At 69.5% G+C, this 114,376-nt stretch carries 109 protein-coding genes, 1 tRNA gene and 2 pseudogenes (1 of these 112 only partly in view); 61 read left to right on the top strand and 51 right to left on the bottom strand.

Translation table 11 applies throughout. The features are described 5' to 3' along the window. A protein-coding gene (locus AC21LY_RS01170) for an LCP family protein (RefSeq protein WP_489044285.1) crosses the window boundary here: on the top strand, positions 1-143 show its 3' portion. Its footprint begins 907 nt before the window's first position; the window shows 143 of its 1,050 coding nt (coding positions 908-1,050); its start codon lies beyond the left edge, outside the window; the stop codon is at positions 141-143. Positions 144-320: 177 nt separating this feature from the next. Then, on the top strand, positions 321-998 hold the full coding sequence (locus AC21LY_RS01165; protein ID WP_489044284.1) for a response regulator transcription factor: 678 nt from the start codon (positions 321-323) through the stop codon (positions 996-998). On the opposite strand, the gene AC21LY_RS01160 is transcribed toward AC21LY_RS01165, so the two are convergent. Then, positions 971-2,338: a sensor histidine kinase gene (locus AC21LY_RS01160; protein WP_489045399.1), complete on the bottom strand. Its 1,368-nt coding sequence runs from the start codon at positions 2,336-2,338 to the stop codon at positions 971-973. The genes AC21LY_RS01165 and AC21LY_RS01160 overlap by 28 nt on opposite strands. 80 nt (positions 2,339-2,418) lie before the next feature. On the opposite strand from AC21LY_RS01160, the gene AC21LY_RS01155 reads away from it, so the two are divergent. From AC21LY_RS01155 to AC21LY_RS01145, 3 genes are read left to right on the top strand one after another with little or no spacing between them, the layout of a single operon-like run. Then, on the top strand, positions 2,419-3,141 hold the full coding sequence (locus AC21LY_RS01155) for a phosphatase PAP2 family protein (protein WP_489044283.1): 723 nt from the start codon (positions 2,419-2,421) through the stop codon (positions 3,139-3,141). Further along, positions 3,138-3,965, top strand: a complete 828-nt coding sequence (locus tag AC21LY_RS01150; RefSeq protein WP_489044282.1) for a COG4705 family protein — start codon at positions 3,138-3,140, stop codon at positions 3,963-3,965. Before AC21LY_RS01155 ends, AC21LY_RS01150 begins: the two co-directional genes overlap by 4 nt. Before the next feature lie 13 nt (positions 3,966-3,978). Further along, entirely contained in the window at positions 3,979-4,575 is a 597-nt protein-coding gene (locus AC21LY_RS01145) for a DedA family protein (RefSeq protein ID WP_489044281.1), read from the top strand. 410 nt (positions 4,576-4,985) lie between these two features. Here AC21LY_RS01145 and AC21LY_RS01140 read toward each other — a convergent pair whose 3' ends face one another. The 7 genes from AC21LY_RS01140 to AC21LY_RS01110 form a co-directional block, all read right to left on the bottom strand. Beyond that, positions 4,986-5,798: a VOC family protein gene (locus AC21LY_RS01140; protein WP_489044280.1), complete on the bottom strand. Its 813-nt coding sequence runs from the start codon at positions 5,796-5,798 to the stop codon at positions 4,986-4,988. Continuing rightward, positions 5,795-6,001, bottom strand: coding sequence for a hypothetical protein (locus tag AC21LY_RS01135; protein ID WP_489044279.1), 207 nt, complete (start codon positions 5,999-6,001; stop codon positions 5,795-5,797). Before AC21LY_RS01135 ends, AC21LY_RS01140 begins: the two co-directional genes overlap by 4 nt. Then, entirely contained in the window at positions 5,998-6,489 is a 492-nt protein-coding gene (locus AC21LY_RS01130; RefSeq protein ID WP_489044278.1) for a hypothetical protein, read from the bottom strand. The genes AC21LY_RS01135 and AC21LY_RS01130 overlap by 4 nt, the downstream gene beginning before the upstream one ends. Continuing rightward, positions 6,482-7,117 carry a hypothetical protein gene (locus AC21LY_RS01125; RefSeq protein ID WP_489044277.1) on the bottom strand — a complete coding sequence of 212 codons (636 nt, stop codon included), beginning with the start codon at positions 7,115-7,117 and terminating at the stop codon, positions 6,482-6,484. The genes AC21LY_RS01130 and AC21LY_RS01125 overlap by 8 nt, the downstream gene beginning before the upstream one ends. Before the next feature lie 154 nt (positions 7,118-7,271). Beyond that, positions 7,272-7,751 carry a hypothetical protein gene (locus AC21LY_RS01120; protein WP_489044276.1) on the bottom strand — a complete coding sequence of 160 codons (480 nt, stop codon included), beginning with the start codon at positions 7,749-7,751 and terminating at the stop codon, positions 7,272-7,274. 62 nt (positions 7,752-7,813) lie between these two features. Next, on the bottom strand, positions 7,814-8,392 hold the full coding sequence (locus AC21LY_RS01115; protein WP_489044275.1) for a hypothetical protein: 579 nt from the start codon (positions 8,390-8,392) through the stop codon (positions 7,814-7,816). After that, positions 8,389-8,592 carry a helix-turn-helix domain-containing protein gene (locus tag AC21LY_RS01110; protein ID WP_489044274.1) on the bottom strand — a complete coding sequence of 68 codons (204 nt, stop codon included), beginning with the start codon at positions 8,590-8,592 and terminating at the stop codon, positions 8,389-8,391. Before AC21LY_RS01110 ends, AC21LY_RS01115 begins: the two co-directional genes overlap by 4 nt. Positions 8,593-8,827: 235 nt before the next feature. On the opposite strand from AC21LY_RS01110, the gene AC21LY_RS01105 reads away from it, so the two are divergent. The 10 genes and pseudogenes from AC21LY_RS01105 to AC21LY_RS01060 all read left to right on the top strand — a co-directional run bounded on the left by AC21LY_RS01105 (position 8,828) and on the right by AC21LY_RS01060 (position 16,917). After that, a complete protein-coding gene (locus AC21LY_RS01105; protein WP_489044273.1) occupies positions 8,828-9,181 on the top strand; it encodes a chromosome partitioning protein in 354 nt (117 codons plus the stop codon). A gap of 319 nt (positions 9,182-9,500) precedes the next feature. After that, positions 9,501-10,361, top strand: a complete 861-nt coding sequence (locus AC21LY_RS01100; protein WP_489044272.1) for a DUF2637 domain-containing protein — start codon at positions 9,501-9,503, stop codon at positions 10,359-10,361. Positions 10,362-10,603: 242 nt separating this feature from the next. Continuing rightward, on the top strand, positions 10,604-11,563 hold the full coding sequence (locus tag AC21LY_RS01095) for an HNH endonuclease (RefSeq protein WP_489044270.1): 960 nt from the start codon (positions 10,604-10,606) through the stop codon (positions 11,561-11,563). Between the two features lie 3 nt (positions 11,564-11,566). Then, a complete protein-coding gene (locus AC21LY_RS01090; protein ID WP_489044269.1) occupies positions 11,567-11,989 on the top strand; it encodes an SMI1/KNR4 family protein in 423 nt (140 codons plus the stop codon). Between the two features lie 772 nt (positions 11,990-12,761). After that, positions 12,762-13,205 (top strand): annotated as a pseudogene (locus tag AC21LY_RS01085) (YdcF family protein); the annotation flags it as partial. A gap of 712 nt (positions 13,206-13,917) precedes the next feature. Continuing rightward, positions 13,918-14,583 carry a hypothetical protein gene (locus AC21LY_RS01080; protein ID WP_489044268.1) on the top strand — a complete coding sequence of 222 codons (666 nt, stop codon included), beginning with the start codon at positions 13,918-13,920 and terminating at the stop codon, positions 14,581-14,583. 593 nt (positions 14,584-15,176) lie between these two features. After that, a complete protein-coding gene (locus AC21LY_RS01075; RefSeq protein WP_489044267.1) occupies positions 15,177-15,728 on the top strand; it encodes a DUF5994 family protein in 552 nt (183 codons plus the stop codon). Then, a complete protein-coding gene (locus AC21LY_RS01070; protein ID WP_489044266.1) occupies positions 15,721-16,029 on the top strand; it encodes a hypothetical protein in 309 nt (102 codons plus the stop codon). The genes AC21LY_RS01075 and AC21LY_RS01070 overlap by 8 nt, the downstream gene beginning before the upstream one ends. Beyond that, positions 16,026-16,457, top strand: coding sequence for a DUF5994 family protein (locus AC21LY_RS01065; RefSeq protein ID WP_489044265.1), 432 nt, complete (start codon positions 16,026-16,028; stop codon positions 16,455-16,457). The genes AC21LY_RS01070 and AC21LY_RS01065 overlap by 4 nt, the downstream gene beginning before the upstream one ends. Positions 16,458-16,527: 70 nt before the next feature. Beyond that, positions 16,528-16,917, top strand: a complete 390-nt coding sequence (locus tag AC21LY_RS01060) for a DUF5994 family protein (protein ID WP_489044264.1) — start codon at positions 16,528-16,530, stop codon at positions 16,915-16,917. A 200-nt stretch (positions 16,918-17,117) separates the two neighbouring features. Here AC21LY_RS01060 and AC21LY_RS01055 read toward each other — a convergent pair whose 3' ends face one another. The 4 genes from AC21LY_RS01055 to AC21LY_RS01040 form a co-directional block, all read right to left on the bottom strand. Continuing rightward, positions 17,118-17,327, bottom strand: coding sequence for a cold-shock protein (locus AC21LY_RS01055; RefSeq protein WP_489044263.1), 210 nt, complete (start codon positions 17,325-17,327; stop codon positions 17,118-17,120). Between the two features lie 261 nt (positions 17,328-17,588). Continuing rightward, positions 17,589-18,893, bottom strand: coding sequence for a KasA/KasB family beta-ketoacyl-ACP synthase (locus AC21LY_RS01050; protein ID WP_489044262.1), 1,305 nt, complete (start codon positions 18,891-18,893; stop codon positions 17,589-17,591). Positions 18,894-19,095: 202 nt separating this feature from the next. Then, the gene (locus AC21LY_RS01045; RefSeq protein ID WP_489044261.1) at positions 19,096-20,283 is read right to left on the bottom strand and encodes a site-specific integrase; all 1,188 of its coding nucleotides are present in this window, start codon (positions 20,281-20,283) and stop codon (positions 19,096-19,098) included. Positions 20,284-20,436: 153 nt separating this feature from the next. Then, positions 20,437-20,521: transfer RNA gene (locus tag AC21LY_RS01040), tRNA-Ser, on the bottom strand. An 82-nt stretch (positions 20,522-20,603) separates the two neighbouring features. Here AC21LY_RS01040 and AC21LY_RS01035 point away from each other — a divergent pair. Beyond that, entirely contained in the window at positions 20,604-21,569 is a 966-nt protein-coding gene (locus tag AC21LY_RS01035; protein ID WP_489044260.1) for an NAD(P)H-quinone oxidoreductase, read from the top strand. Next, a complete protein-coding gene (locus AC21LY_RS01030; protein WP_489044259.1) occupies positions 21,566-22,555 on the top strand; it encodes a hypothetical protein in 990 nt (329 codons plus the stop codon). Before AC21LY_RS01035 ends, AC21LY_RS01030 begins: the two co-directional genes overlap by 4 nt. 6 nt (positions 22,556-22,561) lie before the next feature. Here the strand turns inward: AC21LY_RS01030 and AC21LY_RS01025 are convergent, their stop codons facing one another. Continuing rightward, positions 22,562-23,203: a LysE family transporter gene (locus tag AC21LY_RS01025; RefSeq protein ID WP_489044258.1), complete on the bottom strand. Its 642-nt coding sequence runs from the start codon at positions 23,201-23,203 to the stop codon at positions 22,562-22,564. Positions 23,204-23,206: 3 nt separating this feature from the next. Further along, positions 23,207-24,463 (bottom strand): cysteine desulfurase-like protein, encoded by a 1,257-nt coding sequence (locus tag AC21LY_RS01020; RefSeq protein WP_489044257.1) that lies wholly within the window; start codon positions 24,461-24,463, stop codon positions 23,207-23,209. A gap of 69 nt (positions 24,464-24,532) precedes the next feature. Between AC21LY_RS01020 and AC21LY_RS01015 the strand changes: the two genes are divergently transcribed. The 6 genes from AC21LY_RS01015 (at position 24,533) to AC21LY_RS00990 (ending at position 30,354) form a co-directional block, all read left to right on the top strand. Beyond that, a complete protein-coding gene (locus AC21LY_RS01015; protein WP_489044256.1) occupies positions 24,533-25,087 on the top strand; it encodes a bacterial proteasome activator family protein in 555 nt (184 codons plus the stop codon). A 51-nt stretch (positions 25,088-25,138) separates the two neighbouring features. Further along, a complete protein-coding gene (gene wzm / locus AC21LY_RS01010) occupies positions 25,139-25,996 on the top strand; it encodes a galactan export ABC transporter permease subunit Wzm/RfbD (protein WP_489044255.1) in 858 nt (285 codons plus the stop codon). Position 25,997: 1 nt separating this feature from the next. Then, the gene (gene wzt / locus AC21LY_RS01005; RefSeq protein ID WP_489044254.1) at positions 25,998-26,795 is read left to right on the top strand and encodes a galactan export ABC transporter ATP-binding subunit Wzt/RfbE; all 798 of its coding nucleotides are present in this window, start codon (positions 25,998-26,000) and stop codon (positions 26,793-26,795) included. Further along, positions 26,788-27,693, top strand: coding sequence for a galactofuranosyltransferase GlfT1 (gene glfT1 / locus AC21LY_RS01000; protein ID WP_489044253.1), 906 nt, complete (start codon positions 26,788-26,790; stop codon positions 27,691-27,693). Before wzt ends, glfT1 begins: the two co-directional genes overlap by 8 nt. 69 nt (positions 27,694-27,762) lie before the next feature. Then, the gene (locus AC21LY_RS00995; RefSeq protein WP_489044252.1) at positions 27,763-29,397 is read left to right on the top strand and encodes an acyl-CoA synthetase; all 1,635 of its coding nucleotides are present in this window, start codon (positions 27,763-27,765) and stop codon (positions 29,395-29,397) included. Between the two features lie 57 nt (positions 29,398-29,454). Further along, positions 29,455-30,354: a DUF559 domain-containing protein gene (locus tag AC21LY_RS00990; RefSeq protein ID WP_489044251.1), complete on the top strand. Its 900-nt coding sequence runs from the start codon at positions 29,455-29,457 to the stop codon at positions 30,352-30,354. A gap of 56 nt (positions 30,355-30,410) precedes the next feature. On the opposite strand, the gene AC21LY_RS00985 is transcribed toward AC21LY_RS00990, so the two are convergent. Both AC21LY_RS00985 and AC21LY_RS00980 read right to left on the bottom strand, forming a co-directional pair. Further along, entirely contained in the window at positions 30,411-32,042 is a 1,632-nt protein-coding gene (locus AC21LY_RS00985) for a glycosyltransferase family 39 protein (RefSeq protein WP_489044250.1), read from the bottom strand. Continuing rightward, positions 32,042-32,479, bottom strand: a complete 438-nt coding sequence (locus AC21LY_RS00980; RefSeq protein ID WP_489044249.1) for a GtrA family protein — start codon at positions 32,477-32,479, stop codon at positions 32,042-32,044. Before AC21LY_RS00980 ends, AC21LY_RS00985 begins: the two co-directional genes overlap by 1 nt. 129 nt (positions 32,480-32,608) lie before the next feature. Here AC21LY_RS00980 and AC21LY_RS00975 point away from each other — a divergent pair, with 129 nt between their 5' ends. Then, positions 32,609-32,869 carry a hypothetical protein gene (locus AC21LY_RS00975; protein ID WP_489044248.1) on the top strand — a complete coding sequence of 87 codons (261 nt, stop codon included), beginning with the start codon at positions 32,609-32,611 and terminating at the stop codon, positions 32,867-32,869. Positions 32,870-32,882: 13 nt separating this feature from the next. Continuing rightward, positions 32,883-34,703, top strand: coding sequence for a glutamine--fructose-6-phosphate transaminase (isomerizing) (gene glmS, locus AC21LY_RS00970; RefSeq protein ID WP_489044247.1), 1,821 nt, complete (start codon positions 32,883-32,885; stop codon positions 34,701-34,703). Here glmS and AC21LY_RS00965 read toward each other — a convergent pair. The 3 genes from AC21LY_RS00965 to AC21LY_RS00955 all read right to left on the bottom strand — a co-directional run bounded on the left by AC21LY_RS00965 (position 34,620) and on the right by AC21LY_RS00955 (position 36,857). Continuing rightward, a complete protein-coding gene (locus AC21LY_RS00965) occupies positions 34,620-35,408 on the bottom strand; it encodes a nitroreductase family protein (protein ID WP_489044246.1) in 789 nt (262 codons plus the stop codon). The two genes, glmS and AC21LY_RS00965, sit on opposite strands and share 84 nt — an antisense overlap. A gap of 80 nt (positions 35,409-35,488) precedes the next feature. Then, positions 35,489-35,938, bottom strand: a complete 450-nt coding sequence (locus AC21LY_RS00960) for a winged helix-turn-helix transcriptional regulator (protein WP_489044245.1) — start codon at positions 35,936-35,938, stop codon at positions 35,489-35,491. A gap of 10 nt (positions 35,939-35,948) precedes the next feature. Then, positions 35,949-36,857, bottom strand: coding sequence for a LysR family transcriptional regulator (locus AC21LY_RS00955; RefSeq protein ID WP_489044244.1), 909 nt, complete (start codon positions 36,855-36,857; stop codon positions 35,949-35,951). Between the two features lie 114 nt (positions 36,858-36,971). Here AC21LY_RS00955 and AC21LY_RS00950 point away from each other — a divergent pair, with 114 nt between their 5' ends. Both AC21LY_RS00950 and AC21LY_RS00945 read left to right on the top strand, forming a co-directional pair. Further along, positions 36,972-38,156, top strand: coding sequence for a CaiB/BaiF CoA transferase family protein (locus AC21LY_RS00950; RefSeq protein ID WP_489044243.1), 1,185 nt, complete (start codon positions 36,972-36,974; stop codon positions 38,154-38,156). Positions 38,157-38,220: 64 nt separating this feature from the next. Then, positions 38,221-39,492: an SLC13 family permease gene (locus tag AC21LY_RS00945; RefSeq protein ID WP_489044242.1), complete on the top strand. Its 1,272-nt coding sequence runs from the start codon at positions 38,221-38,223 to the stop codon at positions 39,490-39,492. Positions 39,493-39,520: 28 nt separating this feature from the next. Here the strand turns inward: AC21LY_RS00945 and AC21LY_RS00940 are convergent, their stop codons facing one another. From AC21LY_RS00940 to doeB2, 4 genes are read right to left on the bottom strand one after another with little or no spacing between them, the layout of a single operon-like run. Next, positions 39,521-40,900, bottom strand: a complete 1,380-nt coding sequence (locus AC21LY_RS00940) for an NAD-dependent succinate-semialdehyde dehydrogenase (RefSeq protein ID WP_489044241.1) — start codon at positions 40,898-40,900, stop codon at positions 39,521-39,523. Beyond that, positions 40,897-42,117, bottom strand: coding sequence for an ectoine hydrolase (gene doeA / locus AC21LY_RS00935; RefSeq protein WP_489044240.1), 1,221 nt, complete (start codon positions 42,115-42,117; stop codon positions 40,897-40,899). Before doeA ends, AC21LY_RS00940 begins: the two co-directional genes overlap by 4 nt. Continuing rightward, a complete protein-coding gene (locus AC21LY_RS00930; RefSeq protein WP_489044239.1) occupies positions 42,114-43,367 on the bottom strand; it encodes an aspartate aminotransferase family protein in 1,254 nt (417 codons plus the stop codon). Before AC21LY_RS00930 ends, doeA begins: the two co-directional genes overlap by 4 nt. Positions 43,368-43,402: 35 nt before the next feature. Continuing rightward, complete coding sequence (doeB2, locus tag AC21LY_RS00925) at positions 43,403-44,551, bottom strand: N(2)-acetyl-L-2,4-diaminobutanoate deacetylase DoeB2 (protein WP_489044238.1); 1,149 nt, start codon at positions 44,549-44,551, stop codon at positions 43,403-43,405. 177 nt (positions 44,552-44,728) lie between these two features. Between doeB2 and dprE1 the strand changes: the two genes are divergently transcribed. The 6 genes from dprE1 (at position 44,729) to AC21LY_RS00895 (ending at position 52,484) form a co-directional block, all read left to right on the top strand. Then, complete coding sequence (dprE1, locus tag AC21LY_RS00920) at positions 44,729-46,153, top strand: decaprenylphosphoryl-beta-D-ribose oxidase (RefSeq protein WP_489044237.1); 1,425 nt, start codon at positions 44,729-44,731, stop codon at positions 46,151-46,153. Positions 46,154-46,180: 27 nt separating this feature from the next. Beyond that, positions 46,181-46,942, top strand: a complete 762-nt coding sequence (gene dprE2 / locus AC21LY_RS00915) for a decaprenylphospho-beta-D-erythro-pentofuranosid-2-ulose 2-reductase (protein WP_489044236.1) — start codon at positions 46,181-46,183, stop codon at positions 46,940-46,942. A gap of 45 nt (positions 46,943-46,987) precedes the next feature. Further along, positions 46,988-48,874 carry an arabinofuranosyltransferase gene (locus tag AC21LY_RS00910; RefSeq protein WP_489044235.1) on the top strand — a complete coding sequence of 629 codons (1,887 nt, stop codon included), beginning with the start codon at positions 46,988-46,990 and terminating at the stop codon, positions 48,872-48,874. A 2-nt stretch (positions 48,875-48,876) separates the two neighbouring features. Then, entirely contained in the window at positions 48,877-49,704 is an 828-nt protein-coding gene (locus AC21LY_RS00905; RefSeq protein WP_489044234.1) for an SDR family NAD(P)-dependent oxidoreductase, read from the top strand. A 90-nt stretch (positions 49,705-49,794) separates the two neighbouring features. Then, positions 49,795-50,817: an ABC transporter substrate-binding protein gene (locus AC21LY_RS00900; RefSeq protein WP_489045398.1), complete on the top strand. Its 1,023-nt coding sequence runs from the start codon at positions 49,795-49,797 to the stop codon at positions 50,815-50,817. Positions 50,818-51,059: 242 nt separating this feature from the next. Continuing rightward, positions 51,060-52,484, top strand: coding sequence for an SNIPE associated domain-containing protein (locus AC21LY_RS00895; RefSeq protein ID WP_489044233.1), 1,425 nt, complete (start codon positions 51,060-51,062; stop codon positions 52,482-52,484). Positions 52,485-52,490: 6 nt separating this feature from the next. Here the strand turns inward: AC21LY_RS00895 and AC21LY_RS00890 are convergent, their stop codons facing one another. From AC21LY_RS00890 to AC21LY_RS00880, 3 genes are read right to left on the bottom strand one after another with little or no spacing between them, the layout of a single operon-like run. Continuing rightward, positions 52,491-53,066 (bottom strand): energy-coupling factor transporter transmembrane component T family protein, encoded by a 576-nt coding sequence (locus tag AC21LY_RS00890; protein WP_489044232.1) that lies wholly within the window; start codon positions 53,064-53,066, stop codon positions 52,491-52,493. After that, entirely contained in the window at positions 53,066-53,749 is a 684-nt protein-coding gene (locus tag AC21LY_RS00885; protein WP_489044231.1) for an energy-coupling factor ABC transporter ATP-binding protein, read from the bottom strand. Before AC21LY_RS00885 ends, AC21LY_RS00890 begins: the two co-directional genes overlap by 1 nt. Beyond that, on the bottom strand, positions 53,746-54,345 hold the full coding sequence (locus tag AC21LY_RS00880; protein WP_489044230.1) for a biotin transporter BioY: 600 nt from the start codon (positions 54,343-54,345) through the stop codon (positions 53,746-53,748). The genes AC21LY_RS00885 and AC21LY_RS00880 overlap by 4 nt, the downstream gene beginning before the upstream one ends. Before the next feature lie 40 nt (positions 54,346-54,385). Here AC21LY_RS00880 and AC21LY_RS00875 point away from each other — a divergent pair, with 40 nt between their 5' ends. Then, a complete protein-coding gene (locus AC21LY_RS00875) occupies positions 54,386-54,967 on the top strand; it encodes a TetR/AcrR family transcriptional regulator C-terminal domain-containing protein (RefSeq protein WP_489044229.1) in 582 nt (193 codons plus the stop codon). Positions 54,968-54,984: 17 nt separating this feature from the next. Here AC21LY_RS00875 and aroQ read toward each other — a convergent pair whose 3' ends face one another. Next, positions 54,985-55,425 carry a type II 3-dehydroquinate dehydratase gene (aroQ, locus tag AC21LY_RS00870; RefSeq protein ID WP_489044228.1) on the bottom strand — a complete coding sequence of 147 codons (441 nt, stop codon included), beginning with the start codon at positions 55,423-55,425 and terminating at the stop codon, positions 54,985-54,987. A 208-nt stretch (positions 55,426-55,633) separates the two neighbouring features. On the opposite strand from aroQ, the gene AC21LY_RS00865 reads away from it, so the two are divergent. After that, positions 55,634-55,945 (top strand): hypothetical protein, encoded by a 312-nt coding sequence (locus tag AC21LY_RS00865; RefSeq protein ID WP_489044227.1) that lies wholly within the window; start codon positions 55,634-55,636, stop codon positions 55,943-55,945. A gap of 99 nt (positions 55,946-56,044) precedes the next feature. Here AC21LY_RS00865 and AC21LY_RS00860 read toward each other — a convergent pair whose 3' ends face one another. Both AC21LY_RS00860 and AC21LY_RS00855 read right to left on the bottom strand, forming a co-directional pair. Further along, positions 56,045-57,088, bottom strand: a complete 1,044-nt coding sequence (locus tag AC21LY_RS00860) for a hypothetical protein (RefSeq protein ID WP_489044226.1) — start codon at positions 57,086-57,088, stop codon at positions 56,045-56,047. Next, entirely contained in the window at positions 57,085-57,510 is a 426-nt protein-coding gene (locus AC21LY_RS00855; protein WP_489044225.1) for an ImmA/IrrE family metallo-endopeptidase, read from the bottom strand. The genes AC21LY_RS00860 and AC21LY_RS00855 overlap by 4 nt, the downstream gene beginning before the upstream one ends. A 101-nt stretch (positions 57,511-57,611) precedes the next feature. Here AC21LY_RS00855 and AC21LY_RS00850 point away from each other — a divergent pair, with 101 nt between their 5' ends. The 3 genes from AC21LY_RS00850 to AC21LY_RS00840 all read left to right on the top strand — a co-directional run bounded on the left by AC21LY_RS00850 (position 57,612) and on the right by AC21LY_RS00840 (position 67,646). Continuing rightward, complete coding sequence (locus AC21LY_RS00850; protein ID WP_489044224.1) at positions 57,612-60,863, top strand: arabinosyltransferase domain-containing protein; 3,252 nt, start codon at positions 57,612-57,614, stop codon at positions 60,861-60,863. A 110-nt stretch (positions 60,864-60,973) separates the two neighbouring features. Then, the gene (locus tag AC21LY_RS00845) at positions 60,974-64,399 is read left to right on the top strand and encodes an arabinosyltransferase domain-containing protein (RefSeq protein WP_489044223.1); all 3,426 of its coding nucleotides are present in this window, start codon (positions 60,974-60,976) and stop codon (positions 64,397-64,399) included. A gap of 10 nt (positions 64,400-64,409) precedes the next feature. After that, the gene (locus AC21LY_RS00840; RefSeq protein ID WP_489044222.1) at positions 64,410-67,646 is read left to right on the top strand and encodes an arabinosyltransferase domain-containing protein; all 3,237 of its coding nucleotides are present in this window, start codon (positions 64,410-64,412) and stop codon (positions 67,644-67,646) included. 88 nt (positions 67,647-67,734) lie between these two features. Here the strand turns inward: AC21LY_RS00840 and AC21LY_RS00835 are convergent, their stop codons facing one another. The 4 genes from AC21LY_RS00835 to AC21LY_RS00820 form a co-directional block, all read right to left on the bottom strand. Beyond that, complete coding sequence (locus AC21LY_RS00835; RefSeq protein WP_489044221.1) at positions 67,735-69,225, bottom strand: carboxylesterase/lipase family protein; 1,491 nt, start codon at positions 69,223-69,225, stop codon at positions 67,735-67,737. Between the two features lie 10 nt (positions 69,226-69,235). After that, positions 69,236-71,020: a BCCT family transporter gene (locus tag AC21LY_RS00830; protein WP_489044220.1), complete on the bottom strand. Its 1,785-nt coding sequence runs from the start codon at positions 71,018-71,020 to the stop codon at positions 69,236-69,238. A 133-nt stretch (positions 71,021-71,153) separates the two neighbouring features. After that, on the bottom strand, positions 71,154-71,834 hold the full coding sequence (locus AC21LY_RS00825; RefSeq protein ID WP_489044219.1) for a TIGR00266 family protein: 681 nt from the start codon (positions 71,832-71,834) through the stop codon (positions 71,154-71,156). Positions 71,835-71,857: 23 nt separating this feature from the next. Next, positions 71,858-72,802, bottom strand: coding sequence for an acyl-ACP desaturase (locus AC21LY_RS00820; protein ID WP_489044218.1), 945 nt, complete (start codon positions 72,800-72,802; stop codon positions 71,858-71,860). Between the two features lie 194 nt (positions 72,803-72,996). Here AC21LY_RS00820 and AC21LY_RS00815 point away from each other — a divergent pair, with 194 nt between their 5' ends. After that, positions 72,997-73,641 (top strand): response regulator, encoded by a 645-nt coding sequence (locus tag AC21LY_RS00815; RefSeq protein WP_489044217.1) that lies wholly within the window; start codon positions 72,997-72,999, stop codon positions 73,639-73,641. 5 nt (positions 73,642-73,646) lie between these two features. Here the strand turns inward: AC21LY_RS00815 and AC21LY_RS00810 are convergent, their stop codons facing one another. Continuing rightward, positions 73,647-73,895 carry a hypothetical protein gene (locus AC21LY_RS00810; RefSeq protein ID WP_489044216.1) on the bottom strand — a complete coding sequence of 83 codons (249 nt, stop codon included), beginning with the start codon at positions 73,893-73,895 and terminating at the stop codon, positions 73,647-73,649. An 83-nt stretch (positions 73,896-73,978) separates the two neighbouring features. On the opposite strand from AC21LY_RS00810, the gene AC21LY_RS00805 reads away from it, so the two are divergent. After that, the gene (locus AC21LY_RS00805; RefSeq protein WP_489044215.1) at positions 73,979-75,145 is read left to right on the top strand and encodes a GAF domain-containing sensor histidine kinase; all 1,167 of its coding nucleotides are present in this window, start codon (positions 73,979-73,981) and stop codon (positions 75,143-75,145) included. 6 nt (positions 75,146-75,151) lie between these two features. Here AC21LY_RS00805 and AC21LY_RS00800 read toward each other — a convergent pair whose 3' ends face one another. The 6 genes and pseudogenes from AC21LY_RS00800 to AC21LY_RS00775 all read right to left on the bottom strand — a co-directional run bounded on the left by AC21LY_RS00800 (position 75,152) and on the right by AC21LY_RS00775 (position 79,700). After that, positions 75,152-75,454, bottom strand: coding sequence for a rhodanese-like domain-containing protein (locus tag AC21LY_RS00800; protein ID WP_489045397.1), 303 nt, complete (start codon positions 75,452-75,454; stop codon positions 75,152-75,154). 75 nt (positions 75,455-75,529) lie between these two features. After that, positions 75,530-76,027 (bottom strand): annotated as a pseudogene (locus AC21LY_RS00795) (cupin domain-containing protein); the annotation flags it as partial. Positions 76,028-76,094: 67 nt separating this feature from the next. Further along, a complete protein-coding gene (locus tag AC21LY_RS00790) occupies positions 76,095-77,069 on the bottom strand; it encodes a glycine betaine ABC transporter substrate-binding protein (RefSeq protein WP_489045396.1) in 975 nt (324 codons plus the stop codon). A 14-nt stretch (positions 77,070-77,083) separates the two neighbouring features. Beyond that, positions 77,084-77,890: an ABC transporter permease gene (locus AC21LY_RS00785; protein WP_489044214.1), complete on the bottom strand. Its 807-nt coding sequence runs from the start codon at positions 77,888-77,890 to the stop codon at positions 77,084-77,086. Further along, positions 77,887-79,059, bottom strand: coding sequence for an ATP-binding cassette domain-containing protein (locus tag AC21LY_RS00780; protein WP_489044213.1), 1,173 nt, complete (start codon positions 79,057-79,059; stop codon positions 77,887-77,889). The genes AC21LY_RS00785 and AC21LY_RS00780 overlap by 4 nt, the downstream gene beginning before the upstream one ends. Next, complete coding sequence (locus tag AC21LY_RS00775) at positions 79,056-79,700, bottom strand: ABC transporter permease (protein ID WP_489044212.1); 645 nt, start codon at positions 79,698-79,700, stop codon at positions 79,056-79,058. Before AC21LY_RS00775 ends, AC21LY_RS00780 begins: the two co-directional genes overlap by 4 nt. A 209-nt stretch (positions 79,701-79,909) precedes the next feature. On the opposite strand from AC21LY_RS00775, the gene helR reads away from it, so the two are divergent. Next, positions 79,910-82,090, top strand: a complete 2,181-nt coding sequence (gene helR / locus AC21LY_RS00770) for an RNA polymerase recycling motor ATPase HelR (protein ID WP_489044211.1) — start codon at positions 79,910-79,912, stop codon at positions 82,088-82,090. Between the two features lie 16 nt (positions 82,091-82,106). On the opposite strand, the gene AC21LY_RS00765 is transcribed toward helR, so the two are convergent. Next, positions 82,107-82,718: a DUF1345 domain-containing protein gene (locus tag AC21LY_RS00765; protein ID WP_489044210.1), complete on the bottom strand. Its 612-nt coding sequence runs from the start codon at positions 82,716-82,718 to the stop codon at positions 82,107-82,109. 48 nt (positions 82,719-82,766) lie between these two features. Between AC21LY_RS00765 and AC21LY_RS00760 the strand changes: the two genes are divergently transcribed. Then, positions 82,767-83,351 carry a TetR/AcrR family transcriptional regulator gene (locus AC21LY_RS00760; RefSeq protein WP_489044209.1) on the top strand — a complete coding sequence of 195 codons (585 nt, stop codon included), beginning with the start codon at positions 82,767-82,769 and terminating at the stop codon, positions 83,349-83,351. A gap of 33 nt (positions 83,352-83,384) precedes the next feature. On the opposite strand, the gene AC21LY_RS00755 is transcribed toward AC21LY_RS00760, so the two are convergent. Both AC21LY_RS00755 and AC21LY_RS00750 read right to left on the bottom strand, forming a co-directional pair. After that, positions 83,385-83,972, bottom strand: a complete 588-nt coding sequence (locus tag AC21LY_RS00755) for a glycoside hydrolase family 16 protein (RefSeq protein WP_489044208.1) — start codon at positions 83,970-83,972, stop codon at positions 83,385-83,387. Positions 83,973-84,126: 154 nt separating this feature from the next. Beyond that, complete coding sequence (locus AC21LY_RS00750; RefSeq protein ID WP_489044207.1) at positions 84,127-84,777, bottom strand: TetR/AcrR family transcriptional regulator; 651 nt, start codon at positions 84,775-84,777, stop codon at positions 84,127-84,129. Between the two features lie 202 nt (positions 84,778-84,979). Here AC21LY_RS00750 and AC21LY_RS00745 point away from each other — a divergent pair, with 202 nt between their 5' ends. From AC21LY_RS00745 to AC21LY_RS00735, 3 genes are read left to right on the top strand one after another with little or no spacing between them, the layout of a single operon-like run. After that, positions 84,980-85,774 (top strand): SDR family NAD(P)-dependent oxidoreductase, encoded by a 795-nt coding sequence (locus AC21LY_RS00745; protein WP_489044206.1) that lies wholly within the window; start codon positions 84,980-84,982, stop codon positions 85,772-85,774. Between the two features lie 28 nt (positions 85,775-85,802). Beyond that, positions 85,803-86,933, top strand: a complete 1,131-nt coding sequence (locus AC21LY_RS00740) for a DUF5938 domain-containing protein (RefSeq protein WP_489045395.1) — start codon at positions 85,803-85,805, stop codon at positions 86,931-86,933. Then, complete coding sequence (locus tag AC21LY_RS00735; RefSeq protein ID WP_489044205.1) at positions 86,930-88,411, top strand: class I adenylate-forming enzyme family protein; 1,482 nt, start codon at positions 86,930-86,932, stop codon at positions 88,409-88,411. The genes AC21LY_RS00740 and AC21LY_RS00735 overlap by 4 nt, the downstream gene beginning before the upstream one ends. Positions 88,412-89,494: 1,083 nt before the next feature. On the opposite strand, the gene AC21LY_RS00730 is transcribed toward AC21LY_RS00735, so the two are convergent. Beyond that, positions 89,495-91,978, bottom strand: a complete 2,484-nt coding sequence (locus AC21LY_RS00730; protein WP_489044204.1) for a hypothetical protein — start codon at positions 91,976-91,978, stop codon at positions 89,495-89,497. A 441-nt stretch (positions 91,979-92,419) separates the two neighbouring features. Next, positions 92,420-93,826, bottom strand: coding sequence for a replicative DNA helicase (gene dnaB, locus AC21LY_RS00725; RefSeq protein ID WP_489044203.1), 1,407 nt, complete (start codon positions 93,824-93,826; stop codon positions 92,420-92,422). A 545-nt stretch (positions 93,827-94,371) separates the two neighbouring features. On the opposite strand from dnaB, the gene AC21LY_RS00720 reads away from it, so the two are divergent. Next, positions 94,372-94,866: a hypothetical protein gene (locus tag AC21LY_RS00720; RefSeq protein WP_489044202.1), complete on the top strand. Its 495-nt coding sequence runs from the start codon at positions 94,372-94,374 to the stop codon at positions 94,864-94,866. Positions 94,867-94,932: 66 nt separating this feature from the next. On the opposite strand, the gene rplI is transcribed toward AC21LY_RS00720, so the two are convergent. The 4 genes from rplI to rpsF all read right to left on the bottom strand — a co-directional run bounded on the left by rplI (position 94,933) and on the right by rpsF (position 96,579). Next, on the bottom strand, positions 94,933-95,385 hold the full coding sequence (rplI, locus tag AC21LY_RS00715) for a 50S ribosomal protein L9 (protein ID WP_489044201.1): 453 nt from the start codon (positions 95,383-95,385) through the stop codon (positions 94,933-94,935). A gap of 14 nt (positions 95,386-95,399) precedes the next feature. Further along, positions 95,400-95,657, bottom strand: a complete 258-nt coding sequence (gene rpsR, locus AC21LY_RS00710; protein WP_068526176.1) for a 30S ribosomal protein S18 — start codon at positions 95,655-95,657, stop codon at positions 95,400-95,402. 77 nt (positions 95,658-95,734) lie between these two features. Then, positions 95,735-96,268: a single-stranded DNA-binding protein gene (locus tag AC21LY_RS00705; RefSeq protein ID WP_489044200.1), complete on the bottom strand. Its 534-nt coding sequence runs from the start codon at positions 96,266-96,268 to the stop codon at positions 95,735-95,737. A 26-nt stretch (positions 96,269-96,294) separates the two neighbouring features. Beyond that, positions 96,295-96,579, bottom strand: coding sequence for a 30S ribosomal protein S6 (rpsF, locus tag AC21LY_RS00700; RefSeq protein ID WP_068570214.1), 285 nt, complete (start codon positions 96,577-96,579; stop codon positions 96,295-96,297). A gap of 201 nt (positions 96,580-96,780) precedes the next feature. Here rpsF and AC21LY_RS00695 point away from each other — a divergent pair, with 201 nt between their 5' ends. The 11 genes from AC21LY_RS00695 (at position 96,781) to AC21LY_RS00645 (ending at position 106,749) form a co-directional block, all read left to right on the top strand. Next, positions 96,781-97,635: an MlaE family ABC transporter permease gene (locus AC21LY_RS00695; protein ID WP_489044199.1), complete on the top strand. Its 855-nt coding sequence runs from the start codon at positions 96,781-96,783 to the stop codon at positions 97,633-97,635. 61 nt (positions 97,636-97,696) lie between these two features. Continuing rightward, the gene (locus AC21LY_RS00690) at positions 97,697-98,554 is read left to right on the top strand and encodes an ABC transporter permease (RefSeq protein ID WP_489044198.1); all 858 of its coding nucleotides are present in this window, start codon (positions 97,697-97,699) and stop codon (positions 98,552-98,554) included. A 40-nt stretch (positions 98,555-98,594) separates the two neighbouring features. Continuing rightward, the gene (locus AC21LY_RS00685) at positions 98,595-99,626 is read left to right on the top strand and encodes an MlaD family protein (RefSeq protein WP_489044197.1); all 1,032 of its coding nucleotides are present in this window, start codon (positions 98,595-98,597) and stop codon (positions 99,624-99,626) included. Position 99,627: 1 nt separating this feature from the next. Then, positions 99,628-100,647 carry an MlaD family protein gene (locus AC21LY_RS00680; protein WP_489044196.1) on the top strand — a complete coding sequence of 340 codons (1,020 nt, stop codon included), beginning with the start codon at positions 99,628-99,630 and terminating at the stop codon, positions 100,645-100,647. Beyond that, positions 100,635-101,699 (top strand): MlaD family protein, encoded by a 1,065-nt coding sequence (locus AC21LY_RS00675; protein ID WP_489044195.1) that lies wholly within the window; start codon positions 100,635-100,637, stop codon positions 101,697-101,699. Before AC21LY_RS00680 ends, AC21LY_RS00675 begins: the two co-directional genes overlap by 13 nt. Further along, positions 101,699-102,811 carry an MlaD family protein gene (locus AC21LY_RS00670; protein ID WP_489045394.1) on the top strand — a complete coding sequence of 371 codons (1,113 nt, stop codon included), beginning with the start codon at positions 101,699-101,701 and terminating at the stop codon, positions 102,809-102,811. The genes AC21LY_RS00675 and AC21LY_RS00670 overlap by 1 nt, the downstream gene beginning before the upstream one ends. After that, positions 102,808-103,851, top strand: a complete 1,044-nt coding sequence (locus AC21LY_RS00665) for an MlaD family protein (protein WP_489044194.1) — start codon at positions 102,808-102,810, stop codon at positions 103,849-103,851. The genes AC21LY_RS00670 and AC21LY_RS00665 overlap by 4 nt, the downstream gene beginning before the upstream one ends. Further along, positions 103,848-104,807 (top strand): MlaD family protein, encoded by a 960-nt coding sequence (locus AC21LY_RS00660; RefSeq protein ID WP_489044193.1) that lies wholly within the window; start codon positions 103,848-103,850, stop codon positions 104,805-104,807. Before AC21LY_RS00665 ends, AC21LY_RS00660 begins: the two co-directional genes overlap by 4 nt. 17 nt (positions 104,808-104,824) lie before the next feature. Then, a complete protein-coding gene (locus AC21LY_RS00655; protein WP_489044192.1) occupies positions 104,825-105,553 on the top strand; it encodes a hypothetical protein in 729 nt (242 codons plus the stop codon). A 21-nt stretch (positions 105,554-105,574) separates the two neighbouring features. Beyond that, positions 105,575-105,790, top strand: a complete 216-nt coding sequence (locus tag AC21LY_RS00650) for a hypothetical protein (protein WP_489044191.1) — start codon at positions 105,575-105,577, stop codon at positions 105,788-105,790. A gap of 38 nt (positions 105,791-105,828) precedes the next feature. Further along, entirely contained in the window at positions 105,829-106,749 is a 921-nt protein-coding gene (locus AC21LY_RS00645) for an oxygenase MpaB family protein (RefSeq protein WP_489045393.1), read from the top strand. Positions 106,750-106,760: 11 nt separating this feature from the next. On the opposite strand, the gene AC21LY_RS00640 is transcribed toward AC21LY_RS00645, so the two are convergent. Then, a complete protein-coding gene (locus AC21LY_RS00640; protein ID WP_489044190.1) occupies positions 106,761-107,951 on the bottom strand; it encodes a TetR/AcrR family transcriptional regulator in 1,191 nt (396 codons plus the stop codon). 130 nt (positions 107,952-108,081) lie between these two features. On the opposite strand from AC21LY_RS00640, the gene AC21LY_RS00635 reads away from it, so the two are divergent. Both AC21LY_RS00635 and AC21LY_RS00630 read left to right on the top strand, forming a co-directional pair. Further along, positions 108,082-109,026, top strand: a complete 945-nt coding sequence (locus AC21LY_RS00635; RefSeq protein ID WP_489044189.1) for an oxygenase MpaB family protein — start codon at positions 108,082-108,084, stop codon at positions 109,024-109,026. Positions 109,027-109,031: 5 nt separating this feature from the next. Further along, on the top strand, positions 109,032-109,157 hold the full coding sequence (locus AC21LY_RS00630) for a hypothetical protein (RefSeq protein WP_489044188.1): 126 nt from the start codon (positions 109,032-109,034) through the stop codon (positions 109,155-109,157). 47 nt (positions 109,158-109,204) lie between these two features. Here AC21LY_RS00630 and AC21LY_RS00625 read toward each other — a convergent pair whose 3' ends face one another. Beyond that, entirely contained in the window at positions 109,205-110,788 is a 1,584-nt protein-coding gene (locus AC21LY_RS00625; RefSeq protein WP_489044187.1) for a long-chain-fatty-acid--CoA ligase, read from the bottom strand. 110 nt (positions 110,789-110,898) lie between these two features. On the opposite strand from AC21LY_RS00625, the gene AC21LY_RS00620 reads away from it, so the two are divergent. Both AC21LY_RS00620 and AC21LY_RS00615 read left to right on the top strand, forming a co-directional pair. After that, positions 110,899-112,110, top strand: coding sequence for an acetyl-CoA C-acetyltransferase (locus tag AC21LY_RS00620; protein ID WP_489044186.1), 1,212 nt, complete (start codon positions 110,899-110,901; stop codon positions 112,108-112,110). A gap of 31 nt (positions 112,111-112,141) precedes the next feature. After that, positions 112,142-114,313 carry a 3-hydroxyacyl-CoA dehydrogenase NAD-binding domain-containing protein gene (locus tag AC21LY_RS00615; protein WP_489044185.1) on the top strand — a complete coding sequence of 724 codons (2,172 nt, stop codon included), beginning with the start codon at positions 112,142-112,144 and terminating at the stop codon, positions 114,311-114,313. Positions 114,314-114,376: the final 63 nt, after the last annotated feature.

Genomic DNA, 114,376 nt, shown 5'->3' with positions numbered 1-114,376 from the left:
GAGTCGTACGCCACCGTCGACGGACAGGCCGTCAACAAGGTCGACACCACCGCAGTGCGCAGGGCCGTCCGTGTCGCCTTCGGCTACGACAAGCCCACCACACCCATCCGGGCGACGCCCTCTTCGGTCGCGGCGTCAGGTAGTACCGGCACCACGCCCAGCAGCAGCGACGCCCCAGCCCCGAGCGTGGGCACCGACGTCAACGGCGGCGGGGTCCCCTGCGTCGACTGACGCGCGTCGTCGAGGCTCCCCTGGCCCGCACCCGCGTGTCGCTCGTGGTCCCTGCTGGCGCGACAGCAGGACGCGCCACAATGGGGCGCGTGAAGGTGCTGGTGGTCGATGATGATCGTGCGATCGCGGAGACGGTGCGCCGCACGGTGGTCGCGCAGGGCTGGACGGCCGCGGTCGCGCACGACGGTGCCGCGGGATACGACGAGGCCTGCGCCGGCGATTACGACGCGGTGGTCCTCGACATCATGATGCCGGGGCGCAACGGATTCGAGGTGGTACGCGACCTGCGCCGGGCCGGGGTGTGGACCCCGGTGCTCATGCTCACCGCCAAGGACGGCGACCTCGACCAGGTGGAGGCGCTGGACTACGGCGCTGACGACTACCTCACCAAGCCCTTCTCCGTCGCCGTCCTCGTCGCCCGGCTGCGCGCCCTCGCCCGTCGCGGCGCCCCTGAGCGGCCCACTGTGCTCACCGTCGGCGACCTGCGGCTCGACCCGGCCGCGCACGCCGTCGACCGCGGAGGCACACCGATCGACCTGGCGCCGCGCGAGTTCGCGCTCCTCGCCTTCCTCATGCGCCACGCCGGCACCCCGGTGCCCAAGCACCGGATCCTCGAATCGGTGTGGGACGTGGCCTATGACGGCGACGATAACGTGGTCGAGGTCTACGTCCACCACCTGCGCAAACGCATCGACACCCCGTTCGGGGTCCGATCGCTGGAAACGGTCCGGGGCGTCGGCTATCGGGTCGTCCCGACGGTGCCCTGACCGCCGGGTTCCGCCGTCGGCAGGCGGAACCAGAACCGGGCGCCGGCACCGTCGGGCACGGGATCCACGCCGACGGTGCCGCCGTGCGCGGTGACGATCTCGGCGACGATGGCGAGCCCGAGCCCGGAGCCACCGTCGGACCGGGCGCGCGCGGCGTCGAGCCGGACGAAACGCTCGAAGACGCGTGTACGGTCCGCCTGGGGAATTCCCGGGCCGTCGTCGGTGACGGCGACGGTCACGGCCTCCCCGGAGGTCGCGACAGTGAGTAGGAGGCTTCCGCGCGTGTACCGCAGAGCGTTGTCGGTGAGATTCCGGATCACCCGGGCCAGCTGCGCGGGATCGCCGTGCACCCGTGCGGGGACCGTCTCGACCTCGACGGACACGCCGCTGCGTGTCCGGACGCGTTGGGCATCAGAGCGCACCAGCTCGGCCAGGTCCAGGTCCCGCCGGCGGAGGGGAGCGCCTCCCTCGTCAGCGCGGGCGAGGAGTCCGAGGTCGGCGACCAGTCGACGCATGCGGTCGGCCTCGGGGAGCAGCAGCGTCCGGACGGTGTTCACGTCGACCGGTGTGTCCGTCTGGTCGGCGAGGTCGAGGAGGCCGTAGATCGAGGTCAGCGGGCTGTTCAGCTCGTGCGAGGCGTCGCCGACGAACCGCCGCTGCTCCGACTGCGCCGCCTCGAGCCGCGCCAGCATCGCGTTCATCGTGCGCGCCAACGTCTCGAGCTCGTCATGCGTGGCGGGCACCGGCACGCGCTCGGCCAGGTCCGCGTCGCTGATCTCCGCCACCCGCCGCCGCATCCGCTCCACCGGCGTGAGCGCCCGCCCCACGAAGGCGTACGTCAGCACCGCCATCACCACCACGATCAGCGGGAACACCGCCGCGCACAGCGCCGCGACCAGCAGCACCAGCCGGTTCAGCCCGGCCTCCGCCGTCCCCACCTCGACGGTGACGTCCGCGCCGGCCCCGGAGCGAACGCCTAGCCGCACGGCCCGGTACTCCGCGTGCGACGGTGCCGCCGCCACCCCGTCGACCACGTCCTCGCGGCCCGGGGGCACAGCCCCACCGAGACCGCCGACGGGACTGGTCCGGCTCGATCGCAGCACGCGACCGTCGCCGTCGAGGACCTGCACGAGGTCCACGTTCTGATCCGTGGCGAACAGCGCCTCGTCGAGCTGCGCCGAGGGCCGCCCGGCGAGGGCCTCCGCGATCTCGTTCGCGCGGCCCGAGTTCGCGCCGTCCGCGTTGTTCAGCAGCACGTTGTGCAGGACCAGCACCATCACGCCGCCCGCCACCACCAGCGCGACCGTCACCAATGCCGTCGCGATCAGCGTGAGCCGCATCCGCACCGGCCGCACCGCGCGGACCAGCCGATCCCGCCGCCTTAAGCCTCCGCTAAGCCACCGCGGGCCACGCTGGTGGGATGGAACGGATTCTGAGGACATGGCTGCTGGTCTACTCCGTGGTGATCGTCGCGATCGTCGTGGTGGGACTGATCGTCGCAGGCGGACCGACCGGCGTCGACTCCGCGGTGATGAACGCGATCGCCGCGGACCGGCCGACGGGGCTCACGTCCGCGGTGTCGCTCGTGACGGAGTTCTTCAGCCCCGGCATGGTGCCGGTGTGGGCGCTGCTGGTCGCCGGGTTCCTGCTGTACCGCGACCGGCGGGTCCAGCGCGCCGTCGCGGTGCTCGCCTCCGTGGTGGCCGCGGGCGCGGTCGCGGAGGTAATCAAGCTGATCGCCGGCCGGCCCCGGCCGCCGGCGGTGGACCAGGTGGGCGCCTACGAAGCCACGCTGTCGTACCCGTCCGGGCACGTCACCGGCACCGCGGCGCTGCTGGTGGCGGTCGCGCTGGTGGGCACCGCGCACCGTCGGGCCGCGCGGACGGGGGCCGTGATCGCGGCGCTCGCAGTGACCGTCTTCATCGCCTGGACCCGCCTGTACCTGGGCGTGCACTGGCTCACCGATGTCACCGCCGGGGCCGTCGTGGGCACCTCCACCGCGGTGCTCGTCGTGGCCCTGACGCCGACGGTCGTCGGCGTCGTCGCGAGGCGCGCCGGGGACCGGCTCCCCGCGACCGCGGCCGCCTGGCTCGTTCCCGCCCGCACCGGCGAGGCACACCGGGTGACGGGCGTGAACCGGTGACCGCGACGGATGCGGTCCGGCCGTCCGCCGTCCGTGTGCCGCTGGTCACCGGGTACTTCTGGGTCATCAAGATCCTCGCCACGACGGTGGGCGAGACCTGCGCCGACTACCTGAACGACCACCTGGGCTGGGGCCTGGCGAACACGACGCTGTTCATGGCGGCGCTGCTGCTCGTCGCGCTGGCGGTGGAGTTCGCACGGCGGGCGTACACGCCGTGGGTCTACTGGCTCGTGGTCACGTTGATCAGCGTGGTCGGGACTCTCATCACCGACAACCTCACCGACCGGCTCGGGGTCCCGCTGCAGGTGAGCACGTCGGTGTTCGCCGCCGCGCTGATCGTGGTCTTCGCGGCCTGGTACGTGAGCGAGCGGACGCTGTCGATCCACACCATCGTCACCCGACGGCGTGAGGCCTTCTACTGGCTCACCGTCCTCGTGACGTTCGCGCTGGGCACCGCCGCGGGTGACCTGATGGCCGAGCAACTGCAGCTCGGCTACCTCGTCTCGCTCCTGATCTTCGCCGCGGTGATCGCCGTGATCGCGGTGGCCCACCTACGGTTCGGGCTCAACGCGGTGTTCGCGTTCTGGGCGGCATACATCATCACCCGCCCCCTCGGCGCCTCGCTCGGCGACCTGCTGTCGCAGCCCCGCGAGAACGGCGGGCTCGGCCTCGGGACCACCGTCGTGTCCGCAGCCTTCCTCCTCGTGATCGTCGCGCTCGTCGCCTACCTCACCGTCTCGCGCAGGGACGTCATCGACGACCCCGCGCCCGACGGTGCCGCACTCCCCCCGGGCCGCCCGCTCGGTGGCGGTCTCGACCTCTAGAACGGAACAACCTGTGCAACAGTTCATCCTTAGCTTCGGGCTCATCGCGGTCTTCGTGCTCATGTTCGCCGAATCCGCCTGTATCCCCGTGCCGTCCGAGGTCACCATGCTCCTCGCCGGGGCCGCCGCGGGCGGCGCGATCCCGGGCGTGCACCTCAACCTGGTCGCCGTGATCCTCGTCGGGACGCTCGGCAACGTGGCGGGCAGCTACCTCGCGTGGTGGGTCGGCCGCGCGGGCGGCAGGCCAGCGGTACGCCGGTGGGGCCGGTACGTGCGGCTACACGAGTCGGACCTCGACCGCGCGCACGACTGGTTCACCAAGCGCGGCGCCGCATCGGTGTTCGTGGGCCGCCTGCTGCCCGTCATCCGCACGTTCATCTCCCTGCCCGCCGGCATCGCGGGCATGCCGCCGGTCCGGTTCGGCCTGCTCACCTTCGCCGGCTGCCTCCCGTGGACGGCCGCCCTCGCCATCGCCGGGTACGCCATCGGCGCCAACTGGGAGTCCGTCGCGAACGCCTTCCACGGCCCCACCTACGTGATCGCCGCCATCGTCGCGGTGGCCGCAATGATCGGAGCCGTCGTGTTCTACCGGAGGCGCGCGGCCGCATAGCTCAACGAGTACTTCGAGGCGCGCGGCCGACACACTGAGGGATCCGACAAGGTAAGCCGCACCCGAGCTGATCCAGCTCGTCACACAGGGGCTGACACATTGCCCTGCAACCTCACCCGATTCCATCGTTGCCGGCAGTACCAGTCCTCGGGTCACCGCCCCGCGGCAAAACCCGCGAGCATCGGCGATGACGCCGTCGAGAGTGGGTTCCCCGGACATCAGACAGTGAAAACCAGCGACCGCTCCTTCGGCTAACCTCCGCCGAATCAGCTCTCAGGCCACCTCCGCGGCGGCCGCGGCGTGCGCAACGTGTCGCCGAAATGCTTGCACCACAACGGATCGTACGACAAGTGTTCCCGGTAAGCCGATCCCGCCCCTTACCGGTGGCGCGCATCGGCCTGACTCGGGCATCAGTTAAGCCTCACCACCACCGTGTTCCCATCGGGGTCAACAGCCCGCCGGGGGAACCCGTCCGGGGAATGGTCCGCGTCTCCGAACAAGTCCGGTACCTCGAACTCGATCCGGCACCGTGACCGCGGCCCCTCCCCTGCCGGGTACAGCTCGAGCACCAGCTCACCCAGCTGCGCCGAGAGGTGCTCAGGCCCGCCGCCGTGCTGCTCCCGCGTCCACCGGATCCCAAGGGTCGATGCGTACCAGGCCGCGGCGACGTCGACATTCTCGACATAAAGCACCAGGGTAGAGAGCCGTGTCCCGTCACCGCGGCGATCCTCGCGCAGTCGGTCGCGGTGTGCGATCAGCTGCGGCAGCAGCCAGGCGACGGTGCCGGCGGGAGCACGCCCGACCCTCGTGAGCCATCGCTCAGCCGCAGCCACGAGCTTCTCGTCGCTATCGATGGCGGACACCGGGACACGCACCATCTCGACCTGACCCAGGTCCAGCGGCCGCCCCGGCCCCACGAACATCACCCACAGCCCGTCCGACGCACTCCATGCCCGCATCCGGCCCGGCATCGGACAGGGCGGCAGGTCGCTGGCGTGCCGCTCGGGAGCCGGATCACCCCCGAGCTCGGCGCGCAGCTGGTAGAGCTGCTCCCGCCAGGACTGGAACTGCCGCGCGAGCCTGGCGTGCACGGCTTCGGCATGGAACCTACTCATGGACAGGACCATCTCCTCGATCTCGACGTTGGTGGCCTCGGCGGTGACGGACATCGACACCGTGCCGCCGCCCGGGACAGAGTCGGTGAAGGTGCGTTCTTCGGTCATGTGAGGACCTTTTTGATCAGATCGGTTGAGCCCCAGCGCAAGCCGGTGGCGAGTCCCGCCGCGAGTACGGGCAGGGCGAGGGCAGTGGTGTAGAGATTGACGGAAACGTGGCCGAGAAACGCGACACCGAGGCCGAACACAACGATCAGCACCACGGCGATTACGGCAGCCAGCAGGACGGTGCGCGCCGCTGCAACGGTCATCGACCCTCCTCCTTCTCGGGCCAGATCGCTCCGTCCGCGTCGGCGGCGTACCAGGCGCAAGCGGTATGGCTGCCGGACTGGGTCGTCACTGTGCCGCGACCGCGCAGGGCGCTGCCGGACAGGCGCGCGCGACCGCCTGCCACGCTCCACAGCTTCAGCGCGGCCGCGAGGATCGCGGGGCCTTCGCGACTCCAGTCAGCGAGCGGGTAGGTGTGCGTGAGTGGCTCGGGACCGCTGCGATCGACCAGGACGACGCGATCAGCCCGCTCAGCAAGCTCGGCCGGGTGAAGCTCCATGTAACCCAGCACCTCATCGACCGCCTTAGTCAGCTGCTCCAACCTCATGCTGACCTGCATCTGCACCTCGAACGCGTCGACGGGGACTCCCCGCTGCATCAAGGTCAGTACTCTCTCGTGGACAGCCATCATGTCCGCGTCCACGGCGGCCAACAGCGCAATCCGACGGGGGTATCCCTCAGACTCAGCCACGGCCAGCCTCCTCGATCTCCGTCTCGATCTCCGCGTTCAGACGAGCGAGCCCGAGCCGGATCGCGACGTGGCTGGACAGGCCGCGCGGGCTCGGCGGGATCAGCGCGCGGAGCTGAGCGGACACGAGGTCAATCGTGGCGCGAATCTGGTCGGCATCGATCAACGACCGGCGCCAGTACCCGTAGTCGGCGCCAGGGCGCTCCGCCGAAACCAGCCGGTCGAAAAGGAACGAACGGAGCTCCGCCTCCGTGGAGGGAGACGAATCGGGGTCGGGACCGGTGGACTCTTCGCAGCCGCGCACAACGATCGCGATCAGGCCGACGTGAGCGGTCACTACCTCAATCGGCGCATCCGAATCGTTCGGCGCGCTACTCGCACTGCCGTGCACCTCGATGAGGTCGTCGAGCATGCCACCGAGGGGGCGGACGGTGCGCAGCTCGATCATGGCCGGCGCGGCGGGCTCGCCGACCGCCACCTCGACCGCAGTGCCGCCGACCGTGACGGTGGCGGATTCGGTTTCGTCGAGGTCGGGCGGGGCGGTGCCTGCGATGGCGGCGAGGACGGCCAGGAGGTCGCGGGCATCCGGCTCCTCGGCGGGGATGCGCAGGCGAGTGAGGTAGGCGGGCATGAGGTATGCCTTTCAGTACAACGCTCTCGCCGCACCCCGGACTGAGGTGCGGCTAACGTTGCCGACGCATGCTGCCCATGACCTGAGCCTACCGCGTCGGCGACTCGCAGAGCATCTCTTGAGCGGCTGACAAGTCGGGTCCATGCCCGTTCGTCTACTCCGCGGTGTCCAGGTTCCCGATGCGCGGCGCGACGCCCGCCGCCCCGGCCACGAACACCCTGTCCGCGCGCTCCGCGTCCCGAAGCCTCGCCAGCTCCTCCAGCAGCTCTGGGATCGGCCCGCCCGCTCCCGCTTCAGCAGCGGCGGCGTAGGCGCGCAGCTCGGCGTCCGTGGTGGCGTGAGTAATGAGCTGGTCCATGCTGCTCGTCACCGCGATGGCCTCGGTCATCAGGGACGAGGCTGCGCGGTCGACGAGGTCCAGTGCCGCCACTCGGAGATGGGTGCGCACGGCGTGGAACAGGTCATGGAGATCGTCGGCGTCGGTGCCGTACCTCGCAGCGAGATCGTCGGCCTGGTCGTCCAGCTCCGCGTCGGTGATCCAGGCGCTGATGATCACAGCGGAGCGTTCGAAGTGGGGCAGGGCACGCGCGTCCCAACGGCTGTCGACGCCGATGTAGGTGTTGGTCTCGTTCATGGTTCGGGTTCCCCTTGGTAGGTCGTTCCTGTGCTCTGGCCCGGCGGACCCCGCGTCACGCGTCACGGTCGTACGCGCGCCACGGCCGCTCGTCGGATCAGCGGTTCAGTCGGCCCGCCGGTCTCGCGCACGTCGACCAGCAGCTCCGGGTCCACGACGATCTCCGTCTCGCCGATCCGCCCCCAACTGCCGTCGAATCCCATCAGCTGCGCCCGGGCAGGCGCAGTGGCGGTCCAGAGCCGCCCGGCAGGCATGCGCCCGCCGAGACCACCTGCGAACAGCGCCGCGGTCTCGCGGTCCGTAGTCCAGGCCATCCGCCGAGGTTCGGTGCCGCCGCGGTGCACCGTGATCGCCTCCGTCGGCGCCAGCGCGACTACGCCGTTCGTCACGTAGCCGATCTCCCGCAGGTGCTCGATCCAGAACCGGCGGCCGACACGGTCCTCGGGGCTATCAGCGGCCTGCCATGCGTCGGCGAGGGCAGCAGAGAAGCTACAGTCCGGGAAGTCGTAGTCCCAGTCCGAGGCGCAGTGCCAGAGGAGTTCCGGCAGGTCGTTCCGAGGTAGCCTGCCGCTCAGCTGGTCCCACGTCAGCCTGGGTCCAGAATCACGGGCGGCGAGCGCATCATCGAGGGTGCGAATCACTTCGCCGCACCACCAGTCACCGTCGGCAGTCCGTTCAGCCACGTTTCCAACGCGTCCTCGGAGATGAGTACCGCCCGCCCGAGACGCCGGGCCTCGAGCTCGCCCGACGCGACGGCGTACCTCACCGTGCGCTCCGAAACAGCCGCGATCGCTGCGGCCTCCCTGTACCTATACCTCTTCATGCTCTCGCCTTCCGTCACCTACCGGATGCCTTCCCGGCACTGTGCGGCACAGCATCGCTCGACGCGCCCACAAGCGGCACCGCGCGACACGAACTCTCAGACCCCACGCCCGGCTGGCGATACTCACGGTCACAAGAGACACCTCAGTCACCCCGAAGTTCTGCGATCGTCCTGGCGAGTGAGCTTGAGCTGCAGCCAATCTGGAGCTACAACAAACTCTGTTTGGCCGGACACTCCGGCCGAGAGGACGGTCATGACCACACGGTTCACCATCACAGATCACGGGTCGGCGGCCCGCGCCGCAGCCGCCCTCCCCAACGCTCTGAACACCCTCGCCAGCACCATCAACGTGGCCGGACAGCAGCTGCGTCCGCACCCTGGTGACCCGGTGGCCCCGCACAAGGCACTCGAGGCACTCGTCAAGTGGCAGCGTGGTGAGCGGCGCCGCGACGCCCGCATGGCAACGGTGCTGCTGCTTCTCACGGAGTGCGGCGCTAGCGAACGTGGGCTCGCAGACGCACTCGGCCTTAGCCGGGGCGCGGTGGCCGCCCGCATCGCGCAGGCCCGCGTCGAACGCGCCGCCGAGGCCGAGGAGACCAACCAGTGATCGGTACGGCTACCTACAGGCCGCGCTACAAGGGCCGCGCCACGTTTCTCGGCAGCCCGGACACTGCGGACGCGGGGGATAGCGCGCATCGGACCGTGACCTGGGCTTTTGCGGCTGTCCGGGAGGGTTCAGGGAACGATCCGGACCCCGCCGAGCGCTACAAGCGGCGCTACAGCGAGGGCTACAGCCAGCGCTACGCCACGACGGCCGTATCTACGCGCCGCATCGGCCGGACGAGCACCGGACCGGCCGGACTGATCGGCCATAGTGGCCGGACCAGCCGTATCCGCAGTTCACGGGCTATCTCGGGAGGCTTCCGGTGAGCACCACGCCGCGGCGCTTCTGGGTTGTCACCCTGATCTCCGCCGTCACCGTGTCCGTTGCCGGGAACGTCGGGCACGCGCTGTTGTCGGCTCCTGCGGACCTGCGTGTCCCTGCCGCTGTCGCCGCTGCGCTACCGCCGATCGCGCTCCTCGCCGTCACGGAGGGCTTGGCCCGCACCGCTGGCCGCGGTCTGCTGCGGTGGGCCTACAGGGCCGGTGTAGTGGGGGCGCTGGCGATCGCCGTCCTGGCGTTCGTGTTGTCGTTCGCTGCGCTGCGCGACCTCGCCATCACGCTCGGCCAGCCGCCCGCTGTTGCTGCCGGTTGGCCCTTGCTGGCCGACGCCACGATCGCGGTGTCATCGGTGATGCTGCTGGCGACACGCCCCGAGATGACGTCCGTCGCACACCATGACGCAGAAGCCACGGAGCCAGACGCACCGCAGGACTCACCACACGTGACGCAGGAGGTGCACCTCGATGCAGAGCCCGTGTACCCGGCCGGCCTCACGTGGATGACGCAGTCTGCGACGCGGCCCGTCGACCGCGACGCAGAGCTCTCGTCTCCACCGTCGACCATCGGCGCCACCGCGACGCAGGTCGGTGACGCAGCAGGTGACGCTTCCGCTGCATCACGGCGCAGCGGTGCGACGCGCCGTGACGCAGTGACCGTGACGCAAGTCGGTGACGCAGCCGCGTCTACACCGCGACGCACCGCGGTGACACAGCTCGGTGACGCGGCGGATCGCGACGCCGAGATCCTGCGGCGCGCCCGCGACGGCGAGTCGAGCCGCGAGATCGCGGGCGCCTTGGGGATCAGTCCGAGCACCGCTCAGCGGGTCATCCGGCGCGCAGCGTAGCCACAGGCCGGCGTCTCTCCACCGACGCCGCGGACGACGCGACGAGGGCGAGGTACATGAACGGCACGCGCTGCAGTCTCGCCGGCTCGTCGCAAGGGAATCGACTAGCGATCGACAAGGCGTCCGTAAGACCGTCTGGCTAAGAATCCTCTGCGCACGTCACTCGGCGCGCGAATTGGGAGGAGACACAGATGGATACACGGACGAGAACGTCCGCTTGGAGAACCAGGATCAGGCGCGCAGTGAGCGCCACCGTCCTCGGTAGTGCGCTCGTCGCGGCGGCACCGAACCTCGGGATTGCGAACGCCGCACCTGGGTGCAGCGCGGCGGAGGCCGCAACCTGGCGTGCCCAGGTGGCGCAGCTTTCAGCCGACGCGGCACGGCACAACGCCAATCCGCCGAGCCCGTACAACCACCCCGCCGTCGCGGCCTACAACGCGGAGGCCGCGTCGGGCAATGCAAGGAAGGCCGCCCTTCTCGCGCAAGCGAGCAAGTGCGGCTGGGGCACGTCGTCGATCCCGGGTGCGAACACGAAGCCGACCAGCCCGACGACACCGAAACCCTCAACCCCCGGGGCGCCCAAGCCGGCATCGCCGAAGCCCAGCGCGCCGACCGGTGCTAAGCCAGGTGCGCCCTCCGCTGGTAAGCCTTCGCCGTCGCCCGCGAAGCCGACCGCACCGCAGGTGAACAAGCCCGCTACACCGAACACGCCCGCGACCCCCGCAGCGACCAACCAGCTCACAGCAGGAAAGCCGGCACCGGGGAACCCGGCGCCGAAAATCAACCCGAAGTTCAACCCGCCGGCGACGCCACCCGCCTCCGTCCAGCGGCTCCCCAGCGGTCGCACGCCACAGAACAGCAAGTGGGCCGGTAACACCTACGACTTCCGCAACACCAAGGACGCTGGCGCACTGAAGGCCCTGCGCGACAAGTACCCGAACGGGGTCTACTTCAATAAGAAGGGCTTCCCGGACTTCGGGCCGTACGCGATCAAGTCCGTCAGATTGCCCGGTGGCTTCCAGACCCGTACCAAGGACTTCGCCGAGGCAGACCGGCTCGCGGGATACGGCCCCGGCAATCCGCGGCCGAGCAAGTACACCTGGCACCATAACGAGGACGGACGGACCCTGCAGTTGGTGCCGACCGATCTTCATGACGCGGTCCGCCACAGCGGCGGCGTCGCACTTCAAGGTGGGGAGTAGAACGTGGACCTCAGCGCAGAGACACTGACCAGATGGACACCCGAGGAGGTGGAAGAGGTCGAGAAGAGCGTCGGCAGGTTGCCAGCCGACTATCGAGAGTTCGTGACCACCACCGGGACCGGGGACATCACCTTGCACCAGCTGCCGGGCACCGAGGCAGTCGTCGACAAAATCCTCGACGCCGCCGACATCATCGGACGAGGCGGCGGCTTCGACGGGTGGATCCCCGATGATTACTTCCCGGTCGTCCGCGGAAACGGTGGTGCTCTGGCGCTGCGTCGCACCGACGGTGCCGTCTTCCTCGCGGATTACGACAAGGGCGACGCGATCGGACTCGATGACGAGCCGAGCGAGGAAATCATGAGCGAGTACGCCCCGTCGTGGTCTGCGCTCATGGAACAAACCCCGCCCTGGCCCGCGATCTAGCCGAACTCACGGGAATGGCCGTCGACCCCCTCAACACATGTCGGTGAGGGGGGTCGACCTGGCTCAAGCCTCGGTGCGCCGGGCGAGTACGAGGACGGTCAGGCCCGCACTCCGCGCAACGCCGCCCACCCGGTTAGCCTGTGCTCGTGATCATCTGGCTCAACGGCTCGCACGGCACGGGGAAGACGACCACCGCTCGGCTGCTGCCAGCGTTGGTCCCCGATTCGCGGATATTCGACGCCGAGAAGGTCGGTGAGGTTCTGATGGACATCACCCCCCGGACTGCCCGCGACGGACAACTTCCAGCACTGGCCGCCGTGGCGTCCACTCGTGGTGGAGACCGCCCGCAGAGTCCTCGATTACGCCGGCGGCGTGCTGATCGTGCCGCAGTCGATCCTCGTCGAGCGGTATTGGCGCGAGATTCACGCTGGCCTCACCGGCTACGGGATCCCCGTGCGGCATGTCGTCCTGCACGCGAACGAGGACACCCTCCGCGCCCGCATCATGAACGACGCAGTGATGGGCCGTCGCGCTTCCGGCTGCAGCACGTCCGCCCGTACCTTGACGCCGGGGATGCCTGGCTGCACGACGCCGGCACCGTCATCGACACCACCGACCGGGCACCCGAGGCGGTGGCACGAGAGATCGCGGGATTGGTCTAGGTCGAGTGCCGGGGCGCACGTTTCGGGGATTGGTCTAGGTCGAGTGCCGGGCGCACGTTTCGGGGATTTGCCAGTCCCATCGTCGCTCGCTAGATCGGTAGCCTGGCAGTGTGCGAGGAGTTCGGTCCGGTGCGGCGGCATTGCTCGCGGTGATCGTGTTCGGTGAGATCACACACTGGCGCGCCAGCCGCCGAGGCGTCCGCCCCCGCGCCGACGGCACCACATCGGAAGCTGTCGTGGTCCTCGAGTACAAGAACGCCTGGCACCGCGCGAACCTGGTCAATCGGTACCGCACCCGCGCCGGCATCCGCTCCCTCGACAGCGCGGCCGAGTCCAGCACACTGGTGTTCTGCGGCGGGCCGGTCGCCGGCGCAGTCAGCGAAGCCGAACTCATGGCCCGCTACGCCCGCGACGAACTCGGCTTCACCGGAACGATGATCCTCGACACGACGAGCCGGACCACCTGGGAGAACATAGAAAACGCGATCCCGCTGGTCGAGCACGCCGACTCGATCCAGATCGTGTCGAACTCGCTGCACGCGGAGAAGGGCCGGATCTACCTCCGCAGGCTGCGCCCGGACCTCGCCGAACGCCTCACAGAGCCGACGACTACCGATTCGGAGAACTGTTCTGGCTCAAGCCCATCGCCGCCGTTCTCGGCCTCCGGGACCTGCGGGCCATCTAGACACGGCGGGCGTCTGAGCCGTCTGCAAGGTCAGTACTTGCCTAAGGCCAGCGCCACGTCGTGGCCGCCGAAACCGAACGAGTTGTTCAACGCGTACGTAAAGCCGCCCTTGCGGGCCTCGCCGTGCACCACGTCGACGCCGCATCCCCGGGGGACGCTGCTCTATGCTCGCTGCAACGGTTCGTTTCACCAGGAGAACACAGTCGCGGGCTCGGCCGGGTCTTAGATCGCCCCGGTTCGCCCCGCAGCGAGTAGGCTAAATCGGATCGGACTCCTCGCGAGGCGAGTTTCGCCCTGGCCTACGACCGATAACGCAATTCCGATTCCGGCGGGAATACTGGCCGGGATCTGACGATGGGAGCCTCCGTGGCACCGTTCAGCACCGCACCGCAACCAAGCACCGTGTTCGGTGCCGGCTGTGTTCAACTACGACGACGAAACCCGCCCTCAGGACGGGCTACTGCGCGACCTATCGACGATGATCGATGGTCAGGTCGACGAGAGCACTTGTCGGTGACGCGTTTCCGGGATTCCCACGATGTACTCAGGCGAGTCGCCGAGATCGCGGTCGGCAGGACGCGGTGAACATCGACCTGCCTACGTCCATCGCGGAGAGCAATCGTTTGTACGTCCCGTGGGACGCCGACCGCCCACTAACCTCGATCGGCCTGCCACTCGCCCATCGACTGCAGGCTCACCACGAACGACCGCTGACGATCGTCTGCACCGCGAGCCGCAATACCCCGGCAGTATCCGGCACGGCCCCGATAGTCACCGAACGGCACGGACACGTCGCCGACGGCGGCATCGTCCTGGTGCACAATCCCACTCATCAGCTCGCCCGTAAGTTTGTGCACCTCCGCCAAAGTGTCATCGTCCTCGTGGAACGCGAGGGAGTGTCGTACCGAGGGTGGGCTCGGATGTCGCGCGCCTACGACCTCGCCGCCAATGAGACCCTTAGCGATGGGCTTTCCGCCGCAGGGCACGCCGCCGTCGAAGGCGTTATCGCTCTCGGGGATCTCGGATGGACCGACGCCCCGGCGCAGGCCGCAGCGACCCCGCATCTGAACCTCCTCGTCCAACTGGGCGAGTTCTCGACCGAGGTGATCACCGCCTACGCGCGCCAACGTCGTCGGGACGAGAACGCCGTTCAGAGCCTGGTCAAGTTCCTCGACGAGTTCAGTACCACCGTGCGACGACGGCGAACCGGAACCGCCCAATACGGACCCCGACTGCACTTGCTGTGACTCCCAGTCACCGCGGCAGCCAGCCAAACCGTGCCGAACTCGGGCCAACGCAGAACATGACCACCGCACGCTGCGCCGCGGCCGCAGCACGCAACGCAGCACTCCCCCTGACATGGCCCCGGTGCGGGTTGCGGTCCCGAGTCCATCACCAGCGCCGGAATCTGGGCCCGAGGCGTTGATCGGCGCTCTCGTGGGAGAGCGCAGTTGTCATGCATCTTGTCTGTGTGTCGGGTCGGGGGCCGCGTTGGTCTCGGCACCTCGCGGCACGGCGCGTTCGGGCCTGGTAGACAGGATTCATGAGTGAACCACGAGCCATCCGGCCCAAGCATCGACGCAAGTGGCCGTGGATCGTTGGCGCGCTCGTTGCGGCCGTGCTGGCTTGGAGCATGAGCTAAACCGAGCCCAACGACATCACCTAATCGAACCGCCCTTGCCGCTGGAAGAGCACTAGTCCGCCGACGTCGGGTTAGCGTGCGCGAACGGCGCGAGAGGACCGTGTGGCGTACGCTGAAAGGGAGTTGAATTTCCCACCGGGATCCCCTTGGTGCTCTGGACTTACTCAGCGGAATCCTGTTCCGGATCGGAGCGTCCTCATGACGCATCCCCTTCAACCTACGACCTCGGTTCCAGCGCGCCTCGAACTCAAACCGATCGGGGCGATCGTTGGCGCCGTCGACGGAGTTTGGTGGCCACGATCGCGCGACCTGCACAAGGAACTGCTGCACGCTTACCCCCTCGTTCGCGATCGAATCCCCCGCCTGGAGCGAGTGAGCTACAACTACACAAACTGGGACAACGACTCCGATGTCACGAGTCTCGACGGCGACCATGTGCGCTTGGACGGGTCCACCACCCACGGTCTTGACGCGGTTCGGTTCATCGGTCCAAACGACTCTGTGGTGGTGGCGGTGATTCCGCCGGGCGCCGCCGAAGACGTCGCGAGGTTAGCGTTCGTGCTGGCGATGACCGGTGCGGTGTCCCAGTCCGCGCACTCGCTCAACCTCGAGGCGGCCGCGACCACGTCCAGAACTCATCAACGTCAGGACGCCGAGCGAGTGTGGGACGATGAAGGTGGCCACGCGCCACCCGCGGCCCGCACAGTTGAGCCGAACACTCCTCGTGCAGCGGTGGTGCATCATGAGTGAGGATCCGCGCACGTCCGCGGATCCCATCTCGATCTACCGCAACCTCGACGGCTCAGTGGAACAGTGGTGGTCGGCGCGGACCCTGGTCCACCGGCAGGTCAGCATCCAGACCACGATCAAGACGCTCAACGACAACGCTGGCAACCTCTCCGCCGCGGACGTCGAACTGCTCATCACCGACCAGAAGTCACCGCGACGAATCGGAATCCCCGTAGCCTTGCTCGACAGCGTCATCGCCGCCCTGACCATCGCGCGGGACGACGCGCGGGCGATCACAACCACCGACCAAGTCACAACGTGAGCTCGGCGCGCCACCCAGGACCGGAGGCCCTACGCCGACTCCTCGACCGCGGGCCGACTCGAGACGGCACCCCCAGGCCGATACCTGGCCGTGTGCTCCTGCCACACCGGACCTCACTGAGCCGCGGGATCGACGGAGTGTGGTGGCCCCGCAGCCGTGACCTGCAATCGGAGCTCCCGACGGTTCTCCCCTCGGTCGGATTGAAGCTGCAGACTCTCGAGTGCATTCATTTCAGCCCGGCAGACTGGACCACCCGCGCACGGCAACTCCCAGCACGCGATGGCGCCGCCGTCGACATCCGGCACCTCGTCACAGCGGGCGTGGTCGTCTTCACCGGCCCTCGAGTCACGATCATCTATGCACTCATCGCCCCGGACGCGTCGACATCGATCGCGGAAGCGATCGCGGCCCGTCACCTCCCCGCATGAACACGCATCTACCAGTAATGCTCCTCGAGAACGGCGCCAACCGATGTCCATCCGCTCCCATCGACACACGATGAACGAGGACGCGCCGAGCGCCCCCCACGCGAAGCATCGGCTGGCGACCGGGATCGAGAGAGTGCGCCTGGCCCTCGACGACGACCTGGCAACCGGTTGGTGGTGGCCCCGCTCCACCGACTATGCCGCCGAGATCCACGACCTCGCCTACAGCTGCGGACTGGCCCTCGCCCGGAACATCACGCGGATCACGTTCGCATGGAACCCCGAAACCACCAACAAGCTCCGGGCACTGCGCAGTGACGGCCTCGTATTCGCCGGCCCGGAACACCGCCAGCCGCGCGAGGAGATGCGCGTGCACCCAACGACCGGGCGCGTCCTGCGGCTCACGGTCGTCCCGCCGGCGACGCAGAGCCACGGCGGCCACGCCGTACGGACGTTAGCGTGATTCGTCCGAGCACGGCTTCATCCGCAGGACAACGAAACTGGCCCCGCCAAGAGGCGGGGCCAGCAACCCGGTAGGGCCTTGTATCATAGGCTAAGGGTAGAGCTTCGTTCCCTGCTCACCGCGGCGGAAAAACTCATCGACCGAGTGCCGCAGCTTGCCCCACCAAGTCGGAGTTTCGCTGCGATCTGCGCCAGCCTCGGTCACGGCAGCACCTGCACTGAGACCGCTTGAGGCCCACGATCGCCGGCCTGCGACTCGTAGGAGACGCGGTTGTTCTCCTCCAGATTGCGGAAGCCGCCGTTGCTCACGATGCCGGAGAAGTGAACGAACAGATCCTTGCCGCCATCGTCAGGGGTGATGAAGCCAAATCCCTTGTCGCTGTTGAACCATTTGACAGTACCTTGAGCCATGAAGATCTCCTGAAGTGCGAATGTGGCAGGAGCGAACTATTCACTCCCGGGCCTGCGGAGTCCTACAAACGAAGTACCGGCATACGGGAATTCGATAACTACCTGCCGCGTGAAGTTCCTGCGAGCGTATCACCAAGAAAGTCAACCGATTTCATCATACCACACCGCGGCGGGCGTCGGCCCGATCACCGTGGCGGCACTGCTGAGCCAGACAGTGGACGCGGCGCAGACAACGGCAGTGGCATCGCTGCGTCCGCGGGGTCAGTACTTGCCGAAGGCCAGCGCTACGTCGTGGCCGCCGAAGCCGAACGAGTTGTTCAGCGCGTACTTGTAGTCGCCCTTGCGGGCTTCGCCGTGCACCACGTCGAGCTCGATCTCCGGATCCTGGTTCTCGAGGTTCAGGGTGGGCGGGATGACGCCGTCGCGCAGCGACAGCACCGTCAGCGCAGCCTCCAGGGCGCCCACCGCGCCGATCGAGTGGCCGAGCGCGCCCTTCGGCGCGTAGACGGCGGCATCGGCACCGACGGCGGCGATCGCCTTAGCCTCGGCGATGTCTCCGATGGGGGTCGCCGTGGCGTGGGCGTTGATCAGGTCGATGTCCGCCGGGGTCAGTCCCGCGAGCTGAATGGCGCGCTTCATGGCGCGAGCGGCACCCTGGCCCTCGACGTCGGTCTGCACCATGTGGAAGGAGTCCGAGGTGATGCCGGCGCCCAGGAGTCGCGCGAGGGGCTTGGCGCCACGGGCGAGGGCGTGCTCCTCGGTCTCGATGATCATCAGCGTCTGGGCCTCGCCGAAGACGAAGCCGTCGCGGTCCTTGTCGAACGGACGCGAGGCGTGCTCGGGATCGTCGTTGCGGGTCGAGAGGGCGCGCATCATCGAGAACGGGGCGATGACGGGGCTGTCGATCCGGCCCTCGATACCGCCGCAGACGGCGATGTCGGCGTCGCCGAGCACGATCTGACGCCAGGCGTGCGCGATGGCCTCGTTGCCGGTGGAGCAGGCGGAAACGGGGGCGATGGCGCCGGCGCGGGCGCCGATCTCCAGGGCCGAGACGGCGCAGGCGCCGTTGGGCATGGCCATCTGGACGGTGAACGGCGAGACCTTGCGGACGCCGTGATCGCGCAGGGCGTCGACGGCCTCGACCATCGACTCGCCGCCGCCGAGGCCGGTGCCGACGACCGCGGCGAGGCGGTTGTGGTCGACGTCCGGGCGGCCCGCGTTGTCCCACAGGCGCTTGGTGATCACGTGCGCGGCCTGCTCGACGTAGGACATGCGCCGCTTCGACACGTGCTGCTTGCTGATGTCACCCGCGTACTTGCGGTCGGGACGCTCGGGCACCTCGGAGGTGGGGTCCTCCAGCAGCTGACCGCCGAAGCGGACGGGGAGGTCGGGGATCTGGACGCCGATGAAGTCGCCCTTGAGCTCGCGGATACCGGTCTTGCCGGCCAGAAGGCCCGCCCAGGTCGATTCGGTGTCGGTGCCGATCGACGTGGTCATCTCGATCGCGGTGACCACGACGTTGGGGAACTGCCCGCCGAGCGTGCTGAAACTGCGGATGTCTGCCATACGACCCATCAGAACCGATGCTGCCCATGCCGGTCGATGTCGCGAGGTAAACGTTCGCCGAGGCAACTTGTGGGATCGTCACGAACCAGTCGGTTCACGCTCCGATCGGTTCACGCAGGCCGGATGACTGCCGAGTCCAACAGAGTCAGCTGCAGTCGCGGCCGCCCCGGGGGGCCGAAGCCCACGGAGGTGCCAGAACTGCTCACCACTCGGACCCCAGACTCAGCAGCGCGGCGGTGTCGGCAAGCGCAGCACCCGGTGTGTGAACGTAGGTCCGCATCGCCAACACGCCGCCATCCGCGTGGCCGAGCCAAGCCGCGATCATCGGCACCGGCGCACCGCGGAGGCTCAAGAGACTTGCTGCCGTGTGCCTGCTCGCATGCAACCGGCGGTGAGGAAGTCCCGCTTCCTCGAGCGACTTCTTCCACCACGCGTTCAAAGTTCTCGGCGACAGAGGCGCCCCGAGGTCCAGCGCGAACACATACGGATCTTCTCCGCCCTCCCAACGCTCCCCGAGCCGCGTGCGCGTCGAAGCCATCTCGTCGTGCGCACGGCGAAGGATCGGCAGCAGGTGCGGAGGGATCGGCAGGGTGCGTGAGGAGGCGACAGTCTTCGCGCCGTCCTGCTCGATAACCTTCCCTGCGACCGCCACGCGAGTGGTCTCGACTGTGAGCGTGGGCTCGTCCACGTCGAGATCGACAGCACTCCAGCGTAACCCGCTGAGTTCGCCTCGGCGAAGACCCAGCAGGGCCAAGTGGACGAACGGTTCACGTCGTCGCGAGTAGCGATCCGTGCCCTCGCCGTGAGCCTTCGCGAGCAGCTCCACCTCAGCCGCGGACAGGGTGTCATCGACCTTCATCGCGGGTTCACCACTCGGTTTTCGCAACGGCTCGACCAACGCCACGACGTTCCGCGCGACGACTCCCTCCGCGTGCAGATCTGCCCAGACCTTTCGCCACCGAGCGAGCATCGGATTGATCGAGGTGCGCTTCCACGCTCCACGGTCACCTGCGCCGGTGCGCAGGTTGGTGACGAGCCGCTCCACGTCCGCCTTGCTGATCCTCTGGACTCTCATATCGCCGTACGCGGCGACCACGGGTGCCAGAGAGAATCGGTACGCCGCGGCCGTGGTGGGCTTCGTCCGCGCAGCCTTCGCAGTCAGCCAGGCTTCGATCGCCTCCTTCACCGTCAGGTCGTTAGGCGCGGTGTGGGTGCCGCCCGCGAGTTCCGCAGTCATCTTCGCGTGCCAGTCCTTCGCCGCGTCCACGGTCGCGAAACGGCGCCGGTGCTGCAGCCGCTTGCCGCCGGGGAGGGACGCGTTGATCCGCGCCTCGTAGCGAGATCCACGGGCGCCCTCGACGCGCGTGATGTAGTTGGGGAGTCGTGCCATGAGTCCATCCCATCGGTGATTTCTACGATCACCAGTCAGCCGGGACGACACGCCGACACAAGCCCAGGACTCATTCCTGGGCGAAAGTGGCAAACTGTGGCAGATTTCGGGGGTCCCGGCGCCCTCTCCGGCGCCGAAGCCCCTTCCTACCTGCGGAAGCGGAGGGATTTGAACCCCCGGTGGTTTCACCCACGCTCGCTTTCAAGGCGAGTGCATTCGGCCGCTCTGCCACGCTTCCCTAGCGCAGTACGATACCGGAACCGTCGGCGGGCTCACACCAGCGCGGGCGATGCCCCCACCGGGTGTGCTACCCATGAACCATGAAGGCGATCGGTATCGACGAAACCACGCAGGACCTGCAGATGATCGACCTTCCGGTTCCCGAGCCGGGCCCCGGCGAGGTCCGGATCAAGGTTGCTGCGGCGGCGGTCAACCGCGCCGACCTGATGCAACGCCGGGGCCTCTACCCGCCACCGCCCGGCGCGAGCCCGATCCTCGGCCTGGAGGTGTCCGGCACCGTCGACGCACTGGGCCCCGATGTCGAGGGGCTGGCGGTCGGCGACGAGGTCTGCGCCCTCCTCTCCGGCGGCGGCTACGCCGAGTACGCGCTCGCCCCCGTAGCGCAGTGCCTCCCTGTCCCCACGGGCGTGCCCCTGGTCGACGCCGCGGCACTGCCCGAGGTCGCGTGCACCGTGCACTCGAACATCGTCACCGAGGCCGGGCTCCGGTCCGGTGAGACGCTCCTGATCCACGGCGGCGGGAGCGGGATCGGGACCCACGCGATCCAGGTGGGTAAGGCGCTGGGGGCGACGGTGGCGGTCACCGTCGGCTCGGAGTACAAGGCGCAGCGCTGTCGCGAACTCGGCGCCGACATCGTGATCGACTACCACGACGAGGATTTCGCGGAGATCATGAAGGACCGTGCCGACGTGATCCTCGACATCATGGGCGCCAAGTACCTGCAGCGCAACGTCCGAGCGCTCGCCTCGCACGGCCGGCTGGTGATCATCGGGTTGCAGGGCGGTGTCGAGGGAACGCTGGACATCGGTGTGCTCCTGGCCAAGCGGGGCCAGGTGAGCGCCACGAACCTCCGGGGCCGCCCGGCGACGGGGCCGCACAGCAAAGCGGAGGTGGTGGCGGCGGTCCGCACGCAGATCTGGCCCCTGTTCGACGACGGCGCGCTGCGTCCCGTCATCTCCGCCCGGCTCCCGCTCGCCGACGCCGCGACGGCGCACGACCTCCTGAACTCACCGGACTCCGTCGGAAAGGTAGTGCTGACGCCATGATCGACGATCTCGCCGCACGCCTCCTGGAGGCGCAGATCACCTTCGCGCGCAAGCAACTCCGCGACGCGGCGTACCACGCGCTGGTGATCGACGAGGTGGACCATGCGCTCGCCGTGGCCTCGGAGCTCTCCCTCGCCGAGGCGGTGACTCCCGGCATGATCAAAGCGGTCGCCGCGAAGTACGCGGTCCAGGTGCCCGTGGAGGGCGCGATCCCCGAGCTCGTCGGCGAGATCGCCGGAAGGCTGCACCAGCACAGCGTCAACGAGACCACCCGGCTCGACGAGGTGATCGACAGCCACAGCTTCGAGAAACTGCTCTCGACCGTCATGGAGATGGACCTCACCAATCGTGTGCTGCAAGCGATCTCCGAGAGCGCCGTCACCGAGGACGCCGTCGCCTCCGTCCTGCACACCGCCGCGGCCTCGGCGGCCGACGACGCGACCCGCGCCCTGGCGCGGAACGCGGTCACCCGTACCGTCGCCGGCGTCGCCGCACGCGCACTGCGTCCCGCCCTCCCGGCGCTGGGGCAGCGCGCCGACGCGGTCGCGCGGCGCGGCGTGCGCTTCGCCCTGCACCGAGTGGCCGCCGACGGTGACGGGACCCTCGCGGAAGCCGTGCGGGACTTCTGGCGCCGGCACCGCGGCAGCGTGCTCGCCGAGTACCGCACGGTACTGACCGACGGCGACCTCGAGGACGTCGTGGTACTGATCTTCGAGTTCTGGCGCACCTTCCGCGATACCGACTACTTCCGCGCACTGCTCGACGAGGGCATCGACCACGTCTTCGACAAGTACGGCGACACCTCGCTCTACGAGCTGCTCGCCGAACTGGGCGTGGGCCGGGAGGACATGATCGAGGAGGCCCTCCGCTTCGGGCCACCGGTGATCGCCGTCCTGGACGAGCGCGGCGTGATCGAGGACCTCCTGCGGCGCCGTCTCACCCCGTTCTTCGAATCCGAGGAGTACCGCGCCGCGATCGACGGCTGAGCGGACTCAGGCGAACGCGGTCACCAGGATCACCACGGCGCACACCGCGACGATCGCACCGCCCGCGGCGGTGACGATCCGCCGCATCCGCGCGGTCGACCGCGCCCGCAGCACCGCCCCCATGCCGATGAGCACGAGATTCCAGCCGAACGAGGCGATCCCGACGCCGATCGCAAAGGCCGTCGCCACCGGCGGGCGGTGCAGCCCCTCCCCCAGGCCGACGGCGATGGCGCCGAAGTAGACGAGCGGGAACGGGTTGACGGCGGTGAGCCCGAAGAACAACGCGTACCGCGCCCATCCCTGGCTCCCAGCGGCGGGTTCGGCACCGTCGGGCTCGGCGGGCTCGAGACGGAAGGCCTTGCGCACCATGAGGACCGCGACCACGAGCAACAGCAGGCCGCCTACGGCGGCGGGCCACCGCCCCCACTGCGAGACGAGCGGCGCCAGCACCGAACCGGCGGCCAGCGCCAGCACGGCGAAGATCAGGTCCGCGGTGCCGACGCCCGCGGCGGCGGGGACGGCGCGACGCCAGCCACGGAAGGCGCCCTCGTGCAGCAGCATCACGCCGACGGCACCGAGCGGGAGGACGACGCCGAGCCCCGCGAGGATCCCCGCGCCGAAGGCAGCGGCCAGCGCCGCCGGTTCCACCGGCTAACCCAGGGAGGCGAGGGCGCGGACGAGCTGATCCACGTCGTACGGGGTCGAGTACGGCGCCAGCCCGACGGTGACCGCGCCCCCGTACTCCGGCACGCCCAGCCCGGCGAAGTACCGGCTGGGCACGTTCGCCAGGGCGCACACCCCGTTGTCCGCGAGGCGCTTCGCCGCCTTCGCAGCGGGTACGCCCGGCATCGTGAACGAGACCGTGGGTACGCGCCGTTCCGCGCGGCCGATGATCGCCACCTGCGGCGCCGAAGCGAGCGAGTTGAGCAAGTAGAACAGGAGCCGCTGCTGATACTGGCGCAATCCGAACATCGACTGCTCGAGCCGGTCGCGCCGCGTGCCCACCGACGCCTCGTCGAGGCCCGCGAGGTGATCGATCGAGGCGATGAGACCGGCCAGCATCGCGTACTGATGCTCACCGACCTCGAATCGCTCCGGCCCCGTCAGGCTGCGATCGGGGTTCACTGCCCGGAGCCGGCCGAACAGCGACGGATCACGGAAGGCCATCGCCGCCACCTGCGGACCGCCCCAGCGGTTCGCGCTCACGAGCAGGACGTCAGCGCCGAGCCGCTGGATGTCGATCAGCTCGTACGGCGCAGCGCTCGTCGCGTCCACAACGAGCAGGGCGCCCACGCGGTGGGCCGCCTGCGCGGCCGCGGCCACGTCGATCACGGTGCCGATCGTCGACGAGGCGTACGGAACGGCGACCACCGAGGTCGCCGGCCCGACCAACTCGTCGAACTGCCACGCGGGCACCTCGCCGGTCTCGATGTCGGCCTCGACCCACCTGACCCGGCCACCGCCGCGATCGGCCACCCGCAACCACGGCGACTGGTTCGCATCGTCGTCCAGGCGGCACAGCACGATCTCCGACCCCAGCCCCAGGCGCGCGCTCAGCGACTCCGCGAGCGAGTTCAGCAGCTGCTCACGACTGGGGCCGAGCACCACGCCCTCCGGTGTGCCGCCCACCAGATCAGCGACCGCCACGCGCGCCGCCTGCACGATCGACCGAGTGTGTGCAGCCGCAGCGTATACACCGTGCGGGTTGCTCACGAACCCGCGGAAGGCACTGGCTACCGCCGAGGAGACGGCGCCCGGGATCTGCGCCCCGGCCTGGGGATCGAAGTGGATCCATCCGTCCCCCAGCGCAGGATAGAGCCCCCGGACGCGGGCGACGTCGAACGCGGATACCGCAACCGCAGTCGATGCCCGGCCGGGTGCACCCTGGCCCTCTGAGAACGTGTTCACTGGCTCGCAGATTACACCGCCCGCCGGAGGACTACCGGGCCGCCCGCGTCGAGCTGCCAGAATGGTGCTATGACCGATCGCAACGAAGACGCACCAACCGGGCGGTACTCGCAGAGCGGCGCCGCCCAGGGCGACGTGGAGATCATCCCCGCGGGAGCGGGCGCCGGCGCCGCGGGCGGATCCGACGAGTCGGACGGCGCCGAGGAACTGCACGGCATGGTGGAACAACCGGCCAAGGTGATGCGCATCGGCACCATGATCAAGCAGCTCCTCGAGGAGGTGCGCGCCGCTCCGCTCGACGAGGCCAGCCGCGCCCGGCTCAAGGACATCCACCGCACGTCGATCAAGGAGCTCGAGGACGGCCTCTCGCCCGACCTGCAGGCGGAGCTGGAGCGCCTCGCGCTGCCCTTCACCGACGAGTCGACCCCGTCGGACGCCGAACTGCGGATCGCGCAGGCCCAGCTGGTGGGGTGGTTGGAGGGCCTCTTCCACGGCATCCAGACGGCGCTGTTCGCGCAGCAGATGGCGGCCCGCGCACAGCTCGAGCAGATGCGGCAGGGCGCACTGCCGCCCGGAATGACGCCCGGACCGGAAGCACAGACCGGCCACGGTCAGTACCTGTGACCCGGTCGACCTCCCCGAACGCGGGTGGCCCGGCGGGTACCCTGGCTCACCGTGCCCGTCGATAGCCCCCACGCCGCCCACCCGGCGCCACTCGTCTCGGACTCGCGCACCTTCCGGCGCGCGATCCGGGACCTCGTCGACGGTGCCACCGTGCACCGCGAGTTGTGGCTGGAGCTGGGTTGGCAGGACATCAAGCAGCGGTACCGCCGCTCCGTCATCGGACCGTTCTGGATCACCATCGCCACCGGCGTCACCGCCAGCGCGCTCGCGCTGCTCTGGTCGGTGCTGCTCAGCGCGGACGTCAAGACGCTGCTGCCGCAGCTGACCGTCGGCTTCGTCCTGTGGGCGTTCATCCAGAGCTCGATCATCGACGGTGCCGAGGTCTTCATCGCCAACGAGGGTCTGATCAAACAGCTGCCGTCACCGCTGTCGGTGCACGTCTACCGGCTGGTGTGGCGCCACATCCTGTTCCTCGTCCACAACATGATCATCGTGGTGATCGTGCTGGCGATCTTCCCACCCAAGCAGTGGTCGTGGACGCAGCTGAGCATCATCCCCGCCATAGGCATGCTCGCCATCACCGGCGTGTGGGTCTCCATGTCCTTCGGCATCCTGGCCACCCGGTTCCGCGACATCGCGCCGCTGCTCACCGCGCTCACGCAGCTGCTCTTCTACATCACCCCGGTCGTGTGGACGCTGGACACCGTGCCGGGCGGCAACAGCGAGCGCGCGCAGCTCGTGAAGCTGAACCCGCTGTACCACTACCTGGAGATGGTGCGCGGGCCGCTCACCGGCAAGCCCTTCGATCCCCAGCACTGGTACGTGGTGATCGGCTGCACCGTCGTCGGCATCGCGCTGACCCTGGTGCTGATGAAGCAGTTCCGTTCCCGAGTCGCGTATTGGGTGTGAGATGACCGTTTCGATCCGGACGCAGGACGCCTGTGTCGACTTCCCGGTGTTCGACGCCAAGTCGCGCTCGCTCAAGCGCGCGGTCATGGGCTCGGCCGGTGGCAAGGTGATGGCCGACGACAACGTGGTCGTGGTCGAGGCGCTGCGCAACATCACCATGAGCCTCGACGAGGGCGACCGCGTCGGCCTCGTCGGCCACAACGGCGCCGGCAAGTCGACGCTGCTGCGCCTGCTGTCCGGCATCTACGAACCCACCCGCGGCACCGCCGTCGTGAAGGGACGCGTGGCCCCCGTCTTCGACCTGGGCGTGGGCATGGACCCGGAGATCTCCGGGATGGAGAACATCATCATCCGCGGCTTGTTCCTCGGACAGACCCGCAAGGCGATGATGCGCAAGGCCGACGAGATCGCGGAGTTCACCGAGCTCGGCGACTACCTGTCGATGCCCCTGCGCACCTACTCGACGGGCATGCGGGTGCGCATCGCGCTCGGCGTGGTCACCTCGATCGATCCCGAGATCCTGCTGCTCGACGAGGGTATCGGCGCCGTCGATGCCGAGTTCATGCGCAAGGCCCGCAAGCGGCTGCAGGCCCTGGTCGAGCGGTCCGGCATCCTCGTCTTCGCCTCCCACTCCAACGAGTTCCTGGCGCAGCTCTGCGACCGCGCCATGTGGATCGACCACGGGCAGATCCGGCAGGAGGGCGGGATCGAGGAGGTCGTGACCGCCTACGAGGGAGCGGACGCCGGCGCCCAGGTCCGCAAGGTGCTGGACATGCTCGAGGCTGAGAAGCATGAGTGACGGCACGGTCATCGCCGTCGTGGTGACGCACGACCGGGCGGAGCTGCTCGCGAAATCCCTCGAGGTGCTGACCTCGCAGGAGCGGCCCATCGACCACCTCGTCGTCGTCGACAACGCCGCACAGGCTCAGGTGCGCACGCTCGTCGAGTCCCAGCCGGTCGCCACGACGTACCTGCCCTCGCAGTTCAACCTGGGCGGCGCCGGCGGCTTCGCACTGGGCATGCTGCACGCGCTCGCGCTGGGCGCCGACTGGATCTGGCTCGCCGACGACGACGGCCGACCGGAGGGCCCCCGCGTCCTCGCGACCCTGCTCGAGGCCGCCGAGCGGCACGGCCTCGCCGAGGTCTCGCCCGTCGTCTCCACCATCGACGATCCCGAGACCCTCGCCTTCCCGCTGCGGCGCGGCCTGGTCTGGCGGCGCAAGCGGTCCGAACTCATCGACCCGGCGGCACCGTCGGACGACGTGCTGATGGGGATAGCCTCACTGTTCAACGGCGCGCTGTTCCGCAAGGACACCGTCGCCGCGGTCGGCGTCCCCGACCTGCGACTGTTCATCCGCGGCGACGAGGTGGAGGTGCACCGCCGGCTCGTGCGCTCGGGGCTGCCCTTCGGCACCTGCCTGACGACCGCCTACCTGCACCCGAACGGCGCCGACGAGTTCCGGCCCATCCTCGGCGGCCGCATGCACACGCAGTACCCCGACAACGCGACCAAGCGCTTCTTCACCTACCGCAACCGCGGCTACCTGCAGTCCCAACCTGGAATGCGCAAGCTGATCCCGCAGGAATGGGCGCGTTTCGGCTGGTTCTTCCTGGTGCAGCAGCGCGATGTGGCCGGCTTCCGCGAGTGGCTTCGGCTGCGCCGACTGGGTCGGCGCGAGCGGTTCAGCCGGCCCTGACCGCCCCTGGCGAGCCTCTTATTGAAGGGGTCTCAACAGAGCTTCGGGCGTGCCTCTATCATCGTCGTCATGGGAACGAGCCTGGTCTCCGATCTGTACGCCCAGTGTCACGCACTGACGCGCATGCTGCAGCGCCGGGTCGTCGACCCGGCACGGCCCGATGTCGCGCTACGCGCACTCGGCTACAACCGGCGGTACGGCCCCCAGGCCGCACTCGTGATCAAGGGCGCCGCCGAGAGCCCCGATCGCACCGCCCTCGTCGACGAGCGCGGAAGCCTCACCTACGCGCAGTACGAGGCGCAGTCGAACGCCCTGGCCCGCGGGCTGCGCGCCTCGGGCCTGAAGTCCGGCGACGTGATCGCGGTGCTCGCCCGCGACCACCGCGGCCTGCTGCTCATCATCAGCGCCGCCGCCCGCGCCGGCATGCGCCTGGCGATGATGAACACCGGCTTCGCCAAGCCCCAGTTCGCCGAGGTCTGCGCCCGCGAGAAGGTCCAGGCCGTCTTCCACGACAGCGAGTTCACCGGACTCCTCGACGCGCTGCCCGAATCCATGCCGCGCTACCTGACCTGGGTCGATGACGACGATGAGATCCCCGAGGGCGCGCAGACCATCGAGCAGCTCGCCGCCGGCCGGGACGCCAAGCGCGTGCCGCCGCCGGAGAAGCAGGGCGGCTTCATCATCCTCACTTCCGGTACCACGGGCCTGCCCAAGGGCGCGACGCGCAGCAAGGTTCCGCCGCTGGCGACCGCAATGCTCGTGGACCGCATCCCCTTCCGGCGGCGCGGCACCATCGTCATCGCCTCGCCGATCTTCCACTCCACCGGCTTCGCGATGTGGTCGGCCGGGATGTCCGTCGGCTGTACCACCGTCACCATGCGCCGCTTCGACCCCGAGAACACGTTGAAGCTGATCGCCGAGAACCGCGCCGACATGCTGGTGGCGGTGCCGACGATGCTGACGCGCATGCTGGGCCTTCCCGCGGAGACGCTCGCGAAGTACGACACCAGCTGCCTGAAGTCGGTCGTCGTGGCGGGCTCCGCCGTCTCCCCCGAGCTGTCCGAGAAGTTCCAGGACGTCTTCGGCGACGTGCTCTACAACGTCTACGGCTCGACCGAGGTGGCCGTCGCCGCCGTCGCCACGCCGCGCAACCTGCGCACCGCGCCCGGCACCGTCGGCAGGCCGCCGGTCCTGACCACCGTCCGGCTCTACGACGAGAACGACGTCCTCGTCGAGGGCGTCGGCAAACGGGGCCGCGTCTTCGTCCGCGCCGGCGCTCCCTTCGAGGGGTACAGCGACGGTCGCACGAAGCAGATCATCGACGGTCACCTCTCGTCGGGCGACATGGGCCACTGGGACGAGCACGGCCTGCTCCACATCGACGGGCGCGACGACGACATGATCGTCTCCGGCGGCGAGAACGTCTACCCGCTCGAGGTGGAGAACCTGCTGGTCACCCACGGCGCCGTCGTCGAGGCCGCGGTGATCGGCGTCCCGGACCCCGAGTTCGGCCAGCGCCTGCGGGCCTTCGTCGTGATCGACGGCGGCGTGCCCTCGGACGAGGAGGACCTGGTCAAGGAGATCAAGGAGTTCGTGCGCGGCAACCTGGCCCGGTTCAAGGTGCCCCGCGACGTGGTCTTCCTCGAGCGCCTGCCCCGCAATCCCACCGGCAAGATCGTCCGCCGGGAGCTCCCGAAGGACTGACCGAGTCCGGTCGTGAAACATCGGGATCCTTAGGTTTCACGACCGGATTCTCGACGCGTGGAACCCGACGCGCGGCTGGCGCGTCCAATGGGTATGTGGAAGTCAGCGGCTCTCCTCTTCGCGGCACAGGACGGCGTGGCCGCGATCGCACAGTTACGGCAGGTCGGGGTCACCGACGCGATGATCGCAGTCCGGATACAGTCCGGCGAACTGAGCCGCATCGCGCGCGGCCTCTATCGCACGAAGCACCATCCGCACACCGACCGCACCGGCGTCCGTGCGGGCGTGATGCTGGCGGACGGCGTCGCTGATCGGCACACAGCGCTGTTCTGGCACGGCGTGGTGGACGAAGCGCCGCCGACGATCAGCGTCACCGTCGCGCCCGCACGGCAGCTGCGGAAGACCGCCGGCTACCTCATCGGGACGAGGCGGCGAACCCTGGATCCCGCCGACATCGTCGTGGTGGACGGGCTTCCGGTAACGGGCAAGCCGCTCAGCGTTCTCGAGGTCGCGGACGCGCGGATCATGGATCGCGCGCTGCAGGAGGACCATGTCAGCTTGGACGAGTTGGAGGCGGCGCTTCACCGCAACGCGCGCACCCGGGGGATCGTCGCGGCACGAGCGGTCTTCGACGTCGCCGCCGGGGACACGGAATCGGAGGCGGAGCGCATCTTCGTCGGCCTGCTCACCCTCCACGGCATCACGGGGTGGCTCCCCCAGCTCGGCTTCCGCGGCTGGACGATCGACTTCGCCTTCCCCGAGTTCAAGCTCGCGGTCGAGATCAACGGCTGGGCGTTCCATCGGTCGCGGGCCCGATGGCAGAGCGATCAGGACAAGGCGAACGCGCTGACCGTCGCCGGGTGGTCGGTCCTGAACTTCTCGTGGCACCACCTGACGGAGGACCCGGAGGGCGTCATCACCACCCTCGCCGAGGCCCTCGGCGCCCGAGCGGCGTAGGCCGCCGCGAATCCGGTCGTGAAACCCGACGATCGTGGTGTTTCACGACCAGTTGCTCACCAGTACTGGTGCACCGTGTGCGGGAGGGGCTGCGGGTCGGGGCCGACGGCGGGCGGCGGCTGCACGAGGTGCACCACCTGGAGGATGTGGAACTGCTCCTGGTGCACCACCGCGAGGCCGCCGTAGTCCAGTGAGACCTGCATGTCACTGCCCATGAACCGGAACGGGCGGAAGGTCCACCAGAGATTGCCGTTCTCCTGCCGGAAATCCTCCTCCGGGCGTTCGGCATCGGTGAGCACCCAGGCGGCCGTGCACTCGTCGGCCGCCCAGGACGCCCATTGGTTGACGCCCTTCTCCTTGTCCCAGAGCGTGCCCTCGGTGCGCCGATCACCGTCGTCGCCCATGTCCCGCAGGCCGTCGAACATCCCGGGCAGGCCGTCGTGCGCGATCCGCAGCGAGGGCCAGGTCCAGCTCGGCTGGACCTGGAAGAAGATGCAGTCGCCCGGACGCGCGTTGTCGCGGATGTACCGGGCGGCGTAGCTGAAATCGCTGCCGCCCGGCTTCGACAACGGGCTGTGCTGCCACAGGTAGCCAGGGACCGCGGCGACCATGAGCCCCACGAGCAGTGCCGTCCCGGCGACCTGCGGGCGGGGCAGGGCGCGTGCGACCGTCGTGACCGCGGCGGCCAGCACGAGCACGACACCCGGCACCGTGAAGCTCACGTACCGGCCGACGTACGACGGGATCACCGGCGAGACCAGCAGGATCGCCGCGAGCGGCACCAGCGCACCGGCCAGTCCGTAGCGCAGCGGTACGTCCAGGTCCGGCGGGACATCGCGACGCCACCACAGCAGCGCCGCCGCGACGACCACGAGCCACGCGACTGCGGCGAAGACGTACGAGTGGTCGAACCACTGGTCGACCAGCACGTTCTGGAAGATGCGCCACCCCGGCCAGCGCAGCCAGGAGACCTGATCGCGCTGCATCGCCGCGAGGATCGCTACCGGGCTGGCCAGAACTATCGCGGCAGCGGAGGCGCTCGCAGCGGGCTTGAGTGCCACCCGGGTCCGGGGGTCCGAGGCGAACACCACGATGACCGCGAGCGCGAGGGTCGCGGAGTAGAGGAACAGTACGGTGGCGAGCAGCAGCGCCGCACCGTAGGCGAGCCAGGCCCGCCGGGCGCCGGCCGTGCCGGTCGACGATGCCGCGCGGTGCGCCGCGATGAGCACCAGGGCGGCGGAGGCGATCACCCAGGAGTAGGAGCGCGCCTCGACGCCGGACCAGGTGATCCGGGGCAGGACCAGCGCGACGATGCCCGCGACCAGGGCGAAAGACTCTCCGCCGAGCCTGCGCGCGAGGAGGTAACAGGCGGCCGTGGCCGCGCCGACGCCGACCGCGGAGAACGCCCGCAGCGAGGTCTCGCCGAGCCCGAAGAGCAGGGAGAAGGTGCGCACACCCCAGTAGTGGAGGCCGTGCACCGCGTCGATGTTCGTCAGCAGGTGCCAGAGTTCGCCCGGGGAGCGGTCGATCGCGGACGCGGTGGCGAGTTCGTCGTACCACACCGACGGGCGTCCGCCGTGCCAGAGCGAGGCCAGGACGCCGATGAGCGCGAAGCCCCAGGGGACGAGCCGTGCTCGCGGCGAGCGCCCGTCCCGGACTCGGTCCCGCGACCGGGTTCGCGGGACCATCACATCAGCCGGAAGATCACCGTGCGCTGGACGATGAAGTTGACACACGTCGCGGTGCCCTGGGCCAGCACGAAGGCGATCACGCGCACGACGTAGTCACCGGTGGTGTCCCCCGACGGCGGGAAGAGCGCGAGAACGCCCAGGTAGATCCCGGTCTGCACGCCGTACATGGCGATGTAGAGCGCCCAGACCGCGAGCATCCGCTTGGTGCTGGGCTCGGCCTTGAAGGTCCACCGCCGGTTCAGCAGGTAGGCGGTGGTGGTGCCGCAGATGAAGCCGACGGTCTTCGAGACGAAGTCGCTCGCGCCGAAACCCATGGTGAGGATGAGTGTGATGCCAAGGTCGACGACCGCGGAGAACGCGCCGGTCAGCACGAAACGGATCAGCTGGGTCTTGAGATCGAGATGTTCCCGATCGGCCGCTTCGGAGGTGGTCACGAGGTCACAGCGTACCGAGATATCCTTCGTTACTCGAATACGTCCGCGCATCGCCACTCTTTCGTCTCAGTTCTGCCCGATTCCGGGCAGGAAATTGACACAGCACCGTCGGGCCCGCAAGATCGAGTCGTGCCGGACAGCGATCTCGTCGATCACGTCGCACGGACCACGGGGCTCTCCGCCACCGAGGCCGCGCGCGTCATCGACGACGTCACGGCCTACTACCGGGAACCGGTCGAGGAGTTCGTCCGCCGCCGCCACCGCGACCTGCAGAGTCGTGGTGCGAAGAACGCGGAGATCTTCGCGGCCCTCGCCGACGAGTTGAGCAGCCGGCTCGTCGCCGCTCCCGATCTCACCGAGCGGCAGCTGCGCCGCCTCGTCTACAGCTAGGAGCCGCTCCTTCATGTGCGGAATCGTCGGATACATCGGTGGCCAGACGGCCGTGGACATCCTCGTCGACGGGCTGACCCAGCTCGAGTACCGCGGGTACGACTCGGCGGGTATCGCCGTCCTCGGACCGTCGGGCGCCAAGCGCGTGCGCAGCGTGGGCCGCGTGCGCGATCTGGAGGCCGCGCTGCCGAAGCGCCTCGCCGGCAAGACGGGCATCGGCCACACCCGCTGGGCCACGCACGGCGCACCGTCGGAGGAGAACGCGCACCCGCACACGGATGCGACCGAGCGGATCTTCGTGGTGCACAACGGCATCATCGACAACGCGCGGGACCTCCGCCTCGAGCTCGAGGCCGCGGGCGTGGAGCTGACCTCCGACACCGACACCGAGGCCGTGGCGCACCTGATCGCTCGCAGCGATGCCGAGACCCTGGAGGACGCCGTCCGCCAGACCCTGCACCGGCTCAGTGGCACCTACGCCCTGGCCGTGCTCGACACCGCGCACCCCGACCGGATCGTGGTGGCCCGTAACGGTTCGCCGTTGATCCTCGGCGTGGGCGACAAGGAGATGTTCGTCGCCTCGGACATCTCCGCGGTCGTGCGGCACACCAGCCAGGTGGTCCACCTCGACGACGGCGAGTGCGCCACCGTGACCGCGTCCGGGTTCCGGATGTTCAACGCCGACGACGCGCGGGCAGTCGCGAAGTCCACCACCACCGTGGACATCTCGCCCGACGAGCTGGAACTGGGCAACCACAGCCACTTCATGCTCAAGGAGATCGCGGAGCAGCCGCAGTCGCTCGAGCGCATGCTCTCCGGGCGACTCGACGAGCGCTTCGCCACCGCCCGCCTCGACGGGCTGAACCTGGACGCCCAGGCGATGCGGCGGTTCAAGCGCGTGAAGATCCTCGGCTGCGGCAGCGCCTACTACATGGGGCAGCTCGGTGCCTCGCTCATCGAGGAGCTCGCCCGCATCCCCGCGGACGCCGAGCCCGCCAGCGAGTTCCGCTACCGCAACCCGATCGTCGAGCCCGACACCCTCTACGTCGCGGTGAGCCAGTCCGGCGAGACCGCCGACACGGCATTCGCCGTGCAGGAGGTCAAGCGCAAGGGCGGCACCATCGTCGGCCTGGTGAACGTCGTGGGCTCCACCATCGCGCGCGAGGTCTCGGGCGGCATCTACCTGCACGCCGGCCCCGAGGTCTCGGTGGCCTCCACCAAGGCCAACACCCACATGGCCGTCGGGTTCGCGCTCCTCGCGCTCGCCCTGGGCCGCGTGCGCGACCTGTCGATCACCGACGGTACGCGGATCGTCAAGGGCCTCAAGGCCCTGCCGGCGCAGATCGAGGAGATCATCAGCGAGCCCGGCGACGTCGAGAAGGCCGCGAAGCTGCTGGCCCAGGCGCCCAGCCTGTTCTACATCGGGCGCGTGCGGGGATACCCGACCGCACGCGAGGGCGCGCAGAAGTTCAAGGAGATCAGCTACCGCCACGCCGAGGCGTACCAGGCCTCCGAACTCAAGCACGGCCCGCTCGCACTGATCAGCCCGGAGATGCCGACGGTGGCGATCGTCCCCGACGACGAGCTGCTCGACCGCAACATCGGTGCCCTGCACGAGATCGCGGCCCGCGGCGGCGACATCGTGGCGATCACCAACCCGGGCGTCGAGCTGCCCGAGGCCAAGGTGACGCTCACGGTGCCGAAGAACGAGCCCGAACTGGACCCGATCCTGCTGATGATCCCCACCCAGCTACTGGCCTACTACGCGGCCCTGAGTCTGGGCCTCAACATCGACCGGCCCCGCAACCTGGCGAAGTCGGTCACCGTCGAGTAGGCGGACGGCTCCCGGCTTCTCGCTCACGAGCACGACGTTCTCGGTCAGCGGGGCCCGCGTGGTGCGGAACCCGTTGACCGGGTCGTCGAGATCCGGGTAGCCGAAAGCGATCGTCGCCACGACGCGGCGCGAGTCGTCGATCCCGAAATGCCGGTGCAGGAACGGCGAGTACGCGGCCAGGGCGGCCTGGGGTGCCGCGGCGAGGCCGCGGGCCTGCGCCGCGAGCAGGAAGGTCGCGATGTAGAGCCCGCAGTCGAGCACGCCGTAGGTCCCGAGTTCGACGGGGCTCGTGACCACGGCGACGTGGGGCGCATCGAAGAGTTCGAAGTTGCGCAGGAACTGCCGCGCCCGTCCGGCGTGGTCGCCGCGATCGACGCCGAGGCTCTCGTAGAGGGCGTATCCGCACTCCCGCCGGCGATCACCGTGCCGCCCGGTGTACGCGACCGGGAAGTCGATGTCCGGCGCGACCTCGCCTCCTGCGGTCACGTGCGCCGCCAGCTCCGTACGGAACCGGTCGGTGGCCGACGATGTGGTCACCCACAGCCCCCAGGGCTGGGTGTTCGACCAGGACGGGGTCCGCTGTGCCGTCGCCAGGAGTTCCTCAATGACCTCGGTCGGCACCTCCTTGTCGGGCAAGAACTTCCGGCACGTCCACCGGTCGGTGAGGAGATCGTCGAGCAGGGGCGATTCGACTGCGGCGGGCATGACACTCCGATCAGTTGGTCTTATTTTGAGACCAAAAGGTAGCAGGGCTCCGCCCTGAAGGGAAGAGCGCCGGCGCGGTACTACGCCGTCATGCCCGGCCCGACCTCGGGAACCACGTCCCGGGCGGTCAGCTCGGCGCCGCACCGATCGCAGGTCAGGACCGCATGCGCCTCGCCGCCGCAGTCCGCGTGGCGGTAGTGCACCGGCGGACCGTCCGGCGCCATGTACTCGTCACCCCAGTCCTTGATCGCCATCAGGATCGGGTAGAGGGCCATGCCCTTGTCCGTGAGCCGGTACTCGTCGTGGGCACCCTGCGCGCTCGGCTGCTTGACGAGGATCCCGTGCTCGATCAGTCGCGTGAGCCGATCCTGAAGCCGGCTCTTCGAGATCGACAGCGACTCCTGGAAACCGCTGAACCTGCGCACCCCCGCGAACGCCGTCTTGAGGATCAGCAGCGTCCAACGGTCCCCGAGCACCACCAGCGGCCGGGTGATCGAACACGGAAGATCGCCGAGCTCCTCGTACCTCACGGCACCGACTCTACGACTCGATACCGCGATCGCTCGACTCGTACTCGACCATCGCGTCGCGGACGAGCCTCGCTGTGCGCGGTAGCGGTGAGCCGGCTCGCACGCTCACATGTGTACTGAGGCCGCGGGACTCGCCGTCGATCGGGATCCAGGTCGCTGTGGCCGCACGAGCCGAGCCGGACGGCGGGGGACGCAAGTCCCCCACGCCGATTCCCACGCCGATACCGGCCTCCACCATGAGGCGAAGGTTGTGCATGCTGTCCGTCTCGGCGACGACCCGCGGAGTCGCGATGCGCGCGTGCATGACGTGCCACAACGTCGTGCCCTCACCCATGGTGATCAGATCGAACCCGGCCAGGGTGGTCCAGTCGACCGTGCCCTCCGAGCTCAGCGGATGACCGTGCGGCACGTACGCCGCAAGCGGCCAACTGCTGACGTGACGACGGGTGACCCCCTGCGGCTGCGGGGTCGCCGGCGTGGTGATCATCGCGAAGTCGATCGCACCGGTCTGCAGATGGCGCTCCAGTTCGGTCGATGAGCCTTCCTTGATCGACACCTGCAGGTTTCGGTGCGTACGACGCAGTTCGGCCACCACCGGGATGACCGAGCTCGCCGTGATCATGGGCGTGGCACCGATCCGGACCGTACCCGCGAGGGTGCCCGACGTGGCCGCCGCCGCGTCGACGAGCTCGCGCTGGGCATCGATCAACGCGATCGCGTGCGGCAGCAACTCGGAGCCGGACGCGGTGAGCCGAACACCTCGTCTCGTGCGCTCGATGAGCACGACGTTGAGTTCCTCCTCGAGAGCCGTGATCTGGTCTCCGAGGGACGACTGGGCGATCCCCAGCCGCAGAGCGGCGGCCCGCAGTGACCCCGCACGAGCGACCTCGACGAAGTATCCGATCTTCTCCACACGCATACCGGTGTCCTGTTCTACCTTTCACCGTGCCCTGTTCCGAGGTCTTCCCCCGAGGCGCCCGAGGATTGGACAGTGGGTCGGATCACATCATCGCCTACACGGGAACGAGTTCATATGACCGACCCGCCGCTCCACGGGATCCGCGTGCTGGACCTGGCAACGATCCTGGCGGCGCCGTTGACCTGCGCCCTGCTCGCCGAGTTCGGGGCGGAGGTGATCAAGGTGGAGCACCCCGAGACGGGGGACCCCACCCGGAGCTATCCGCCCCTTGTCGACGGAGAATCCCCGGGCTGGCAGCAACTCGGTCGCAGGAAGAAGAGCATCGCGATCGATCTCCACGACCCCGCCGGCGCCGAGCTCGTCAAGAAGCTCGCCGCCGATGCCGACATGGTGGTCACGAACTTCCGTCCGCCGACCCTGGCACGCTTCGGTCTCGACTTCGAAGACCTTCGAGCCGTGAACGATCGGCTCATCCTCGTGCATCTCACCGCATACGGACGCACCGGTCCCTACTCGGACCGACCCGGATTCGCTCGCGTTCTGGAGGCCTTCTCCGGGCTGACGCACCGAACCGGTTTCGCCGATGGCCCACCCATGTTCAGTGGCTACGCGATCGCCGATGGCGTAGCCGGGATGTACGGCGCCTACGCCGCCATGCTCGCCCTGCGCCAGCGCGACACCACCGGTGAGGCTCAGCTCGTGGACCTGGCCCTCTATGAACCGATGCTGCGGATGATGGAGGACTTCGTGCCCGTCTACGGCGCGACCGGCATCGCCGCGACACGCGTGGGCAACGACAACCCCGGCATCTGCCCCAACGGCATCTTTCCCACCAGCGATGGGAAGTGGCTGGTGTTGCCCGCCTCGACCAATCAGATGTGGAATCGCCTCATTGCCGTCATGGAGCGCGACGACCTGCGTCCATACGACACGATGGTCGAACGCGTGGAGAATCGTGCCCTCATCGACACCGCAGTCAGCGAGTTCACCTCACGGCACCCGCTCGACACTCTGCTGGACACACTGCATTCCGCCGGTATCGCCGCCGGCCCGGTCAACAGCGCCGAGGAGCTCGTCACCGATCCGCAGATCGTCGCTCGCGGATCGGTACGGACCGTCCGGGACCACTCCGGTCGCGACGCACTGATTCTCTCTCCCGCAGGCCGCTTCTCCGGATTCGAACTCGACGACGGCGACCCGGCACCGACCCTCGGACAGCACACCGACGAGATCCTCGCCGACATCGGACTGAGCCCCGCGGAGGTCACCGACCTCCGCGAGCGTCACGTCATCCGCTGACCTTCACAGCCGTTCCCGCATCCCAGGGGATACCCGTCCCCGCTCACGGAAGACCTTCCAGATCATGCAACCCGCTGACCTCGCCATCGTCGTCCTCATCGGCCTCTTCGTCTGCGCATTGATGCCCAGAGCACATCTCGGGCTCGCCGCGTTCGCCGCTACCTTCGTGGTCGGCAACATCACCCATGTCTCGACGAAGGACCTCGTCGGCTTCTTTCCCTCGAGCTTCTTCATCCTGATCGTGGGGGTGATGGCACTGTTCGCGGTGATCCAGGTCACCGGCGCGATGCAATGGATACTCTCCGGCGCGTTGGCTCTCGTCCGCGGCCGAGTAGCGCTGATACCGATGGTGCCGTTCGTGCTCGGCGCCCTTTTGACCGCCATGGGCACCCTCCCCGCCGCGGCGATCGCCATCATGGCCCCGATCGGCATGGGACTGGCGCGCCAGTATCGGATTCCCCCTTTCCTCATGGCTTTCGCCGTGCTCAACGGAATCGGTAGCGGCCTCTTCTCGCCAGTCGCAGTATTCGGCCTGACCACGAACGAACTGCTCAAGAAGCTCCACATCCACGTACCGTCGAACACGTCCGTGACACTGATGTTCGCCTACCTCGGGTTGGGCGTGGTGACCACCGGTGTGATGATGATGGTCTACCGCAAGCGTCTCCGGGTGATCGCCGCGGAGTATGCGGCCGGCTCCGATGATGCACACACCCTCCGCCCCAACGGCTCCGGCGACGAGAATGCCTACAGCCGGAACGCTCGTGTGGTGGCGCTGCTCGGAGTGCTCGCCCTCATCGTCGCCGGCCTCGTGTTCAAACTGGACCTGGGCTTCACCGGCTTCACCATCACGTTCCTCCTGATCCTGGCCCTCCGGATCGATCCACAGCAGATCTTCGCCCGCATCCCCTGGGGCGTCGTGATCCTGATCGGCGGCCTCATGACCTACCTCGGGCTGATGGAGAAGCTCGGAGCGTTCACCCGACTGAGCCACATTCTGTCAGTGGGCGATTCGCCGGTCCTCGGACTCCTGGTGATCTGCTACATCGCGGCGATCACCTCCTTCCTCGCCAACTCGATCGCCGTCATCATCTCGTCCCTGCCCCTCCTACCGCCGATCATCGCCGCCGGCGTCAACCCGGTCGGTGCCGTACTGGCCGTCGTCGCTTCCGCGACCCTGGTCGATCTGAACCCGCTGGGCGCCGCGGGCGGCATGATCCTGGGCTCGACCGACCCGGACGACCGGCAGCGGCTGTTCCGAGGACTCCTCACATACGGATTGGGCGCAGTCGTCGTCGCGCCGCCACTGATGTTGGTCGCATTCGGGTTGTGGTGAACCGATCGCCGAGGGGGTCGAGCGGGCGTCAGTCCCGCTTCGGCCCCACCCACACCTGCTGGGCGTTGACGAACTCGTGGATACCGGCCCTGCCCAGCTCCCGACCGTAGCCGGAGCGTTTGATCCCACCGCTCGGCAACCGCGGGTCGGTCTTGACGATCCCGTTGACGCTGACCTGACCGGCCTCGAGGTCCCGGGCCATCGCCTCGCCGCGCGCGGCATCGGTCCACACACTCGCGGCGAGCCCGTACGGGGTGGCGTTGGCGAGGTCGACGGCGTGCTCGGCGTCGACCGCCGTCATCACCGCCGCGACCGGGCCGAAGGTCTCCTCGGCACAGGCCGCCATCCCGTGCCGCACCCCGGTGAGCAGGGTCGGTGGATAGTAGAAGCCGGGAGTGTCCGGCACCGTCCCGCCGAGCAGGCAGGTCGCGCCGGCGGAGATCGTCTCGGTGACCTGGCGATGCAGATTGTCCCGCAGGTCCGCCCGAGCGATCGGCCCGACCTGTGTGTCGTCGTGCCGTGGGTCCCCCATCCGCAGCGCGGCGAGCCGCGTGCGCAATGCCTCGACGAAGGCGTCGTGCACCGATCGTTCGACGATGATCCGCTTGGCGGCGATGCAGGACTGCCCGGCGTTGATGATCCGGGACAGGGCGAGGGTCTCGGCTGCGGCCTCGATGTCCGCGTCCGCCAGCACGATCGACGGATCCGATCCGCCGAGTTCCAGCACCGCGGGCTTGATCTCCGAGGCGGCGACCGACGCCACCGCTGCGCCCGCACGATCGGAGCCGGTGAAGGAGACCGCCCGGATCCGGCGGTCCCGGATGATCCCGGCGACGTCGGGCGTGGCCGCCGGGAGGGAGGCGAAGACCCCGTCGGGCGCTCCGACCGCGCGAAAAGCCCCCGCGATCGCGGCGGCACAGCCGGGCACGTGCGGATCGTGCTTCATCACGCACGTGTTGCCCGCCATGAGCGCGGGCGCACAGAACCGGAAGGCCAACCAGAAGGGCGCATTCCACGGAAGCACGCCGAGCACGGGACCGAGCGGCAGGTACTGCACGTAGCTGGAGGTGGCATCCGATTCGACGGTGTCCGGGGCCAGGTACCGCTGCCCGTTCTCGGCGTAGTGCTCCGCGGCCCACGCCGCCTTGATCACCTCGCCGCGCGCCTCGGTGATGGGCTTGCCCATCTCCTCCGTCATCACGTACGCGTAATCCTCTATTCCCCTGCGCAGTTCGGCGCCGACGGCGCGCAGAAGCTTCGACCGTTCGTCGAATCCGGTCCTCCGCCAGTCGGCGAAGGCGGACTCCGCGCGGTCCAGCGTGCGCTCGATCTCGGCGGGGCCCGCCGCCGGGACCTCGCGAATCAGCTCGCCGGTCGACGGGTCGGTCGCGGTCAGCATCGTCGTCATGGCAGCACCTCCGCCTCGGTCGTCTCCTGCAGCGCCGCGCCGTCTCCGGTCGGGCCCTCGTGCACGGTGAAGTCCTCGTCGAGCGTGAAGAAGGACTCGCAGCCGTCCTCCGTGATCCGGATCGTGTCCGAGATGCCCACGGTCTTGTCGCCGTCCACGCCCCACATCCAGGGGATCAGGTGGAAAGTCATGCCCGGCTCCAGCGCCGTGAAGTCCCCGGGGTTGAGGCTGAGGATGTAGCCCTCGTCCCAGGACGGCGGGAAGGCGATGCCGATCGAGTATCCGGACCGCGTGACCAGCCGCGCTCCCACCGTGTTGTCGGAGATGATCCGGCGTACCAGGGAGTCCGCATCGGAGACCGTCATACCCGGGCGCATCAGCGATTTCAGTTCGGCGAGGGCCAGTTTCATCCGGTCCTGCGCCTCGCGCATGGTCGGTGAGAGCTCGCCGTTGACGGCGGTGCGCATGAGCGCGGTGTGGTAGCGGCGGTAGCAGCCACCCACCTCGAGGAAGACGTGCTCGCCCGGCTCGATGGTCCGGCCCTCCCACGTCGCGTGGCCGATCATCGACCGCGGCCCGGAGGCGACGTAGGGCATGACCGCCGGGAATTCGCCGCCGGCCCGGAACATCGCGGCGCTGATCGCCGCCGCGACGTCGTTCTCGGTGTTGCCGGGCACCGCTGCCTCGAGACCGGCGGCCATGCCGATCTCCGCGGCGCGGGCGGCCCGGCGCATGACCTCGATCTCGACATCCGACTTCGTCGCCCGACCCGCCTCGACGATGCCGAAGCAGTCCATCAGCACGCCCTGCTGGAAGGAGGTGTGCACCCGGTCCTGCTGATACGCGGGGAAGAAGTAGCTGTTGCGTTCGTAGCCGACACGTTTCGTCCCGAGCCCGCCCTCCTTGAGGGTGAGCACCAGTTCCTGGATCGCGTCACCGGTGTCCGGGTACGGACGAGTGCGCTCGACCCAGGTCCGCGCGATGACATTGGACTCCTCCATGGCACGGGTGATCATCACCGGTTCATCGTCGAGCGGAACGACCAGCGCCTGGAAGAAGGAGTAGCCCGTGGTCTGGTAGTCCGTGAGGTACATCAGGTTCTCGGGATCGGTGATCACCACGGCGTCGAGCCCGCGTCTGTCCATCCGCTCCCGCAGCTCGCCGAGGCGGCGCTCGTACTCGGCGGGCGGGAAGGTCATGTCGTCACGCTGCCTCATCGGGCCACCTCCGCCACCGCCCGCTCGAGCACGTCCAGGCCCTCGGCCAGATCCTCCTCGGGGATCGTCAGCGGCGGAATGAGTTTCAACACCCGCCCGCCGCTGCCGCACGGCCCGATGAGCAGGCCCACGTCGAAACAGGCCTTCTGCACGGCCTTGGCGAAGGCACCGTCACCGGTGTCGAGCGCCTGCATCATGCCCTTGCCGCGCACCTCCCAGTCCCGGTCCGGGTGGGCGGCGGCGATCGCGGCGAGCCGCTCTGCCATCATCCCGCCCTTCGCGCGGACCGCGCTCATCAGCTCGTCGTCGGCGAAGTAGTCCAAGGCGACGGTGCCCGCCACCATCGACAGGCCCTGCCCGCGGAACGTGCCGGTGTGCGCGCCGGGGGACCAGTGCGCGTCGACCGCGGGCTTGTTGAGGTTCATGGCGATCGGCGTGCCGTAGCCGCCGAGGCCCTTGGCGAGGGTGATGACGTCGGGGTCGAGGCCGTAGCCGTCGAAGCTGAAGTAGCTGCCGGTGCGGCCGCAGCCGGCCTGGATGTCGTCGATGATGAAGAGCGCGCCGGTCTCGCGCGCGAGGTCCTGCACCGCGTGCAACCAGTCGGGGCTCGCGACGTTCACGCCGCCCTCGGCCTGCACGGCCTCGACGAGGAAGGCGGCGGGCGGAGTGTGTCCGCTGGACGGATCCGCCAGTGCGGCAGCGTAGTCGGACAATGCGTCCTTACCGCCGGGAGCGGTCTCGAAGGGCAGGCGCACCACGTCGCGCAGGGGCACCCCGGCCCACTGCCGGAAGGCCTCGTTGGCGGTGGCCGCCAACGCCCCCAGCGTCATGCCGTGGAAACCGTGGCTGAAGGCCACCACCTCACGGCGGCCGGTCGCCAGCCGCGCGAGCTTGAGCGCCGCCTCCACGGCGTTCGTGCCGGTGGGGCCGGTGAACTGCATGCGGTGATCCATGCCCCGCGGCGCGAGGATCACGTCGCGGAAGCGGGTGAGGAAGTCGCGCTTGGTGGTGGTGTAGGTGTCGAGGCTGTGGGCGACGCCGTCCGACTCGAGGAAATCGATCATGGCGCGCTTCATGTTCGGGTTGTTGTGCCCGAAATTGAGGACGCCGGCGCCCGCGAAGAAGTCGATGTAGCTCCTCCCCGCTTCGTCCACCTGCCGGGCGTTGGAGGCGGAGGCGAAGACCGTGGGGAAGTTCCGGCAGTAGCCGCGGACTTCCGATTCCCAGTTCTCGAAGACAGCAGTATCCATGCGAATCCCTTTCGTTCCGTGCAGATCTCTTCCGGTCAAGGCGGCTCCGGCGCCCCCGCGAGACCCACCAGCAGGCGCGCGGCGGGGTCGAGCAGGGCATCGTCGAAGTCGTAGTCGGCGCTGTGCAGGGGCGCGGTGGTTCCGGAGCCGAGTAGGGCGAAGGCACCCGGGATCCGCTGCAGGTAATAGCTGAAATCCTCCGAGGCGAGGACCGGCGTCCCGACGGGGGACTCCGGCCATCGGGATCCGAACACGGCCCCGAGGCGGTCCCGCAGTTCGGCCGCAGGGCCAGGGTGGTTGACGGTGGCGCCGTACCGCACCGTCGTCCTGACCTCGGCACGCACACCGTGGGCTTGTGCTGTGGCGCCGGCGATCTCGTCGATCAGAACGAAGACTCGAGCACGGGCCTCGTCGTCGGCGGCGCGGACGCTGCCGCCGAGCGAGGCGGTGCCGGGCGTGACGGTGGCGGCACTCTCGGCGCGCAGGCTCGTCACGGCGACGACGGTGGCCCGCTGCGGCGAGGTCCTCCGGGCGACGATCTGCTGCAGCGCCACGACGACCGCCGCAGCCGCGAGCACGGGGTCGCGGGTGGCCTCGGGTTGCGAGGCGTGGCCGCCGCGGCCGATCAGTTCGACCTCGAAGGTGCCGTTCGCCGACATCACGGCACCGTCGGGACACAGCGCGCGGCCGAACGGCAGGCCCGGCCAGTTGTGCCAGCCGAAGACGACGTCCACGCCGTCGAGGGCACCGTCGTCGATCATCCCGCGCGCTCCGTGCCCGCCCTCCTCGGCCGGCTGGAACAGCAGTGTGACCGGTCCGGGCAGCCCGGCCTCGTGCGCGTGGAGCCAGCGCGCCGCCGCGAGCAGTGCGGCGGTGTGCCCGTCGTGCCCGCAGGCGTGCATGACGCCCTCGGTCTCCGAGGCGTACGGCAGGCCGGTGGCCTCGGGGATCGGCATGGCGTCGAGGTCGGCGCGCAACGCCACATGCCGGCCCGGCGCGTCCGGGGCGAGGCGGACGACGGTGCCCGTGCCCGCGCACGGCCGCCACGCCAAGCCGATCGCGTCGAGTTCGGCGCGCACGGTCGCGGCGGTGGCGTTCTCCGCCCAGGCGAGCTCGGGGCGGCGATGGAGTTCGCGTCTCAGTTCGGTGGCCCGGGCAACGGTTTCGACCCAAGGATCGTTCATCGGACCTCCTCGGATCGGGTGTCCGTTTCGGTCTCCTTCAACGTACCGCGATCCGACGACCTGCGCGCGGCCGTCGTCCGAACGGCGGATCCGCGCCCGCCCGGTGTGACGACGGCGAGGTCACAGCGGCTTCAAGCTCAGCCCCGACTCAGGTTGGGCGCGGTAATCTGATGGGCGATGTCCGAGACAACTCTTCCCTATCTGCCCATCTCGACGCGCAAGCTGATGGGGTGGTCACGCACCACCCCGATCGAGGGGCACGTGCTGTCCACCCCCGACGTGGACCAGATCGCCAAGGCCGTCGCCATCGTGGCGGACGCCGAGGCCGATAAGCCCGCCTACCTGCGTCGCGGCGTGATCGCGCGCGGGCTGGGCCGCTCGTACAACGAGTCGGCGCAGAACTCCGGCGGCCTCACGATCGACATGACGCCGCTGAGCGCCATCCACGACATCGACGCGGAGGCCGCGACGGTCGACGTGGACGCCGGTGTCGATCTCGACACGCTGATGAAGGCGGCCCTGCCCTACGGCCTGTGGGTGCCCGTGCTCCCCGGCACGCGGCAGGTCACCGTCGGCGGCGCGATCGCGCACGACATCCACGGTAAGAACCACCACAGCGCGGGCAGCTTCGGCAACCACGTGATCGAGCTGCAGCTGCTGGTCGCGGACGGCCGGGTCCTCACCCTGACGCCGAACGGCAGCGGGGACGATCCGAAGGGCGAGCTGTTCTGGGCCACCGTCGGTGGTATCGGATTGACCGGCATCATCCTGCGGGCGTCGATCCAGATGCAGCGCACCGAGACCGCGTACTTCCTCGCGGACACCCGGCACACCACGAATCTCGACGAGACCATCCAGCTGCACCTGGACGGCTTCGAGGACGGCTACGAGTACGCGTCCGGCTGGTTCGACGCGGTCTCGAAGAAGAAGCTCGGCCGGTTCACCGGCTCCCGCGGCAGCCTGGCCCGGCTCGAGGACCTTCCCGATCATCTGGCGAAGGACCCGCTGAAGTTCGATGCCCCCACGCTGATCACGTTCCCGGACATCTTCCCGAACAGCCTGGCCAACAAGTTCGACTTCTCCCTGGTCGGCGAGGCCTACTACCGGATGGGGGCCAAGGACTCGGACAACAAGATCAAGAACCTCACGCAGTTCTACCACCCGCTCGACCTGTTCGGTGAGTGGAACAGGGCGTACGGCAGCAAGGGCTTCCTGCAGTACCAGTTCATCGTGCCGATGGGCAACGAGGACGAGTTCAAGCGGATCATCCGAGATGTCCAGGCGTCGGGCCACGTGAGCTTCCTCAACGTGATCAAGCTGTTCGGCGACGGTAATAAGGCCCCGCTGTCCTTCCCCTTCAAGGGCTGGAACGTGTGCCTGGACTTCCCCATCAAGAAGGGGCTGCACGAGTTCGTGACCGAGCTCGACAAGCGCGTCTTCGCCATGGGTGGCCGCCTGTACACCGCGAAGGACTCGCGCACCACCGCGGCGATGTTCCACGCCATGTATCCGCGGGTCGACGAGTGGATCGCCACCCGCCGCCGGATCGACCCCACGGGCGTCTTCATGTCCGACATGGGCCGCCGCCTCGAACTCGCCTAAGCCACCGACTCAAGGAACGAAGAGACCATGAAGAACGCCGTCGGCGTCCCCCAGTCCCTGCTGCTGCTCGGCGGCACCTCCGAGATCGGCCTGTCGATCATCGAGGAGTACCTGAGCAAGGCGCCGATGCGCGTCGTGCTCGCCGCGCTGCCGAACGATCCGCTGCGCGAACAGGCCGTCGCCCAGGTCACGGCCGCCGGCGCCACGTCGGTCGAGGTCGTCGACTTCGACGCGACCGATTTCGACGGGCACGAGAAGACCATTGACGCCGCCTTCGCGGGCGGCGACATCGACGTCGCGATCGTGGCCTTCGCCCTCGACTTCGACGCCGAGGAGCTGTGGCAGAACCAGCGCAAGGCGGTGCTCCTGGCGCAGGTCAACTACACCGGCGCCGTCTCCGTCGGCGTGCTGCTCGGCCAGAAGATCAAGGAGCAGGGCCACGGCCAGATCATCGCGATGAGCTCGGTGGCCGGCCTGCGCCCGCGCCGCAGCAACTTCGTCTACGGCTCCTCGAAGGCCGGTTTCGACGGCTTCTACCTCAACCTGGGCCAGGCACTGGAGCCCTTCGGCGGTTCCGTGCTCGTGGTCCGGCCGGGCATGGTGCGCACCAAGTTCTCCGCGCACGTCAAGGAGGCCCCGCTGACGATCGACAAGGACGTCATCGGCACGCTCGCCGTCGATGCCGCGATCAAGGGCAAGTCGCTGGTCTACGCCCCCGCGCCGTGGGGCTTCGTGAGCTTCGGCCTGAAGAACATCCCCCAGCCGATTTTCCGTAAGCTGCCGATCTAGCACCGACGTGGCCGTGCTCGAACCATCCCATCTAGTCTGGCCCGCGTGACTGACACGCCTACCGTCGACGCATCCGAGGTCCCCGGAAGGGCTCGGGAGTCGGTCCTCGACATCGCCGCCGCCGTGATCGTGGCGGCAGCGGTCGGCGTCGTCGGGTGGCTCGCGATCAGCACCGTCGAGTGGCCCGCGTACAGCAGCTCCAACGTCACGCGCGCGTTCGCGACCGTCTTCCAGGTGGTCGCGGTCGCGGGGCTCGTCGGGTGCGCGGTCCTCCTGTCGCGTGCCGTTCCGGGCTGGCTGGCACGTATCGCCCGGCTTCTCTCCTTCGCGACGGTGGCGGGCTTCGTCACCGTCACCCTCGGACTGCCGCTCGGGGGCACGAAGCTCTACCTCGGCGGCATCTCCGTCGACCAGCAGTTCCGCACGGAGTACCTGACCCGGTTCACGTCCTCCCCGCGGCTGGCGGACATGACCTATATCGACATGCCGCCGCTGTACTCCCCCGGCTGGTTCTGGCTGGGCGGCCGGTTCGCGAAGCTCTCCGGTATGGCGGGCTGGGAGGCCTTCCAGCCCTGGTCGATCATCTCCCTCGCCGTGGCCGCGGCGGTCGCGCTGGCCCTGTGGTTCGCCGTCGTCTCGCCGGCGCGAGCGATCGCCGCGACTCTCGCCACCACCGTCGCGATGCTGCTCTACGGCTCCGCCGAACCCTACGGCGCTGCGGTGGCGATCGTGTTGCCACCGGTGCTCATCGTCGCCTGGAGTGCCATCCTCCGCGGCCACCGCGGCGCGATCGCCCTCGTCGGCGGGTATCTCGGTGTGGCCGTGTGGTTCTACACCCTGTATCTGGGCGTCGCCGCCCTCATCGTCGTTCTCATGGGCGTGGTCGCCCTGGCCGCGACGTGGTTGCGCGAGCGCAGGTTCGAATGGCGGTACCCGGTCCGGGTGGCGGTGATCGGCGTGATCGCCATTGTGATCGGCGTTCCCGCCTACGGTCCCTTCCTGCTGCGCGCCGCCCGTGACGGCACCGACGCCAAGGGCTCCGCGTTCCACTACCTGCCCGAGCAGGGTTCCGTGCTGCCGATGCCGATGCTGCACTTCTCCCTGCTCGGTGCCATCGGCCTGATCGGCATCGTCTGGGTCCTGGTGAAGGCCCGCACCTTCCGGTCCGCACAGGCCCTGGGGATCGGCATCGCCGGCTCCTACCTGTGGGCGCTGCTGTCGATGGTCGTCTCGCCCGCGGGTACCACGCTCCTCGGCTTCCGCACGGAGCCGGTTCTACACATCCTGCTCGCCGCCGCGGGCGCGCTCGGTGCCGTGGCCATGGTCGGCGCGCTCGGCGACGGCTATCCCCGCTACCGCGACGCCGGTGTGATGCTCGGCGCACTCGCCTCGATCGCTGTGGCACAGACGATCCCCGCGCAGCTCGCCGGGGAGATCGCCGTCGCCTACTCCGATACCGACGGTGCGGGTCAGCGCGGCGACCGGCGCCCCGCGGGCGCGGAATCGTCGTACAGGGACGTCGACGCCGCGATCCTCGCCGCCACCGGCAAGCCGCGGACCGACACCGTCGTGCTCACCGCCGACTACGGCTTCCTCGCGGTCTACCCCTACTGGGGCTTCCAGAACCTCACGTCGAACTACGCGAACCCCCTGGCGCACTTCACCGCCCGGTCCGCGGCGATCGAGTCGTGGGCGAAGCTCGAGAGCCCCGACGAGCTGATCAAGGCCCTCGACGAGACCCCCTGGCGCGCCCCGGACGCGTTCGTCTTCCGGCGCTCCGCCGACGGTCTGTCGCTGCGCCTCGCCGAGGACGTCTACCCGAACGACCCGAACGTGCGCCGGTACACCGTCGTCTTCCCCGAGAAGCTCTTCGAGGACCCCCGATTCGCCGTCACCGAGACGGGCCCGTTCGTCGTGATCGTGAGGAAGTGACCGTGTCCCTCACCCGTTCCCTGCAGGATCTCCTGCAGCGCCGCAGCCTCCTGCCCGCGCCCCTCGACGCAGCGCTCGCCGGACGGGGCCGGCCGGTGCGCGGCCTGCGGATCGTGGTGACCGGCGCATCGTCGGGAATCGGTCGCGAGGCCGCACTGCAACTGGCCGAGCGCGGCGCCCACGTGATCGCCGTGGCGCGGCGCCAGCACGAGCTCGAGGAACTGTGCGCCCTGACCGGCGGCGAGTACCGCGTCTGCGACCTTACGGACACCTCCTCGATCGCGGGGCTGCTCGCCGGCCTCGGTGAGGTCGACGTACTGGTCAACAACGCCGGGCACTCGATCCGGCGGACCATCGCCGACTCCACCGATCGGCTGCACGACTACCAGCGCACGATGAACCTCAACTACTTCGCGGCCGTACAGCTCACGTTGGGCGTACTGCCGGGGATGATCGACCGTGGGCGCGGACAGATCGTCAACGTCTGCACCTGGGGCCTGCTCGCCAACACCTTCCCGAAGTTCTCCGCGTACGCGGCATCGAAGAATGCGCTCGCGATCTTCGGGCGCAGCCTGAACGCCGAGCGGCCGCACCCCGGCGTGTGCGCGACCAACGTCTACTACCCGCTCGTGCGGACAGAGATGATCGCCCCGACGGCCGAGTACGCGGGCGCCTCCGCACTCGAGCCCGACGAGGCAGGCCGCTGGATCGTGCGGGCCGTCACGCACCAGCCCGTCGAGGTCTCGCCCGCGGCGCTGCGCGCACTGCTGCCCGTCGTCGATCTGCTCTCGCCCGCCACGTCCGATCGCACGATCTCGTCGCTGACCTGAGGCGAACCCGCGCTGACCGCGGCAGTGCACGAACCGCGATGCCGCCTTTGGTGTGCCTCACCTAATTCGAGGGGTACGCTACGTCGCGTGATGACACGACCCTTCGCTCGCCGACTCGCGCCCGCGGTAGTCCTGCTGGCCGCCACCGTCGGCATCAGCTCCTGCTCCGACTCCGGCGACGACGGCCGCACCCCCGGCAACACCGCGGTCGCCACCGGCGGCGAACGCTTCGGCACCGCCGACGTCGAGACCGCGAAGCTCGGCACCGACGCCGCGCCCGGCGTCTTCCCCCGGACGATCAAGCACGCGCGCGGCGTCACCGAGATCCCGAAGAAGCCGGAGCGCGTCGTCGTCCTCGACAGCGGCGAGCTGGACTCCGTGATCAGTCTGGGCATCAAGCCCGTCGGCATCGTGGTCACCGACGGCGCGAGCCCCGTCCCGACCTACCTCGCCGACAAGGTGCAGGGCGTCGAGACCGTCGGTAAGAACACGACGCTCAACCTCGAGGCCATCGCCAAGCTCAAGCCCGACCTGATCCTCGGCAGCCAACTGCGCGTGGACAAGCAGTACGACAAGCTCGCCGCGATCGCGCCCACCGTCTTCTCCATCCGTCCCGGCTTCCCGTGGAAGGAGAACTTCCGCCTCATCGGCGCGGCCGTCGGCGAGGAGCAGAAGGCGACCGACGCCCTGAACGCGTACGCCGACAACGCCAAGGCCCTCGGCGCGAAGTTCACCGGCGCCAAGCCCACGATCTCCCTCGTCCGGTTCATGCCCGGCAAGATTCGGCTGTACGGCAACAAGTCGCTGATCGGGGTGATCCTGCAGGACGCGGGCCTGCCGCGCGCCGGTAAGCAGGGCGTCGACGAGCTGGCCACCGAGATCTCGCTGGAGAACCTCTCCCAGGCCGACGGTGACTACATCTTCTACTCCAGCTACGGCAAGCCCGAGAACACCGGCGAGACCGCGGCGCTGGCCAATCCGGCGTGGTCGCAGCTGCGCGGCGTGCAGCAGGGCAAGGCCTTCCGGGTGGACGACGACATCTGGTACCTGGGCCTCGGCCCGACCGGTGCGAACCTCGTCGTGCAGCAGCTCGGCGAGTACCTCGCGAAGTAGCTCCTACCCCGCATGCCCGCACGGACGTCGGCTGTGGCGGCGCGCGCCCGCGATCCGCGCAGGCCGTGAGAGCCGCACGCCGCCGGCCGATATCACCTGCGTTGTCAGTGCGTTACCAGGCTCTGAGCTGAGCACGAACTTCCCACGCAATGGCCTGAAGTAGCCGGACTTCTCCGACTACTGTGGATTCTTCCGACCGCATACACCGAGCACTGGCCGGATGAACACAGTCAGGAGATCCTGTGACCCCTCCCCCGGGCTGGTACCCCGATCCAGGCGACCAGTCCGCCGTCCGCTACTGGGACGGTGGGCAGTGGACGTCACATTCCGCACCGGCCGCGCGACCGCAGCGGCCCGTCGCGCCGGTCCATTCAGCGGTGCCCGGCACCTCCGTCAACCACGCGTCTGGACAGTCGACCCCAGGTTCTCCCGGCGGCGGATTCCTCGGCATCGGTAAGAAGAAGGCGGCCATCGAGGCCGAGAACGCCCACCTGCGAGAGCTGTTGTCGCGCATGGGCGCGGGTGATCTCCCTTCTATCAGCGCCGAACGCTCCCGTCTGTCGACCGAGGTAGTTCGTTTGCGGGAGGAGCTCAGCACTCTCCAGCACCAGGTGATCGCTACCCGCGCCGATCTGATCGAGGCCCAAGACCGTAAGTCACTGCAGTCCTTCGGATTATACGATTTCTACAACCCCGCCCAGGACTCGGTGCAGCTGTCTGTAGCGCTGGACCGGGTCCGCGCAGAGATCAAGTCGATGGTTCGGACGAAGACGGCGATCCTCGCGAGCACCTCCTTCGTCTTCAACAACTCGTCCGCGAAGGGCCGGTCCTTCGTCAACAACATGTCCAAGATCATGCTGCGTGCGTACAACGCCGAGGCCGAGAACTGCATCAAGACTGTCAAGGCGGGCAACCTGTCCACAGCCTTCGCCCGCCTCGACAAGGCCGTCTCCCAGATCGAGCACAACGGCACGATGATCGATCTGCGAGTAAGCCCCCAATACCACGTCCTCCGTAAGCAAGAACTCGAACTGGCTTCCCAGTTTCAGCAGGTCAAACAGGTTGAGAAGGAACTCGAGCGCGAGCGGCGCGCCGAGCTCCGCGAACAGAAGCGCGCTGAGCAGGAGCTCGCACTCGAACGAGAGAAGCTGTTCAAAGAGCGCCAGCACTACGCCAACGCGTTGGAGTCCCTCCTTGCGAAGGGTGATCTCGAAGCGGCTGAACGCATGAGAGCGCTGATGCAGGAAGCCGACGACCGACTCAAGCAGGTCGACTACCGGCTCGCCAACGAGCGAGCCGGGTACGTCTACGTGATCTCCAACGTAGGCGCGTTCGGCGACCGGATGGTCAAGATCGGTATGACTCGCAGGCTCGAACCCTCAGACCGCGTCAAGGAACTCGGAGACGCATCGGTCCCCTTCCGGTTCGACACACACGCACTGTTCTTCTCGACAGATGCGGTCGCGCTCGAAAACACCTTGCACAAAGCATTTTTCGATCGCCGAGTCAACAAGATCAATCCTCGGCGCGAGTTCTTCTACGCAACTCCCGAGGAGGTGCTCGAGGTGCTGCGGCACGAGGTTGCCGAAGTCGTCGAGTTCGTCTCCGTCCCTGCCGCCGAAGAGTTCCGTCTCAGTGGCGGTTCCGTCGCAGCTGAGCCTCTCTAGCCAGGACTACAGCCCACGGGCGGCGAGGGCCTCACCCAACAGGTCCGCGTCCCGGATCAGGCGGACGAGCACCGTCGGGAGGACACGGACCAGGGAGGCGCGCTGTCCGCGCGCCCAAGCCGCCTCGCGGGCCTGCCGGACGACGGCGATCACCGTCGGGATGGAGCGGATCGTCAGCGCGACGAGAAGCTCCACCCGCCAGCCCAGGACGCGCCCGGCGAGAACCGCCAGATCGCTCGCGCGGGTGGTGAAGACCAGCAGGTTGCCCGCGAGCACGCCCACGACGAGCTGCCCGACGGGCCCGACCGCGGCGCGGGCACCGTCGGACACGCCCTGGCTCAGCAGGTAGAAACCGGTGAGCACCACGGCGAAGAGCAACGCCGGGCGTACCGCCCGCCACAGGTGCACCGGCCGCAGCCGCGCGACCGGGAAGAGGGCGGCCACCGTCAGCGCCGCGATCGCGAGCGGCACCGGGCGCGGGAACACCGCGAGGACCGTGACCAGCACCAGCATCGCCACCAGCTTCGCCGGCGCCGGCGCGCGGTGCAGCGGGGACTCGCGCGGCACGTAGCGGCCCAGCATCAGCCGGCCGCCAGCGCGCGGTAGAAGGCGATCGACTCGGCCGGCGGACCGTCGAAGACGACGGCCCCGTCGTCCATCACCAGGACACGGTCGAAATCGTCGAGCATGTCGAGGTGATGCGTCAGGAGGATCACCTGTTGCTCCAACGCCGCGAGCCGATCCCGGACCTTGAGCACGTTACGCAGGTCCAGCAGTGTGGTGGGCTCGTCGCAGACGAGGATCTCCGGGTCCGTGACCAGTACCGACGCGAAGGCGAGCATCTGCTTCTGCCCGGAACTGAGCAGTTGCGCGGGCGCGTCGGCGTGGTCGGCGAGGCCGAACTCCTCGAGCACCGCGGCGACGCGAGCGGTATCGACGGGCTGTCGACGGCCGCGTCCCGGCGGCCGCAGGGACAGCGCGACGTCCTCCGCGGGCGTGGGCATCACGATCTGCGCGGAGGCGTCGGCGAACATGAAGCCCACCCGGCGCCGCACCTCCGAGCGCTTGCGCCGCACGTCCAGGCCCAGGGTCTCGACGGTGCCGCTGTCCGGGACGACGAGGCCGTTGAAGGTCCGCGCGAGGGTCGACTTGCCGGAGCCGTTGGCGCCGATGATCCCGATCCGCCGCTCCGACAGCTCCGCCGTGATGCCGCGGAGGACCGGCCGCTCGTCGTAGGCGTGGTGGACGTCGGCGAGCCGGATCATGCCCGCTTCTCGGAGACTGCCTTCTGGGATGCGACGGTCCGCCGCGCGATGGGCGGGTAGGCCCGCGCCACCATGACCACGACGAGCGAGGTGATGACCACCTTGATCAGGTCACCCGGGACGAACTGGAACCCCAGCGTGAGCTTGGCGAAAAGGCCCGAGCCCGTGCGCCAGCCCAACCACGGCAGGCCGACCGCGTAGACGACGAGCACGAGCCCGATGATGTTGGCCAAGCCGACCGTGAGCGGGTTGGTCCGGCCCCACTTGTCGACGAGCCACCCCGTCACCAGCGCCCCGATGATGCCGCCGACGAGGAACCCGCCCGTCGGGCCGGTCAGGACGGCCAGCCCGCCCCGGCCGCCCGCGCCGATCGGCAGCCCGACGACGATGAGCAGCACGTACAGCGCCACCGAAGCACCGCCCCAGGGGTACCCGAGCAGCGACGCGGCGAGCATGAACCCCAGGGTCTGCAGGGTGATCGGCGCGATTCCGCTGATCGTGACGGTGGGCATCGCGAGCACCGCGGTGAGGGCGGTGAACACGGCGACGAGGGCGAGATCTCGCGGCGTGGCGCGATACGTGGCGGCGTTGAACACGGTTCAAGAAGTAACGGGGCGCTCGGCTAGAGTCAAGTCCGTGGCCATCAACCGCTCCGACGTGCTGACCTCCGCGATCGGCGTCCTCGACCGGTCGGGCCTGCCGGACCTGACGATGCGCCGCGTCGCGGCCGATCTGGGCGTGGCGCCGGGCGCGCTGTACTGGCACATCCCCAACAAGCAGTCGCTACTGGCCGGGATCGCCGACACCATCCTCGCCGACCCGTCGCTCGCCGCCGCCGCGTCGAAGTCGCGGATGCGCTGGGACCGCCAGCTCACCGGCTACGCCCACGCGTTGCGCAGGGTGCTCCGCAAGCACCGGGACGGGGCCGAGGTGGTCTCGGCCTCCCTCGCCTCGCAACTGGGCGCCAGCAACCTGCATGCGCAGATCGCCGACATCGCCGCATCCGCCGGCGCGGGTCCGGCCGATGCGAACGCCGCCGCACTCACCCTGACCCATTTCGTGGTGGGCTTCACCTTCGAGGAGCAGACCCGCGAAACGATGGCCCGCGCCGGTGCCGCCGCGGGCGAGATCGACGGGACGGCGACCGACCGGGCCTTCGCCGGGGGGGTCGACCTGATCGTGGACGGCCTGCGGGCACGGATCACCCCGTCGGCCTGAGCCCGGTCCGGGCCCCGTCAGGACAGGTCGACGGCGCGATCCACGGCGTAGCGGTATCCGGCGAGCCCGAATCCGGCGATCACCCCGGAGGCGATCGGCGAGACGTAGGAGTGATGCCGGAAGGGCTCGCGGGCGTGCACGTTGGAGATATGCACCTCGATGACCGGAATCTCGGGAATGACCAAGGCGTCGGCGAGTGCCACCGAAGTATGAGTCCACGCTGCCGGATTGATCACGATCGCAGAGAAATTCTTCGCGCGTGCCACATCGTGGATCCAGCCGAGGAGTTCCGATTCATCGTTGGTCTGACGGACCTCCGCCTCCGCACCTCGTTCAGACGCCGCACGACGGCAAATCTCCACTACATCGGCGTAAGAATTGTCCCCGTAGACCTCCGGCTGGCGCACACCCAGCATGTTAAGGTTCGGTCCGTTCAGCACGAGAATACGAGGCGACATGAGTTCAGAATAGCGTCGTGCGCGACACTGGAAATAGGATGCATGGTCCGCGCAGTACGCATGACCGCGCGGGATCATGTAATCTTCTCAATATTCGCAATCTGGAAGGGAGGCCCTCATGACGACGTTCGCGGCCAAACTGAATCGCCTTTTCGAAGTCGTGCATCCCGCTGATCGGGGACCGTACACCTCTTCGGAGTTCTGCAGGATGGTCGAGGAGGGCGGCGGCAAGCTGTCCGTCCCCTATCTGTCACAGCTGCGTTCGGGCCGGAGCTCGCGCCCCGCCTACGACATGGTGGCGTCGATCGCCCAGACCTTCGGGGTCCGCGCGGAGTACTTCTCCGATCCGCTGTACGAGCGTGAGGTCCTCGCCGACCTCGAGCTGACGCGCGAGCTGCGCGAGTCGGGCATGCTCGAGATGGCGCGCCGCTCGACCAAGCTGTCTGCGGACCGTCGGGCCGCACTCGCCGGGCTCCTCGCCGAGCTCGAAGAGGAGGACAACAAGGAGAACACGGCGTAGGGTCCCGCTCCGCGGCGGGCCGAAGCCGACCCCGGCACGGCCCGCCCGACCCCATGGCCCCGGACTCAGTGCGCCCGGAGCCCCGTGCGCCCGGAGAACTCAGTGCACCCGCTCCAGCAGGGGCGACGGCATGTGCTGGGCGCTCTTCGTCACCGCGGCCGCCCAACGCGCGGCACGCCAGTCCGGCGGCGGCTCCAAGTCGAGTGCGTGCACTGAGCTGTACGGGGCGGTGCGGTCGAGCCACCGTGCCACCGCAGCCGCTCGCTCCGCGGGCGAGACATCGCCCAGCCTTCCCGCTCCCGGGCTCGCCAGCATCGCCCAGCCGTCGAGGACGACGACCGCGCGAGCCTCCGTGGTCTCCACCCATCCCCCGGCCCGGGACACCCCGGCCTGCAGATCGGGGAAGACCGTCGTGACCTGCTCGTACGCCTCCCGGAACTGCAGCCATTCCCGCGCCGCCCGGAGGATCGACGTCAACCACGCCGCCATCAGCACCAGCGTCCAGCACGCGAACGCGGTGTCCAGCACGAGCCGGTTCACGCGGAGCACCCAGACGCTGACCTGCCACATCTGCATCAGCACACCACCGGCGACGACGTTTCCGACCGCCACGATCGCCAGCAGGAGGCCGCCGGCCGCCAGCATGCGCAGCTGCGTGCGGTGCACCCGGCTACGCCGCGACGCCCGCCACGAGGCCAGCGCCACGATCGACGCGGTCATCCCCAGGCAGCTGTAGACCAAGGCCGTCTCGACCGCGAGCCGGACGGTGGCGTCGAGGCGGCTCCCGTCCCGATCGCCGAGCCCGCCCATCACCGCGATCGTCACCACGACGAGGACGAGCGGGAGGGACCACACCAGCAACCGGCGGCGCGTCAGCCTCCCATCCAGCGCGAAAGCGGAGACCAGGGCGCCGAAACAGCCCACGAGGAGCAGGATCCGTTCGACGGTCACGACCTCGCTCTCGGGCATCCCGGCCTTCGCCAGGAGGCACAGAGACCACGGCGTGTCGATGGATACCATCACCGCGAGCGCCAGAGCGGTCAACAACGCGCCCCTGGCCGGCGCGTTGCGGTTGGTACGCCATCGGATGAATCGTTCCAGGGCGCCGAGCCAGAGGATCGGCACGACGAGCGTCGCGATCATCCGAGCAGTTCGTCGACCACCGAGTCGACCCGGGTGTTCGTGTGTCCCGCCCGCACGAGGCGAACGAGGAGCGTCGCGAAGGATTCGGCCTCCCGCTCGCAGCGCGCCGCTCTCCGACTGTCGGGATCGGAGGAACAGCCCTGCTCGTGCCCGAGGACGAGATGGCCCAACTCGTGTGCGAGGGTCTGCTCGAAGGTGGCGACGCCGAAGGAGACCACCAGCAGGTCCCGTTCGACCGAGCGCAGCCACATCCCGAAGACCCCGACGGGCAGCCGCATGCGTTGGACGTCGATCCGTCGGCCGAGATGAACGGCGTACGCCGCGACCACCTCGGCGACTGTGCCGGGCCCCGAACCGGACAGCGGGGTCACCGCCGCTACGACGGCACGCACCGCGCTCGTCGGCCGGTCGGATCCCCTCATGCCGGAAACAATACGTCTGTTCGCCGGCCGTTCATACACCAAGCGGTCCGCAGTCCGGGTTCGTCGGGGTTCGGGCAGGTCGCGACGTCTAGACTCGCGGGGTGCCCGCACCGTCCGCCGCTGCCCGCGCAGCCCGCACCACGGCCCGGACCGCCGCACTGACCGGCGTGCTCGGGGTGCTGTTCGCGCTGCTCACACCCTTCATGCCGGTCAAGCAGACGACCGCGGCGCTCGACTGGCCGCAGCGGGGTTCCCTCGAGGCGGTCACCGCACCGCTGATCTCGTACGTACCCGACCGGATCGACGTCGCGATCCCGTGTTCCGCCGTCACCGACCTCCCCGGGGGCACCGGGACCCTCGTCGCGACGGGGCCCATCGGCTCGCCCGATACGATCCGCCGCGGCCTGACGATCGGCGTGACGACGCTGCCCGACCAGCGCCGCATGCTCGAGGTCGTGGTCCGCAACACGCCGCTGCTCACGGTCGACGTCGCCGCGCTCGCCGCCCCGGGCTGTCGCGCGATCACCTTCTCCGGCGACGCGAAGACGGTGAAGGCCGAGATCACGGGCGTGTCCTCACCGGACGGCAAGGCCCTCACCGGCGGCAAGAACAACGGCTTCGACTACCGCCCGCAAGTCGTCGGCGTGTTCTCGGACCTGCACGGCCCCGTCACGGACAGCACGCGGATCGAGTTCCGCGCGGACATCGACACCCGCTATTCGACGGTGCCGGCCGCCGCCCGGTGGGTCGTCATCGTCCTGGCCCTCGCGCTGATCCTGGCGAGCCTCGTCACCCTGCACCGCCTCGACGCCGCCGCCGACGGCCGGCGGCACCGTCGGATCCTGCCCGAGGGCTGGTGGCGCCCGACGAAGCTGGACAGCACCGTCATCGCCCTCCTGGTCGCCTGGCACGTGATCGGCGCGAACACCTCCGACGACGGCTACATCCTCACCATGGCGCGCACGGCGGAGGCGGCGGGGTACACGGCGAACTACTACCGCTGGTACGGCGCCCCGGAGACGCCCTTCGGCTGGTACTACCAGGCCTTCGCGTGGCTCTCGCACGTCTCGACGGCGAGCCCGTGGGTGCGTTTGCCCGCCCTGATCTGCGGGATCGCGACGTGGCTCATCATCAGCCGGGAGGTGGTCCCGCGCCTGGGCCGCGCCGCGCGATCGCGGTTCGCGCTGTGGGCCGCGGCCGGGGTCTTCCTGGTGTACTGGTTCGCCTTCAACAACGGCCTGCGCCCCGAACCGGTGATCGCGCTGGGCGCGTTGCTCACCTGGTGCTCGGTGGAACGCGCCATCGCCACCGGGCGGGTCCTCCCCTTCGCGGCCGCGGCCGTCTTCGCGGGCTGGACGGTCGCGGCCGGACCGACGGGCGTGATGACGGTGGCCGCGCTGCTGGCCGGGGTGCGCCCCGTCGGACGCCGGATCCTGTCGCTGGCCCGGAGCGGGAGCGCCGGCTTCCGGCTCACCGTCGCCGCGTACGTCGCTCCGGTGCTGGCGGCGGGCGTGCTGCTGGTGCCGATCATCTTCTCCAAACTGACCGCGTCCGCCTTCGTCGCGAAGACGCTCATGCAGTCCGATGTCGGCACCGTCGTCGACACCAAGAAGTGGTACAACGAGATCGACCGGTACTCGGCGCTGTTCACCTTCACCGCCGACGGCGGCGTCGCCCGGCGGTTCGCCGTGATCATCACCTTCGCCTGCCTCCTGCTCGCCGGCGCGGTGCTGCTGCGCAAGAGCCGGATCCCGGGCGCGAGCCTCGGCCCCAGCCGCCGCCTCGTGGCCGTCACCCTGGGCGGCCTGCTCATGCTCATGTTCACCCCCACCAAGTGGACGCACCAGTTCGGCGCCTTCGCCGGCCTCGCGGGGGCGCTCGCGGCGCTGACGGCGATCGCGCTCGGTCCGGCCGCGCTGCGCAGCGCCCGCAACCGCGCGCTCAGCGTCGCCGTGGTCCTCCTGGTGCTCGGCCTGTCCTTCAGCGGCCCGAACGGCTGGTGGTACGCCAGCAACTACGGCGTGCCCTGGGGAGAGTCGACGGTGCTGGCCCTCGGCACGGTCTTCTTCGTCGGGGCCGGCGTCGCGCTACTGGTCGCGGGGTGGCTGCACTTCCACGAGCCCGAGCCCGCCCCGGTGCCCGCGCGGGCGAAGCGGATCGTCGACGTCGTGGGCCGGCAGTCGTCGATCACCTGGGCCGCGTGGGCCGTGATCGTGCTCTGCGTCGGTTCGATGCTCGCGACGACCGGCATCACCCAGTTCTCCTCCTTCTCCAACGGCAAGGCGAACCTGCGCGCGATCGGCGGACACGGCTGCAATCTCGCGGACTACGTACTCACCGAGCCCGATCCCACGTCGGGCCTGCTGCTGCCGCTCGACGGGAACGCCCGCGACGGCCTCGCCGGGCCGGGCACCACCGGCGTCACGCCCGACGGGGTGCCGACCATCATCAACGCCACCACCAGCTCGAACACCGACGACTCGAGCACCTCGCTCGACGCGATGGCGCGGCTGCCCCAGGACACCACGTCGGGCCGCAGGGCGTCGGCCGGTATCAACGGCTCGCACATGCGCCTGCCCTACGGGCTCGATCCCGCACGGACCCCCGTCCTGGGTTCGTACTCGCAGGAGGCGCAGGTCAAGGCGCAGGTGGTCACGAAGTGGTACCCGCTGCCGCCGAAGGCCGCGGACCGCTCACTCATCACCCTGTCGGCGGCCGGCAAGTTCACCGACGACGAGCTCTACCTCGAGTACTCGACGGATGCACCGTCGGCCGGTGCGGAGCCGAAGGTCGCGGGCAAGAAGTCCTTCATCGACATCGGCCCCAAGCCGGCGTGGCGGAACCTGCGCCTGCCGCGCACGGACCTGCCGGCGGACGCGACGGCGATCCGTGTGGTCGCGATCGACGACGACCTGGCGATCGATCACTGGCTGGCCGTCACGCCGCCGCGGGTATCGAAGCTGGTCACCGCCCAGGAGCTGATCGGGTCCACCGAGCCCGTACTCCTGGACTGGACCTCGGGCCTGGCCTTCCCGTGCCAGCGGCCGTTCAGCCACGACGACGGCGTCGCTGAGGTCCCGCTGTGGCGGATCACGCCGGACCAGAACCTCTCGCCGGTGACCACCGAATGGGAGGGCACGCTCGGCGGCGGTCCCCTGGGTTGGACCCAGATGCTGCTGCAGCAGGAGAAGGTCCCCGGCTACCTGCGGGGCGATCTCGGACAGGACTTCGGCGACGTGATGCGGCTGCTGCCGTACTCCCCGGCGCGCGCGGCGGATCTCACGCGGGGTACCCGCGTCGTCTGGGGCACGCATGTCGAGGCACCGATCCGCAAGGACCGGACCGATTCCTGACCGCCTTTTCTGACCTGCGGCATCACGCGCACTGAGAATCCCCTTAACCGACGGCGCTCCGCCGGACGGCGAATCGGTTCTCACAGCCGGTTCGCATACCATGAGCACCCGTGTCCGTGCCTACGTCCAGCTCCGCCCAGGAGCCCGCGCCGCAGCGGCGCGCCGGTGGCGATGCTCCGCGAGCCGCGAGCGATCCGAAGCGCGGTACCGCCGTCGCTCGCCTCGCCGCGGTCCTCGCCGGGGTCGTCGGCCTCCTGCTCTGCCTGCTGACTCCGCTCCTGCCCGTCCAGCAGAACACCGCCTCGATCGACTGGCCGCAGCTGCGCCCCGGGGCGCAGAGTGCGGAGGTCACCGCGTCCCTCGTCGCGCAGTCACCCGCCGACCTCACGGCGACGGTGCCGTGCTCGGCCATCGCCCGCGCCGCGGCATCGGGCGGCACGGTCCTCTCGACGCTTCCGGCCGGCTCGGGCGCCGCCCGCGAGCTGGGGCTGGGCGTCGTCGTCGGGGCGCCCGGACCGGGCCAGACGGTGACCGTCTCGTCGCGGAACACCGTCATCGCCGCGGCACCGGTCGATCGGCTGCGGGGCTGCTCGCAACTGCGGCTGTGGTCGAATCCCACGGGAGTGGGCGCCCGCTTCGAGGGCACCGACGTGGCGGGCACGACCACGACTGAGAACCGCCCCGTCATGGGCGGTGTCTTCACCACGCTCAGCGCCTCCGAGGTGGCCGCCGCCGGCCCCGGCCTGCGACTGCACGCCGACCTCGACACGCGCTTCGAGCTCTCCCCCTCGCCGCTCAAGGCCGCCGCGATGGGCCTCGGCCTGTTCGCCGTGCTCGTCTCCCTCGTCGCGCTGTGGCTACTGGACCGGAACTTCGGCCACCACCGCCGGACCCCGCGCCGCACGGTCGGCCAGCTCCTACGCCCCCGCCTCGTCGACGTCGCGGTGCTCGGCGGCCTGGCCCTGTGGACCGTTCTCGGCGCGGGCGGCTCCGACGACGGCTACATCCTGTCGATGGGCAAGGTCGCGCCCGAGGCCGGGTACACGGCGAACTACTACCGCTTCTTCGGCGCCCCCGAGGCCCCGTTCGACTGGTACTACACGTTCCTCTCGCACTGGGGCTCGGTCAGCGCGAACGCGCTCTGGATGCGCCTGCCGATGCTCGCCGCCGGCGCCGCGGTGTGGCTGCTGCTCAGCCGGGTCCTGCTGCCCCGCCTCGGGCCGGGCATCCGCCGCTATCCGCTCGCGGTCTGGGCCGCCGGCGCGATGCTGCTGGCGTTCTGGTTCCCGCTCGCCTCCGGGCTGCGCTCGGAACCGATCATCGTGCTCGGCACGATCGTCACCTGGGCCGCGGTGGAGCGGGCCGTCGCGACCCATCGCGCCCTTCCCGCGGCCGTCGCGGCGCTGGCCGCGGGCATGACGCTGGGCCTCGCGCCGCAGGGCGTGATAGCGGCGGCGCTGCTGCTCTCCTCGTCCGCGGCCGTGCTCCGCGTGCTCGTCGCGCGGCGGCACGAGGCCGGGCTCGCCGCCCTGGTCCTGCCGGTGCTGGCCGCAGCCGCCGTGATCGTGCCGATCGCCTTCCGCGACCAGTCGCTCGCGTCCGTGGCCGAGGCGATCCGGATCCGCCTCGAGGTGGGACCCGCCGCGCCGTGGACGCAGGAGTACCTGCGCTTCTTCTTCCTCACGGTGGAGACCACCGACGGCTCGCTGGTCCGCCGCGTGCCCGTCTACCTGTTCACGATGTGCCTGTTCGTGGCGCTGTTCATGATGCTCCGCGGCCGCCGGATCCCCCGGATCGCCCCGGGCCCCGTGTGGCGGCTGGTGGGCGCGGTCTTCATCGCCGCAGCCCTGCTCACGCTCACGCCCACCAAGTGGACGGTGCACTTCGGCGTGTACGCCGGGCTCGCCGCCGCGCTGGCCGCGGTGACGACGGTGGCCGTCGTCGAGGCCGCCCGCACCTCGATCCGGAACTTCACCTTCTTCCTGACCGGGATGCTCTTCGCGCTCGCCGCCGCCTTCGCCGGCTTCAACCTGTGGTCCTGGCCCTACCTCTGGGGAGTGCCGTGGTTCGACCGGGCGCCGGAGGTCGCGGGCATCACCTTCAGCAAGGCCTTCCTGATCCTGGCCGGGCTGGCCGGTGCGCTCGCCGCGTGGCAGCACTTCCGGCTCGACTTCCGGGGCCGCGGCGAGGGCGGCCTGGTCGAGGACGGCACCGTCGACGACGCCGCGCTCGAGGACACCGAGCTCGCGACCCACACCCGGGCGGACCACGACCAAGCCGTGCGCGACCGGCGCCGGCTGCAGCTGGCCTCCCTGCCGCTCGTGGTCGTCCTCGGCGCGCTGGTACTGGGCGAGGGCGCGATCTTCGCCAAGGCCTACGTCTCCAACCCGGCGACCTACACGGTCGCGAAGGGCAACCTGGACGCGTTGCGCGGCAAGAGCTGCGGCATGGCCCGCTCGGTGCTGGTGGAGACCGATCCCAACGCGGACATGCTCACCTCGGCGGACGGCCGGCCCGCAGCGCAGGCGCTCGTCGGCCCCGGCTCGTTCGGCTTCACGCCCGACGGGATCCCGAACGAGCTCAAGCCGCTGGCCATCAGTTCCGCCCCCGGCCAGATCAACATGGCCTGGCCGATCACGGCACCGTTCACCTCGACCGCGGCGACGGCCGGTACCGGCGGCGGGACGGGGCCGCGCACGATCAACGGCAGCACCGCGGCACTCCCCTTCGGGCTGGACCCCGCGCGCACGCCGGTGGTCGGCTCGTACGGCCAGAACACGGTGCCCGCCGAGCTGTTCAGCGACTGGTACTCGCTGCCGCCGCGTTCGGCGGACCGGCCGCTCGTCGCCTTCGCGGCCTCCGGCGCGATCTCCTCGGTCGGCCCGACCGGCAAGAAGGAGTACGGCCAGCCCGTCACCCTGGAGTGGGCAGAGCGCCGCGCCGACGGCTCCATCGGCGCGCGCGGCGTGCTCGATCCGATCGATCCGGGCCCGAACAAGCCCTGGCGCAACCTGCGCGTGCCGATGGAGGCGATCCCCCCGTCGGCGAACGTGGTGCGGATCCACGTGCGCGACCCGAACCTGGGCGACCAGCAGTGGGTCGGCGTGACGCCGCCCCGGGTGCCGAAACTGCGGACGCTGCAGGAGGTGGTGGGCGAGACCGACCCGGTGTTGCTAGACCTGCTCGTCGGCCAGCAGTTCCCGTGCCAGCGCCCGATGGCGATCCACGACGGCGTCTACGAGATCCCGAAGTGGCGCATCCTGCCGACCCGCAAGGACGCGCTGTCCACCTCGGGGACCTGGCAGGCGCGCGAGGCCGGCGGCCTGCTGACGGTGCCCGACACCCTGCTGCGGACGACGACGCTGCCCACGTACATGTCGGGCGACCTGTCCCGGGACTGGGGCGAGCTGCAGAAGTACACGCCGCTGGCCGCCGACGCCCCCGAGGCGGCCCTGACGATCGGTGTCCGGACGCGTTCGGGCTGGTGGCGCGAGGGCCCGATCCGGGCGCTGACCAACCAGACCGTGAAGAGCTAGGAAGCCTGAGATGAGCAGCGAGAACTCGACCGCACCCGCGACGGTGCCGCCGGAGCAGCGCTACGGGAAGTGGCGGATCGTCGCCGCGGTAGCGGGCCTGCTCGGGTTCGTCCTGGCGATCCTGACGCCCTTCCTGCCGGTCAAGGAGACCACCACCGCGGTGCACTGGCCGCAGAACGGCCGGATCAGCAACGTCGACGCGCCGCTGGTCTCCTACACGCCGATCCGGCTCGACGTCACGCTGCCGTGCTCGCTGGTCGACGCACTGCCGGCGGCCGGCGGCACCCTCCTGCGCACCCTCCCCGCCGACGGTCCGCGGCCCGGCCTGCAGGGGCTCGTGATCCGCGCCGACGCCAAGAACGTGATCATCGCCGACCGCGACGTGGCGCTGGCCACCGCGAGCCGCGCCGACGTGGCGCGCGCGGGGACGGGCTGCGCGATCCGCTTCGTCTCGACCCCGGAGTCGACGACGGCCGCGTTCACCGGCATGCCGGCGGGCGCGCAGACCTCGAACCAACTGTCCAACACCGTCGCCGACCCGAATCTGCGTCCGCAGATCACCGGCTTCTACACCGACCTGCCCGCGTCGACGCCGGTCGCGGGCATCGACGTCGGCGCGCAGGTGGACACCCGCTTCAACACCACGCCGTCGCCGATCAAGCTGATCGCGATCATCGTGGGCGTCGCCTCCACGATCCTCGCGCTGGTCGCGCTCGGCTTCGTGGACATGCGCGACGGCCGTGGTCACGTCCGCTTCATGCCGCGGGACTGGCTGCGCCCGCGGCCGGTGGACTTCACCGTGATCGGCGTGCTCGGGATCTGGTGGCTGATCGGGCCGAACACGTCCGACGACGGCTACCAGATCACGATGGCCACGCAGACGAAGTACAGCGGCTACATGATCAACTACTTCCGCAGCTTCGGCGTGCCGGAGAACCCGGTCGGCTGGAACGACTACCTCTTCACCGCGATCTCGCACTTCACCACCGCCGCGCCCGCGATGCGACTGCCCGGCCTGGCCTTCGGCCTGCTGACCTGGCTGATCATCTCCCGCGAGATGATCCCCCGGCTGGGCCGCGCGGTGCGCACCAACCCGGCGGCCCTGTGGGCGGCGGCGGGCGGCTTCCTGCTGATCTGGCTGCCGCTCAACAACGGCCTGCGGCCGGAGCCGGCGGTCGTCTTCTTCTCGCTGCTCACCTGGGTCTCCGTGGAGCGGGCCATCGCCACGGGCCGCCTGCTCCCCGTGGCGATCGCCGTGCCGTGCGCGGCGCTCTGCGTGGGCGCGGCGCCCGGCGGCCTCATCGCCGTGGCCGCGCTGCTCGCCGCCTCGCGCCAGATCATCACCCGGATCGTCAAGCGCCGGAAGCGCGACGGGCTGCTGCCGCTGCTCGCTCCGATCCTCGCCTCGGGGATGGCCTACCTGTTCTACGCCTTCTTCACGCCGACGGCCGCCGCGCTGCGCGAGGCGATCACCGTCAAGGGCGTCACCGGTCCCACGCTGGACTGGTACGAGGAGGGGGTCCGCTACTACTACCTGATGCTCGAGACCGAGGACGGCTCAGCCGTGCGCCGCATCGGCGTGCTGACGGCCTTCCTGTGCCTGCTCACGGTGCTCACCTTCATGCTGCGCCGCAAGCGCCCCGCGGGCATCTCCGCGGGCCCGGTCTGGCGCCTGATGGCCGTCTTCTTCGCCACCATCGTGCTGCTGGCCTTCACCCCGACCAAGTGGACGCACCACCTGGGCCTGTTCGCGGGCTACGCCGCGGGTATCGCCGCCGTCGCCGCCACGCTGACGATGGCGCCGATGATGCGCTCCAAGCGCAACCGCGTCTTCTTCGCCGCCGCGGCGCTCTTCATCGCGGCGATCTCCTTCGCGGCGCGCGTGGGCTACTACTGGGTGGGCACGTACGGCATTCCCTGGAACACCATGCCGCCACAGATCTTCGGCGTGCAGATCTCCTGGCTGCTATTCTTCGCGTCGGTACTGACGGCGCTGTACGGCCTGTGGCTGCACTACCGCCGCGACTACGCCCCCGAGCCCACCCGCAGGGGCGGCCGCACGCTCCCGACGCTGGCGATCCTGACCATGCTGATGGTCCTCTTCGACGTCTCGACGATGGCGAAGGGCGCCTGGGCGCAGCGCGGCAGCTTCTCCTGGACCGCGTCGAACTTCCGTGCGCTGCAGGGCGACACGTGCTCGATGGCGAACTACGTCCTCGTGGAGGCCGATCCGAACGCCGGGGAGCTGCGTCCGGCACCGCGGCCCGACGGTTCCGTGCCGACGGCCGCGCAGGCGCTCGCCGGGAAGTCCACGGGTTTCACCCCGACCGGTATCCCCGGATGGCTGTCGACGCAGAAGTCCAACCCCGGGCACAACACCGACGTGACCAATGTCGACCAGCCGGAGACGGTGGGCGGCAAGCGCAATCCGGACCCGAGGACCGACGGCGTGCCCTTGCCCTTCGGCCTGAACCCGGCCACCACGCCGGTGCTGGGATCGGCCGGCGCCACGGGCCTGGCGAACCTCACGACCGACTGGTACACGCTCGGCCCGATCGGCGAATCGACGCCGCTGGTGACCCTGTCCGTCGCGGGCCCGATCGCGGCACGCGGGCTGAACGGCGTTCCGCGGGACGGCCGGACGTTGCTCCTCGAGGCCGGGCATCGCGCCGCGAACGGCACCGTGCAGCCCCTGGGCCGGCTCGCACCGCTGGACGCGTGGACCAACAACAACTGGCGTAACCTGCGGTTCCCCACCGCGGACCTGCCGCCGGGGACGAACACCGTGCGCGTCGTGATCGACGACCCGGTGCCCTCCCCCGACGCGATCGTGGTGACCCCGCCGCGGATGACGCCGATGACGACGCTGCAGGAGTTCCTGGGCCGCGACACCGTCGTCGCCCTGGACTTCATGGTGGCCTTCGCCTTCCCGTGCCAGCACCAGGTACGGGCGGTCAACGGGGTCTTCGAGCGCCCCGAGTACCGCATCTCGCCCGACTACATGGCGACGGTCCTCACCTCGAACACGTGGCAGGGCTGGAAGACCGGCGGCCCGCTGGGCGTGACCGACGCGATGTACCACGAGCAGATCGTGCCCACCTATCTCAAGGGCAAGTGGGCGATGGACTGGGGCACGCTGACCAAGTACGCCCCGTGGACGGCCGCGGAGCCGGCGCAGCTCGAACTCGGCACGGTCACCCGATCGGGCTGGTACACACCCGGTCCGATGCGCTCCGCGCCCTACTGATCGACGACGCCGCGCGGCCCGCGTGGGACCGCGCGGCGTCGGATCACGCTCGCACCGCGCCGAACCAGCGCATCGCGCCGACGGGCCGCTACCGCACCCCGTCCCAGATCGCGAGGATCTGCGCGTCGGGGTCCTTGTCCACGCCGCCCTCACCGCCGAAGACGCGGACCGCGCGGCCCTCGCCGTAGGGCGTCCAGCCGGGATCCTCGCCGCGCGCGAAACGCACCCAGACGCCGTGCATCTCGTCGGCGAGGGCCTGCGGCGGATTCGGCCCCGTGAGCGCCTCCACCGCGGGCTGCCGCAGCGTGTCGAAGACGAAGGGGATCTCGACGGCGTGCGTGGCGCCCAGCACGCCGTCCATGGCGGTGGACGCGTAGTCGAACCGGTACATGAAGGTGTCCGACGGTGCCTCGTCCCTCGCCTCCGCCAGCCGGGCCGCGGGCACGGTGAAGGTGCGGTCCTCGAGCAGGAGCGTGAACACCTCGCCCGGAGTGGTGGCCCCGCGGTCGCGGTGCGCGGCGACGATCGCCTGCGGGTCGGAGAAGCCGTAGAGCATGGCGGTTCCGAGGACCATCGGCTCGGGGACCTGATCGATCAGGCCGCTGGGCGCGACGAACAGGCGCCCCTCCTGCAGGTTCCGGCCCATCAGCACCCGCACACCGGAGGACGCCCCGGCGCGGATGGATTCGATCGGCAGCGCGGGCAGCACGTCACCGTCGACCGTGGGCTCCCAGGCCATCGTGTCGGTGACCACCTCGCCCCACCGGGACGGGTCGGGCTGCGCCGCGATCTCCAGGGAGAGCGCCTTGGAGGCGGCCACCACGTCCAGGATCGGCACGGCGCCGAGCGCCTCCCGGGTGGGCTCGACGCCGAGCCGCTCCGCCAGCGCCCGGGCCACCGTCTGCGCGGTCTCCCGCCGCAGCGCGTGGTGCCCCGCCCCGCTCTCGAGGACGGCCTGATGGAACAGCCCCTCCGCCAACGGTGAACTCATCAGGGAGGCCACGCTCATCGCACCGGCGGACTCGCCCATGATCGTCACGCGCGCCGGGTCACCACCGAAGCCGCGGATGTTCTCACGCACCCACTCCAGGGCCCGGATCTGGTCGCGCAGGCCCAGATTCGTATGTTCGTCGCCCAGGTCGAGGAAGCCGAGCGCGCCCAGCCGGTAGTTGATCGAGACGAAGACGAGCCCGTCGCGGGCGAAGGCGGCACCGTCGTACATGGGGATCCGCGCGGTTCCGGCCCGGAACGCGCCGCCGTGGATCCACACCACGACCGGCGCATCCCCGGAGACGTCCGGGCTCCATACGTTGAGGTTGAGGCACTCCGGACCGGGAAAGTCCGGCTCGTCGGCGAGGATCGCATTGATCGGCGGATCGTAGGCGGCCTTCGGCACCGTCGGGCCGAAGGCGGTGGCGTCCCGCTCCCCCGCCCACGGTTCGGGCGGGGAGGCGGGCAGGAACCAGCCGGCACCGTCGAGCGGGGCGGCGTACGGCAGGCCGAGGAAGCGGGCCACGCCGTTCTCGACGGTGCCGCGGACGCGGCCGGAACGGGTTTCGACGGTGATGGAGGAAGTCACGCCTCCTTGTCTACCGGGAAGCCCCGCCGTTCGGATCGATTTCGACCTTCGTCTTGATGTCGATCGGACCGGAGTGATCGGCGTCGTAGACCTCGATCGTCACCAGCTCGGCGGTGTGCGACGGGTGGTAGAGATCCTCGGGGACCGTACCGTCGGAGTACACCGGCAGGTCCTCCGAGGGCAACACGTCGGTGGTGTCATCGGTCACCGCGAGGGTGTTGGCGTGCCAGCGCATGCGCTCGCCGAGTTCCTCGCGGTGCGCCCGCTCCGCGAGGATCAGCGGGTCGTGCCACAGGTCCATCATCAGCGCCATGCACATGCCGAGCATCACCACGAGGAAGGGCGCCGCCGCGATGATCGCCATCTGTTTGATACCGGTCAGCGCGTCGTCACCGCTCACCCAGAGCAGCAGCGCCGCAACGGCTCCCGTGAGGACACCCCAGAAGACGGTGACCGAGCGGTTCGGCTCCTCCGCACCGCGCTGCGAGAGCGTGCCCATCACGATCGAGGCCGAATCGGCGCCCGAGACGAAGAAGATGCCGACGAGCAGCACCACCAGGAAGGCCGTGATCGTGGGCCACGGAAGATGCCCCAGCGAATCGAAGAGCAGCACCTCCTCGTTCTCGGCCTTGCTGATCCCGAGCCCGGCCTGCTCCTGGTGGATCGCCGTGCCGCCGAAGATCGCGAACCAGACCAGCGAGACCAACGTGGGCACGGCCATCACGCCGATCACGAACTCGCGAATGGTGCGGCCGCGCGAGATCTTCGCGAGGAACAGGCCGACGAAGGGGGTCCAGCTGACCCACCAGGCCCAGTAGAAGATGCTCCAGCTGGCGAGCCACTTGCCGGCATCCGGCTCGTTGGCGGCCGACCGGGCCGACATGTCCATGAAGTCCGCCGCGTACGCGCCGATCGACGTGGGCAACAGGTTGAGGATGAAGACCGTCGGACCGACCACGAAGACGAATGCGGCCAGCACCAGGGCGAGCACCATGTTGGTGTTCGACAGCCACTGGATGCCCTTGGCGACACCGGAGACGGCCGAGGCCACGAAGGCCAGCGTCAGGATCGAGATGATGGCGACGAGCAGCAGCTTGCTCGACCCGTTCTCGGCCCAGCCGAGGCGCTCCAGCCCCGCGCCGACCTGCGCCGCACCGAGACCCAGCGAGGCGGTGGTGCCGAAGAGGGTCGCGAAGATGGCGAGGATGTCGATCACCCGGCCGCCCACGCCCTGACCGCCCGTGCGGCCGAAGATCGGAGCGAAGACCGAACTGATCAGCTGGCTTCGCCCGCACCGGTAGGTGCTGTACGCGATGGCGAGGCCGACCACCGCGTAGATGGCCCACGGGTGGAAACCCCAGTGGAACATGGTCGTCGCCATCGCCACGGCCACGTCGTGGGCGTTCATGCCGGGTGGCGCGCCGACGAAGTGCGCGATCGGCTCGGCGGCGCCGAAGAACATCAGGCCGATACCCATACCGGCGCTGAACATCATCGCGATCCACGAGACCGTCTTGTACTCGGGCTTCTCCCCGTCCCGGCCCAGCGGGATGCGGCCGAACCGGGAGAGGGCGAGGAAGGCGGCGAAGAGGACGAAGAAGCTGGCGGAGACGAGGAACAGCCAGCCCAGGTCCGTGATGATCCAATCGAGGACATCGGCGGTCGTCGTCTTCAACCCGTCCGAATCCAGGAAACCCCAGAGGACGAACGCCAGAACCGCTGCGCCCGTCACGCCGAACACGACCCAGTCGGTCGTCCGGCGATGGTCTCCTGTCTTATTAGTTACAGTAGCCATGATCCCACTAGATCACACCGGTCATGACACAGGTCAAATCTCCGGCGAACTCCCCCGCCGCTCCGCGGAACGAACTAGACTGCGCCAGCTGGGCGTTCGCGGCCGGGTGCGGGCTTCGCCACGGAAGGTCCGCTCAGGAGGACGGGACCACCGAGCGCACCCAGCCCTCGAGCCCGCGCGGATTGCGCGTCTGCAGTAGGACGCGGCCCGGGCCGACGAACTCGAAGACCATCCCCTCGCCGGACTTCATCGACTGGATCCACTTGCCCTGCACGGCCCGTCGCATGGTGAATTGCATGTTCAGGTCGTAGGCCACCACGTGGCCCGTGTCGATCACCACCTGCTCACCGGGCCGCAGGTCGATCACGTCGATCGCGCCGTAACACGCCACCAGTACCTCGCCCTGCCCGGCGGCCTGCAGGCCGAAGGCGCCCTCTCCGCCGAAGAAGGTCTTCGCACCGCCGAACTGGGTGGTGGTCTGCACGCCGTAGGAGCTGGCGAGCCACCCGCCGCGGGTCACGTAGTAGGGCCGGTCGGGCTGGATCTGCAGCACCGCGATATCGCCCGGAAGGACGCCCGCGATGTCCACCCAGCCGCCCTGCTGCGGCGCGGTGAAGGTGGAGACGAAGAAGGACTCACCCGAGAGCAGGCTGCGCTTGAGGCCCTGCATGATGCCGCCCTGCGCCTGCGATTGCAGCATCATCCCGGCGGAGTGCGCGACCATCGCGCCCGACTCGACGGTCATCGGTTCGTTCGGCGCCAGCTGGCAGCGGGCCATGGAGAACGAGGGATTGTGGCGGAGCTGTACCTGCATGGCGTCAATCTAGCCGAATCCGGTCAGCTCGCGAGACGTTCCCTGCGACGCGCCTCCCGGTCCAGCGCGCGGTCCCGCGCCTCCTCGAACTTCCGTGCCCTGACCTCCAGTTCGCCGACGAAGTCGCCGATCAGATCCCGCATCCGCGCCGCCTCGCCCACCAGGTCGGTCCGGTCCAGCAGATTCCACTTCCGGAGCACCGGCACCACCACCGCGTCGCGGTGCTGACGCAGGTCGTAGATGCCGCTCTTGGCCATGAGCACCGCATCCCGGCGGAAGTGCGGCAGCGCCGCCCCGGGCATCTGGAAGTTGGTAAGCACCGCGTGGATCGCGGTGAGGGCCTGTTCCGGCGCGACCTCGATCGCCGCGCCGAGGATGTTGCGGTAGAACAACATGTGCAGGTTCTCGTCGGCGGCGACCCGGGCGAGCATCCGGTCGGCAACGGGATCGTCGCACACCGCGGCCGTGTTGCGGTGGCTGATCCGCGTGGCGAGCTCCTGGAAGGTCACGTAGCTCACGGACAGCAGCATCGAGTTCATCCCCGGCGCGAAACCGTGCTGCATCTGCGTCATCCGCAGGTTCTCGAGTTCCACGGGATCGACGCCGCGGGTCACGGTGAGGTAGTCGCGCAGGACGATCGAATGCCGAGCCTCCTCCGCGGTCCAGCGGTGCACCCAGTAACCCCAGGCCCCGTCGAGGGTGAAGTTCTCCGCGATCTCCCGGTGGTAGCTCGGCAGATTGTCCTCGGTGAGCAGGTTCATCACGAGGGACGCCCGCGCGACCGGGGAGAGCCGCGAGTCGCTCTCCCGGAAGTCCTCGCCCCCGAGCGCCGCGAAGTCCCGGCCGCGGCTCCACGGCACGTGGTCGTGCGGGTGCCAGTCGACCGCCTGCCGCAGGTGCCGGTCGACCTCCCGCTCGGCGGTGTCCGAGAGTTCGTGCAGCAGTTCCAGGTCGGTCAGATCACTCATGCCACCAGCCTTCCCCGCGCCCGGGCGGGCGGGCAGTGGCGAGCGTCCCCGGCGACGTCCCGGAATCCGGTCCGACGGTGCGTCCGCGCAGGTGGGCCGTCTGCACCGGGACGACCGGGACGTATGTCCCGACATTGGCCGCCGACCGTCCCTCGGCGGCCGCGCGGCATGATCGGGGCCCTACGCTGAGGAGCATGTCCTCGGTATTCCTCGTCGACGACCACGAGATCGTCCGGCGCGGCCTGGCCGACCTCCTCACCACGGACGGCAGCCACACCGTGGTGGGCGAGGCGTCGACGGTCCGTGAGGCCCTCGCCCGCATTCCCGCGGTACGCCCCGACGTGGCGGTCGTCGACGTGCGCCTGCCCGACGGCTCCGGTATCGATCTCGTCCGCTCGCTCCGCGAGCAGATCCCCGAGCTGCCCTGCCTCGTTCTCACGTCCTACTCCGACGACGACGCCCTGCTCGACGCGATCACCGCGGGGGCGCAGGGCTACGTGCTCAAGCAGATCCGCAGCACCGAGCTGGTCTCCGCGATCGGTACGGTCGCGGCCGGCGGCTCCCTCCTGGACTCCGCGAGCACGGCGCGAGTCCTCCAGCGGATCCGGGAGAGCCGGGCCGCACCGGCGGCACCGTCGGTCCTGACCGGACAGGAGGAAGCCGTGCTCGAGCTCATCGGGGAGGGCCTGACGAACAAGCAGATCGCCCAGAGGATGTTCCTCGCCGAGAAGACGGTGCGCAATCACGTCACCGGCGTCCTGGCCAAGCTCGGGGTGGAGAACCGGGTGCAGGCGGCCTTGCGGGCCGCGGAGCTGCGCGAGGGCGGGCCGCGCAGATGAGCGGCTCAGACCAGCGCTGCGCGGGCCTGCGGCCACGCGTCGACCACCGGCGTGCCGCGCTGCATCGCGCGCTCCGCCAGCAGCCGCCCCAGCAGACGGCAGACCAGGTACTCCCAGTCGAGGTCGTCGACGCCCGCCGCCGTGCGCACCTCGTTCCAGCGGGCGAGCCGCCCCGCGTAGGCGGCTTCGGCGAGGTCGACGACGAGTGCGCGCACGTCCGCCCGGTCCAGCGGGTCGATATCGATTCCGTTCACACCGCCCAGCCTCCGGTCCGGCGCCGCCCGGCACCAGGGACGACCGTCCCGAGGATGCTCCCCCTCTCCCGGAGCCCCGTCCTATGACCGCGCACGGCCGGACCGGCGCGCACCGCCCGGACGCCGACCTGCAGGACATCCTCAGCGCGGTCATGGTCGTGGCCCAGGGCCTGGACCTGCCGGCGACGGTGCGGCGCATCGTCACCTCCGCGATGGCGCTGGTCGACGCCCGGTACGGCGCCGTCGGCGTGAGCAGCGGCGACGGCTCGCTGCAGGAGTTCATCTACGTGGGCATAGACGCACAGACCGCCGCCCGGATCGGTGATCCGCCGTGCGGCCGCGGACTGCTCGGTCATCTCCTTCAGGTGCAGCAGCCGCTCCGGATCGCCGAGCTCTCCGAGCACCCGGCCTCGGTGGGCTTCCCGGAGAACCACCCGCCGATGCACAGCTTCCTGGGCGCGCCGATCATCGTCGGCGGTGAGCTGTTCGGATGCATCTACCTCTCGGAGAAGGCCGACGGTCTCGCGTTCACCGCCAGCGACGCGAAGGCGATCGAGATCTTCGCCGCGGCGACCGCGGTCGCCATCGACAACGCGCAGATGCATTCGGAGGCGATCGAGCAGCAGCAGCGACTCGGCGAGTTGCAACTGCTCGAGGAGCGCGAGCGCATCGGCCGCGACCTGCACGATCACGTGATCCAACGGATCTTCGCCGCTGGCCTCGGCCTGCAGGTCGCGCGCGCCACCGCGACGGACGAGCCGGTCCGCGAGCGGCTCGACGGGGTCATCGGCGAGCTCGACCGCACGATCGCCGACATCCGCTCCACCATCTTCGAGCTGTCCGCGGGCGGCGCGGGGCTCCGTACTCGGCTGGTGCGGGCCGTGCGCGCGGTCGCGCAGGGCGCCGAGTACGCGGTCGACGTGAGCTTCTCCGGACCGGTGGAGAGCGCGGTGTCGAACGAGGCGTTGATCCGCGACGTGGAGGCCGTGGTGACGGAGAGCGTCTCCAACGCGGTGCGGCACGCGAACGGGAGCCGCGTCACGGTCACGGTGATCGCGACCGGCGAGGCCGTCACCGTCGAGATCGCCGACGACGGTGACGGGATCCCCGCGGGCGGGCGCCGCAGCGGACTGCGGAACCTGGCCACCCGCGCCGAGCTGCGGGGCGGCACCGTCGAGCTGCAGCCCGCGGAGGCCGGGGCCGAGCGCCCCGGCACCGTCGTGCGGTGGTCGGTGCCGCGGGTGCCGTAGGGCAGGTCAGACGACGAGCGCGGACGCGAGTGCGCGGTACCCGCCCGCGACGTCCGTGGCGCGGCGCAGGCCGATGTCGCGCAGCGCCGCGGCGGCCAGGGAGCTGGCGTAGCCCTCCGAGCACAGCACGATCCACCGGACATCCCACCCGGTCGCCTCGGGGAGCCGGGCATCGGACGTCGGGTCGAGGCGCCATTCGAGCACGTTGCGTTCGATCACCAGCGCGCCGTCGACGGTGCCCTCGGCCGCCCGCTGCGCAGCGGGACGGGTGTCGACGAGGACGGCGCCGGCGTCGAGCTCGGCGCGCAGGTCCGCGGCCGCGACCCGGTCGATGCGGTCCCGCGCGCCGGCCAGGAACTCGTCGACGCCGCGTCCCCCGGTGGGCCCCTCGGGCTCGTCGGTCAGCTCGGTGCGCACGCGGCGCAGCCGCCCGCCCGGGGAGACCTCGTAGTACGACATCGCGGTCAGGGGCGGTGAGTAGGCGTGCACCGACAGGGTCGGCGTGGCCGCCTCGCCGGTCGCGGCGTCGTGCGCATCGGCGTGGCGGGTCACGTCGTGCACCCAGCCACGGTCGAAGGACGCCTGGCCCCCGGCGTCGATCCGGCGCTCCCGCAGGGCGCTCCCGTCCCAGCTGCGTTCCGCGAGCGAGCCCGAGACCACGGTGAGCGCGCCCAGCGAGCCGGCGTGATCGTGCAGCTCCGTCGAACGCTCCGGCACCCAGCTGATCAGCCAGACGTCCACGTCGTCGTCGCCCCACAGCCGCGTGGACCAGCGCTCGCCGACCGGCCACTGCGTGGGGAGCACGCGGTCGTACTCCCCCGCACGCACCCGGGCCGCCTCGGCCGCGGTGAGCGCCAACAGGTCCGGTGCGTTCTCGGTCATGCGGTTCAGTGTCCGACGGTGCGGAGCTCCGGTGAAGCCTTCCGCTCACCGCGACCGCAAGCCGCACTCAGCGCACGAGGCCCACCTTCTTGAGCCAGGTGGCGGCGACGTCCGCGGGATCGCGGCCCTCGATGTCGATCTGCCCGTTGAGTTCCTGCATCGTCTCGTTGGTCAGCAGGCGACTGACCGTGCCCAAGACGTCCGTGATCGCCGGGTACTTCGCGAGCGTGTCCGTCCGCACCTCCGGCACACCGTCGTAGGGCAGGAAGAACTTCCGGTCGTCCTGGAGCAGCTGCAGGCCCAGCTTGCGGATCCGGCCGTCGGTGGCGTAGACGTCGCCGGCGGTGCAGGTGCCGCCGGAGACGGCGGAGTAGATGACGCCGGCGTCCATCGTGGTGACGGTGTTCGGCGGGGTGCCGCCGCCGAGGGGCACCTGGTACTTCTCCAGGAGACGCCCCAGTCCGTCGGGGCGCGACTGGAATTCCGGATCCACGCACAGGGACCGCTCCGCGGGCGGCAGCCGGAACAGGTCGCTCAGCGTGTTCAGGTTCCGCTGCGCCTTCTGTGCCGGCGTCACCGCGAAGGCGTAGGTGTTGTTGAACGGTGCGGGCGCGAGCACCGTGATTCCGTTGGCCCGCTCCGCGTCCCGGACCCGGGTCCACAGCGCGGTCGAGTCGCTGATCGTCTCCGTCTGGCCGAGGTAGCTGACCCAGATGGTCCCGGTGTACTCCCACGAGAGGTCCGCGGCCCCGCTCACCATCGCCTGCCGCGAGGACATCGAGCCCGGTGCGTTGGTGAGGTCCGTGACCTCGGCGCCGGCGGCCTGCAGGATCGTGGTGCTGATCTTGCCGAGCAGCACGCCCTCGGAGAAGGACTTCGAGGTGACGGTGATCTTCGCGCCCGCCAGCGGACGCCGGCCGTCCACCGGCTCGGCGTGCACGAAGTGGCCCGACGAGCTCGCCAGCCCGCAACCGGCGAGGAGCACCGAGAGGCCCACCAGTACCGGCAGCAGCGCTCGCCGCACGCGCGCGGTCCCCGTCATCCCGTCGCCCCGCGTCATGCCGTCACCCCGCGCAGGCCGCGCGGCGCCAGCAGGTACTCGGCGAGCCGGGCCAGCCAGTCGATCGCGAGCGCCAGCAACGCGACGAGCAGGGCGCCGGAGAAGAGCAGCGCCGGAAGGTAGAGCGTGACGCCGGTGGTGATCAGTACCCCCAGGCCGCCGGCGCCGATGAAGGTGCCGAGGGTCGCGGTACCCACCAGGATCACGAGCGCCGTGCGCACGCCGTGCAGGATCACCGGCACCGACAGGGGCAGCTCCACCCGGATCAGCGTCGCGAAGGCGGAGAAGCCCTGTCCGCGCGCGGCTTCGATGATCCGCTCGTCGACCTGCCGCAACCCGGTCACGGTGTTCTGCAGGATCGGCAGCACCGCGTAGACGACGAGCGCGGCGACCGCGGTGCGGAAGCCGGTGCCGAACCACATGGCGAACAGGACCACCATGCCCAGTACCGGCGCGGCCTGGCCGACATTGGCGAGGGCCACGATCACCGGTGCGACGCGGGCGAACCGCTTGCGCGTGACCAGGGTTCCGAGGGGGATCGCGATGAGCACGACGAGCACGGCGGAGACCACGGTGAGCTGGACGTGCTGCCATACCGATTCGCCGAGCTTGGACCACTGCAGCTGCACGGCCTCGGTCTCCGAGAAGTCTCGGGTGGCGTGCCAGACCAGGTAGCCGACGACACCGGCGATCACCAGCAGGGGCTCGAGGATCAGGTCGATCGGCACCCCTCCGGCGAAGCGCGGCGTCGGCCCCACGCGCGCCGGACCGGCCGCCCCGGCCGCCCCGGGTGCGGCGGTCACGACGGCCCCGTCCGGTAGGTGTCGGCGGCCTGCTCCGGATTCGCGAGCGCCTGCCGCTCCCGGATCCGCTGCGCGACCTGCTCGATGGTGAGCGCACCGACGACCTTGCCGCGCTGGGTGACCAGCACGCCGCCCTGGCTGGAGGCGAGCATCACGTCGAGCGCGTCGGCGAGCGTGGCGGTGCGTTCGGCCACCGGCAGCCGCTGATCGATGTAGGTGGAGACCACGGGCTTGCTCAGCACCTCGGCCACCGACGGCCAGGCGCGCGGCCGGTCCTCCTCGTCGACCACGACGATCCAGCTCAGCTTCGCCTCCTTGGCCCGTGCGGCCACCTCCTCCGACGGGTCACCGGGGCGGGCGAGGACGACGGGCGCGCTGGGGATCTCACCGACCGAGCTGAGGGAGAGGTGCTTGAGCGTGGCGCCCGCGCCGACGAACTCCTCGACGAAGGCGTTGGCCGGCGCCGTGAGGATCTCCTCCGGCGTGCCGAACTGCTCGATCCGGCCGCCCTCGGAGAGGATCAGCACGCGGTCGCCGAGTTTGATCGCCTCGTCCACGTCGTGCGTGACGATGACGATCGTCTTGTGCAGGTCCTCCTGGATCGCGAGCAGCTGATCCTGCAGCCGTACCCGGGTGATCGGGTCGACGGCGCCGAAGGGTTCGTCCATGAGCAGGACGGGCGGATCCGCCGCGAGGGCGCGGGCGACGCCGACGCGTTGCTGCTGGCCGCCGGACATCTCCTTGGGGAACCGGCCGCGGAAGACCTCCGGGTCGAGCCCGACGAGCTCCAGCAGCTCCGTGACCCGCGCTCGGGTGCGGGTCTTGTCCCAGCCGAGCAGTCCGGGCACCGCGCCGATGTTCTTCTCCACCGTCCAGTGCGGGAACAGCCCGCCGGCCTGGACGACGTAGCCGATGCCCTGCCGCAGCTCGTCGGCGTCGGCCTTGGTGACGTCCTTCCCGCCGATCAGGACCCGGCCCGAGGAGGGCTCGATCAGCCGGTTGATCATCTTCAGCGTGGTGGTCTTGCCGCAGCCCGAGGGCCCGACGATGGCGACCGTCTCCCCCGCGTCGATGGCGATGGAGAGTTCCCTCACCGCCGGCTCGTCCTGGCCGCGGTAGCGCTTGATCACCTTCTCCAGCTCGATCGATACGCCGGTCGTTTCACTCATCGCAGTCCCTTCGAGACGGTGAAGCGGCCCAGGAGCACCAGGAGGCCGTCGAGTACGAGCGCCACGGCCACCACGAGAGCGGTACCCACGAGCGCGGATTCGAGCGCGCCGGCGCCGCCGAGACGGGCGAGGCCGGAGAAGATCAGGGAGCCGAGGCCGGGCCCGAGGACGTACGCCACCACCGTGGCGACACCCACGACGAGCTGCGTGCTCACCCGGATCCCGGTCAGGATCACCGGCCAGGCGTTGGGGAGTTCGACGGTGGCCAGGACGCGCCAGCGCGGCATCCCGAGGCCGCGCGCCGCCTCGACGAGCGCCGGCGGCACCGCCTGCAGCCCGACGATGGCGCTCGTCAGGATGGGCAGCGTGGCGTAGAAGGCGAGCATCGTGACCGACGGAGTGACGCCCAGCCCGAAGACGATGAGCAGCAGGGCGAGGAGCGCGAGGGAGGGCACCGTCATCCCGACGGAGGCGACGGCGGTGGCGAAGGCGGCTCCTGCGCGGGAGCGATAGACCAGGGCCGCGATCACCAGGGCGATCACCGACCCGAGCAGCACGCACTGGATCACCAGCGAGGCGTGCTGATAGGTGAGGAAGCCGAGCTGACCGCCACGACCGTCGAGGAATCTGCGGAGGTCCACAGTGCCGAACCTACCGAGGATGGGGGCTTTCCGCGCGGTTCGCGTCGCGGTGGGCGAAATCCGCCGGTCCGGACGAGAGCGCGACCGACCGTGCGAGAGCATGGAATCTCTCTCCCACTTCACTGTATAGCGCACCCCGGGCCTTGCCGCAAGGGCCGGGTGAGGGCGCATACTCGCTGGCCGGACCGGGTTTCTGACGAGGTGGATGCATGAGCGAGTACGAGAACGAACTGACAGCGGAGCGCGATTACGTGGCCGGGCTGTACGCGCGGCTGGATGCGGAACGGGCCCGGGCGCGTCGACGGTACGCCGACGCGCTGCGCGACCACGAGGGCCGGGCGGTGGACCGGGAGGGCGACGTGATGACCTCGGCGCGCGAGGTGCGCCGCCTGGACGTCGCCGAGGAGGGGCTCGCCTTCGGGCGGCTCGATGGCGAACCGGACGAGGACGGCACCGTCGACACGCGGTACGTGGGCCGGCTGGGCCTGTTCGACGACGAGCGGGAACTACTGCTGGACTGGCGCGCGCCGGCGTCGCGACCGTTCTACACGGCCACGGGGGCGCACCCGGAGGGGGTGCACCGGCGGCGGCAGTTCCTCAGCCGGGGCCGGGAGCTGACCTCGTTCACCGACGAGATGCTGGGGCGGCCCGGTGCCGATGCCCGCGGCGACGCGGCGCTCCTGGCCGCGGTGAACGCGCCGCGCGGGGAGGGGATGCGCGACATCGTCGCCACCATCCAGGCCGACCAGGACCGGATCATCCGGTCCGACGACCCGGGCGTGACGGTGATCGAGGGCGGCCCGGGCACGGGCAAGACCGTCGTGGCGCTGCACCGCGTGGCGTACCTGCTGTACACGCAGCGGGCGCGGTTCGAGCGGCACGGCGTGCTGGTGGTCGGCCCGAACACGTCCTTCCTGCAGCACATCGGTCGGGTACTGCCCTCGCTGGGCGAGTCCGACGTGGTCTTCGCGACGCCCGGCACGCTCTACCCGGGCGTCACGGCCCGGGCCGGGGATGCGCCCGCGGTGGCGCGGATCAAGGGCGCGGCCGCCATGGCCGACGTCCTCGCCGTGGCGGTCGCGGACCGTCGCACCCTGCCGGAGGCCCCCGTCTCCATCGGGCTGGGCGACGCGACCGTACGGATCGAGGCGGACGTCGTCGGCTGGGCCCGGGACGAGGCCACCGACAGCGGACAGCCGCACAACCAGGCGCGCGCCGTCTTCCTCGACGTTCTGACCTGGGCGATCACCGAGCGGGCGCTGGGCCGGATCGGGAAGCAGTGGCTGCGTCGCGAGGACACGCGGGCCTGGGAGGAGATGCGCGGCAGCATGCTCGCGGACCTCGCGGTCGACGGGACCTTCCGGCGCACCGTCGATCAGCTGTGGCCCGTGCTCTCCCCCGAGCGACTCCTCGCGGACCTGCTGAGCTCGCCGGAGCGGCTGGCCGCGGCGGGCGCCGACCCGTCGCTCCTGCGCGCCGACGGTGCCGCCTGGACCGTCTCGGACGTGCCCCTGCTGGACGAGCTCGCCGAGTTGCTCGGCCCGCACGAGGCCCCGGACGGCTCCGCCGCCGCGGCGGCCCGGAAGGAGCAGGCGGAGTTCGCCGAGGGGGTACTGGATTCGCTGGTCTCCCGGGCGGATTCGATGGACGACGAGGATCATCTCTTCGCCACCGACCTGCTCTACGCCGACGACCTCGCGGACCGGTTCGAGGAGCGGGACACCCGGGACCTGGTGGACCGCGCTGCGGCGGACCGCACCTGGGTCTATCGGCACGTGGTCGTCGATGAGGCGCAGGAGCTCTCCGCGATGGACTGGCGCGCACTCATGCGGCGCTGCCCGTCGCGCTCGTTCACCGTGGTCGGTGACCTGACGCAGCGCAGTGCGCCCGCGGGCGCACTGTCGTGGGGGGAGATGCTGGACCCGTTCGTCGCCGGGCGGTGGGCCTACACCGCGCTCACGGTGAACTACCGCACCCCGGCGGAGATCATGGCGGTCGCGGCCGGCGTGCTCGCCGAGTTCGCACCCGGCACAACGCCGCCCGAGTCCGTGCGCGCGTCGGGCGTCCGGCCGTGGGCGCGGCGGCTCGGCGACGACGAGCTCGCCGGCGCGATCGAGGAGTTCGTCCGGGACGAGAGCGGCCGGGAGGGCACGTTCGTCGTCATCGGGCCCGACGGTACGCCCGGAGCCGTACCTCCCTCGGCGACGAAGGGCCTGGAGTTCGACGCCGTGCTCGTCGTCGACCCGGGCGCGATCCTCGCCGACGGTGACCGCGGCGCGGCCGATCTGTACGTGGCGCTCACCCGCGCCACCCAACGGCTCGGGGTACTGCACCGCGCGCCGCTACCGGCGTGCCTGTCCGGGCTCGAGAGCACCGTCGGCGCCTGCTGACGGCCGCACGACGTGCTCAGCCCCCGCCCTTGATCCAGTCGAGCGCGATGGCCACGACGGCGGCGTTGAAGAAGAAGCTGAGCACACTGTGCACGATCACGAGACGGCGCGTCGAGCGCTGGGTGACGGTCACGTCCGAGACCGCGAAGGACGTGCCGATGGTGATGGAGAAGTAGACGAACTCGGTGAGCTGCGGGCGATCGCACTCCGGGAACTGCAGGCCGCCGGTGGCGAAGTAGTCGCGCGCGTAGATCTGCGCGAACGCCGTGTGCAGGAGGAGCCAGGAGAGGAGGACCGTGGCCGCGGCGACGGGCTGGAGCGCGGGGTCCGGCTCGCTGCCGCGGGTGGCGATCATGAGCAGGCCGCCCACCAGTCCCGAGCCGCTGACCACGGCCGCGAACAGGGTGGTCTGCCAGCGCGGCGCGAGCAGCTCCGGGTCGTCCTCGCCCGCCGGGATCCGGCGGCGCAGCAGGAACCAGCCGGCCACAACGTAGGCGACGGCCGCCACGTTCCACGTCACCAGCAGCGGCACCGCTGCCCGCCCGAACACGAGCACCGCGGCCAGCCAGGCCAGGCCGAGCAGGGTGAGCACCGTCTCGAGAAGGGGCACCAGTGCGGAGCGTCGCATGTGGCAAGCATTCCACGGCAGCTGCCGTGCGGCGGATACCATCGCCGCATGCCGCCCGCCCGCTCGAGCCCGTCGCGCTACGTCCAGCTCCGGTTCCTCGAAGCGGGCCTGGCCGTGCTGGCCGAGCGGGGGCACGCGGCGCTCAAGCTGGCCGCGGTGTGCGAGCGGGCCGGGTCGTCCACCGGCAGCTTCTACCACGCCTATCCGAGCTGGCTCGAGTTCACGTCGGCGCTCATCGCCTACTGGCGCGAGACCAAGAGCGACCGGCTGATCGAGGCGGCCCGGCAGGTGCCCGACGCCTACGACCGGTTGATGGCGCTCATCGACGTCGGCCTGACGCTGCCGCACGCCACCGAGGCGGCGATCCGGGTGTGGGCGGCGCACGACCCGGAGGTGGCGCGGCACCAGGCCGAGGTCGACCTGGAGCGGCGGGACGTGATCGCCGAGACCTACGCCGAGGTGCTCGGCGACCCCGAGCTCGCGCAGAAGTACGCGACGACGGCGCTGTACCTGCTGGTGGGCTACGAGAGCGGCACCCTGCCCTCGCTCGAGACGCTGGCCTTCGCCTTCCGCACCTTCACCGACGGCGCCCTGCGCGGCACGCCGGACGACGGGGCACCGTCGGAGCCCTGACGCCCGTGCCCGGACGGACGGCGCCGGCGGACCCTAGAGGTCCGTGCCCGAGACCGCGGACACCGTCATGCTGGGCGTCGCCGCCGGGTCCCCCGGACGATCGGGGAAGTCGAAGACCCCGAGTACCAGCATCATCGGGTAGTCGGGGGCCTGCCGAGTGACGCGCGTGACGGCCCCGTCGATCGAGAAGCTGACCCGCCCCGGCTCCCAGTCCGCCCTGTAGACATGGGGGCGGCTGACATCGATGACCTGGCGTTCGGCGGTGAAGTCCTCGGTCAGGGCGTCGTCCCGGAACCGGTGGATGCCCTGGCCGACGGCGGCGGTCCCGTTCTCGACCGTGTCCCCGAAGACCTCCACGAGGCAGATCTCACCGCAGCGTTCGGGGCGGTCCTCCAGCCCCACCATCCAGGCGGCGAACATCGAGCGGGGCGAGATCACCGCCGAGCACTCCACAGCGATGCTTCCGTAGTGCGGGGTGAAGCCCAGAAGCGTCTCCTGCTCCTCCCTCACGCGCTGGTCGGGCAGGAAGGGCTGCTGGGCGTCGGTGGACCCGACGGGCCGGACCGGTTGGCCGAGTGGATCGCCGAGACCCGCAGCGGCGTCGGATGCAGGTCCGGGCACCACAGGCCCTGGGCCGGCGGGATCGAGAGGGTCAGCCCCACCGGGCCCGTCTCGAAGGTCGCGCGGGCGGCCGCGCGGGAGCTCCACGCGGGCAGGTAGGAATCGGTCCAGACGGAGCGGTCGAGTTCTCCGAAACGATCGTGGAAGTCCATGCTCAGTGGCCGGCCCGCACGACGAGGGCGTCGAGCAGCGCGAAGACCTGCACGGTGAGATCGACACCGGCGGCCTCGTCGCCGAGGACGCGGCGGCGCACCGCACGTTCGAAGGGCCCGTCGAGGGCGGCGTAGACGCCTGCGGCGTCGAGGAGCGGCGCCCCGCCCGCGAGGTCGGCGTACCGGCTCACGACCCGCCAGATCATCGCCTCGAGCGCACCGTCGATCTCGCGCACGTCGTCGGTGAGCGCGGCCTCGAACATGGCCTGCGAGCGCAGGTCGTACCAGAGCTTGTGGGTCGGGAGGTTGTCCTCCATCGTGGCGGCGAGCCGCTCCGCGAACCGGGCCCGCAGCGCGGACGCGTCGTCGTCGGGACGAAGGACGTCGTCGTACGACGCGATGCACTCGGCCTTGTAGAGGTGCACGCAGTGCGCGATCAGCTCCAACCGGTCGGCGAAGTAGTAATGCAAGACGCCGTGGCTGTACTCGGAGTTCGCGGCGATCTCGCGGAGGCTGGTGCGGGCGTAGCCGAGCTCGGACAGGGTCTTGAGCGCCGCGCGCGCCAGCTCGTCGCGCTTCGCCGCGACCTTCGTCGCGTGCTTGGTGGCCCCCACGGCGGCGGGGGCGCTCGCCTGCGTGATCACCTCGGTCACCCCGCGCTCCCTTCCTCCGGCCGCCGTCTCGTCGGCATCGCCCCAGGATAGCCCCCCTCCGTCGAACCAGCGCGAGGCCCCGACGGATAGATCTTGACGATTGTCCAGTGTTTTTCTTGACAGTCGTCTAGATTCCGAAGTGTGACGGTCGCCACTGCGTGACGCCACGGGAGTCCGATCCATCTCGATCAAGGGAGTAGTCGTGAGCGCATTCGATCTGACCGGGCGGCGCGTCCTCGTCACCGGCGGGGCCCAGGGGCTGGGCGAGGGCATGGCGCGGGCGCTGGCGGCCGCGGGCGCCCGGGTGATGCTCGGGGACCTGCAGTCGGAGCGGGCCGCCACCGTCGCCGCCGAGCTCGGCGCGGGGAACGGCTCGGTCCACCTCGACGTCACGTCGGAGGAGAGCTGGGGCGCCGCGATCGACGCGACCGTCACCCAGCTCGGCGGGCTCGACGTGGTGGTCAACAACGCCGGCGTGGAGATCACAGGACTCCTCACCGAGATCACCGTCGACGACGTGCGGCGGCAGTTCGACGTGAACGTGCTCGGCACGGCCCTCGGTCTCAAGCACGGCCTGCGCACGATGCGGCCCGGCGGCGCGGCGGGCAACGGCGGCGCCATCATCAACGTCGCCTCCGTCGCGGCCACCATCGCCTTCCCCGGGATCGCGATCTACTCGGCCACCAAGTCCGCGATCGACCGGATGACCCGGGTGGCGGCGATGGAATCGGGGAAGCTCGGCTACGGCGTGCGCGTGAACTGCATCTACCCGGGCCTGGTCCCCACGGAGATGGGCACCGGGCTCGCGGTCGATATGGCGCGCATCGGCCTGTTCGGCTCGCCGGAGGAGGCCGTCGAGGCGGTCGTCGGCCTCACACCGAGCGGTCGCCTCGGCGAGGTGCAGGACATGGCGGACGCGGTCGTCTTCCTCGCCTCCGACGCCTCCCGCTTCGTCAACGGCGCCGGGCTGCCCGTTGACGGCGGCATGGGTATGTGACCGTCGAAACCCTGAAGGAACAAGGAGCATCATGAGCAACAAGCCGGTAGTGGTGTACGGCGCCTCGGGCTACACGGGACGCCTGGTCTGTGAGTACCTGCGCGAGTACAACGTGCCCTTCACCGCGGCGGGCCGCGACGAAGGCAAGCTCACCGAGTCGATGAACGCGCACGTCGCGGGCATCGAGACGGCGGACTACGAGATCGCCGAGGTCGAGCACGAGCTCGGCGCCCTCACCGAACTCTTCCGGGGCAGCTCGGTGGTGCTGAACACGGTGGGCCCCTTCATCAAGCTCGGCGATCCCGTGGTCGAGGCGGCGCTGGCCGTGGGGGCGCACTACTGCGACACCACGGGCGAGCAGGACTGGTTGATCCACCTCGACGAGACCTTCCACGCACGCTTCGCGGAGGCAGGACTGCTGCTGGCCCCGGGCATCGCGCAGATGTACACCACGGGCGAGATCGCGGCGCAGATCGCCCTGGAGACACCGGGACTCGACACGCTCGACATCGCGGTCTTCTGGGGCGGCAGCCCGACCATCGCCTCGACCCGCACGATCCTGGTCAACGCGGCGGGCGGCGACGCCTTCTACCTCGAGCAGAACCAGTACGTCCCGTTCGACCCCCAGCAGGGACTCGTCCCCCTCGTGGTGCCGGGGCAGCATGAGCTGGCGCAGTCGCTGCCGTGGGGCGGCACCTCCCATCCGGTGTGGTTCAAGCGCGATCCGCGCGTGGCCAATTGCAAGGCGCAGGGCGGGGTGTTCAACACCGCTCTCATGCAGAACGTCCCCGTGATCGTGGCACAGGCACTGGAGGCCACGAAGGACATGTCGCCGCAGGAGCGCGCCGACGCGCTCGACGCCGTCGCCGCGCAGGTGATGAATTCGATGCCGCCCCGGGAGAATCCGCGCGTGAACAAGTCACTCGACTCGGTGCACGCCTCCGGGCCGCTCGGCCGCGCCCACGTGGTGATCCACGGCAACAGCAACTACAAGCAGACCGGGCTGCTCCAGGCCTATGCCGCGTACTCGCTGCTGCAGCAGCCGCCGCGCCGCACGGGGCTCGCCTCCGGCTGCCAGGCCTTCGGGCATCGCGAGCTCGAGGGCGTCCTGCGCACCTTCGGCCTCATCTCGGAGCCCATCGTCACGGTGCACCGATGACGCTGCCCGACGTCCCGGATGTGCCCGGCCTCCCGGAGATCCGGGCGGCGCGGGCACCGTCGGGCCCCGCTCTCGCGGACGATCGCCTCGACCTCTCCAACAGCGAGTTCGCCGCGGCCGTCCGCAGGGCCGCCACCCGGCTGGAGGAGTACGGCGTGGAGCCCGGCGACGTCGTGGGCCTACTCCTGCCCAACCGGGTCGAACTCGTCGTCGCGCTGTTCGCCGCGTGGCGCCTCGGCGCGGCCGTCACGCCGATCAACCCGGCCCTCGCGCCGCCCGAGATCGCCTACCAGGCAGCCGACGCCCGGGCGCGCGTCCTGGTGACCGAGCCCGGAGCCCGGACCCCCGACGGTGTCGCGGCGCTCCCGTGCGACGAGCTGCTGGCCGAGGCCGACGGCGAGGAGGCGCTGCCGGTGCGGGTCATGCCGGCCGATCTGGCGCTGCTCATCTACACGGCCGGCACCACGGGCAAGCCCAAGGGCGTGATGATCACGCACGGGAACATCGCGGCGATGACGGCGTCGTTCATCGAGCACTTCTCGTTCACCGAGCGCGACCACAGCCTGCTGGTGCTGCCCCTGTTCCACGCGAACGGGGTCATCCTCGGCACGCTGACTCCGCTGCGCGCCGGCGGGCGCACCACGATCGTCGGCCGGTTCCGCGCGGACGAGTTCTTCCCCGCCGTGGAACGGCACCGGCCCACGTACTTCTCGGCCGTGCCGGCGATCTACGCCATGCTCACCACGGTGCCGGACGACGTCGTCCCGGACACCTCCTCGCTCCGGTTCGGGATCTGCGGCGCCGCACCGATGCCCGTCGATCTCATCGAGCGCTTCGAATCGCGGTTCGGCGTCCCGATCGTCGAAGGGTACGGATTGTCGGAGACGACCACCGCCTCGGCCATCAACCCGCTCGACGGTCCGCGCAAGCCCGGCACCGTCGGCCCGGCGCTCCCGGGCCAGCGGATCCGCATCGTCGACGGTGCGCTCCGCGACGTCGCGCCCGGCGAGACCGGCGAGGTGCTCATCGCCGGCGACGTGGTGATGGCCGGGTACCTGAACCGGCCCGAGGCCACCGCCGAGACGATCGTCGACGGCTGGCTGCGCACCGGCGACGTCGGCATGCTCGACGGTGACGGCTACCTGCGCCTGGTGGATCGGGTGAAGGACATGGTGATCCGTGGCGGCGAGAACATCTATCCCAAGGAGATCGAGGCCCAGCTGTACCGCAACCCGCAGGTCTACGAGGCAGCCGTGATCGGCCGGCCGCACGAGGTGCTCGGCGAGGTGCCCGTCGCCTACGTCTCCCTCCGCGAGGGTGCCACCGTCACCGCCGTTGAGCTCCTCGACGACTTGCACGGCACCCTGGCGAAGGTCAAGATCCCCGTCGACCTGATCCTGCTCGACGAGATCCCGAAGAACCCCGTCGGCAAGATCGACAAACCCACCCTGCGCCGGCAAGACCGGGCCCGATCGTAGGTGCGCGGCTATCGGGGGTGACAACGTGTGCTCATGACGCGGGCCCCGGCGTTTCCTCTGCTAGGTTGGCGAGAGGAGCTGGACTGGAAGAGCTTCCGGGGCAAGGGAAATCGGGAGTCGCTGGAGCCGATGAATTCGGAGCATTACGACCACTCGGCCCAGGGTGCCGCGTCCGTCGCGCAGGCATTCCAGCGGATGTCGCGCGGGCACCGCAGAGTGCAACTCGATGAGCGTTCTGCGATGCGCATGCGAGGATTTCTCCGGCCCACGCTTGAACCATCTGGCCCTTGAGGCTCGGTGCGTCTCGTGGAACTCCTATACGGACGTGCCGGACCAGGTCGGCGTTCTCCGCGTGCATCGCGGTGAGTGGACGTTCTTTCCGGGGACGTGTAAGGCATGCACCGTTTCTGCGGGCTAGATCGTGCTCAGCCGGCTGATCGCGAATTGCGGTGTCCTGGGCGAGCGCGAAGTTGTCGACCTCCAGTATTCCGAGGACGGTGTTCACGTCGACCGCACCGTCGATGAACGCCGGTGGTGTACCGCGCGTGCTCCCCTCAAGGGAGCTCTCCGCAGGCCACCACTCGTACTGGTTGGCGGTCGTCCTCGCCGCGGTGCGGGCCGAGAGCCTGGATGTTCCCGGGGCCGAATTGGAGTTGATCCGCCAGGAATCACTGCGCTCTCTGGTCGCAGCGATATTGAGCGTCTCCCACTGCACGGCCCAAGTTTCGTCGGCGCGAACTCTCAGGAGCGGCTATTGGCGCGCGTCATTCAGCATGTCGAGGGCCATCCGCTCGACCCGATGACCGTCAGGGACCTCGCGGCGGTCGGAAGTGCAGCGTGCGGACGCTGCAGGTGGCGTTTCAGCAGGTGCGGGCGATACCACCGATGGAGGACGTGCGAACCGCCCGATTGCACGTCGCGCGTGGGATGCTTCTCGAGGCGGATCCCGGTCTCGTGACCGTCACCGAGAAATGCTGCTCGCAGCGGCAGGGAAACGCCGGTCAAATCATCGCCGAGTTCACGTCTCTGCTGGCGGCAATCCGCGAAGCCCAAGTTGTCACGGACCTGAGAAGGTCGTCGCCCTCATCGTCGTCTCTTATTCCGCTTGGCGGTGCGTCTCCCAGCTTGAGGGCGTTGCGTCATGTGCGCTGGCGTGTCGAAGCTGCCGGCTGGCCGCAACGACGCTACTAGCTCAGCGAGAACCTCTGGTTCGATCTCGGTCTGACCCGAGTCGTAGGACACGCCGATGGGTTCGCCGCTGGCTTCGTCGTATACAAACGATGCGCCGCGTCGATACCCGAGTTGGTGTTTCTTCGCCACCATGTAGGCGTGTGCTCGCTGGACAACCTGCTCGACAGTTAACATCACGGGCCGCGTCATCCATACAAGCAGCCAGCCATTCTCCTTGGTCAGCCCCCAAGGCAGTGCGATACTTCGCGGCGCGCCACCGAGATCAGAGTTTTCAATCAGACCTTGCGGATATCTCGCGAGCTGCCGCTGGGCGTCCGACGACCCCTCAAGGAGGGTTGCTCCGATACTCAGCCATCCAAAGGCCGCGTTCCCTTGTAGCCAGTCAATCAGGGGGGCCAGTGGCGAGTGAATCATACGCGGCTTGGGGGCGAGTACGTCCGGTTCCGCGCCGTCCGGAGGGTGCATCGACGAGAACCACGCATCTAGTTCATCTGTGTGACTCATGACGAGACCAGGAACCTGCTTCTTGAATCGGCGCACGTCCGCTGCACGCGGCTTGCCACGCCAGGGCATCTCTCGACAGGCCACTTGCGGGTCGGGTTCGACGTAGAGGCCCATCCTGAAGAAAAGTAGGAAAGGGTCTAACTCGTCGACCGCGATGAACATCTCAGTGGCCTTGGGTTCGGTCCGTCGACGTACGTATAGCAGGAACTCCGCAGGGCGGTCGACAAGCTGGGCGATGAGGCCGAGATCGTTGAGAGATACTGTCCAGGGAATGTTGTCTGCTGACAGAAGTCCGGCACCGATCAGTTTGGCGGTCGCGGTCGCGATGCCTGGCATATCATCAAGACTGGTTACAACGGAATGGATCTCGCGAACGTCGGACAGGTCGAGCCAACTCCCGTCCCGGAGACGAAGTCCGTGGTCCTCGACTGCCCGCTTCTTCATTCGGCCCGCCTGCTCAGCCCCCTTCGTGATAGCTGTAGCGAGGTTTCTGCGCAGTGGGTTCAGCTCGCCGGTTCGCGAGCGATCGCTGAGAGGAATGGCCTTGTCCTCCACAATGAACGCGACGTCGTGAAGGACAAACAAATGGTCGCCCTCTACCAACTTCGTGTAACCGGCGGGAACGCCGGCCTCCTCAACCTCGTTGGCAGGTACGAAGTACTCGATCCCATGGTGCGAGATAGCCCCCGGGACAAGCTCGTTGAAAAGCTGCTCGACTCGATCCTCCAGATACTTCCCACGATGGGCCGCGTAGATCTCCCAGTGAGCTGAGTTTTTAAGAGCGTCTTCGAATGCAGGCTTCACCGCGTCCACGATGAGCGCTGGATGAACGGTCATCACCAAGTCATCTCGGAGAACAATTGGATAGCAGCGCACTGGCGAGTCGCCGTCCAGATAGGCGCGCAACGCGGCGCCGGCGTTTTCGGTCGGGGTAGGTGGAGCGAAGAAGACTGCAATCGTTCGTCCCAACTCGACCGATATCCCAGCTCGGTTAGCCACGTCAGAGACGGGGATAGCCGCGTGAGTGGCACTTGGATTGAATATGCCGGTGAGTCCGTCGAGTGCGATGAGCTTCTCGTCATCGGTCGGCATCCGGTCGTCGTTCACATCGATCGCATTGAATGCGTCGGCGAGAGCTTGACCTCGCGCGTTGAACTGGTCCATCTGCATCTGGTGGCAGGCGTTGAGGAACGACAGCGCCTCCTCGACTCCGAATCCAAGGAGTGCTCGCAGCCTAGAGTCGACGGGAGCGCCGAACAGACCTCGAAGCATCTCATTTTGCATCTCGGGATAGGAGGTTCCACGCATCATGCGCCCGTTGCCGCGCACGGACGCGGCCACCTGTGACATACCATCGAATTCCTGAGCTGATAGGAGGTCGCGGACTGCGCCGAGGTTGAGGACCTCTTGAGCAAGGGGAATGAATCGCTCGCTGATAGCACCACAAAGGTCTTGATCGACGCGCTTAAATTCGACACCGGAATCCGACTCTGAGGCTGCACAGCGGAGCATGACGGCCAAGATCTCTGCGACGGCTGGTCCGCTCTGCGCTCCGGCTGGCGGTAGGACACCCGCCGGAGCGAACGGCAACGTCATCATGCGAATGGCCTCAAGCGTTCCCAGAGGTTCGTAGCCAGCAAATCCCTCAACGAACTGCGTGGCCGCATCATCGATGCGTCGCTCAACCTCAGCAGCAGGATCGGTCGCTTTCGAGACGTCTGAAAGCAGTGCAGCAGTGTCGAAGGCGCGGTCGAGCGCTACCTGAACGTGTTGGTCCGAGTGCCCGGCCTTGTTCTCGTGGCGGCGCTTCTTGTTCCGCCTCTTTCGGGAGGGCTTTGATGCCATCAAAACGGTACATTCCCTTTCGCCCACTGATTTGCCTAGTCGCCCCGGGCTCCGGCGGAATCGACGCCTCCGCGACCGGTGTGAACCGCCCGTGCGCCCGAAGACTGACGCAAAATTTCACCGGTACCTGATAGCGTGTGCGTTCGCAGCATAGTACGCGGAGTACTGCTGCATCGATAGTTGACAGTCTGACCTGCCCCACAGCCTTGTTTCCAGTTCTGCTGACTTGTCGATGGCCCGCCTGGAAGCCTGATGCAGATGCGGAACCCGCGTTCATCCGAGTTTCGTTCCCGGGCAATCGCCCTGGTTCACGAGGCCACCAGGTCAACCAGACCGCGCTCAGCTTGGGATCCATCCGATCACCCGGCTGACCAACCTCCTTGGACATCACAGCTAGATGGCAATGGTGCTACGACGATGCCAAGTTTTGAGACTGCGCCAAGAATTCTGGGACCCCACAGACGAGGATCAGCCCTTGGCCATGTCCACGAAGCGGGAGTAGTGCAGCTGGTGGGCGACGGTGACGGTGCCGGTGGGGCCGGCACGGTGCTTGCCGAGAATGAAGTCGGCCTCGCCGGCGCGGGGGTCGTCCCGCTCGTAGGCGTCGGGCCGGTGCACCAGGACGACCATGTCGGCGTCCTGCTCGAGCGAGCCGGACTCACGGAGGTCGGCGACCTGGGGCTTCTTGTCCGTGCGCTGCTCGGGACCACGGTTGAGCTGCGCGACGGCGATCAGCGGCACCTCGAGCTCCTTGGCCAGCAGCTTGAGCTGCCGGGAGAACTCCGAGACCTCCTGCTGGCGCGATTCGACCTTCTTGCCCGAGGTCATCAGCTGCAGGTAGTCGATGACGATGAGCTTGAGGTCGTGCCGCTGTTTGAGGCGACGGGCCTTGGCGCGGATCTCCATCATGGTCAGGTTCGGCGAATCGTCGACGAACAGCGGCGCCTCGGAGATCTCCGACATACGGCGAGCCAGGCGGGTCCAGTCGTCGTCGGACATCTTGCCCGAGCGCATGTCGGCGAGCTTGATCCGCGCCTCCGCGGAGAGCAGGCGCATGACGACCTCGGTCTTACTCATCTCCAGGCTGAACAGCACGCCGGGCATGTGATGCTCGATCGCGCAGGAACGCAGAACGTCCAAGGCCATGGTCGACTTGCCGGCGCCGGGGCGGCCCGCGACGATGATCATCTGGCCGGCATGCAGGCCGTTGGTGATCGCGTCGAAATCGGTGAAGCCCGTGGGCACCCCCATGCTCACGCCGCCCTGGGAGGCGATCGCGTCGATCTCGTCCATCGTGGGCTGCAGCAGCTCCTCGAGGATCACGTAGTCCTCGGACGCCTTGCGCTCCGTGACGTCGTAGACGGCAGCCTGCGCGCGATCGACCACCTCGGCGACATCGGCACCGTCGGACCCCGAGTAGCCGTACTGGACGATCCTGGTCCCGGCCTCGACGAGGCGCCGCAGGATCGCCTTCTCGGCGACGATCTCCGCGTAGTACCCGGCATTCGCGGCAGTGGGGACGGTCGAGATCAGCGTGTGCAGGTACGGCGCACCGCCCACGCGCTTGAGTTCGCCCTTACGGTCCAGCGCAGCGGAGACGGTGACCGCGTCCGCCGGCTCACCCGCGCCGTACAGGTCGAGGACCGCGTCGTACACCGACTGGTGCGCCGGCCGGTAGAAGTCGCCCGGGCTGAGCACCTCCAGCACGTCCGCGATGGCGTCCTTCGAGAGCATCATCGCGCCCAGCACGGACTGCTCGGCAGCGATGTCCTGCGGGGGCTGGCGGCCGAAGTCCTCGGCCGGCGGACCGTCGGGCGAGGGCTCCGCGCGCCTGACCGGTCCCGGAGTGAACTCCTGCTCGTCCGTGACCGACACCGCACACCCACCTCTCTTCAGGGCCCTCGCAACGCCCCTGCGGGCGACGAGGGGCTCGCCTCTGGCCATGGTCTACCGCATCGCACTGACAGGTTCTGCCGGAGCAGCCTGCACGAGCGCGCGATGGACGCACGTGAACGCTAGGCCCTGCGCTCATCACGGCAAAACGGAGCTGTGGACGGAGCTGTGGAGCGACTGTGGACGGCGCGCGGCCAAGGTGGGGACGCCGGTGTGGACCGATGGGGAAAACCTGTGGAAACTCCGGAGCCGAGGCGGCATCGCCACTGGTCAGAGGCGGTGCACCGGGCAACACATGCTGTGGATCGAAGTTTCTCAGCGTGTCGCGGCGGCGCCCGCATTCGGCGTGTCGCGAGTGAATTCGTCATCCCGGCGCCCGAAAAACCACCCTCCGTTGTTACCCGCGGGTCACCTATCAGGGCTCCTACCAGCGGCAACGGGTCACACGGCCACGACGCGTCTTCTTCGCGTCCTCGTCGCCGCGTATCCTGAACGCTGCAGTAGCGACTCCGGAAGGACACACCCCGATGAACCTCTCCACGATCTCGACGCGCACAGCCGGCGTCGCGGTCGCGCTGGCGGCCACCGCCACGTGCGCCATCGGGCCCGCGGGGGCCGCCCCCGGCCCCTCCCCCCAGCCGAAGCCGGCCTCGGTCACCGCGACCTGCTCGAGCGCGAACCCCATGTTCGTCGTCGGCGGCCAGATGCTGAACTGGAAGGTCACCGCCACCGTTGGCGGCAACGGCCGCATCCTCGTTTCCGCGAAGGGCGACGCCGGAGCACGCGACCTGGTGCTCAGCCAGTTCTCCTCGTCCGCCACCCTGTCGTGGAACAACACCACCACCGGCAAGTTCGGCAGCGACCGCCTCGCCGGGACGGGGCAGCTGCCCGTGCTCAACCCGACCTCCATCACCACCGGCAAGGGAGCGGTGACCTTCAACGTGGTCATCAGGGTCGGTGCCGGCACCGAATGGATCGGCACGCAGACCAGCACGCCGTGCGTCGGAACCATCGTGGTCTGACCGCCCCGAGACGCGAAGAACCCCCACCGCCCGAGGGCGATGGGGGTTCTTCTCTGTCGTCTGCGACTACTGCGCGGCGACGGTGAGCGCGAACTTCGCGCGCACGTCGGGGTGCAGCACCACGACCACGGGGAAGGAACCCGTGGACTTGATGTGCCCCTGCGGCAGCTCGATGGTGCGCTTGTCGACGGCGGGGCCACCCGCGGTCTTGAGCGCGGCGGCGACGTCAGCGGCGGTGACCGAGCCGAAGAGCTTGCCCGAGTCGGCCGTCTTCACGGCCAGCGAGACGGACTCGAGGCCCTCGATGGCCTGCTTGAGCTCGTTCGCGTGATCGAGGCCGCGCACCCGCTTGGCCTCCTGGCTGCGGCGGATGCCCTCGACCTGCTTCTCGGCGCCACGGGTGGCGACGATGGCCAGGCCGCGGGGCAGCAGGTAGTTGCGGCCGTAGCCGTCCTTGACCTCGACGATGTCGCCGGGCGCGCCCAGGTTGTCGACGTCGGCGGTGAGGATGAGCTTCATTTCTTCACCCCTCCTTAGCGGGTCGTCGACGTGAACGGCAGCAGGGCCACCTCACGCGCGTTCTTGACGGCGATCGCGATGTCGCGCTGGTGCTGGACGCAGTTGCCCGTCACACGACGGCTGCGGATCTTGCCCCGCTCCGACAGGAACCGACGCAGCAGCGTGGTGTCCTTGTAGTCGATCTTGGTGTTCTTCTCCTTGCAGAACGTGCACGCCTTGGCCTTGACGGCCTTCTCGACGCGCACCTTCCGGCCATTGCCCTTACCGGCCATGGTGTTGGTACTCCTTGATGAGGTCTACTGGGCTCCCGGCGGACCGGGGACGCCCTTCACAGTGTTCGATCCCGGGATCAGAATGGCGGATCGTCGTTGCCGCCGCCGAAGCTGCTCCCGGCCGCAGGGGCGCTGCCCCACGGATCGTCTGCGGGCTGGTTCTGGCGCGGAGCCTGCTGGGCGGGCTGGCTGTAACCGCCACCGCCGCCCTGGCCGCCGCCACCGAAACCGCCGCCGCCACCGCCGCGCTGCGTGCGCGTCGGCTTCGCCGTCGCGTACCGAAGAGAGGGGCCGATCTCGTCGACCTCGAGTTCCACCACTGTGCGCCGCTGGCCCTCACGATCGTCGTACGACCGCTGCTTGAGCCGACCGGAGACGATGACGCGCGTGCCCTTCGTGAGCGATTCGGCGACGTTCTCCGCCGCCTCACGCCAGATGTTGCACCGCAGGAACAGCGCCTCGCCGTCCTTCCACTCGTTGGTGTTCCGGTCGAAGGTCCGGGGCGTGGAGGCGACGGTGAAGTTGGCCACCGCCGCACCCGACGGGGTGAAGCGAAGCTCCGGATCCGCCGTCAGATTGCCGATGACCGTGATGACCGTGTCGCCTGCCATGGTGTTTCTCCCTGCTCGTAGTACGGCTAGTTCTGCCGCAGCACCTTAGTGCGAAGCACCGACTCGTTCAGCTTGAGCTGACGATCGAGCTCGTTGACGGTGGCGGGCTCGGCGGTCAGATCGATCACCGCGTAGATGCCCTCGGCGTTCTTGGAGATCTCGTAAGCAAGACGGCGCTTGCCCCAGATGTCGACGTTCCCGATCGATCCGCCGTCCTTGCGGACCACGTTCAGGAAGGTCTCCAGCGAGGGCGCGACGGTGCGCTCATCCAGGCTCGGATCCAGGATCACCATCAGTTCGTAATTACGCATGGGCTTTTCGCCTCCTCCTATGGACTATGCGGCCGTGGACTCTCCACGGCAGGAGCGTTGCCGACAAGGCAACCGGACCAGGGTACCGCAACCCGTCGCCACCAGCGAAATCAGGCGACTGACGAGCCGATCCGCGAATTCCTCGAAAACCTCGCCACGATAGAGAACAATCTCTAACATGTGCCAGGAAGGAGGTGGGCGATGTCATCGCGAACGACGCAGGAGGCGCCCGGCGTCCGCCCCGGAGCGCTCGCCGGCCTCCGCAGGAATCTCGACGACAACGCACTCGGTCCCGTCCGCACGCTCGGGCGCACCGTCGAACTGGTTCTCCACGCCCTGGTCTCGATGGCGACCGAGCTCCTCCGCGGGCGGATCCAGTTCCGCGAGCTCGTCGTGCAGTCGTGGTTCCTGATCAGCGTCACCGCCGTCCCCGCCTTCCTCATGGCGATCCCCTTCGGCGTGATCGTCACGATCCAGATCGGCAGCATCGTCAACCAGATCGGCGCCGGCTCCCTGATGGGCGCCGCGAGCGGACTCACCGTCATCCAGCAGGCCGCACCCATGGCGGCCGGACTGCTCCTCGGCGGCGCCGGCGCCTCCGCGATCGCCGCGGACCTCGGCTCCCGGACCATCCGCGAGGAGGTCGACGCCATGCGCGTCATGGGCATCGATCCCGTCCGGCGCCTCGTCGTCCCACGGATCCTCGCCGCCGCCTTCGTCGCGCCGATGCTGTGCATCTTCATCACCGTCGTCGGCATCGGCGCCGCCTACTACCTCGCCGTTGCCGGGCAGGACGTGACACCGGGCAGCTACTGGCTCAGCTTCGGCGCCTACGCCACCACCCGGGACTTCGGCTTCTCCCTGATCAAAGCCGCGATCTTCGGCGTGATGATCGCGGTCCTCGGCTGCCAGCACGGCCTCGAGGCGAAGGGCGGCGCCCGCGGCGTGGCCGACGCGGTCAACACCACCGTCGTCGTCTCGACCGTCGGCATCATCGTGCTCAACTTCGCGCTGACCCAGATCTATACGACCTATTTCCCCATGAGGGTGGGCTGACATGCACCTCCACGCACCCCACGCGCAACCCCCTACGTCCCCCACGAGGGTGGGCTGACCGTTGACCATCGCCCCCTACCGCCCGAAGGGCTTCCGCACGGCCGGACGGATGGCGGACTCGCTGCGCGGTACCCTCGCCCGCCTCGGCCAGATCGTCTCGTTCGTCGTCTCCTCCGTGGCACTGATCCCGCACGCACTCCGCAACTATCCGAAGCAGACGATCCGCACCGTCACCGATCTCACCTGGGGCCGCGGCGCCGTGATCGTGGGCGGCGGCACGTCCCTGATGATGGTGGTGCTGGGTCTCGCTGTCGGCGGCACCGTCGCCGTGCAGGCCTTCGCCTCCCTCGACCTGCTCGGCATGGGACCCCTCACGGGCGTTATCGCCGCCCTCGCCAACACCCGCGAGTTCGCCCCGATCCTGGCGGCTGCGGGCTTCGCCGTGCAGGCCGGGTGCCGCATGACCGCCGAGATCGGCGCGATGCGGATCACCGAGGAGATCGACGCGCTCGAAGCGCTCGGCCTGCGGTCCATCTCCTTCGTCGTCAGCACCCGAATGATCGCCGGCGTCGTCGCCATCGTGCCGATCTTCCTCATCGCGATCATCGTCAGCTTCTTCGCCTCCAGCACCATCGTCACCCTCGCCCAGGGCGACGCGGCCGGCACCTACGAGCACTACTTCCGGCAGTTCCTCTCCCCCGCCGACCTCGTCGCATCGATCGCCAAGGTCGTGGTCTTCATCTGCGCCGTGATCCTCATCCACTGCTACCAGGGCTTCTTCGCCGCGGGCGGGCCGGAAGGCGTGGGCATCGCATCGGGCCGGGCGGTCCGCGCGTCGATGGTCGCCATCGTGGTGCTCGACATGCTGATGACCATCGGCATCTGGGGCGCCAGTAGCGAACTAGTCTTCCGGGGCTGACGGCATGGCGACGAGATGGCCCTCCCCGATGACCGGCATGATGACGCCGGGACCTGTGCTCCTGCGCCGCGGCATCGCGACGATCCTCTCGGCCCTCCTCGTGGCGCTCGCCTTCTGGGCGGTCCACGCGATCGTCTCGACCCCGCCGAAGTCGCTCACGCTCGTCGTGCGGAACGTCGCCCCCGGAGTCGGGCCCGGTACAGCGGTGGAGATGGACGGCCTCCGCGTCGGCACCGTGACCGACGTCCTCGACCGGGGCGCAGGGCGCCTCGGCGTGGCGATGGAGTTCAACGGCGCCGCAGACGATCTGGTGACCGACGCCGTGAAGGTCTCGTTCGCGCCGGGCAACACCTTCGGCGTCACCGTCGTCGCGCTCACGCCGGGGCGCGGCGGCCGGGCCCTCGCCCGGGGCGCCTCGTGGGAGCCGCTCACCGCACCCGAAGACGGCACGATGGCGTCCCTGCTGCGCTCACTCAGCACCATCGAGCGGGAGAGCCTCCGCCCGCACATGGCGCAGCTCATCGCGCAGATGGACACGACCACAAGGCAGTTCCTGCCCTTCATCGGCGCCGTCGGCGCCATCGCGGAGGCCAACGCCGACACCCAGCGGATCCCCACCGCACAGACGCTCCCGACTATCGCGACCACGCTGCAGGCCTTCGACGCGTCCACCCGCCGGATGCTGCCCGCGCTGCGCACGCTGTGGTCGTGGAGCGGACCGGACACGCCCGGCTACCCGGACCGGCAGACCGCGACGATCAACGCCCTCGCCCACGACTTCTCGCCGGCTCTCGCCGCCCTCCTCAGCCGGCCCAATGTCGCGGCGCTCACCGATGTACTCGTACCGGTCCGCGAACTCGCGACCCGCGCGACGGCGAGCTTCCCCGACGCCGCGCGCAACGGCCGCCAACTCGAGGAACTCATCGAGCGGATCCGGAGGTCGATGCCCGACAACGGATCCGGGCCGGTGCTCAATCTCGACGTCACCTTCCAGCGGTTCCCCGCGATCGCCTCCCTCTTACCGCCCGCACCGCAGTCCTCCACCGCGCCGACCACCACGAGGGGCCGCTGACGTGCGCACCGCCCGCAACCCCGGAACCCTGCTGCTGATCTTCGTGGTCCTGATCGCCGTCGGCGCCGCCTTCACCGTGCGCGCGCTCACGCGCCCCGCCCAGGCCGCGCAGTCCTCGTACTCCGCGCTGTTCACCAACGCCTCCGGGCTCCGGTCGGGCGACGACGTGCGGCTGCTCGGCGTCCAGGTGGGCAAGATCCGCGAGGTCACGCTCGATCAGGACGACACGGCCCGCGGTTCCCTCGCCCGGGTCGCCTTCACCGTCGACCGGGGCCAACGCCTCACCACGGCGACCACGCTGTCCATCCGGTTCCAGAACCTCACCGGGCTGCGCTACTTGGAGCTCTCACCGAGCGCCGCTCGGGCCGAAGCGATCTCGCCCGGGTCAACGATCGGCACCGCCCGGACGGTGCCCTCCTTCGACGTCACGACGATCTTCAACGGCCTGCAGCCGGTCCTCGCCGCGATGCGGCCGGAGCAGATCAACCACCTCGCGCAGTCGATCGTCGCCGTCGTCGAGGGCGACGGTGCCGGGCTCGGTCCGCTCCTCGACGCCCTGCAGACGCTGAGCCGGTTCAGCAACGACCGCTCCGCGCTGATGCAGACCCTGGTCCGCAACCTCACGACCATCAACGAGAGCCTCGGCGGGAGGTCCGGGAGCCTGCCCACGGTGATCGGCTACCTGCAGGGCATCGGCGAGGTCCTGCGCAACGCCGCACCGTCGACGAAGGTGCTCTCCGATCAGGGCGCCGAGCTCATGACCGCGGCCGACGCGCTGCTGCGCGGCGCGGGACTGCACCCCGGCGGCAACGCGCTGATCGAACTCGCCCGCCCCGAACTGCCCCGGCTGCAGAGCCTCGTCGACCTTGCAGCGCTCCTGCCCGGCCTGTTCGCGAACCTGACCCAACAGCAGGTCCCCGCCGCCGGCGGCGACACGGGCTGCAGCCGCGGCGAGGCGCAGCTGCCCGCCGGCCTGCTCGTCTTCCTCCGGGGATCGAAGGTGACGCTGTGCAAGCGCTGAACCTCCCTCTCGTCCTGCTGCGCGACGGCTACCGACTGGCTCTCACGCTCGCCTCCGGCCTCGAAGAGGCCTGGGCCCGGCCGAGTTCGAAGAACCGCCAGCTCGCTTTCGGTGTGCTCGGTGTCGCGCTCGCGGTGATGGTGATGGTCGCCAGTTCGGTACTCGCCGCCCGGCCGCTCGGCACCACGACGTACACCGCGTACTTCCCCGAGGCGGGGATGATCCGCGCCGGCGACGACGTGCGCGTAGCCGGCGTCTCCGTCGGCTCGGTGCAGCGGGTCGCGCTCGAGGGCGACCGCGTGGACGTGGGGCTGCGCATCAAGAAGACGGTGCACATCGGCGATCAGTCGCGCATCGCGGTGAAGATGCTGACCGGGGTCGGCGGCTACTTCGTCGACATCGACTCCATCGGCACCGCGCCGCTCGGAACCACCCCCGTTCCGCCGTCCCGCGTCCGGATCCCGTACAGCCTCGTCGAGACCTTCCAGCAGGCCGAACCCAAGATCCGCGCGATCGACCCGGCCCCGTTGCGGGATTCGCTCGCCCAGATCCAGCGCGCGATGACCGGCAGACCCGGCCAGATGAAGGAGCTCCTCTCCACGCTCCAGGGCGTGGTGCAGAGCATCTCGACGCAGAAGGACGAGATCGGCGGCTTCGTTCAGACCCTGTCCGAGTACGCCGCCACCGTCGACCGCAACGGAGACGTCCTCACCGGAGTGATGCGCGATATGAACATCTACTTCTCCACCGCGCGGCTGAACGTAGCCGGGTACAAGCGGTTCATGAGCGCCTTGGACCTGGTGCTGCGGCGGATCATCCCGGCGGCGACCTTCTACCAGGAGAACCTCGCCTCGATGGAGGCGCAGTTCAACCTCATGTCCGGCCAGATCGGCCGGCTGCTCACCAAGTACCAGAAGATGATCGACGATGCGATGGCCGCGCTCCGGCGGCTCCAGTCCTCAGTGAAACCCGACGGCACCGTCGTCTTCGACGGCTCGGTACCGACTCTGACGTCCCAGTACTGCATTCCGCTGGAAGGGGCTCCGTGCTGATGCTCGCCAAGGCCCTCCGCTCGCCGTGGCTCGTGACCGCGATCGCCGTCACCGTGGTCGGGTCGATCATCGCGACAGCACTGTACGTCGCCCGTACTCCGGCCAGGGCACAGGCGAGCCATTGCGCGCTGATGCCCGACGCCATCGGCTTGTACGTCGGCAACCCGGTCACCCGGCTCGGTGTGCCGATCGGAAGGGTCACCGGTATCCGGCCCGAGAACGCCGCCGCCCGCGTGGAGTTCGCGGTCGACGCCGACCAGCCCGTCACCACCGGCACGGGCGCTGTCACCGTCGCGGCCTCGCTCATCGCCTCGCGGCAGCTGGCCTTGATCGACAGTGCCCGCAAGGACGCTCCGGCGCTCCGCGCCGGGGCATGCCTCACCAGCACGAAGACCCCGCAGTCCCTGAGCCGCAGCCTCAGTTCCATCGGCGATGCCGCGGCCACGCTCACCACGGGCGGCGGGCCCGAACAGGCCAAGCAGGTACAGGATTCGCTCACCTCGCTCGCCGCGGCGGTCGACGGCACCGGGCCCGACGTCAACGGCGTCATCGGCAGCCTCGCGGCACTGCTCGCCGATCCGGGGCCGGGCATCGGTGACGTGGGCCGCTCGATCGGCTCGATCTCGTCGCTGACCGGCGGGATGACCTCGAACTGGAATCCGCTCAAGCAGCTGTTGGTGACCGCCCCCGACGGCCTCGCCGACATCATCGTCCCCACCGCGCAGACCACCCAGACGCTGGCCGACGCCCTGATCCCGCTCGGCGCGCTGCTGCGTGACCTCCTCTCCCACTACGGGCACAATCTGTGGCCGATCCTCGACACCGTGATCCCCGCCGCGCGCCTCGTCAGCGCCGGGGTCAGGAACTGGGGCGACCTCCTCGGCTTCCTCCCGCCGCTGATCGACGCCTTCACCGTCTCCTTCGACCAGCGCACCCTCGGCCTGAAGGTGGTCTACACCCCGCCGAGCACGAAGATGGTCGCCCGGAACCCCAAACTGACCTGTGCGAACGTCAACCGGCTGGCGCCGGGCCAGTGCCGGGTCGTCGACCCCGCCCACATCGACGTCGACCTGATCTCCGCCATCCTCCGAGGGACGGGAGCCGCCCGATGAGACCCTCGACCCTGCGCAGCCGGATCGTCCGCGGGCTCCTGCTCCTCGCCGTCCTCGCCCTCGGTGCGGTCGGGGTGCTGCGGGCGGGCCCTGCGGCGCTGCCCAGCCCCACCGGGTGGATGTCCTCGGGATGGCCGCTGCGCGTGGAATTCTCCAACGCCCTCAACCTGCCCGACCGGGCACAGGTCCGGTTCAACGGGCGGGCCGTGGGCACCATGGACTCCGTGCGGCTCGACGGGGATCGCGCCGTCGCGACCCTGACGATCACCGAGCCCGCCCGCATCCCGGCGGACACCACCGCCGAGCTGCGCCAGGACACGCTGCTCGGCGACGTCTACATCGCGCTCGTCTCGGCGCCCACCTCGGCGGCACAGCCGATCCGCGCCGGCGGGCTCATCCCGCTCGCGCAGAGCCGGCCGCCGGACCACGTCGAGGACCTCATGACGAGCATGTCCGGCTTCCTCGGCAGCGGGGGTGTTGCGCAGCTCGGCAACACCGTCCAGCGGGTCGACGGTGCCTTCCCGGACGATCCGGCACGCACCCGCGCGATCACCGACAACCTCGCCTCGACGATCATGGCGTGGGCCAACGACACCCGCTCGCTCGACACGGCCCTCCGGTCGGTGGTGAACGTGACCGGAGCGATCGCCGGCGAGCACGCCGCACTGCGCGAGTACCTCTCCCCGCTGGGACTGCGGCGCTGGGCGGTGATCGCCGAGACCGCCCGGGTGACCGAGGTCTTCGCCTCGCTCGCTCCCCTACTGTCGAACGCGGCGCCGCTCACGCCGGGGGTCCGCGACCTGGCGGCGTTGTTCACCCAGGTCGTCTCACCGCTGCTGCTACTCGACCGACCGGTCGGCGCGACCCGCCCGGACAACCTGATCAACCTGCGCAACCTGTTCCGGGACACGATCATCCCGTGGGTCGAGCACGGCCCCAAGGTCAACGTCGTCAGGGTCTCCGACGGTCCCGCCGTACCCACCGCGGAGAAGGCGGAGCAGGCGCTGCGCGCTCTGCGGATGATCGGAGCGGTCCGATGAGGAGGGAGCTCGTCGCGAACGCGATCACCTTCACCGCCGTACTCCTCGTCGGCCTGTCCGTACTCCTGTACGGCTACATGGGGCTGCGGCCCGGCGCGAGCCACACGACGATCTCCCTCAAGCTCGCCCACACCGGCCAGCTCAACCCGGGCTCGCCGATCCTGTTGCGCGGCGTCAGAATCGGAGAGGTCACGGCAGTCTCACCGACGACGGACGGCGTCACCGTCGCCCTCCGCTACCCCGCCGAGTACCGGATCCCCGTCGACTCCGCCCTGTCCGTCGAACAACTCAGTGCCCTGAGCGAGCCCTACGTGGAGATCGCACCGCGCTCGTCCGGCGGCGCCGTCTTCGCTTCCGGCGCTGTCGTTCCCGCGACCGCGGTCTCGCAGTCCCGGTCCGTCGGCGAGGTCTTCGAGGCGCTCGCCGCGCTCAACCGGACCGCCGATGCCGGCGCCCTCGGCCGCGTCGTGAAGACGGCGTGGCAGGCGACCTCCGGGCGCGACGACGACCTGACCACCCTCAGCCGGGCCGGCCAGTTGCTCAGCGCGACGGTGCTGAGCCGCATGCCGGCGATCCGCACGATGTTCGCCGACACCCAGATCTACTCCGCTGATCTCGGCTGGGCCGCGAGCGCGGTCCGGCGCCTCGGCGCCGAGTTCGAGAACACCTCCGCGGTGGTGCTCAGCGCAGTGCAGGCCGTACAGCGGATGGTCATGACCCTGCACGCCCCGGACCCGTTCCTGAGCACCATCGACCCGTTCGTCAAGCGGCTCACCCCCTACCTCGATGAGCTGCTCCCCGCGCTCGCGACCACCGGCGGACCGTTCATCTCGATCTTCTCGGCCATCAATCGCACTGTGCCGCAGATCGATCTCAGCACGCTCCTGTCGAACGCGCTGCAGATCGCCGGGACCGACGGTGCCGCCCGCATCACCCTGACCCTTCCCCGCCCCTGACACACCGAGAGGACCCCATGGCGCAGGAGCACGACGACCCCGACGAGGCCGCCGATCGCGACCACGAACCCGCCGGCACCGCACGGAAGCGTCCCCGGGCCGCATCGGAGGCGGTGAGCGACGCACGGGCCCCGCGCGCACCGTCGGGCACGGTACGCACGGTGCTCGCGACGGTGGTCGTGGTCGCGCTCGTCGCGGTCTCGGTCCTGCTGTACCTGCAGACCCGCACGCTCGACGCCGAGCGGCGGGCCGCTGCCGACCGGGCGCGCGCCGAACAGATCGCCTCCGACTACGCCGTCAAGGCCGCCACGATGGACTACCGCGACCTCACGCCGTGGCTCAACGCCGTGAAGGCCGGAGCGACACCGGAACTGGGCAAGAAGTACGACTCGATCGTCGAGCTCATGCGGGAGGTCCTCACCCCGCTCCGGCTGACCTCGACCGGCAAGGCCTCGTTCGCCAAGACCACGTCCGAGGTGAACGGCATCTACCAGGTCAAGGTCGCCGTCGACGTCTCCACGCAGAACATCCAGGCCCCGCAGGGCACTCTCAGCACGAGCACCTACTCGGTGAGCCTCGACCGGAACCGTTCCTGGGTGATCACCGAGGCCGGAGACCCCGCGAACCCGTCCGCCGTGCTCAGCGGCGCCGGCGGCGCCCCGGCCGCACCCTCGGCGTCCACCGCAGCGCAGCCGCCCACCACCCCGACGATGCCGGCGCTGCCGGCACCGTCGACGCCCAACTGACCTCCACCCGAAGGACGAACGATGGTGCAACGCTTCCTCGACTACGAGATGAGGGTCTCCGAGTTCATCGGCTTCTTCATCCTGATCGGCATCCCCTACGGCCTCGTCGGCCTGGTCTGGTCGCTCACCCACATGGACCATCTCGGGGACCTCGGCGGCCTCGACCGGATCGTCTCCTTCCTCGGCGCGATCGTCTGCTGGCCCGTGCTCCTGTTCGCGAATGTGACGATGCGGTGATGGCCCTCGTCCGGATCATCGACCTGATGGTCCAATGCATGAGGATCCTGGGCGGCCGCCCGCGAGGGATCGCCGGCCCGTCCGACGGTGCGCCGGCGGCCCTCGAGCGCACCCGCATCCCCATCCGCACGCAGCACCGGCCCGTCACGTCGCGCACGCTCGCCGTGACAGATGCCCTCGACTTCTGGGGATTCGCGGGCGCCGCCGCCAATGTCGCAATGCAGATGATGAATCCCGGTGTGGGGCACGGCGTCGCGGAGTCCAGGGTCGACAGCGGCGCGCTGATGAAGCGGCCCTGGAAGCGGGCCCGGACCACGACGCAGTACCTCGCGGTCGCGGTGCTCGGCTCCCAGGCGGAGAAGGACGCGTTCCGCGATGCGGTCAACGTCGCGCACCGGCAGGTCAAGTCCGCACCCGGCGCGGCGGTGAAGTACAACGCCTTCGACCGGAATCTTCAACTCTGGGTCGCGGCATGCCTGTTCGTCGGCTTCGAGGACGCCTACCAGCTGCTCAACGGCCGCATGCCCGAGAAGCACGCCGAGAGCTTCTACCAATCGTGCGCGACGCTCGCCACGACCCTCCAGGTACCGCCCGACATGTGGCCGGCCGACCGCGCCGAATTCGACCGCTACTGGGTGCGCGCCTGCGCCGAGACCTCGCTCGACGACCCCGTCGCCGGATACCTCGACGACCTGCTGAACCTGCGGATGATCAACCCACCCATGCGGATCGCCTTCGGCGGGCTGCTGAAGTTCCTCACCGCGGGGTTCCTCGCCCCGTACTTCCGCGAGCAGATGGGGGTCCGGTGGACCGCCTCGGATCAGCGGCGGTTCGACAACCTCTTCGCCTTCGTCGGCTTCGTCAACCGCTTCATCCCGCGCTTCCTGCGGTTCGGCCCGACCCACTCCCTGATGATCGACCTGCGACACCGGATCGCCGCGGAGAAGCCGCTGATCTGAGCGGGCGCGCCTCAGGCCGGGAAGAGCACCGCGCAGACCTGCGCGTAGACCTCGGCCTGGAAGGCCGGATCCGGGTCGAACCGGCGGGTGCGGCCCACGTCGAAGACCACGGCGAAGGCCGCGTGCACGAGGAAGGTGGCCTCCGCGGTGCTGAGGTCGGGACGGACCGCCACCACCGCGTCGGCGAAGGCGGCGATGTTGGCGCGCTGCACCGCTGCCAGCCGGCTCCGGTCGGCATCCGGCACGTTCCCGATCTCCCGGAAGTACACCGACATCATCTTCGAGGTGCGGAAGGAGAGCTGGACATACGCCTGTGCCAGCGCGGCCAGTCGCGCCCGCGGCTCCTCGACGGCCTCGTACACCTGCTCGATCGCGCGCACCGTCGCCTCGCCGGCGCGGTCCAGGGCGCCGACCAGGATCCCCGCCTTGCTCGGGAAGTAGCGGTACATGCCCGAGGGCACGATCCCCGCCGCCCGGCCGATCTGCCCCATGCTGACGTTGTGGAAGCCGTGCTCGAAGATCTGCTCGATGGCCACGTCGAGCACCTGACCCCGCCGCCCGGCGTCCGCCGCGGGCTCCGGCTCGGGTACCGGGAGCAGCACGTACGGGACCTCCGGCACCGGGAGCGCGAGCACCTGCCGGGCCGCCGCGGACAGCACCGCCTCGGCGCGCTTCTGCGCGAGGACGGTGCGGTGCGCCGTGACGCTACCGGCCACGCTGATCACCGCGACGCAGCGCAACGCGATCTCGGCCCGGTCGACACCGGGGAGCGCCGGCTCGGCGGCGTCCGCCACGGTGCCGATCATCGCGGTGAGCTGCTCGCGGATCCGGGCACGGTCCTCGCGCTCGAGGAGCCGTTGCTCCCACCGGAACAGGCCGCCGGTGTTGCGCCGCTCGAAGGAGACGCGCAGTGCCGCGTCGAGAATCGCGTCGATCCGTTCCGCCGGCGCCTTCCCCTCCGTGGCAGTGGCGGCGTCCTCCACGGCGTGGCACAGGGCGTCCGAGGCGGAGGTGATGGCGTGCTCGAGCAGCGCGTACTTGTTCGGGAAGTGGCGGTAGACGGCCGGACCGCTGATGTCCAGCGATGCCGCGATCTCCTCGATGCCCACACCGTGATAGCCGCGCCGGGAGAAGTCCTCGGCGGCCACCCGCGCGATCTGCTCACGCCGGTCCTTGGGCCGCTTCCGCCGCGCCTGGGTCACGTCATCTCCTCAATCGCCGTACGCATCGAGACTACTCAGTGCCGAGAGCCTGTACGCGGTGTACCGTGAAGACTATAAGTAAGTGAACGTTCACACACCGAATCGGTGCGAAAACCCGGAGGGACCAGCCATGACCACGAGTGCCGAGCCGAACGTCACGGATCTGCCTGCGGCCGGCCTGGCGCCGCGCCGGCCCTCCCGGCCAGCCGTGGACCCCGTCGCGGAGGGCTATCGCATCGCCCTCGCGGCGCCCGCGCGGCCCGGCCACGTGCTCACCACGATGGCCGACTCGATGGACGTCGCGTCGCTCGCCGCCGGCGCGGCGAACGTGGTCATGCAGCTGATCAACCGGCCCGTGGCCTACGGCGTGATGGAGTCGCGCGTCGACTCCGGAGCGCTGTACAAGCATCCGGTCAAGCGCACCCGCACCACGATCACCTACCTCGCGGTCGCGGTGCTCGGCACCCGGTCCGACAGGGAGCGCTACCGCGCGGCGGTCGACGTCGCGCACCGTCAGGTCCACAGCACCGCGTCGAGCCCCGTGAAGTACAACGCGATGGATCGCGGCCTGCAACTGTGGGTCGCGATGTGCCTGTACATCGGCTTCGAGGACACCCATCAATTGCTGCGCGGGCGGATGGACCGGGAACAGCGAGCGCTCTTCTACCGCGACTCCGCTCCGCTCGGCACCACGCTGCAGGTGCCGGCCGAGCTGTGGCCCGGGACTCCCGAGGAGTTCGACGCCACCTGGGTCGAGCTGTGCGCGAAGAAGATCACCCCCGACGAGACCAGTCGCGCCTACCTACGGCAGCTGGTCGACCTCACCTTCGTCGGTACCCTCCCGGCGCCGCTCAAGGCCCTCAACCGCTTCCTCACCGCGGGCTTCCTCGCGCCGCGGTTCCGCGAGGCCATGGAGATCGAGTGGACCGCACGTGATCAGCGCCGGTTCGACCGCTTCTGGCGCGTGGTCGCCGCCGTCAACGGTCTCGTCCCGCTGTCGCTGCGCCGCCTGCCCTATCGGCTGCTGCTCGCCGACCTTCGGCTGCGCGCCAGGTTCGGCCGCCCGCTCGTGTGAACATCGTGCTGTGGGAACGGGCCGCCGGCGCGCTCCCCTCGGCCCCGGCCTCCTCCCGCCCGCTGGACCACCCGGACGTGCGGCGGATGCTCGAGCCGATCTGCGCGGAGATCGGCCACCGGATCCTCTGACGCCGTGCCCGACGGGGCCGGAGGGCACCGTCGGGCACGGGGCACCGTCAGCCGAACTGCTTGCGCAGCACGGGCTTGGTGACCTTGCCCGTGGGGTTGCGCGGGAGCGCGTCGATCACCACCAGGTCGCGCGGGTGCTTGTACCGGGCGATGTGGTCGGTGAGGAACTCGGAGAGGGATTCGACGGTGAGCTCCGCGCCGTCGCGCAGCTGGACGACCGCGACCACGGCCTCGCCCCAGGTCTCGTCGGGGCGGCCGATCACCGCGACCTCGGTGACGTCGGGATGTGCGGCGACGGCGTTCTCGACCTCGACCGAGTAGATGTTCTCGCCGCCGGAGATGATCATGTCCTTCGCGCGGTCGACGACGTAGACGAAGCCCTCCTCGTCCATCCGCACGAGGTCGCCGGAGTGGAACCACCCGTCGGCGAAGGCCTCCCTCGTGGCCGCCAGGTTGTTCCAGTAGCCGGACATCATGTTCGGCCCGCGGTAGACGATCTCGCCGACCTCGCCGCGCGGCACGTCGTTACCCTCGTGGTCGATGACGCGCGCCGCGACGGTCCGGACGACCTTGCCGACGGAGCCGAACTTGCGCAGGGCGTCCGCACCGGAGAGCGCGCAGGTGACGGGCGACATCTCGGTCTGGCCGAAGACGGCGCAGATCTCCGCGTCCGGGAAGGTCGCCTGGAGATCGCGCAGCAGCGTCTCACTGGCCGGCGCGGCACCCCACCAGACGAACCTGAGCCTGAGATCCCGCGGGCGGACCTTCTGTTCGTTCACCGCGAGCTGCCACTGCATGGGGACCATGAACATGCTGGTGATGCCCTCGCGCTCGAGAGTGTCCAGGGTCTGCGCCGCATCGAAGGCGCCCAGCGGGAAGATCACCGACGTGCCGCCCTGTACGAAGGCGGAGGCGAGCACGCCGAAGCCGGCGATGTGGAAGAGCGGCACGGCGACCGCGCCGATCCCGTCCGGATCGACGACGCCGGGTGCGACCAGGTTGTTCCACCCCTGCGCGACCATGTTGACGTGTGTGAGCACCGCACCCTTGGGGCGGCCGGTGGTGCCCGAGGTGTACATGATCAGCGCCGGGGAGTCCTCGGGGACGTCGATCCGCGGGTCGGGCCGCCCCTCGGCCACGAGATCCTCGAAGCCCAGGGCCCCGGCGGCGGGGTCGGCACCGTCGAACCTGATGCGCAGGCCGAACTCGGCACCGGCAGCGGCGACGCCCGCGACGAGCGGGTCGAACGGGGCCTCGTAGACGATGGCGCTGCACATCGTGTCCTGTACCAGGTAGGCCACCTCGGGCGGGGCCATGCGGAAGTTGACGGGGACCGCGATGGCGCCGAGGGCGGTGATCCCCAGCACGGCCTCGACGTACTCGATGCGATTGAGACCCAGGACCAGCACCCGCTCACCTGCGCCGATCCCGCGCGCGCGCAGCGCGCCGGCGAAGGCGCCGACCCGCTCGGCGAGCCCCGCCCAGGTGACCTGCTTGTCGAGGTAGCGCAGGGCCGCCTGATCGCCGCGCATGACGGCGTGGTTGCGAACGCTGTTGTTCCAGGTGTTGCGCTGCGAACTGCGGGGTTCCTCGGTGCGGGGGTACCAGGCGATGTTCTCAAGAGAGGTCATGTATGCGATTGTGTTCTAGAACATGTTCGACGGGAGCCGAATCACCCAAAGTTAAAGAATAGTGATTCACTTGTAGCCACCCGGACGACAGCACCCGAGGAAGGAACACCGTGCCCGAAGCATTCATCTACGAGGCGATCCGTACGCCGCGCGGCAAGCAGCGCGGCGGCGCGCTCCACGCCACCAAGCCGCTCGACCTGGTCGTCGGCCTGATCGACGAGATCAAGAACCGCTACCCCACGATGGACCCGGCCACGATCGACGACATCGTGCTCGGCGTGGTCTCGCCCGTGGGCGAGCAGGGCGGCGACATCGCCCGTACCGCCGCGACGGTCGCCGGCCTGCCCGAGACGGTCGCGGGTGTGCAGATCAACCGGTTCTGCGCCTCGGGTCTGGAGGCCACCAACATGGCGGCGCAGAAGGTCGCCGCGGGGCTGGGCGACGACCTGGTGCTCGCCGGCGGCGTCGAGTCCATGTCGCGCGTGCCGCTCGGCTCGGACGGCGGTGCCATGCACCAGGATGTCACCACCAACTACGACACCTACTTCGTGCCGCAGGGCATCGGCGCGGACCTGATCGCCTCGATCGACGGCTACACCCGCGAGGACGTCGACCAGTACGCGGTGCAGTCGCAGGCCAACGCCGCGGCGGCCTGGGACAACGGCTGGTTCGCCAAGTCCGTCGTGCCGGTCAAGGACATCAACGGCCTGACCGTGCTCGACAACGACGAGCACCGTCGCCCCGGCACCACGCTTGAGAACCTCGGCAAGCTGCGCCCCGCCTTCGACGGCATCGGCGAGCTGGGCGGCTTCGACGCCGTCGCGCTGCAGAAGTACTACACGGTCCCGAAGATCAATCACGTCCACACGGGTGGCAACAGCTCGGGCATCGTCGACGGTGCCGCCCTGCTGCTGATCGGCAACGAGGCGGGCGGCAAGAAGGCCGGCCTGACCCCGCGCGGCCGCATCGTCGCGACCGCGGTCACCGGTTCCGAGCCGACGATCATGCTCACCGGCCCCACGCCAGCCACCGAGAAGGTCCTCGCCAAGGCCGGGCTGTCGAAGGAGCAGATCGATCACTGGGAGCTCAACGAGGCCTTCGCCTCCGTGGTGCTGCGGTGGATGAAGGACTTCAAGCTCGAACGTGAGCAGGTGAACCCGCTCGGCGGCGCGATCGCCCTGGGCCACCCGCTGGGTGCGACCGGCGCGATGCTGGTCTCGACGGTGCTCGACAACCTCGAGCGCACCGGCGGCCGCTACGGCCTCATGACCCTCTGCGTCGGCGGTGGCATGGGCATCGCCACCATCATCGAGCGCCTCTGACGGCCCCGGAAGACTTTCAGGAGAACACGCAATGGCAGAGAACATGATCCGCTGGGAGCAGGACGCGGACGGCATCGTCGTGCTGACGATGGACGACCCCACCAGCTCCGCGAACACCATGAACGACCTGTACCGCGAGTCGATGGCCGCGACCATCGACCGCCTGGAGGCCGAGAAGGACTCCATCACGGGCGTCGTGCTCACCTCGGCGAAGAAGACCTTCTTCGCGGGCGGCAACCTGGGGCTGATCCGCCAGGCGACGAAGGCCGACGCGCAGCAGGTCTTCGACAACGTCGAGTCGATGAAGGCGCAGCTGCGCCGCCTCGAGACCCTCGGCAAGCCCGTCGTCGCGGCGATCAACGGCGCCGCCCTGGGCGGCGGCCTCGAGATCGCCCTGGCCACTCATCACCGCATCGCCGCGGACGCGCGCGGCTCGCAGATCGGCCTCCCCGAGGTGACCCTCGGCCTGCTCCCCGGTGGCGGCGGCATCGTCCGCACCGTGCGGCTGCTCGGCCTGCAGAACGCACTCATGGGCGTCCTGCTCCAGGGCACCCGGATGAAGCCGGCGAAGGCGCAGCAGGTGGGCCTCGTGCACGAGGTCGTGGGCACCGTCGAGGAGCTGCTCCCGGCCGCGAAGGCGTGGATCAAGGCCAACCCCGAGGGCGGCGTGCAGCCGTGGGACGTCAAGGGGTACAAGATCCCCGGCGGCTCGCCGTCGTCCCCCGCGATCGCGGCGAACCTGCCGGCCTTCCCGGCGAACCTGCGCAAGCAGCTCAAGGGCGCCCCGATGCCCGCGCCGCGCGCCATCATGGCGGCCGCCGTCGAGGGCGCGATGGTGGACTTCGACACCGCCTCGGTGATCGAGGGCCGCTACTTCGTCTCGCTGGCCACCGGCCAGGTGTCGAAGAACATGATCAAGGCGTTCTTCTTCGACCTGCAGACGATCAACGGCGGCGGCTCGCGCCCCGACGGGTACGGGAAGTACACCGCCAAGAAGGTCGGCGTGATCGGCGCCGGCATGATGGGCGCCGCGATCGCCTACGTCTCCGCGAAGGCCGGCATCGAGGTCGTGCTCAAGGACATCGACATCGACGCCGCCAACCGGGGCAAGGACTACAGCGTCAAGCTGGAGGAGAAGGCTCTGGCCAAGGGTCGCACCACCGCTGAGAAGTCGGCGGAGCTGCTGGCCCGGATCCATCCGACCGTGGACGCCGCCGATTTCGCGGGTGTGGACCTGGTGATCGAGGCGGCGTTCGAGTCCGTCGAGGTCAAGAACAAGGTCTTCCAGGAGATCGAGGACATCGTCGAGCCGGATGCCATCCTCGGCTCCAACACCTCCACCCTGCCGATCACCATCCTCGCGGAGGGCGTCAAGCGCCAGGAGGACTTCATCGGCATCCACTTCTTCTCCCCCGTGGACAAGATGCCGCTCGTCGAGATCATCCGCGGCGCCAAGACCTCCGACGCGGTACTGGCCAAGGTCATCGACTACACCCTGCAGATCCGCAAGACCCCCATCGTTGTCAACGATTCGCGCGGCTTCTTCACCTCCCGCGTCATCGGCACCTTCATCAACGAGGCCGTCGCCGCGGTGGGCGAGGGCGTGAACCCGGTGCTGATCGAGCAGGCGGGCCAGCAGGCCGGCTACCCGGCCGCGCCGCTGCAGCTCATGGACGAGCTCACCCTGACGCTGCCGCAGAAGATCCGCAAGGAGACCCGCGCCGCGATGGAGGCGGCCGGCACGCCGCTGCCGGCGCACGGCAGCGACGCCGTGGTGGACGCGATGGTGGAGGCGGGCCGCACCGGCCGCAAGGACGGCGCGGGCTTCTACGACTACGTGGACGGCAAGCGCGCCGGCCTGTGGCCGGGCCTGGGCGAGCTGTTCCCCGCCGGGAACGACATCCCGCTGCAGGACATGATCGACCGCATGCTCTTCGCCGAGTCGCTCGAGACCGTCCGCTGCTTCGACGAGGGCGTCATGGACTCCGTCGCCGACGCCAACATCGGCTCGATCTTCGGCATCGGCTTCCCCGCGTGGACCGGCGGCGTGCTGCAGTTCATCAACGGCTATGAGGGTGCCGATGGGACCGTGGGCCCGAAGGCCTTCGTCGCCCGCGCTCGGGAGCTGACCAAGTACGGTTCGCAGTTCGAGCCCCCCGCCTCGCTGGTCGCCAAGGCCGAGGCCGGCGAGACCTACGAGTAGGACTCACCCAGCCTGAGAGCCGAGGGGCCCGGGAAAAGCGTCCCAACGGGGCGGGCCCCCCCT

It is taken from the genome of Tsukamurella sp. II2bb (assembly GCF_057815145.1).
The sequence above is the reverse complement of the archived record's forward strand: the minus strand, read 5'-3'. Positions and strand labels throughout refer to the sequence as shown.

Bases quoted from the DNA above. Each gene is read 5' to 3' on its own strand.
- AC21LY_RS01160 (WP_489045399.1), bottom strand. From the start codon at position 2,338: ATGCGGCTCACGCTGATCGCGACGGCATTGGTGACGGTCGCGCTGGTG.
- AC21LY_RS01155 (WP_489044283.1), top strand. From the start codon at position 2,419: ATGGAACGGATTCTGAGGACATGGCTGCTGGTCTACTCCGTGGTGATC.
- AC21LY_RS01140 (WP_489044280.1), bottom strand. From the start codon at position 5,798: ATGACCGAAGAACGCACCTTCACCGACTCTGTCCCGGGCGGCGGCACG.
- AC21LY_RS01135 (WP_489044279.1), bottom strand. From the start codon at position 6,001: ATGACCGTTGCAGCGGCGCGCACCGTCCTGCTGGCTGCCGTAATCGCC.
- AC21LY_RS01125 (WP_489044277.1), bottom strand. From the start codon at position 7,117: ATGCCCGCCTACCTCACTCGCCTGCGCATCCCCGCCGAGGAGCCGGAT.
- AC21LY_RS01120 (WP_489044276.1), bottom strand. From the start codon at position 7,751: ATGAACGAGACCAACACCTACATCGGCGTCGACAGCCGTTGGGACGCG.
- AC21LY_RS01105 (WP_489044273.1), top strand. From the start codon at position 8,828: ATGACCACACGGTTCACCATCACAGATCACGGGTCGGCGGCCCGCGCC.
- AC21LY_RS01075 (WP_489044267.1), top strand. From the start codon at position 15,177: ATGACGCATCCCCTTCAACCTACGACCTCGGTTCCAGCGCGCCTCGAA.
- AC21LY_RS01070 (WP_489044266.1), top strand. From the start codon at position 15,721: ATGAGTGAGGATCCGCGCACGTCCGCGGATCCCATCTCGATCTACCGC.
- AC21LY_RS01060 (WP_489044264.1), top strand. From the start codon at position 16,528: ATGAACGAGGACGCGCCGAGCGCCCCCCACGCGAAGCATCGGCTGGCG.
- AC21LY_RS01055 (WP_489044263.1), bottom strand. From the start codon at position 17,327: ATGGCTCAAGGTACTGTCAAATGGTTCAACAGCGACAAGGGATTTGGC.
- AC21LY_RS01050 (WP_489044262.1), bottom strand. From the start codon at position 18,893: ATGGCAGACATCCGCAGTTTCAGCACGCTCGGCGGGCAGTTCCCCAAC.
- AC21LY_RS01045 (WP_489044261.1), bottom strand. From the start codon at position 20,283: ATGGCACGACTCCCCAACTACATCACGCGCGTCGAGGGCGCCCGTGGA.
- AC21LY_RS01035 (WP_489044260.1), top strand. From the start codon at position 20,604: ATGAAGGCGATCGGTATCGACGAAACCACGCAGGACCTGCAGATGATC.
- AC21LY_RS01030 (WP_489044259.1), top strand. From the start codon at position 21,566: ATGATCGACGATCTCGCCGCACGCCTCCTGGAGGCGCAGATCACCTTC.
- AC21LY_RS01015 (WP_489044256.1), top strand. From the start codon at position 24,533: ATGACCGATCGCAACGAAGACGCACCAACCGGGCGGTACTCGCAGAGC.
- wzt (WP_489044254.1), top strand. From the start codon at position 25,998: ATGACCGTTTCGATCCGGACGCAGGACGCCTGTGTCGACTTCCCGGTG.
- glfT1 (WP_489044253.1), top strand. From the start codon at position 26,788: ATGAGTGACGGCACGGTCATCGCCGTCGTGGTGACGCACGACCGGGCG.
- AC21LY_RS00995 (WP_489044252.1), top strand. From the start codon at position 27,763: ATGGGAACGAGCCTGGTCTCCGATCTGTACGCCCAGTGTCACGCACTG.
- AC21LY_RS00985 (WP_489044250.1), bottom strand. From the start codon at position 32,042: ATGGTCCCGCGAACCCGGTCGCGGGACCGAGTCCGGGACGGGCGCTCG.
- glmS (WP_489044247.1), top strand. From the start codon at position 32,883: ATGTGCGGAATCGTCGGATACATCGGTGGCCAGACGGCCGTGGACATC.
- AC21LY_RS00965 (WP_489044246.1), bottom strand. From the start codon at position 35,408: ATGCCCGCCGCAGTCGAATCGCCCCTGCTCGACGATCTCCTCACCGAC.
- AC21LY_RS00955 (WP_489044244.1), bottom strand. From the start codon at position 36,857: ATGCGTGTGGAGAAGATCGGATACTTCGTCGAGGTCGCTCGTGCGGGG.
- AC21LY_RS00950 (WP_489044243.1), top strand. From the start codon at position 36,972: ATGACCGACCCGCCGCTCCACGGGATCCGCGTGCTGGACCTGGCAACG.
- AC21LY_RS00945 (WP_489044242.1), top strand. From the start codon at position 38,221: ATGCAACCCGCTGACCTCGCCATCGTCGTCCTCATCGGCCTCTTCGTC.
- AC21LY_RS00940 (WP_489044241.1), bottom strand. From the start codon at position 40,900: ATGACGACGATGCTGACCGCGACCGACCCGTCGACCGGCGAGCTGATT.
- doeA (WP_489044240.1), bottom strand. From the start codon at position 42,117: ATGAGGCAGCGTGACGACATGACCTTCCCGCCCGCCGAGTACGAGCGC.
- AC21LY_RS00930 (WP_489044239.1), bottom strand. From the start codon at position 43,367: ATGGATACTGCTGTCTTCGAGAACTGGGAATCGGAAGTCCGCGGCTAC.
- doeB2 (WP_489044238.1), bottom strand. From the start codon at position 44,551: ATGAACGATCCTTGGGTCGAAACCGTTGCCCGGGCCACCGAACTGAGA.
- dprE1 (WP_489044237.1), top strand. From the start codon at position 44,729: ATGTCCGAGACAACTCTTCCCTATCTGCCCATCTCGACGCGCAAGCTG.
- dprE2 (WP_489044236.1), top strand. From the start codon at position 46,181: ATGAAGAACGCCGTCGGCGTCCCCCAGTCCCTGCTGCTGCTCGGCGGC.
- AC21LY_RS00900 (WP_489045398.1), top strand. From the start codon at position 49,795: ATGACACGACCCTTCGCTCGCCGACTCGCGCCCGCGGTAGTCCTGCTG.
- AC21LY_RS00890 (WP_489044232.1), bottom strand. From the start codon at position 53,066: ATGCTGGGCCGCTACGTGCCGCGCGAGTCCCCGCTGCACCGCGCGCCG.
- AC21LY_RS00885 (WP_489044231.1), bottom strand. From the start codon at position 53,749: ATGATCCGGCTCGCCGACGTCCACCACGCCTACGACGAGCGGCCGGTC.
- aroQ (WP_489044228.1), bottom strand. From the start codon at position 55,425: ATGTCGCCTCGTATTCTCGTGCTGAACGGACCGAACCTTAACATGCTG.
- AC21LY_RS00865 (WP_489044227.1), top strand. From the start codon at position 55,634: ATGGTCGAGGAGGGCGGCGGCAAGCTGTCCGTCCCCTATCTGTCACAG.
- AC21LY_RS00860 (WP_489044226.1), bottom strand. From the start codon at position 57,088: ATGATCGCGACGCTCGTCGTGCCGATCCTCTGGCTCGGCGCCCTGGAA.
- AC21LY_RS00855 (WP_489044225.1), bottom strand. From the start codon at position 57,510: ATGAGGGGATCCGACCGGCCGACGAGCGCGGTGCGTGCCGTCGTAGCG.
- AC21LY_RS00840 (WP_489044222.1), top strand. From the start codon at position 64,410: ATGAGCAGCGAGAACTCGACCGCACCCGCGACGGTGCCGCCGGAGCAG.
- AC21LY_RS00830 (WP_489044220.1), bottom strand. From the start codon at position 71,020: ATGGCTACTGTAACTAATAAGACAGGAGACCATCGCCGGACGACCGAC.
- AC21LY_RS00825 (WP_489044219.1), bottom strand. From the start codon at position 71,834: ATGCAGGTACAGCTCCGCCACAATCCCTCGTTCTCCATGGCCCGCTGC.
- AC21LY_RS00820 (WP_489044218.1), bottom strand. From the start codon at position 72,802: ATGAGTGATCTGACCGACCTGGAACTGCTGCACGAACTCTCGGACACC.
- AC21LY_RS00815 (WP_489044217.1), top strand. From the start codon at position 72,997: ATGTCCTCGGTATTCCTCGTCGACGACCACGAGATCGTCCGGCGCGGC.
- AC21LY_RS00805 (WP_489044215.1), top strand. From the start codon at position 73,979: ATGACCGCGCACGGCCGGACCGGCGCGCACCGCCCGGACGCCGACCTG.
- AC21LY_RS00790 (WP_489045396.1), bottom strand. From the start codon at position 77,069: ATGACGGGGACCGCGCGCGTGCGGCGAGCGCTGCTGCCGGTACTGGTG.
- AC21LY_RS00780 (WP_489044213.1), bottom strand. From the start codon at position 79,059: ATGAGTGAAACGACCGGCGTATCGATCGAGCTGGAGAAGGTGATCAAG.
- helR (WP_489044211.1), top strand. From the start codon at position 79,910: ATGAGCGAGTACGAGAACGAACTGACAGCGGAGCGCGATTACGTGGCC.
- AC21LY_RS00765 (WP_489044210.1), bottom strand. From the start codon at position 82,718: ATGCGACGCTCCGCACTGGTGCCCCTTCTCGAGACGGTGCTCACCCTG.
- AC21LY_RS00760 (WP_489044209.1), top strand. From the start codon at position 82,767: ATGCCGCCCGCCCGCTCGAGCCCGTCGCGCTACGTCCAGCTCCGGTTC.
- AC21LY_RS00735 (WP_489044205.1), top strand. From the start codon at position 86,930: ATGACGCTGCCCGACGTCCCGGATGTGCCCGGCCTCCCGGAGATCCGG.
- AC21LY_RS00720 (WP_489044202.1), top strand. From the start codon at position 94,372: ATGAACCTCTCCACGATCTCGACGCGCACAGCCGGCGTCGCGGTCGCG.
- rplI (WP_489044201.1), bottom strand. From the start codon at position 95,385: ATGAAGCTCATCCTCACCGCCGACGTCGACAACCTGGGCGCGCCCGGC.
- rpsR (WP_068526176.1), bottom strand. From the start codon at position 95,657: ATGGCCGGTAAGGGCAATGGCCGGAAGGTGCGCGTCGAGAAGGCCGTC.
- AC21LY_RS00705 (WP_489044200.1), bottom strand. From the start codon at position 96,268: ATGGCAGGCGACACGGTCATCACGGTCATCGGCAATCTGACGGCGGAT.
- rpsF (WP_068570214.1), bottom strand. From the start codon at position 96,579: ATGCGTAATTACGAACTGATGGTGATCCTGGATCCGAGCCTGGATGAG.
- AC21LY_RS00695 (WP_489044199.1), top strand. From the start codon at position 96,781: ATGTCATCGCGAACGACGCAGGAGGCGCCCGGCGTCCGCCCCGGAGCG.
- AC21LY_RS00685 (WP_489044197.1), top strand. From the start codon at position 98,595: ATGACGCCGGGACCTGTGCTCCTGCGCCGCGGCATCGCGACGATCCTC.
- AC21LY_RS00670 (WP_489045394.1), top strand. From the start codon at position 101,699: ATGCTCGCCAAGGCCCTCCGCTCGCCGTGGCTCGTGACCGCGATCGCC.
- AC21LY_RS00665 (WP_489044194.1), top strand. From the start codon at position 102,808: ATGAGACCCTCGACCCTGCGCAGCCGGATCGTCCGCGGGCTCCTGCTC.
- AC21LY_RS00660 (WP_489044193.1), top strand. From the start codon at position 103,848: ATGAGGAGGGAGCTCGTCGCGAACGCGATCACCTTCACCGCCGTACTC.
- AC21LY_RS00655 (WP_489044192.1), top strand. From the start codon at position 104,825: ATGGCGCAGGAGCACGACGACCCCGACGAGGCCGCCGATCGCGACCAC.
- AC21LY_RS00650 (WP_489044191.1), top strand. From the start codon at position 105,575: ATGGTGCAACGCTTCCTCGACTACGAGATGAGGGTCTCCGAGTTCATC.
- AC21LY_RS00645 (WP_489045393.1), top strand. From the start codon at position 105,829: ATGAGGATCCTGGGCGGCCGCCCGCGAGGGATCGCCGGCCCGTCCGAC.
- AC21LY_RS00635 (WP_489044189.1), top strand. From the start codon at position 108,082: ATGACCACGAGTGCCGAGCCGAACGTCACGGATCTGCCTGCGGCCGGC.
- AC21LY_RS00625 (WP_489044187.1), bottom strand. From the start codon at position 110,788: ATGACCTCTCTTGAGAACATCGCCTGGTACCCCCGCACCGAGGAACCC.
- AC21LY_RS00615 (WP_489044185.1), top strand. From the start codon at position 112,142: ATGGCAGAGAACATGATCCGCTGGGAGCAGGACGCGGACGGCATCGTC.